Here is a 115,343-nt window from a genome sequence, read left to right as displayed (position 1 = left end):
TATGTCTTTGAAGATCAACTTCCCCGAGTCGCTCCCCGTATCCAGCCGTCGCCAGGAAATCATGGAGGCCATGGATCGCCATCAGGTCATCATCGTCTGCGGCGAGACCGGTTCGGGCAAGACCACGCAGCTGCCCAAGATCGCTCTGGCGCTGGGCCGGGGCAGGCTCAATGCCGCGCCCGATGCCAACGGCCAGGTGCGTGGCCATCTGATCGGCCACACCCAGCCGCGCCGCATTGCCGCCAGCTCGGTGGCCAAGCGCATTGCCGAGGAGCTGAACACGCCGCTGGGCGAAGTGGTGGGCTACAAGGTGCGTTTTCAGGACACGCTGCAGAAGAACGCCTCCGTCAAGCTGATGACCGACGGCATCTTGCTGGCCGAGACCCAGACCGATCCGCTGCTCAAGGCCTACGACACGCTGATCATCGACGAGGCGCACGAGCGCAGCCTGAACATCGACTTTCTGCTCGGCTATCTCAAGCAGATCCTGCCCAAGCGCCCCGATCTCAAGGTGGTGGTGACCTCGGCAACCATCGATGCGGACCGCTTTGCCAAGCACTTCGAATCGAAGAGCGGTCCTGCGCCCGTGATCATGGTTTCGGGCCGCACCTATCCGGTGGAGATGCGCTATCGCCCGTTCGAGGGTGAAAAGGACAAGGATCTGAACGACGCCATTGCCGATGGCGTCGATGAACTCTGGGCCGGCGGCAAGGGCGGCGATATCCTGATCTTCCTGCCGGGCGAGCGCGAGATCCGCGAAGCCGCCGATCATCTGCGCAAGCATTTGCAGCACTCGCCCACGCTGCGCAGTGCCGAAGTGCTGCCGCTGTTCTCGCGCCTGTCGCAGGCCGAGCAGGACCGTATCTTTGACGGCCATACGGGCCGGCGCATCGTGCTGGCCACCAATGTGGCCGAAACCTCGCTCACGGTGCCGGGCATTCGCTATGTGATCGACGCCGGTACGGCGCGTGTGAAGCGCTATTCCTTCCGCAGCAAGGTGGAGCAGTTGCTGGTCGAGCCGATCTCGCAGGCCGCAGCCAACCAGCGCGCGGGCCGTTGCGGTCGCGTGGCCAACGGCATCTGCATTCGCCTGTACGACGAAGAGAGCTTTGTCAGCCGCGACCGCTTCACCGACCCCGAAATCCTGCGCTCCTCTCTGGCCGGCGTGATCCTGCGCATGAAGTCGCTGGGGCTGGGCGATGTGGTGCATTTCCCCTTCCTCGAAGCGCCTTCGGGCCGCGCCATTGCCGACGGCTATCAGCTGCTGGCCGAACTGGGCGCGGTGGACGATCACGGCCATCTGCTGCCCATGGGCAAGGAGCTGTCGCGCCTGCCGCTGGACCCGCGCGTGGGCCGCATGATTCTGGAGGCGCGTGAGCGCCGCGCCCTGGCCGAGGTGCTGATCATTGCCTCGGCCCTCAGCGTGCAGGACGTGCGCGACCGGCCCATGGAGGCGCAGCAGCAGGCCGACCAGGCTCATGCCAAGTTCGACGACGAGAAAAGCGAATTCAGCGGCTATCTGCGTTTGTGGAAGTGGCTGTCGGATGCGCGCGGCGGCAAGGTCGTGGCCAAGAGCCGCAAGGAGATGGCGGCCCAGCACGCACCTGCGACCAAGCCCAATGCGCGCAACCAGGCCTTCCTGCCCGTCAGTCAGCGTGCCAGCGGCGCGCAGCTCGAAGGCACGGTGCAAGAGCGGCTGGCGCTGTTCAACCCTGCCGATCAGGCCCAACATGCCGACGAGGCCACGCACAAGATCAGCAACCGCCAGTGGGAGCAGTTGCTGCGCCAGAACTTCATCAATATCCGCCGCGTGCGTGAGTGGCGCGACATCCACTCTCAGCTGCTGACGGTGGTCAAGGAGCAGAAATGGCTGCTCAACAATGAGGCAGCGGGCTATGAGGCCGTGCACCTGTCCATGCTGTCGGGCTTGCTCGGCAATATCGGCTACAAGGCCGAGGAGAGCGAGAGCTATCTGGGCGCGCACGGCATCAAGTTTCACCCGCATCCCGGCGCTCACCTGAGCAAGAAGCCCGGTCGCTGGATTGTGGCGGCCGAGCAGGTCGAGACCTCGCGCCTGTACGGCCGCGGCATTGCGGCCATAGAGCCGCAGTGGCTGGAGGAGGTGGGCGGCCATCTGCTCAAGAAGCAGCTGCTGGATCCGCACTGGAGCAAGAAGCAGGCCGATGTGGTGGCGCTGGAGCGCGCCACGCTCTACGGTCTGGTGGTCTACAACGGCCGCCGCGTGAGCTACGGCCGCGTCGATCCCCACGAGGCGCGCAATCTCTTCATCCGCCAGGCGCTGGTGGAGGGGGAGTGGGAAACGAAGTGGCATTTCCTGCCCGCCAACCTCAAGCTCATGCGCAAGGTCGAGGAGCTGGAGCACAAGAGCCGTCGCCAGGACGTGCTGGTCGACGACGAGCTGATCTTTGCCTTCTACGACCAGCATCTGCCCAAGGATGTGTACAGCGGCGCGAGCTTCGACAAGTGGTTCCGCGCCGAGAGCAGGAACCAGCCCGAGCTGCTGCGCCTGTCCAGGGACGAGCTGATGCGGCACGAGGCCGCCGGCATCACCACGGACAAATTTCCCAAGACCGTGAAGCTGGGCGGTGCCGATTGCAGCGCCAGCTATCTGCACAGCCCCGGCGACGCGCGCGACGGCATCACGGTCACCGTGCCGCTGTTCGTGCTCAACCAGGTGTCGGAGGAGCGCGCCGAGTGGCTGGTGCCGGGCATGCTCAAGGACAAGATCCAGGCGCTCTTGAAGAGCCTGCCCCAGCGCCCGCGCAGCCGTTTCGTGCCGCTGCCCGAGAGCGCGGCGCGGCTGGCAGAGCTGTTTACCGAGAGCGAGCGCTGGGCCCAGGGCGGGCTGATCGACGCCTTGCTCAAGCAGGTGCGCGACGAGACCTCGCTGGATGTGAAGCGTGCCGACTTCAAGCTGGACATGCTGAGCCCGCATCTGTTCATGAACTTCCGCATCACCGACGAGCATGGCCGCCAGCTGGGTCAGGGCCGCAATCTGGGTGCGCTCAAGGCCGAGTGGGGCGCCAAGGCACGCGGTGCATTCCAGGCGCTTGCTTCATTAAAGGTAGCTGCTGGCATAAGTGATACAAGCATTTCAGAGTCAAAAGTATCTGAAGGTGATAATAGAAAAGCGCAAGAAGCTCCTAAAAATGATAAGTGTGCGGCGGGCAAGCCGGCGCAGTCCCACGATGCGCGCTACAAGGACTGGAGCTTTGGCGAGCTGCCCGAGCTTATGGAGATCAAGAAGGGCGGCACCACGCTGATCGGCTTTCCGGCCCTGATCGACCATGGCGACGCCGTCGGCATCGAAGTCTTTGACGAACCCGAAGCCGCTGCCGCAAAGCACCGTGTGGGTTTGCGCCGGCTGTTCGCGCTGCAGATTCGCGATGCGCTCAAGTATCTGGAAAAGAACATTCCCGATCTGCAGAAGATGGCTGTGGCCTATATGCCGCTGGGCACGCAGGAGGAGCTGCGCGGCCAGATCATCGACGTGGCCATAGACCGCGCCTTTTTGCAGGAGCCGCTGCCGAGCAACGAGGCCGACTTCAAGCAGCGCGTGCAGGACGGCCGTGGGCGCCTTACGCTGATTGCCAACGAGGTAGCTCGCATGTCGGCCGTCATCCTCGCCGAGTACGCAGCCGCCGCGCGCAAGATCAAGGACACGAAGAACGCGCCCGAGGCCACCAAGGATGCGAGCGAACAGCTGCAAAAGCTCATGCCCAAGAACTTCATCGCCGTGGCCCCCTGGGCGCAGCTCGGTCATTACGCGCGCTACCTCAAGGCCATTAGCTCGCGTCTGGACAAGTACCGGGCCGACCCGGCGCGCGATGCCGCCAAGCTCAAGGAGCTGCTGCCGCTGGAGCAGCGCTACTGGCGGCTGGTGGCCGAGCGCAAGGGGCAGATCGATGCCCGCATGCAGGAGTACCGCTGGATGCTGGAGGAGCTGCGCGTGAGCTTTTTTGCGCAGGAGCTGCGCACGCCGTATCCGGTCAGCGCCAAGCGGCTGGACAAGGTCTGGGCGCAGCTGCAGCAGTGATGCCGGCCTGACGAATGGGGCCCTGCCTGACTAGGCGGGCCGGCTTTCGCCCTGCAGCAGCGGATTGCGCGAAAACAGCTCCACCACCCAGTCCACAAAGGCGCGCACCTTGGCGCTGAGGTGGGAGTTTGGCGGATAGACCACATAGATCGGCAGCAGAGGGTGCTTCCAGTCCTCCAGCACGCGTTGCAGCTGGCCGTTTTCCAGGTACTTGTGAATCTGGAAGCGGCTGAGCTGCCCTATGCCCTGGCCAGCGAGGATGGCGCTGATATAGGCATTGCCTTCGTTGATGCCCAGGTGGGCGGGACTGGCGATCTCAATCACTTCGCCGCCCTTGTGGAACTCCAGCGGATAGCGCCGCGCCGAGACCGGGGAGAAATAGATCACGTTGCGATGGCCGGACTCCAGGTCGCGCGGATGCTGTGGCACGCCGTGGCGCTGCAGATATTCGGGTGCGGCAACGGTGATGAATTCCAGATTGCCGATTCGGCGCGCCACCAGGGACTGGTCGGCCAGCTCGCCGCCGCGGATTACGCAGTCCACGTTGTCGCTGATCAGGTCCACGGTGCGGTCGCTCACGCCCAGATCGATCTGTATTTCGGGATAGCGAGACTGGAACTCGCTCAGATGGGGAATGATGAGTAGCCGCGCCACGGTGGTTCCCACATCCACGCGCAGGCGCCCGCGCGGCGTGGTGCGGGCCTGGCTGACGCTGGCCTCGAGATCGTCGAAGTCGGCGAGCAGGCGCACGGCGCGGTCGTAATAGGCCGCACCATCGGCGGTCACGGTGACACGGCGCGTGGTACGGTTGAGCAGCTTCACGCGCAGGCGCTCTTCCAGCGCCTGAACGTTCTTGGTCACACTGGCTTTTGGCATTTGCAGCGAATCGGCTGCACGCGTGAAAGTGCCGGCTTCCACGACCCGCGCGAAAATACGCATGGCCTGTATCTGATCCATGGGATCTCCTTGTCCTCGCGAAAACCCGGACTCGCCGAGGATGCGGGATTCTCACACACAGCTCACACCGTCATTGTTCGAGAATTGGAAACAGTGTGGCCGCGTTTGCGGGGTTTATACCGTCACTTGCTGTTGCTACATTTCTGTTCCATCACCCGGTCCTGTCCGGAAAATCCATGTCAAACACCAAAGCCACCGCATCGCAGCCGATTCCTCATACCGACACCACGATCTCCGTGGCCGACGGTGTGCAGGCCGATGTGCGCATATACGGCGGCAAGCGGCGCGGCGAAGTCGTCCCGCTGGTGTTGCATTTCCATGGTGGCGCCTTTGTGGCCGGCGATCTGGACAACGGCTGCACCGTCGGCAGCTCGCTGGCGGCGGCCGGGGCCTGCGTGGTGTCGCTGGCCTATCCGCTGGCACCCGAGCATCCGTTTCCGCGTCCGCTGGAGTTGGGCTACGAGGTGCTGCTGTGGGCCTACAAGCAACGCACCAAGCTGGCTGGAAAGGGCGCTCCGCTCTACCTGGCCGGTGAAGAGGCCGGAGCCAATCTGGCGGCAGGCGTCTGCATGATGGCGCGCGATCAGCAGCAGCCGCCGCTGGCCGGGCAGATTCTGATCTCTCCCATGCTGGACCCCTGCTCGGCCACGCCTTCGCAGCGTGCTGCCCAGGGCGAGTCCGTCGAATGCAAATGGGCTTCGGGCTGGTGCCAGTACCTGGGCGAGCCGCATGATGCGGAGCACCCCTATGCGGTGCCGGCGCGAGCCCGCCGTCTCGCGGGACTGCCGCCGACGCTGATTCTGGTCGGCGAGGCCGACCCCATGCGCGATGAGGCACTGAACTATGGCGCGCGGCTGGAAGCTGCCGGCCTGAGCGTGCATCGCCATGTGTTTGCCGAAGCCGGGCAATGGCCGCAGGCGCTGCTGGAGCAGCCGCCCGAGTCCTGCCCTTGCGCCGCGCAGCTGCAGGAGCAACTGCGCCAGTTTTTCGAAACCACCCGATGTCGGCTCTGAGCTGATTTTGCCCTGCTGAGACAGCTGACCTGATCCGGCCCCGAGGGCCGGACGCAGCACGGCTGCGCCTTTTTCTTCTCTTTCTCATTCGATTCCTGGCCACAGCGCTGGAAGGGATGAGTCTTGCCTGCCGCCGAAAGAGCCGCTACCGCTTTCAACCCTTGAACAAAGACATTGCCATGAACGAGCACTCCAAACTCTCCAACCGCCGCCGGTGGGCCGCCGTCGGCGTCGCCGCTGCCGTGATCGCCACGACTGCCGCCATGCTGGGCCTGTCATCGCATGCCGAAGCGCCCGCTGTGCAAGCCGCCGCGCCGGCTGTGCCGGTTTCGGCAGCCCAGGTCCTGCAGCAGGACGTGACGCTGTGGAATGAATTCTCCGGCCGCCTCGAAGCCGTGCAGCGCGTGGATGTGCAGCCGCGCGTCTCGGGAGCGGTGCAGGCCGTGCATTTCAAGGAAGGCGCACTGGTCAGGGCCGGTGATCTGCTGTTCACCGTGGACCCGGCGCCCTATGTGGCAGAAGTCGATCGCGCCGAAGCCCAGGTCGTTGCCGCCAAGGCGCGCATGGCCTATACCCAGAGCGAGTCCGAGCGCGCCACGCGTCTGTGGGATGAGCGGGCGATCGCGCAAAAGGAATACGACGAGCGCGTGAATGCCCGGCGCGAGGCCGATGCGAATCTGCGCGCCGCCCAGGCTGCGCTGCAGACCGCCAAGCTGAACCTGGGCTACACCCAGGTCAAGGCGCCGGTGAGCGGACGCGTGGGCCGCATCGAGGTCACGGTGGGCAATCTCGTGAGCTCGGGAGCCGGTGCTCCGGTGCTGACCACCTTGGTGTCGGTGGACCCCATGTACGCCAGCTTTGACGCGGACGAGCAGATCGTGGCCCAGGCGCTGCAGGGTCTGCAGAGCGCAAGCCAGGGACGCAGCACGCGTGCGCTGATTGAAACCATTCCCGTTCAGATGGGGGTGGGTACCAGCGGCGGCACGCCTTATGTCGGTCATCTGCAGCTCATAGACAACCAGGTCGATGCCAAGAGCGGCACGGTGCGCGTGCGGGCCGTGTTCGGCAATGTGGACGGAACGCTCATGGCCGGCCAGTTCGCGCGCATCCGCATGGGCCAGCCCCAGACCACCCAGGCCGTGCTTATCAACGAGCGCGCCGTGGGCACGGACCAGAGCAAGAAATTCGTGCTGGTGATTGGCGCGGACAACAAGGCCGAGTACCGGGAGGTGCAATTGGGCGCACCGGTGGACGGCCTGCGCGTGGTCACTTCGGGCCTCAAGGCCGGCGAGCGCATCGTCGTCAACGGACTGCAGCGTGTGCGCCCCGGCGTGGTGGTCGCGCCCCAGGACGTGCCCATGGATGCCAAGGCCGAGCTGGCCGATGGCCGCGGCGCCGCCAAGCAACCCACGGTCTGAGAACCCTTAATCCTCCGACACCATGAACCTTTCCCGATTTTTCATCGACCGCCCGATCTTTGCGGGTGTGCTGTCGGTACTTATTTTTCTCGCAGGCCTCATCGCCATGCGAACGCTGCCGATCTCGGAATACCCCGAGGTCGCTCCACCCTCGGTGGTGGTGCGCGCCCAGTACCCGGGCGCCAACCCCAAGGTGATTGCAGAAACCGTGGCCACGCCGCTGGAGGAATCCATCAATGGCGTGGAAGGCATGCTCTACATGGGCAGCCAGGCCACGACCGACGGCGTGATGACGCTGACCGTGACCTTCGCCCTGGGCACCGACCCCGACAAGGCCCAGCAACTGGTGCAGAACCGCGTCTCCCAGGCCGAGCCGCGCCTGCCCGAGGAAGTGCGCCGCCTGGGCATCACCACGGTCAAGAGCGCGCCCGACCTGACCATGGTCGTGCACATGGTCTCGCCCAACGGCCGTTATGACATCGACTATCTGCGCAACTATGCCGTGCTCAACGTGAAGGACCGCCTGGCGCGCATCCAGGGTGTGGGCCAGGTGCAGATCTTCGGCGGCGGCGACTATTCCATGCGCGCCTGGCTGGATCCGCAGAAGGTGGCGCAGCGCGGTCTCTCTGCCGCCGACGTGGTGGCCGCCATCCGCGGCCAGAACGTGCAGGCTGCAGCCGGCGTGGTGGGCGCCTCGCCCGGCCTGCCCGGTGTGGACATGCAACTGTCCATCAATGCGCAAGGCCGCTTGCAGACCGAGGAAGAGTTCGGCGACATCATCGTCAAGACCGGCTCCGACGGCGCCGTGACGCGCTTGCGCGACGTGGCGAGGCTGGAGCTGGGCGCGGCCGATTATTCGCTGCGCTCCCTGCTCAACAACGATCCCGCCGTAGGCATGGGCGTGTTCCAGGCCCCGGGCTCGAATGCCCTGGAGATCTCGGCCAATGTGCGCTCCACCATGGCCGAGCTGCAAAAGCACATGCCCGAGGGCGTGGAGTTCCGCATCGCCTACGACCCCACCCAGTTCGTGCGGGCTTCCATCAAGTCCGTGATCCAGACCCTGCTGGAAGCCGTGGCCCTGGTCGTGGTGGTGGTGATCCTGTTCCTGCAGACCTGGCGCGCCTCCATCATTCCGCTGCTGGCCGTGCCGGTGTCGGTGGTGGGTACCTTCGCCGTGCTGCACCTGCTGGGCTTTTCCATCAATGCGCTGAGCCTGTTCGGCCTGGTGCTGGCCATCGGTATCGTGGTGGATGACGCCATCGTGGTGGTGGAGAACGTGGAGCGCAACATCGAGGCCGGTCTGTCGCCGCGCCAGGCCACCTATCGCGCCATGCAGGAGGTGAGCGGGCCCATCATCGCCATCGCCCTGGTGCTGGTGGCCGTGTTCGTGCCGCTGGCCTTCATCAGCGGCCTGACGGGCCAGTTCTATCGCCAGTTCGCGGTGACCATCGCCATCTCGACCGTTATCTCGGCCATCAACTCGCTGACCCTGTCGCCCGCGCTTTCCGCGCTGCTGCTGCGCGGCCACGACGCTCCCAAGGACGCGCTGACACGCGGCATGGAACGCGTGCTGGGCGGGTTCTTTCGCCGCTTCAACGCCTTGTTCCGCCGCGGCTCTGAGGCCTATAGCGGCGGCGTGCAACGCGTCATCGGCCGCAAGGCGCTGATGCTGGTGATCTACGCCGTGCTGGTGGGCGCGACCTGGGGTCTGTTCAAGCTGGTGCCCGGCGGTTTCGTGCCGGCCCAGGACAAGCAGTACCTGGTCGGCTTTGCCCAGCTTCCCGATGGCGCCACACTGGACCGTACCGAAGACGTGATCCGCCGCATGGGCGAGATCGTCAAGAACAATCCCAACGTGGAAGACGCCATCGCCTTCCCCGGGCTGTCCATCAACGGCTTCACCAACAGCTCCAATTCGGGCATCGTCTTTGTCACCCTCAAGCCCTTTGCCGAGCGCACGCATGCCGACCAGAGCGGCGGTGCCGTGGCGGGCCAGCTCAACCAGGCCTTTGGCAGCATCCAGGAAGCCTTTATCGCCATGTTCCCGCCGCCGCCCGTGGCCGGCCTGGGCACGACCGGCGGCTTCAAGCTGCAGATCGAGGACCGTGCCTCGCTGGGCTACGACGCCATGGACGCGGCCGTGAAGGCATTCATGGCCAAGGCCTACCAGACGCCCGAGCTGGCCGGCCTGTTCACCAGCTGGCAGGTCAACGTGCCCCAGCTCTATGCCGCCATCGACCGCACCAAGGCGCGCCAGCTCGGCGTGCCCGTGACGGATATCTTCGAGACGCTGCAGATCTACCTGGGCAGCCTGTATGCGAACGACTTCAATCAGTTCGGCCGCACCTACAGCGTGCGCGTCCAGGCCGATGCCGCCTACCGGGCGCGTGCCGAAGACGTGGGCCTGCTCAAGGTGCGTTCCACCACAGGCGAGATGGTGCCGCTGTCGGCGCTGATGAAGCTCGAACCCAGCTTCGGGCCCGAACGTGCCATGCGCTACAACGGCTTTCTGGCCGCCGACGTGAACGGCGGGCCCGCGCCCGGTTTCTCCTCGGGCCAGGCACAGGCCGCCGTCGAGCGCATTGCCGCCGAAACCCTGCCGCCCGGCATAGGCTTCGAGTGGACCGAGCTGACCTACCAGGAAATCCTGGCCGGCAATTCCGCCGTGCTGGTGTTCCCCATCGCCATCCTGCTGGTGTTCCTGGTGCTGGCGGCACAGTACGAAAGCCTGACCCTGCCGATTGCCATCATCCTCATCGTTCCCATGGGCCTGCTGGCTGCCATGACCGGCGTGTGGCTGAGCGGTGGCGACAACAATGTGTTCACGCAGATCGGGCTCATCGTGCTGGTGGGGTTGTCGGCCAAGAACGCCATCCTGATCGTGGAGTTTGCCCGCGAGCTGGAATTTGCCGGCCGCACGCCCGTGCAGGCCGCCATCGAGGCCAGCCGCCTGCGTCTGCGTCCCATCCTCATGACCTCGCTGGCCTTTGTCATGGGCGTGCTGCCGCTGGTGCTGTCCACCGGCGCGGGAGCCGAGATGCGAAGCGCCATGGGCGTGGCGGTGTTCGCCGGCATGATCGGTGTGACGGCCTTTGGCCTGTTCCTCACGCCGGTGTTCTATGTGGTGCTGCGCCGTCTGGCTGGCAACCGTCCGCTGCAGCAGCATGGCAGTCATGTGGCGCCGATCAGCGAGCCGGGTCACGGCGCCTCGGCCCTGCCCATGCCTGCTGCGCCGCGCGGCCATGACGAATAAGCCCCAATCAACCATGGATTCCGATATGAAAACGATGCAAGGCATTCGATCCCTGATGCCGTCTCTGAGCGCACTGACGGCAGCCCTGGTGCTGGCGGGTTGCGCCAGTGCACCGCCCACGGTGGCCGAGCATGCCGGCGTTGCCGTGCCTGCAAGCTTCAGCGCCCAGGCCGCAGCTGCGGGCTGGACGCAGGCCGCCCCGGCCGAGGCCCAGTCGCGCGGGGCCTGGTGGCTGGTATTTGCCGACGCCGAACTCAGCGCTCTCGTGGAGCGTGCGGGTGAAGCCAATACCGATGTGCAGACCGCTGCGGCACGTTTGGCCGAAGCCCGCGCGCTGCTGCGCTCGGCCGATGCCCAGCGGCAGCCGCAGATCGGGGCCTCGGGCGGCGCTGTGCGCCAGGCAGGTGCGAACACGGCGAACGGCATGCAGCCCGCCACCCTGGTCACGGCCGGCCTGAACTTCTCCTATGAAGCGGATCTGTTCGGCCGCCTGTCGCGGGCCAGCGATGCTGCGCGCGAGGATGCCAATGCACGTGAGGCCCTGCTGCAGAGCACGCGCCTGATGGTGCAGGCCGATGTGGCCCAGACCTATCTGCAACTGCGTTCGCTGCAGACCGAACGCCAGCTGGTCGAGCAGAGTCTGGTGGCCTATCGTGAGACTCTGACGCTGATCGAGAAGCGCTTCCGGGCCGGCGATGCCGCTGAGCTGGACGTGGCGCGAATGCAAACCGAGGTTTCGGCCACCGAGGCCGAGACGCTGGCGCTGGAGCGCCAGCAGGCAGCCCTCACGCATGCGCTGGCCGTGCTGGTCGGCGATATCGCCACTGGCTTCACGCTGGCTGCGCAGCCTGTGCTGGCAACGCTGCCCGTGATTCCGGCAGGCGTGCCCGCCACGGTGCTGGCACGCCGCCCCGATGTGTCGGCGGCCCAGGCATCGGTGCTGGCGGCCCAGGCGCGCGTGGGCGTGGCCCAGGCCGCATGGTTTCCAGCCATCACGCTCACGGGCAATGGCGGCTATGCCTCGCCGGAGCTGGGCGATCTGTTCAAGTGGTCGGCGCGCTCCTGGGGCATAGGCGCCTTGCTGTCCCTGCCCATCTTCGACGGCGGCCAGCGCGCCGCGCAGGAAGAGGGCGCCCGTGCGCGCCTGGAGGCCGCCGTGGCAGCCCAGCGCGGTCAGGTGCTCGCGGCCTTTAGGGAGGTCGAGGATCAGCTCAGTGCCTTGCGCCTGCTCTCGGGCCAGGCCCATGTGCTGGGGCAGGCCGTGCAATCCTCGGAGCGTGCCACGCACCTCTCGGACGTGCGCTATCGCAACGGTCTGGTGAGCCAGCTGGAGCTGCTCGATGCGCGCCGCAACGAGCTGCGCAACCGGCGTCAGGCCTTGCAGGTGCGTACCGCGCAGTACACGGCCACGGTGGCGCTGATCCGTGCGCTGGGCGGCGGCTGGGACAGCGGAGAGCCTGTGGCGGTAAGCAGTTGAGGCCGAGCCGGTGCTGCTGCATTAAGCGGTTGCGGACAGGCCTGACCGGCCTGTGGTGAGTCGACTTTTTAGGCAACCGACCTCAGGCATAGCGCTCCCGTATCAATCGCCTTGCTTTCCTGGGCTAGCGCTAAGCCACACCGTCTTGAGTTGAAGTGCAGGTCTCTGGGGTGATGTCGAACTGGACATGACCCCCGTGAACAATGAGCTCGTCTGGGCCCAAGTGCAGGCCGTTGAAAGTGCCCGTAGCTGCCTCGGAGGCGCTTGGCATCACCATTGTCGATAACTCACCGAATGCGATTGGCTCCTTGAAGTGCAGCTTCATGCCTGTGCAAAAGGTCACGATGAAGGGCTCGCCAATGATTGCCTGGTAGGCACCGGTATGCATGCAATGTTTCGTCATGTTGTTTTGCTCCTTTGCTTATGCCCAGGTCGGGAAAGGGTCCTTGAAAGTTCTCCACGCCCGGGGGCCTAGAGCCATTTCCCGGTCTGTTAATAGGCATGCGTCGAACATGCGTCGGAGTGTTGCTTCGTCCATATCAATTCCGATGACGACCAACTCTTGGCGTGCGTCTCCAACCTCTTCGTCCCAGTTCTTCTTGATGGCAGCAATGGCCTCTGAATCCTTTGGCCAGTGCTCTTGAGGCACGGTGGCCCACCATCGACCAGCGAGGCCGTTCCGGCACACGGCACCTGCCTGAGACCAGTCGCCGACCTTGGCGGGGCGACTGGCCAGCCAGAAGAAGCCTTTGGAACGAATGACTCCGGGCCATTCGGTCTCTACCAGCCTGTGAAAGCGCTCGGGGTGGAAGGGGCGGCGTGACCGATAGACAAAGCTGCCAATCCCATATTCATCGGTCTCAGGCTTGTGTTCACCACGAAGCTCCTTGAGCCAGCCAGGGGCCTTTGCCGCCTCTTCAAAGTTGAAGAGCTTGGTTGAAAGCACGGACGAGAGAGGGACCTTGCCGAAGGCCGCGTCAACGATTTTGGCGCGAGGGTTCAAGCTCGCCAGAATGGCCCGCAGACGCAATTGCTCGGCGTCGGAGATGAGGTCGGTCTTGTTCAGAACGAGCACATCGCAAAACTCAATTTGCTCGATGAGCAAGTCGACAACACACCGTTGGTCCTCTTGTCCAAGCGATTCGCCACGGCTCTTGAGGCTATCCCTGGATTCATAGTCCTTGAGGAAATTGAAGCCATCGACAACCGTGACCATGGTGTCCAGAGCCGCAATATCGGAAAGACTTGCTCCTGCTTCGTCGGTGAAGGTGAACGTTTCGGCCACAGGCAGTGGCTCCGAAATACCGGTGGATTCGATGACAAGATGGTCGAAGCGCCGTTCTTTGGCGAGCCTGCGGACCTCCACCAAGAGGTCTTCGCGCAAGGTGCAGCAGATGCAGCCGTTGCTCATTTCAACCAGCTTCTCCTCGGTCCGGGAGAGCTTGCTGCCGCCATCACGCACCAGAGCAGCATCGATGTTCACCTCGGACATGTCATTGACTATGACTGCAACACGGCGGCCTTCGCGGTTGTTGAGTATGTGGTTCAGAAGGGTTGTTTTGCCCGCCCCCAGGAAGCCTGAGAGAACGGTCACTGGAAGCAGATTAGCCATCGTGGACCTCAATGTTTAATTGATAATGATAACGCGTTATCAATTGTGTTGAGGAAAGCACTCCTGGGTAAATTGGTTGCATGGGTGTGTTGTTCGGCCCCAGGTTTGCCAGTAGGCGACTATCTCAAACAGTCGTTGTGTTGCAGAGCCATAAGCGCTCCCAGAGAAACGGTAGAGGCCCGATTGGCGCGATGAAATTGTCGTCGTCGCAGCTTGTTGCGAAAGAGTCAGCGCTATGGTCGACTTAACGAAATGAGAGCCGTAGGTTCAGTCGATTTCCATGCACGGGGCCGACGTTGCTCTTTGACTAATACTGGAAGTGCCCCTACAGACGAGCAATGAAATAGTTACGTAGCTGCCATGTGAGATTTTGGGTACCTTAAGCATGGCTATTCATAAACTGCAAATGCTCCGAGAGCCCGATTCGCATCCTCAGATTCGCAACTTATGTTCACATCTCCAGCAACCCCCCCTACAAAACAGACTGCAGGCCGTGTGCTTGTCGACTCTCTGCGCCAACATGGCGTTGACCGAGTCTTCTGTGTCCCTGGCGAGAGCTATCTTGAAGTGCTTGATGCCCTCCATGATGCTTCTGATGACATTGAACTCATTGTGGCCAAGCACGAGGGTGGCGCCGCCAATATGGCGGAGGCCGACGGCAAGATGACGGGCCGCCCAGGCATATGCATGGTTACACGCGGTCCTGGTGCGACCCACGCCAGTATTGGCGTGCATGTCGCGCAGCAAGACTCGACGCCCATGATTTTGTTTGTCGGTCAGATTGCACGAGAGCAGGTGGGCAGAGACGCCTTCCAAGAGGTCGACTTCTATGCGATGTTCGGCAAACTGGCGAAGTGGGTTGTTGAAGTAACCGATGCATCGCGTATGGCTGAAATCGTAGCCAGGGCATTTCACACCGCAGTATCGGGACGACCTGGTCCAGTGGTCGTTTCGCTTCCTGAGGACATGCTCGTTGATGTTACCGATAAGCTTGCATTTCGGACCTCTGCCATTGAGCCGAAAGTTCCTTCCGATAGCGCCATCGCAAAGATTCGCGAGAAGCTAGCAAATGCACAGCGTCCCCTTGTCGTTGTTGGCGGCAGTGGCTGGTGCCAAGAGGCTTCGGCGCAACTGGCGATATTTGCGAAGGCATGGAATCTCCCTGTTGCATGCTCATTCCGTCGCCAGGATGTGTTGGACAACCGTAATCCGCAGTATGTTGGCCACATGAGCCTTGGGATGAATCCTGCGCTCAAAGATGCAGTTGTCAAAGCAGACGTCATACTTGCTCTGGGAACCCGCTTGGGAGACGTGGCTACAGGTGGCTATACGCTTCTCGAAGTTCCCGTCCCACAGCAGGACCTTGTTCACGTGCACGTCGACGCCACAGAGATAGGCCGTGTTTATCGCCCTTCGGTGGGAGTAAATGCCGATATCTTGGCAACAATTTCTGCCCTGGCTAACGTTGCTGCACCTGCTGAGATTGCTTGGGCAGGCTGGACGAAGCATGCGCGTGCCGCTCATGAAGCCTTCAGCCTGCCTCCAACGAGGGTGCCCGAGGCAATAGGCGTCGACCTGGGATTAGTAATGCAGCACGCAGCGGAAGTGCTTCCTGACGACGCCCTCGTATCGAATGGGGCGGGGAACTACGCTGTGTGGCTGCATCGGTTTTACAAGTACCGTAGCGCCCGAACCCAACTCGCGACGACCTGCGGAGCAATGGGCTACGGTGTTCCTGCTGCAGTTGCTGCAGCTCTTCGATACCGTGACCGTGAAGTCCTTTGTGTAGCGGGCGACGGCTGCTTCCTGATGTATCCGCAGGAATTGGCGACTGCTGCCGCACACAACGCGCGCCTCATCACCATCGTCGTCAACAACGGCATGTATGGAACCATCCGTATGCACCAGGAGAACCGCTACCCGGGACGTATCAGTGGCACTCAGCTTGCTGGTCCGAACTACGTCGCATTGGCGAACTCCTTGGGTGCAGCTCATGCGGAGCAAGTACGTACGGCGGAAGAATTCCCAGCAGCGTTCGAGCGCGCTCGCGCCGCTAAAGGCTTTGCGCTCGTTGAGTTAGTAACCGACCCGAAGCAAGTCACTCCTGTCATGCGCCTTAAGTAAATTGCTACTCAATCCTCCGCGAGGGTACAACTCCTGGGAGTCAGTTCAAAACCGGGGCGGTTCAGCCATGACCTTATGCCGAGACGCAGTAGGTCTTTTAATCTATGAATCCGCTTGGGATTGTCTGGCCGCACAAGAATTGCGGCAGGTCGTAGATACTCAGAGGGGACTTCGGGTATTAACCCGCTTAAAACCTATTAACTATGTTTTTCACGGTGGGGTGAGGAACATATGGATCGTCAATGGGTGCTTCATGAACATCACTTTTCACGGTGCGGCGCAGTCGGTCACGGGGTCATGCTTTCTGGTCGAGGCCCATGGCTGCCGCTTTCTGATCGACTGCGGCATGGCCCAGGGCGGCCGCGAGGCCGACGAGCACAACCAGCAGGCATTTGCCTTTGACGCCGCAAGCCTGGATTTCGTCGTTCTGACCCATGCGCACATCGATCACAGTGGCTTGTTGCCCAAACTCGTGGCCCAGGGCTTCAAGGGGGCTATCTATGCCACTCTGGCCACCAAGGACCTGCTCGAGGTCCTGCTCAAGGACAGCGTCCATATCCAGATGATGGATGCCGAACGGGCGGCGCGGCGTCAGCGCGAAGGCAAGCGGCACGAGCGCGAGCCGACGGTTCCTCTGTATTCGCTGGCCCATGTGGCGAGCACGCTGGAGCAGGTTCAGGCCATGCCTTATCGCCGCAGCTTCGAGCCCCATCCTGGGGTGACAGTGCGTTTTCAGGATGCCGGGCATATTCTGGGCTCGGCCATTGTGGAGCTATGGCTGGCAGATGGTCATGGCGGCACGCGAAAGCTGGTGGCCAGCGGCGATCTGGGCCAGCCGGGGCGGGTGATTCTGCGCGATCCCACGCCGATCATGGACGCCGATCTGCTGCTCATCGAGTCCACCTATGGCGATCGGCAGCACAAGAGCACGGGCGATACCCTGGAGGAGCTGGTCGATGTGGTCGCGCGCACGGCTCCCCATGGCAATGTGGTCATCCCGGCATTTGCCGTGGGGCGCACGCAGGAGCTGCTCTATCACTTTCTGCAGTTGATCCAGCAGCAGCGTCTGCCGCCGGTAGAGATTTTTGTGGATTCACCCATGGCGGTGGCTGCCACGGACATCACGCTGCGGCACTTTGGCGTGTTCGACGAGGAGGCCAGGCAGTTGCTGGGCAGCGTCAGGAGACTCAAGGAGTCGCCGCACATTCATTTCATCAGCGATGTGGAGGACTCCATCAAGCTCAACCGCATCAGGAGCGGCGCGGTCATCATCTCGGCCAGCGGCATGTGCGATGCGGGGCGGGTGCTGCATCATCTGAGGAACAATCTGCCCAGGCCCGAGTGTGCGGTGGTGATCTGCGGCTTTCAGGCCGAAGGTTCGCTGGGTCGAAGGCTGGTCGACGGTGCCAGGCAGGTGCGCCTGTTTGGAGATGACGTCGAGGTCCGTGCCGGCATCCACACCCTGGGCGGCTTCTCGGCCCATGCCGACCAGCAAGCCTTGCTGGACTGGGCGGCCGCGTTCGCCCGCCCGCCGCAGCAGACCTTTGTGGTGCATGGGGAGCCGCATGCCTCCCTGGCCTTGGCCACGCTGCTGAACGAGCGCCTGCATTTCTCGGCGCAGGTTCCGCAGCCGGGCCAGGTCTTCGAGTTCTAGAACGTGACGGAAGTCTCTGAGATGCGGAATCTTCCTTGCGCGTGGCCTGTTGCATGATGTTCTGGCGGCGAAGCCTGGTGCCGGTCGAGGCCGGATTCGTGCAGCGGCTTTTCGGCACTGCGCTGGATGAGCTGCTGCCCGGCATGCGTCTGCATGTGCGGCGTCTGGGCGATACCAGGCGTGCGCTGTCCCTGGGTGGAGGGCGCATCTATCTGCCGCGCAGCTTTTTTGAACAGGGTGACCCGCATCTGCCGCTGCGGCTTGCCCACCCTGTGGTGGCAGGCGTCTTCGCCCATGAGCTGCTGCATCAGTGGCAGCGCCTGCAAGGCCGGGCGGTGACGTGGGAAGCGTTCGGCCTGCATCTGCGCGCGGCATGCCTGCGGCGCGATCCCTATCGCTATCAGGCTTGTGCAGATCCGCAGCAGATGCTGCAGTGCTTTCTGGACGCAAGCGTGGAGCAGCAGGGGCAGATCTGGCAGGACCATGTTCAGGCTCTGGTGCAGGGCCAGCCTCTGGCCTGCATGTGCTTGATTGCCGAACATGTGCTCCAGGCTCAAGCCGGCCGGACCAGGCCGGGCCAGACCAGCAAAGGCTAGGCAGCCGGGTTGAGTGCGGCTATCAGATCGTGCTCGTCCACATCGCGCGCCGCGCCGAAGCCTGCGACATGCCTGCCGCTTTGCGGCGTGATGCAGACAAAACGAAAGTCGCCCAGCGCCGTCATGGGCTCGGCTTCGGGAAAGCGCGCCAGATAGCTGGCACGGGCGCCTTGCCACAGAGCGCTGTCGCGTGGGGGAGTGGATGCCACGCCCTGAATGCTGATGCGCTCCAGCGCATGCACGGCCTCGTCAGCGGACTCTGGTCTGCTCATCAGCAGGCTGACGGCAGGATGCAGCTCCATGGCCTGTGTGTGGCTGGCCAGCGCACTGACATGCACTACCAGGCAGCTGAATTCGCCACTCCAGGCCCATGGCACCAGAGACAGGCCCGGGGCGGGTAGATATCCGGGGGCTGAAGAGCCGGCCTGTGGCTGAACGGCCAGGGCGGCAGTACGCTGACTGGCGAGTAGCTGGCGCAGCGACTGCTGCAGGCGTGATTCATGAGGCATTTGCGCATGGTAAGCCAGCGCGCGGGGGCGGACCAGCGTGAGCCGCGCCAGGCCGCGCCGACCGTCACCTGCGTGACCGCCTGTTGGGGCCATCCCGGATGCCGGGCCGAGGCTGCAGGCCTAGTCTTGCGGATTGATTAGTCCACCCGGACTATGTATACGCTTTTCTGATTGCCTGACTCATGCCCGCTCACCACAAGTTTTGGCCCAATCGGCTGCCACATTCCATCACCGTTCCCGTGACCAGTGTCTGGGAAAACCTCGCTATCAATGCCAGGCGTTATCCGGACAAGGCCGCGCTGGTGTTTCTTGGGCGCACCACGACCTACCGGCAGCTGTGCGAGGGTACGGAGCGCATGGCCGCCTATCTGCATGGCCTGGGCGTGCAAAAAGGCGACCGCGTCATCGTGCTGATGCAAAACAGCTCGCAACTGGTGCTGGCGCATTACGCCATCTTCCGAGCCAATGCGGTGGTGGTGCCGGTCAACCCCATGAATACGGCCGAGGAACTCAAGCACTACATCACGGACTCCGGCGCCAAGGTGGCCATCACCACGGCCGATTTGGCTCCGGAACTGGCCAAGGCCAGCAATGCCCTGGAGCCTTCCGATGCGCTGCAGCACCTGCTGGTCACCCGGTTCACCGACGGTTTTGATGTCGATGTGCAAGGGCCGGATGCACCGCCCGAAGCCTGGCGCAACTGGCTGCTGGGCGAGCGCGAGCCCGCACAGTTGAGCCATGGCAAGGTCCATGCCTGGACCCAGGCACTGGCCTGCAGCGAGCTGCCGCCGCCGCATACAGCGGGCCGTGACGACCTGGCATTGCTGCCCTACACCAGCGGCACCACGGGCCAGCCCAAGGGCTGCATGCACCTGCACCGCAGCATCAACCACAACGCTGTCTCCGGTGCGATGTGGGGCACGGGCACCAGCGAGAACGTGGTGCTTGCCGTCGTGCCCATGTTTCACATCACGGGCATGGTGTCCGTGCTGCATAGCGCCATCTACGTGGGGGCGACGCTGATCATCATGCCGCGCTGGGAGCGCGAACTGGCCGGTCGCCTGATCTCGCACTATCAGGTCACCAGCTGGACCAATATCCCGACCATGGTGATCGATCTGCTGGCCAGTCCCAACTTCGCGTCCTTCGATCTGTCCAGCCTCAAGTACATCGGCGGCGGCGGCGCCGCCATGCCCCAGGCCGTGGCCCAGCGACTGCTGGAGCAGTACGGGCTGCGCTTTTGCGAGGGCTATGGCCTGACTGAAACTGCCGCACCCTCGCACAGCAATCCGCCCGACCATCCCAAGCAGCAATGCCTGGGCATCCCCTTCATGAGTACCGATGCGCGCGTGATCAGCCCCGACACGCTGGAGGAAGTGCCCCAGGGGGAGCAAGGTGAGATTGTGGTCAACGGCCCCGAGGTGTTTGAAGGCTACTGGCAACGCCCCGAGGCGACCGAGCAAAGCTTTATGGAGCTTGATGGCAAACGCTTTTTCCGCACCGGCGACCTGGGGCGCGTGGATGAGGATGGCTACTTCTTTATCACCGACCGGCTCAAGCGCATGATCAATGCCAGCGGCTTCAAGGTGTGGCCGGCCGAGGTGGAGTCGCTGATGTTCCGCCATCCCGGGATTCAGGAGGCCTGCGTGATCTCCGCCAAGGATGCCTATCGCGGCGAAACCGTCAAGGCTGTGGTCGTGCTGCGTGCCGGCCATGAGGCTACGACGGCAGAGCAGATTATCCAGTGGTGCCATGACAATATGGCGGTCTACAAGGCACCGCGTCTGGTGCAGTTCGTGACGGCTTTGCCCAAGAGCGGCAGCGGCAAGGTGATGTGGCGAATGCTGCAGGAGCAGGAAGCTGCAGTTTGAAATGCAAAGAGGAGGAGTGGCGGAAGCAGCTTCTCCGCAGATTTGCGGTATGGCGTGCTTTCTGCTTGCTTCTATGTTTTCATAGGCCAATGTAAAGGCCTATCTTTTCTTTGTTAATGACTGCCGCTTGGTCTTAGTCAATGGCTGAGACCGGCCAGAAGCTGTCGTGCGGAAGGCAGCCGTGAACGGCAGGTTGAATGCGTCACCCAAAGCAGCCACTCACCAGCGCAGATGGGAATGCTCGCCGTTGGCTCAACTCGATACCACGGCTTGGACCAAAGCCTCAACATGGATCTCAACGGTATCGAGGCAAGGGACAGGGCTGTTGTTGTCACTCAGGATCAGCGGTAGCTCGGTACAAGCCAGTGCTACGTGGTCAATACCTTCGCGCTGCTGCAAATCCTGAATGATGGCAATAAACTCCTGGCGAGTGTCGTCTTTGACAATACCGTGCTCAAGCTCTGCCTCAATTTTTGCCTGGATGCGAGCGATCTGAGATTCGCTGGGCACGATGACTTCCATGCCCTTGTCTTCAAAAGGTGTCTTGAAGAAGGTATTTGTCATGGTGAATACCGTCCCCAGCAAACCGACCCTTCGTGCTCCTCGCTTCTGCGCTGCGTTGCAGGTTGCATCAATTGCACTGACGATGGGAATCGGTGACGCCGGGAGTATTCGGTCCATGACGATGTTGGGCGTATTGCCGGTCAATGCCACCATGTCTGCGCCGCCCGCAGCCAGGCTGCGGATTGCACTGAGCACGTAATCGCCAAGCTGGTCAAATTCGCGTGAGCGACAGAGCTGGAACACTGTGAACGCATTGAGACTTTCGATGGACAAGCGAGGCAGATTTTCCTTGCCTGCCTGAGCCTGAACGCCGTGGATGATCTTGCGGTAATACGCCACGGTGGATTCCGGGCCGATGCCACCAATGAGGCCGAGTTTCTTCATTTCGCTTTTCCTGGAGGTAATTCTTGGTGGTGGCCCATAGGGGATAGGCCGGACTGATGCATTGCCTGCTAGAGCGGGCCTGCATACGTCTCGATGAAGCGCCTGAGCAGCGTCAACGGTGTCGGTGTGTGGCGAATGCTTTGCAGCAAGGCCGTTGGATCCAGACCTTCGCTGCGAAGCACCTGTGCCCTCGCATTGATACAGGCGGCCATGACTTCCGCTGTGAACTCTGGATGAAACTGCATCGACACCGCGGCCGGGGCGTACCGGACAATCTGATGGGGGTCGTGGGCTGAGCGTGCCAATGCCTTGGCCCCTGCGGGCAGGCGCAGGATGGTTTGAAGATGCGTTAGGTGGGCATGAAAGAGTGGTGGGCAACCTGCCAGCCAGGGGTCCAACGCAGCCACTGCATGCTGTTCAATTTCCAGACTTCCCATTTCTCTGCCGTCAGGGTGGTAGTCCACCACTCCCCCCAGTGCATGGGCCATGAGTTGGTGCCCATAGCAAACTCCCATGAGTGGCATTTCTTGCGCCACAGCATGTCGTATCCAGGCGGCTGTTGCTTCGCTCCAAGGCAGCTTATCAGTCACCATGGACCACGAGCCTGTGATGATCGCTGCACGATGCTGTCCAGGTTGGGGCAATGGCTCCCCTTCATAGACCTTGACGATGTCGATGCTCTCAGGTCCGCAGCCGATGGCGGCCAAGAACCATTGGGGAAGGTCGCCTGTGAGGGCTCGAATGTCATCCGGCGGCGTACCCGCCTGGATCAGCAGCAAGGTTTGAGAGTCCACGAGAAATGGCAGAAGGTGGCAAGACCTCACACTTTAGAGAATTCAAGCCATTATGAATATTGAATTCTGATGATGAGAGAATCTCAAAATGAGAAAGATTGATCTGGAATCGCTGGTGTTCTTTAAGTCCGTGGTGGACACCGGCAGCGTCACCCAGGCTGCCAAGCAGATGAACCGTGTGCAGTCCAATGTCACCACACGCATCCGCAATTTGGAAGAACGTCTGGGCGTGCAACTCTTTCTGCGGCATGGCAACCGGCTCAAGCTCTCTGCCGAAGGCGAGGTGCTGCGCGGCTACGCCGAGCGGATCTTGCGGCTGTCGTCAGAGGCCGAGTCTGCAATGCTGCTGCGAGCGCCACAAGGCACGCTGCGACTGGGCACACTGGAGAGCACCGCTGCGGCGCGACTTCCGCCAGTGCTTTCCCAATTTCATGAGCTTTACCCGGATGTATCCATCGAGCTCGTTACCGGATCCACATCGCGGTTGCTGGATATGGTGCAGCGATATGAGGTGGATGCGGCGTTTATCTCTGAACCCTTCCATGCGCCGGAACTGGCCGTCCAGGGTGCCTTTGATGAGGAGCTGGTCATCATTGCCGCACGCTCAGCTGACGATGTACTGGATCCGAAGCGGTTGTCACGCTGTACAGCGATTGCATTCTCCGTGGGCTGCTCGTATCGACGCATTCTCGAGGAGTGGTTTGTCAGTACCGGCGTTGCTCCGCACCGCATCTTGGAGATGGCGTCCTATCACGCCATCGTGGCTTGCGTTGCAGCGGGCACGGGTATCGGCATCATGCCTCGCTCAATACTGAAGGCCGTGCATGCTGAACCACAGTTGCAGGTGCTGCCACTGCCCAAGCGTTATGCCGACGTAACCACGCATTTGGTCTGGTTGCCACAGCAGGAATCCGCGTCCACAGAAGCACTAAGGCGAATGCTGGCCATTGAGCGCTCAAAAAGTTGACCTTCAGATCCCTTCAGCTTGAGCAACCGCTTCTGACTGTGAATTCAACCGGTCGATGCGACATATGCGCCGAACATCTCAGTGGGGGTATGGACGCCGAGCGTCCTGCGCGGCCTCTCGTTTAATTGCCTCGCTATCGCGTTGAGTTGATGCTGTGAAAGCCCTGACAGGTTCATGCCCTTGGGCATGTACTGCCTGAGCGGAATTGACCCACTAGCCCCCGGGCAGGCATGCGTCATAGTAGATGCCCCACCTCGCACCGACTTGGAAAACTGCTATCTGCTATTCACGATTGTGCAAAGCCTTGATGATCAGAGACAGCGGTTGAGATGGAGCTGAATCTTTCAGCGCTCAGGGGCCATTGGGTTGGGATTGGCTGAGAGGGGAGAAGATGCTGCGGCGCGGCGAGCAACCTCTTCTGAAACAGGTGCAGCCAACGCCCCCGTCAGCATGTCTATGAGATTCTCGATAGCGCGATGAATGTCAAATGGCTGCCCTGACTTGCTCCGCCTCGTACTCAGTCGCTCGTAGTCGCCCAAAGCAAACACCATGAAACTGATGCTCGCCAGCCAACGCTGTCTCAGAACAGGCCCCGGGATGGCCGGCAACGCCACCTCAATCAGTTCATAGACGCGTCGAAAGCCGCGATCCATTTCCGCGGAACTTGCTCCAAGGTCTATATCGGGATGCAACTGCGCAGCAGCAAGAAAGCGGTTGTACGTGTTCTTGCGTTCTGTCAGAAGCTTTGCTGCAAGTGGCCACACCAGCGCCTCTGTCAGTGCCCTCAGATCTTTATGTCTTCCGGATGTGAATAGGCGATCGACATAGTCGTTGCGCAGCACGTTCACTTCCTGCATTCCCGTATCCAGAATTGCCTGAATCAGGGCCTCTTTGGACCCGAAATGGTAGGTAAGGGCTGAGTTGTTTTTCTGCCCCGCCTCTCTTGCTATCTCCCGCATTGAAACAGCGTCGATACCCCTCTCGGCAAACAGGCGCTGAGCGGTAGCGATGAGAACAGCAACGCTCTCTTTTCCCTCTGTAGCAGGCGTGCGGGAGCTGCGCTTTGTCTTCGATGGGCTGGTTGCGATAGGTGAGGGCATGGCTGGAGTTCATGGTCAATCTGTAGCGATTGTACGGTATCGCTTGAAATTTTAAGTCAGCTGATTGACTTAATTAAGTCAATCGACTTAATATGAGGATTCGCAACAGCACCACACGAAGCAACAGATTGGAGACAACATGCTGAGCTACGACGTAACCGAACATGGCAAGCCTCTACAGGCCCGTCTGCGCGAGACCCCAAAACCAACTGGAACCGAAGTCGTTGTTCGGATCACGCATTCCGGCGTTTGCCACTCCGATGTCCACCTCTGGCATGGCTACTTCGATCTGGGCGGCGGCAAGAAGGCTTATCTCAAAGACCGAGGCTTAAGTCCTCCTCTGACTCTTGGGCATGAGCCTTTAGGCATCGTCGAGGCGGTTGGGCCGGAAGTTCGCGGCGTTGCGATAGGAGACAAGCGCGTGGTCTATCCATGGATTGGCTGCGACAAGTGCTGGGCTTGCGACGAGGGGCTGTCCACCTTGTGCGCTACGCCCAGGAACGTTGGCATCGCAATGCCAGGCGCGTTCGCTACGCACCTGCTTGTGCCAGACCCCAAGTACCTGGTCGACGTTTCTGGCATCGACGACGCATTTGCTGCGACGCTTGCCTGTTCTGGCGTCACCTGTTACTCCGCCATCGCAAAGGCCGTCCCGCAGATGCGTGCCGAGGACTCGATCGCAGTCATCGGCTGCGGAGGCCTCGGTTTGCTCGCCATCTCCATGATGAAGGGAATGGGATTCCAGAACATCGTCGCTTGCGATATTGACGACAGAAAACTGGAAGCCGCGAGGGGTCAAGGCGCAGCGCGGACGGTTCGTAGTGATGCACCAGAAGCACGCAAAGCATTGAACGAAGCCACAGAGGGGCGGCTAGCGGCTGCCGTCGATTTCGTCGGCATGGCTCCAACATTCAATCTGGCTTATTCCGTCCTGCGCAAAGGCGGAACCTATGTCTTGGTGGGGCTGCATGGTGGCGAAATCGCTCTGCCTATGCCACCCATTGCTCAGCGATCTATCGCCATAGTGGGTTCGTTTGTCGGGACGTTGGGCGACATGAATGGCGTGGTCGAGCTTGCCAAAGCCGGAAAGCTGCAAGCACCTCCCATCAACATCAAGGCCCCAGCCGAGATCAGCAGCATTCTGGAGGACCTGGATCAGCACCGCGGCATTGGCCGAACTGTCCTGGATTTCAGCCGCATCCAAGAAACCTCCTAACCCACGCGACAGGGCATTTGCCATGAATGACACAAACAGCAACTGGCGCAAGAATGCGCATCCACGCACGGTCTCCCTGCAAAACGGTCTGCGCTCCGCACTGGACTTCTCGGATACCAGTGACTTTGAAGATGCCAATCGGGGATTCATTGGCACCATCGAAGACGCCACGATTCGCAACGCCAGCGGCAAGGTGGTCTGGAGCCAGAAAGACTACGCTTTTCTCGATGGGGCGGATGCGCCCTTCACCGTGAATCCAAGCTTGTGGCGGATGTCCAAGCTCAACAAAATCCACGGGCTGTTCAAGGTCTGCGACCGGATCTATCAGGTACGCGGCTTTGACCTTGCAAACATCACTTTCATCGAAGGCGACACCGGGCTCATTGTCATTGATCCCCTGACTTTCGAAGAGCCTGCGCGTGCTGCTCTGGATTTGTACGAGAAACACTTCGGTCCGCGCAAGGTGCTGGCTGTTATGTACAGCCACAGTCACCGTGATCACTACGGCGGTGTCAAGGGTGTGGTCAGCGAAGAGGATGTCGCGGCGGGCAAAGTCCAAATCATTGCCCCCGAAGGCTTCATGGAAGAGGTCATGTCCGAGTCGCTGCTCGCCGGAATCCCATCACGCCGGCGCGCCGAATTCCAGGTCGGCACCTACCTGGAGCCTGGGCCTCAGGCCCATGTGGACAGCGGGCTCGGCAAAGGAATGGGTACAGGGACCTCTGGCTTGATCCCTCCCACACACTTGATCACCCATACCGGTGAGCGCATGCTCATCGACGGCGTTGAAGTGGTGTTTCAGATGACTCCGGGCACGGAAGCGCCAGCTGAAATGAACTTCTACTTCCCACAGATGCGGGCTCTCAACATGGCCGAGAACGCATGCCACACGATGCACAACCTCTGTCCTATCCGCGGCGCAAAGGTGCGTGATGCGTTGGCATGGGCAAGCTATCTTGATGAAAGCGTGGATCTATACGCTGGCCAGGCAGATGTATGCCTGGCTCAGCATCATTGGCCAACCTGGGGGGCGGAGAAAGTCGTCACGTTTCTGAGCGAACAACGCGACCTGTATCGATATCTTCACGATCAGACACTTCGGCTAATGAGCCACGGGTTGACGCCCAGGGAAATCTCTGAACAGCTCATGATGCCCAGCGAACTGTCCAGACGCTGGAGCACCCGTGGGTACTACGGCGCAGTGGTACACAACGTGCAGGCGATCTACGCCTTCTACATGGGGCCTTATGACGGTAATCCGGTCAATCTGAACCCGCTGCCGCCGAGTGCTGCCGCAGCCAAGTACATGGAATATGCCGGCGGAGCGGAGCACGCCATTGCGCGTGCCCGCGAAGACTTCGAGCGTGGAGAGTTTCGCTGGGTCGCTCAGATCATGAACCAAGCGGTGTTCGCCGATTCAACGAACCAGGCTGCACGCCAACTCTGCGCCGATGCCTTCGAACAGTTGGGGTATCAAGCGGAATCAGCTACGTGGCGTAACGCATATCTTCTCGGTGCACGAGAGCTCCGCGAGGGACTTCGGCCGCGAGAGAAGGACGGCAATCGCATCAGCCCCGGCGTGGTCTCCAAGCTACCGATGCCGCTGTTCTTTGACTTCATCGCAATTCGTGTAGTGGGCGAGAGGGTTGAAGGCCAGACGGTTCTCTTCGACTGGCAAATGACCGATGAGAAGAGTTGTACCAAGGTAACGCTTAGCAACGGAGCCCTGAGCCACCGCCCAGGCTCACATGGAGAGGCCGCAGATGCGGTGCTTCAGACCACTCGTGCCGGACTGTTTCAAGCATTACAGGCAGAGATTGGCTTTGCGGGGGCAGTGCAAAGCGGCGACGTCCGAATTACTGGCAATGCCAAACAAGTCCTTGCACTCTTGGCGGGACTGGACTCATTCGATCCGCTTTTCAATGTGGTAGAGCCTTGAACGGGGCTGTGCTTTACCGCTTGCTTGACCAACGAAGGAGACACAGATGACGACAAGACGTGATTTCTTGGCGGAAATGGGGGCCAGTACTGCCGCAGTACGCCTTGCTGGTATCGGCTCGATACTGACCGGATCGATTGCCGCGAACGCGCAATCGAGCAGACCTATCACCATGGTTGTCGGTTTTCCTCCGGGCGGAGGACCAGATCTTGTGGCGCGGGCATTGGCTGAACGTGGGCGCCGCGAACTCAACCAGCCCATAGTGGTTGAAAACAAGACCGGGGCTGGTGGGCGAATCGCGCTGGACTGGCTCCGCAATCAAGCGGCCGATGGTTCAGCCTTTTGTCTGACCCCGGCCGCCATGCTTGCATCGTATCCGCACGTTTATAAAAAGCTGTCCTACAACCCCGGTGACTTCGATCCCGTTTGCAAGATATGTCATTACCACGTCTGCGTGGTGACGCGCAGTGATGCTCCGTTTTCTACGCTCAAGGAGTTCGTGGCATGGGCCAAGGCAACCAAGAAGGGTACCTTCGGTGTGCCAAGTCGCGGCAGTGGCACTGACTTCATCGGCAATCTGCTTTCCAACGCAGAAGGATTGGGGCTGGAGCCTGTTCTATATCGTGGTGGACCTCAACTAACACAGGCCGTTCTTGGCGGCGAAGTGGACTTGGCAATCAACCTGTCGAGCAACTTCATTGAGCTTGCAAAGGCCGGCAAGGTCAAAATTTTGGCCGTGAGTACGGCCGCTCGATCCTCGTTTTCACCGAGTGTTCCCACACTCGCTGAACTGGGCTATCGGGATCTCGTTTTCGAAGAGTCCATTGGAATCGTTGCCAAAAAGGGCACCCCGGAGAAAGCCGTTCTTCGGATGCAAGAGGCCATGCACAAAGCGATGGAGGATGCAATTGTCCGAAGCGCCTTGCAGACCCTCGAGCACCGTCCAGACTTTAGAGCTGCGAAGCAATATGGCGAGGATCTGGCCGCTGCGTCCGAGCGCTACAGGACATTCGTCCAGAAGACCAACTTCCAGCCACTCGATTGAGCTTAAATCAGTAAAGCATCATGATGTACAAAGACACCCAACTTTTCATTGATGGGAAATGGCAAGACGCCACCGACGGGCGCACACTGGCTGTATTCAACCCGGCCACAGGTCAGGAAATTGGTCGCGTAGCGCATGCCGGCATCGTCGATCTGGACCGTGCATTGATTGCTGCTCAAAAAGGATTCGAGGTGTGGCGGGACACGCCTGCCTTTGAGCGGGCCAAGATCATGCGTCGTGCCGCGGATCTGGTGCGTGAGCGTGCCGATGCCATCGCCTCCGTGCTGACGCAGGAAAACGGCAAGCCACTGATCGAAGCCAAAGGTGAAACCATGGCTGCGGCCGACATCATCGAGTGGTTTGCCGATGAGGGTATGCGCGTTTATGGCCGCATTGTGCCCTCGCGCAGCCTTGCCATTCGTCAATTGGTGGTGAAGGATCCAGTAGGCCCAGTGGCTGCCTTCACACCCTGGAACTTCCCGATCAATCAAGTTGTGCGCAAGCTGTCGGCAGCGCTGGCCTGCGGTTGTTCGATGCTGATCAAAGCTCCCGAAGAGACGCCCGCAGCTCCAGCGGCGCTGATCCGGGCTTTTGCCGATGCCGGATTACCTGAAGGCGTAATCGGTCTAGTCTATGGAAACCCAGCCGAGATCTCGAATTACCTGATTCCACACCCCATCATTCGCAAAGTCACGTTCACAGGCTCCACGCCAGTCGGCAAGCAACTGGCCGCGCTGGCTGGTCAGCATATGAAGCGCGTGACCATGGAGCTGGGTGGCCATGCTCCGGTGATCGTCTGCGAAGATGCGGACATCCAGCTCGCCGTCAAGACTGCCGGTACCGCCAAGTTCCGTAACGCAGGCCAAGTTTGTATATCACCCACGCGTTTCCTGGTTCACCGCAGTGCGCAAAAGGAGTTCGCCGAAGCGTTGGCAGCTTATGCACGCGGGCTTAAGGTCGGGGATGGTGCAATCGAAGGTACCCAGATGGGCCCTCTGGCCAATTCGCGCCGTCTCACCGCGATGGCCGAGTTCACACAAGATGCCGTGAAACAAGGTGCACGCCTGCTGGCCGGTGGCGAGCGAATAGGCGATGTCGGCAACTTCTGGCAACCAACCGTTTTAGACGATGTGCCTTTGAGCGCCAAAGTGTTTAACGATGAACCTTTTGGCCCTATGGCCGCTATCCGCGCATTCGACAAAATTGAGGAGGCCATTGATGAAGCCAACCGCCTTTCCTTGGGGCTGGCGGGCTATGCGTTCACGCGTTCGCTAAAAAATGCGCATCTCCTATCGCAGCGTGTAGAGGTTGGCATGCTCTGGATCAACCAGCCCGCCACACCTTCGGCCGAAGTGCCATTCGGCGGCATCAAGGACTCAGGATACGGCTCTGAAGGCGGCCCCGAAGCGATGGAGGCCTATCTGAGCACACGGGTGGTGTCGATCACCAACGTCTGAAAGATTTCTTTGTTTGACTTCAGCTTCACAGTTGCTGGAGCAAGTTCCTGCCGAGGAACCGCAGCTGAAAGTGACAGGCGACGGGGCTTATGACACGCAGCCCGTGCATGCGGAGGTCATGTGGCGGTCATGCTGCGCAATGCCATGCCCATCATTCCCCCGAGAAAGAATGCCAGGGTGTGCAAAGGTGATGCCTTTGCACACCGCAACGCGGTTATCGCCGCATGTCGGCGTCTCGGTCGCAAGCTCTGGAAAAGCTGGGGTGGTTACCACTGGCGCCGCCTAGTAGAGACCAAGATGAACTGCATCAAGCGGCAGGGTGAACGGGTAATGTCACGCACGTTCGAGCCGTCATTCTCAATCGGTTTACTGAACTGGGCTGCCCCGCAGACGATGGCTGTGGCCTAGCCACGCCTGGGGTTGGGGAAATCCGGCCTGGGGCTGATATATGCAACAGCTCCCTGCACCTGGTGACCGCAAGAATTTCCTGAACACTCATTTGGTCCTCTTCTATACATTGGTATATTTGTAACAATTGGTATATTTGAGCCCGCCATCAATAAATGAATGAGGGAACTTAGATGCTAGTGAGTCGTGGATCTGCGGGCCTGTTGGGCTTAGCCCTGTTGTTGGTAGGCTGTACAGGTAAGGGCATCGATGCTCCCTTGGCAACAACTGATGAGACGGCTTACAGAGCTTCGCTGAACAAGGCATGGCCGGACATGAGTGCTCATCAGCAGGAGGCATTCAACTGGGCCGTAAGCAATTTCAGTTTGCAGCAGCTGATTGCGAAGTACTCGAGCATGACGCCGCGTGTCGTCATCAGTCGTGAGGCAGATGAGTACATGCTGCTGAAAACCCAGCAAGCCGCAAAGAGTGCAGCAGAGCTGGCGGCCAATGCAGAGAGACTGACGCTGCAGGAGCAGTCTCTGAAGGGCGTGGAGGCAGAGCTGTCTAAGATCTCGGCTCGAGGACTGGCGATTCAGAATCGATTTGGCTTTGGCAAGGACTTTGTGTATGAAGTCAGCAACGCCAGCAAATTCAATTTGTCATCTGCCCAATGGGATGCCTGGTTGTTCTTGAATGGTGAAGAAACCAGCACGCGTCATTGCAAGGTCTACAGTTCTTTCAAGTACGGCGGCGGTTTACATGCGGGCGCAAGCGTGAGAAAAAACTATGAAGTCGGCTTCATGGCTTGTGACAACTGGAACACCTTGGAGGTCCAGAATGCCAAAAGCAAGCAATACCAACTGAAGCTCGAATTTGCTTCGGTAAAGGACTTCGACGAACGGCAAATCCTGCCAGTGATTTCACCATCGAGAGCCGACTATGAAAAAGCTATCGCTGATGCAGGCAAGGAAATTGAGAATGCCAAAATGTACAAAGGATCGTTGAAGTAAGAGCTGCCTGGGCAGCGTTAAGCATCCGCTTCGGTTGTATCCATCGCGTCTGCATTGCGCTCCATCTGCACCTTGCTGGTCAGGCCGCTATCCCTCAATGTGTGGGTGACTTCCTTGACCAGCCAGCCCTGGCCGTCAATCTCAGGCTGGAACCCCTTCACGCGCACAGGTGTCTGAGGCATCAGTTCTGGGACACCGGTGGCCCGATTCAGAGCGAACGTAGCCATGCCCCGACTGATGCGCTGCAGCTCGCTCTTGGCGGGGGGGGCAGCGCATCGGCCTCGCTGCCAAAGGTTTCCTTCATGGTCTTGCGGTTGCCATTCTTCTTGCCTTCAATCACTTCATTGCGCTTGTCAAACTTTCGGTCAACAAACTTTCGGTCATGCCAAAGCACCTTCACGCCGTCATAGGCATCGCGGGTGCTACTTGCACCAGCGGTGCTGATTGCCATAGATGCGGGTGATCTCGATGGTGGGCAGGCTCTCGCCGTTGCTGGCTTGGGTGCCGTTGATTGGCTTAAAGAGCAGGTGTTTTTCTTCACCGTGGCCACGGCGCCATATTTGCGCGCCAGCCGGGTGATGAAGTGCATGTCTGATTCATTGGCTGATGGGCACGGCATCAACGATCCGGCCATGGATGGGGGTTTTCTGGGTGTAGTGGCGTGAGCGACGCATCCCTCGGGTGCGCCGCAAGTTCTCCAGAAGCTCCTTCTTCAAGGTCCCGCGTGTTTGGACGAAGAGCGTGCGTTAGATGGCTTCGTGAGACACCTGCAAATCCTTTTCGCCGGGGTAAGTGCGTTGGAGCCACCCCGCTATTTGCTCGGGCGACCACTGAGTCTGTAATTTAACCGCCACGATGTGAGCCAATGCAGGATTGCTGGCCAACTTGCATGTCTTGGGGCGGCGTGCTCGCGTCCAGGCTGCCTCATCCGCTTTGGCTGCTCGATAGCCAGTCTTGCCTCCATTGCGCAGGAGCTCGTGGCTGATGGTAGATGCAGCTCATTTGAAGCGGCTGGCAACGCAGCGGATAGATTCACCTGCGGCCAACGTCCTGGAGATTTCTTCTCGCTCAGACATGCTCAATGCCCAGCGAGACCGACGCCTCACTGGTGGCCGGATGCCACCTGTCGCACTCAAGATGGTGTGAATGGAGGTGTGTGGTCGGTCAAACAGCTTGCCGATCTCGCGCAAGGTATCGCCAGCTTTCCAGCGATCCCACATCAGGGCTTTCTGAGCTTCGGTGTAGTAAATCCGCGGTCTTTGCTTCATGCCAACACTCCTTGCGCCAGTGGCGGTCATTGTGTTGCATTGACCAGTTGAATCCACACTGCAAAGCAGACGTAGCACGACAGTACTCGAGGGACCAGAAGGGCTGAACGGTGACAGCTGAAACTGGCCATAAACAGCCGACCGGCTCGGCTTCCACATTTGCAGAGCCAGACGGCTAACTTAGTTTGAGGCGTATGACCTGAGCGATTACTTATTTTGTCACCCAACATCCGAAGGATAGAGAAAGGACACCACGTATCCGAGGCGGGGCTTCGCCCATCCAAGTTTGGCGAGGGTTCATACCTGAGGAAGCTCAGCACTTTCGGCGATTGAGAAGACTATTGTGCCTGTCGCAGATGGCGACAAAGCTTTGGCGGTCCGGCCTTCCGTGCAAACCCTTGGTCATGCAAATGTCTATTGATTATTTTGGAATTCAATTTCAAAATAATCAAATCAACAAGGGGCACAGCATATGAAGACCATTGAGCGCTCGGATGAGCGTATTCTTTCCTCGGACATCTTTGAAAGCGAGCGCAGCTATGTGGGGCAGCGGTCTGCCCAGTGCTACGAAGAGCCAGGCAGAAGCATTCCGGTACACCACGATTGCGATGTCCTGGTCGTCGGAGGAGGTCCTGCGGGAACGGCTGCGGCCGTATCCGCTGCGCGTCAGGGCGCACGCGTTACGCTGCTGGAGCGTTACAACCATCTGGGAGGCTTGTCCACGGGCGGACTCGTGATCTGGATAGACCGCATGACTGACTGGGCAGGGGTTCCAACCATCCGCGGCTTTGCGGAGGATGTTCTGGGGCGTCTGCCATCTGATGCCATTGCCGGACCAATGCCGGAAGAGTGGGGCATCCAGGATCCCACCCGAGCTGCTTATTGGGCCCAGCGGACGGCCGCCTATCACGGAATCGTCACTTGGTCTCCCACCATCGATCCAGAGCGGCTGAAGCTGGCATGCCAGGAAATGGTGCTGGAGAGCAAGGTGCGCCTGTTGTTCCACGGCTGGGGTTCGGTGCCCATTGTTCAGGACGGAGCAGTGCGCGGAATGGTCTTCGAGAGCAAGGAAGGGCGCATGGCGATACGCGCTCGGGTGGTTGTCGACTGCACGGGAGACGGAGATGTGTTCGCCCGTGCGGGCCAGCAGTTCGAAACCGATATCGAAGCCAACGATGTGCACCATTGCATGAACACCTCATGGTTGTTTGGTGGTGTGGACATGACGCGTTGGATCGAGTTCAAGGCGGGCCAGCCCGAACAGTTCACGGAATTCATGCGCCGGGGCAGGGAGAGCGTGGGCTTGTTTGAGCGCCCGTTTGTCTCATGGCGAAACGATGTGGCCCTCTTCATGGGGCCGAGACAGTCGGGTTACTCGGCCTTGAATGTGGATGACCTCACTGAGGTGGAGATTCGCTCGCATCGACTCATGGCCGCGCATCTGGAGTTCTTCCGCAACAATGCGCCAGGCTTTGAGCATGCCTACATGCTGACCAGCGCCCCTCAGATCGGCGTAAGGCATACACGGCGTCTGGTTGGGGTCGGCAAGATGCTCCGCAGCCAATGGGATTCCGGTCAGCCTCTGCCCGATGAGGTGGGTGTCACGCCGGCCGTCTCGCCCAAGTTTCCCAACATCTCCATCCCGTATGGCGCCCTGGTACCACAGGCGCTCAATGGCTTGCTCGTTGCTGGGCGTCATCTTTCCTGCGATGCCAACTCCCACGGCTTCATGCGAGAAATTCCCCAATGCTGGACGACCGGGCAGGCTGCAGGAACGGCGGCCGCATTGGCGGTCAGCGCCCAGGTGGAGCCGCGTCAGGTGGATATTGCGAAGCTGCAGACAGCGCTGCTGCGCCAGAACGTGTTCTTGAGACCCGGCGCACATGAGCTGGTAGGTCAAGCCGAAGTCACAGCCTTGGCCTGAATGTGACAGGCTTCGGCATGCGACGACTGGACGCCATCGCGGAGAGCCGCAGTGCCAGGTCTTCGCTACGTCGGGGCCGGGAACTGCCACACTGTGCATCTTCAATTGACTATCTACGAGCACACATGAGCCGACCTTCCAAAGCCTCCTCTTCCATGCATGCCGGCGACTTGGGCCAGACCGCCTTGAGCAAGGGTGATACGGTCAGTGCCCTGGAGCGCGGAATCGCCGTGCTGCGTTGCTTCAGCCGTACAGACAGAGTGCTCAGCAACACCGAGTTATCGGAGCGTACAGGCATACCCAAGCCCACGGTCACACGCCTGGCCGCAACACTGGTTTCGCTGGGTCTGCTACGTCAGAACGCCGCCACTGAGAGCTTTGAACTGGCGGCTGGAGTGGTTTCAATGGCCCAGGCCTTTCTCTCGGGACTGGACGTGCGTGCACGTGCCCGCCCCCATATGCAGACGTTGGCAGACCTTACGGGAGGAACCGTGCTGCTGGCGGTGCGTGATGGTCTGGAGATGGTGCTCATCGAGGTCAGCCGACCGCGCATGTCCATGATATCCAGCACGCTGGATGTGGGTTCGCGGGTGCCGCTGCCCAATTCGGCACTGGGCCGAGCCTATCTGGCCGGCGTCGACGAACGTGAGCGTGCGCAGCTGATCGAGACCCTGCATCTGTCGCGCGGTTCCGAATGGCCGCGCCTGCTGCCGGGGCTGGACAGCGCGCTGGCCGAAGCCGGCCAGTGCGGCTACGCGGGCTCTTTCGGCGAGTGGCACCGTGAGATTGGCTCCCTGGCCACGCCCATACAAGGACCGAACGGGGAAGTGATGGCATTGAACTGCGGAGGTCCGGCCTTTGCCTTCAATGCCGAGAAGCTGCACGGCGAGGTGGCAAAGCCGCTGCTGGCCACGGCAGCCAGCATTGCCCAGGACATAGGAGGCAGTTTGCCCCTGTCCCAATCATTACAAAGAAGGACCCCATGAGATTGACCGACCAAGAGAAGGCCATGTACGACGGCCATGAAGGCCCTGCAGTCCAGCGCGCCATGGACTTGCTGGTGCGTTACGGTGAAGCACTGGGCGCGGAGCGCCTGGTGGATACACGCAATGTCTGCGGCACCGTCAGTGCCTCCACGCCTTTCATGAGGGACTATGCGCGGCAAAAAGGCGGGATGGATGCGGTGTTTTCCGAGTTCAACCTCGACAGCGACGACGTGGTCAGCATTCCGCCCGTCAAGGCCTTCACCAGCCATCTGCAACTGGGCTTCGATCCGCAACAGCCGCAGCGCATGGGACTGAGCGAGGAAATCGTCCACTTCTACAAGCAGGGGGAGCGCTATACGGCAGAGCACGGCATACAACTGCTCAACACCTGCACGCCCTACCAGGTCGGCAACATTCCCACGCGCGGTGAGCACTGTGCCTGGATGGAGTCCTCGGCGGTCGTCTATTGCAACTCGGTGTTGGGCGCTCGCACGAACACCGAAGGGCGTGAAAGCACTGGAGCTGCTTCGCTGACTGGAAAAATCCCTTACTGGGGCTTTCATCTTGATCAGCATCGATTGGCCACCCACCACATCCAGCTTGAGGTGCCCGTGGAAACCACGGCCGACTGGGGCTTGCTGGGCTATTACATCGGCGAACTGGTGCAGGAAAGCGTTCCCGTGGTCAGCGGCCTGAGGTCAACGCCCGACCTAGCCCGGCTCAAGCATTTCGGTGCTGCCGCAGCTTCTTCGGGAGGCGTGGAGATGTATCACCTGGTGGGCACGACGCCCGAGGCCAATACGCTGGAGCAGGCTCTGGGCGGCAGGTCGGCGCGGCATGTGCTGCGCTATGGCGAGGCAGAACGCCGCCAGGCCTATGAAAAACTCAATCACACGGCCCGCGACAGCCATGTGGACTATGTGATGCTGGGATGCCCCCACTACACGATAGAGCAGATCTGGGAAGCCGCCATGCTACTGAAAGGGCGCAAGGTGCATGACAACAGCGCACTGTGGATTTTCACGCCGAGAGCCATCAAGGCGTTGGCCGACCAAAATGGCTACACCCGCATCATCGAAGAGGCGGGCGGTGTGCTCATGTCCGACAGTTGCTCGGCCATGAGCCGGGCCACGCCTCAGGGCACCAAGGTCGTGGCGCTGGACTCGGCCAAGCAGGCGCATTACCTGCCCGCCATCCTGGGCGTGCAAGCATGGTTTGGAACAACGGCCGAATGCATCGACGCTGCATGCACGGGCCAGTGGAAGGGGGCTTACGCATGACGACGGTGGACATCATGGATCAGCAGGTCCTGTGCGGGCGCAAGGTGGTGGGCGGCTGCGTGGAGGGCGAGGTGCTGTGCACCGAGGCCCATATTTCAGGTTGGGGCGGCATCGATTCACGCACCGGCACCATCGTGGAAACCCGCCACCCGCTGAGGGGGCAGAGCTTTGCGGGCAAGGTGTTGGTGTTTCCCGGCGCCAAGGGCTCTTCGGGCTGGTCGAATGCCTTTCACCTGACGCGCTCCATGGGCGTGGCTCCGGCGGCCATGCTGTTCACGGAGATGAGCACCAAGATCGCTCTGGGCGCGGTGGTCACACGGGCGCCGGCAATGACCGACTTCGATGCCGACCCGCTGGTGGTGCTGCGCACCGGTGACTGGGTTCGGGTGGATGCGGACAAGGGCATCGTGCAGTTGCTCAGGCGAGCGCAAGAGCAGCCGACAGTCCCGTAGCCGCCAGGCCCGACACTGGGCCGCAGACGACCGGGGCGAACGGGCAAGACAGTTATTAGGCTACGTCGGCCAGGCCCCGATTCCAAGCCATCACCGATGAATGCGTGCCACGACACGCAGGGATGATGCATGCCGCTCGATTTTGACGAGCCATGCCGCATCCCCAGAACAAATACAAGGAGACAAAAATGAAACTCTGGAACAGACGCGCTTTTTCCCTGACCGCCCTGACCATGGCTTTAGGCTGTGGCAGCCTGGCCGCAGCCCCTGCCTTCCCTGAAGCTCAGCGCCCTATACGGGTAGTTGTGCCTTTCTCTCCAGGCGGCGGCGTTGACGGCCAGGCCCGAGTGGTGGCCCAGAAGTTGGGAGAGATCCTTGGTACCACCGTGGTTGTCGACAACCGCCCAGGTGCCGGAACGCTGGTCGCCGCACAGGAGGTGATCAAGGCCGCTCCCAACGGCTACACCCTGTTCTACGCAGCCTCATCCACGTTCGCGCAGAACCCGCACACCATGAAGGCTGCAACCTACGATCCGCAGAAGGACTTCACGCCGCTGTCGCTGGGCGGAGCGGGGCCGCTGGTGCTGGTGGTCAACGCGACTTTGCCCGTGCACAGCGTCAAGGAGCTGGTGCGCTACGCCAAGAGCCAGCCGGGCGGAATCAGCTATGCGTCATTCGGAACGGGCACTTCTGCCCATGTGTTCGGTCAGGTGTTCGCCCAGCAGCAGGGCCTCGACCTTGTGCACATTCCTTACCGCGGCGGTGCGGACATGGCGGCAGATCTCATGACCGGCCGTGTGCAGATGGCCTTCGATGCGGCTCCAGCGGCATTGCAGAACGCGGCCACCGGCAAGGTGCGCATCATAGGCGTGGCGGCGCCGCAGCGCACGGCGCTGCTCCCTGGCGTACCGACCCTGGCCGAACAAGGCCTTAAGAACATGGATCTGACCAGCTGGCTCGGTTGGTTCGGCCCAGCCAAGCTGCCCCCGGAAATTGTCAAGGCTTTGAATTCCGCACTCGTCAAGGCCATTGCCGACGGCAAGGTGCAGGAGTTCTACCGTAACGGAGCCTACACCGCAGAAAGCTCTACACCTGAGCATCTTGCTTCCATGGTACGCGACAGCTATGAGCGCTGGGGCAGTCTCGTCAAGCAAGCCGGTATTCCCAAGCAGTAGGTTTCCCACCTGAGCCCCAAGGTCTGCTCAGGGCGCAGCCGGACGCAACCTCTCAATTTCAAGCCATGCACTACTCAGGCCCGCCTCAAGCACCGGGTCGGGCTGCCGCATGGCCTGGTGTGCCGTGAGGGTAGGGGCATTGCAAGCGTATCAGGCCCGTTGTCAGGCCCTTGCCGGCTTTCAGCGGGACTGCAACAGCCACACCCGTGGCACATCCTGCCATCACGGCGGATTTTTAGAACCTGGAGGAGACATATGAAGAACGGATCATGGAAATGGGCGTGTGCGCTGGCCTGCGCTGGCGCACTGCCGCAACTGGCCGGGGCACAAAGCAGCAGCGTCACATTGTATGGCGTCATGGATGTCGGGCTGCAGCGCACCAGTGCAGGCGGCGTGGGCAGCGTGACCGGCGTCTCCAACGGCGGCTATGCCACCAGTCGACTCGGTTTTCGGGGGCGCGAGGACTTGGGCAGCGGCTGGAGTGCGGGCTTCGTGCTCGAAGGCAGTCTCAACCCTGATACTGGTACGGGCCGCGCCAGCAATACCAACAACCAGGCTAGCGGCGCTCAGTCGACCACCAGCCTGACCTTCGACCGCCAGTCCTATGTGAGCCTTGCCGGTCCCATGGGCGAAGTGCGACTCGGGCACGACTTCGCGCCCACGCACTGGAACAATATCTATTTCGACCCCTTCAACCAGAACGGGGTGGCCAGAGCCGGCAATCTGACGTTCGCGGCGGTGGGCAGCGGATCGCTCTACACCACCATCGTGGTGAGCAATGCCGTCAGCTACTGGCTACCCAAGGATCTGGGCGGTTGGTACGGCATGGCCATGGTGGGTTTTGGTGAGAACGGCTCCGGTTCGCCACAGAAGAACGACGGCAACTTTGCTGGCGGCCGCCTGGGATATGCCCAGGGCGCGCTAGATGTAGCCGCAGGCATCAGCCGCACCCGCTACGCACGTACTGCAACTATCGGTGACTACACCCATGCCAATATTGGTGCCAGCTACAACCTCGGCGTTGCCAAGTTGTTCGCCTTATACAACCAAGTGGACGTGGATTTGTCAGGCGGCAAGGTTCGAAAGCGCAGCTATGAGTTGGGCGCGCACATCCCCGTTTCCACGCAGGGCAAGGTGCGCCTGAGCTATGCCATGCTGAATGACGGCAGCTCTGGGGGCTTGCTCAATACGGATGGTTCGGCCCGCAGTGCCAACGATGCTCGTCAAGTTGGTATCGGTTACGTGCACGATCTGTCCAAGCGCACGGCGCTGTATGGCACCTATGCTCATATCCGCAACCGCGGGCAGGCAAGCTATGCCGTCAGCGGCGGTCGTTCGCCGTTGGCCGGCCGCAACTCATCAGGCCTTGAAATAGGCCTGCGCCACATGTTCTAACCACAAACTCCATCGGTAAGGGTAAGGGCGTCGCATGAATGCGACGCCCAAGCGAAAGCGGGGGGGCGCCTTCCGCTAACGGATTCATACAGGGTCAACATCATGACAATGCCACGTCGTCACTTGCTAGCGGCCATGGGCAGCGCGCTTGCTGCGTTTGCCGCGCCTTCCGCAGTACAAGCCGCTACCGCGTTTCCCAGCAAACCTATCACACTCATCGTACCGAATGCACCGGGTGGTGCCGTGGATCTGCTGGCGCGCTTGCTGGAGAAGCCCTTGCAACAAGCGTTGGGGCAGCCCATTCTGGTGGTTTACAAGCCCGGAGCCGGAACAGTGATGGGCACGGACTTCGTAGCCAAGTCGGCGCCCGATGGACATACGCTGGGAATGGTGGTCACTTCGCATGTTATCAATCCCGGACTGCGTCCACAGATGCCGTTCGATACCACGCGGGACCTCACTGGCGTGAGCCTGCTGGCGACTTCTCCAATTGCGATTTCGGCCAGAGCCGACCTGCCGGTCGCAAATCTCAAGCAGCTGATCGACTATGCGCGCCAGCAACCGGGCAAACTCAGCTACGCTTCGCCGGGCGCTGGCAGCTCCATGCACCTGGCGGCCGAGTTGCTCAAGCTAACGGCAGGGATCGACATGCTGCACACGCCCTACAAGGGGAATGGCGGGGCCTACCAGGACGTGTTCGGAGGACGCGTGGACCTGATCTTCGACCCCTTGTTCTCGTCACTGCCCCACATCCGGTCGGGACGCATGAAGGCCATCGCAGTTATCGGTCCTCGGCGCTCACCGATCGCCCCCGATCTGGCCGCAGCCAACGAAACCCTGGCCGACTTTTCGGTGGAAAGCCTGTTTGGCCTGGTTGCTCCTGCCGCCACGCCGGCACCCGTGGTGGACAGGATCAGTTCCGAGATTGCCTGCATTCTTGCCACACCCGAGATGAAGCGGCGCATGGCCGAGGCCGGTCTGACTCCGGTGGGCTCAACGTCCAGGGAGTTCAATGACCTGATCCGAAAGGAAATGCTCCGCTGGTCACAGGTGATCAAGCAGGCCGGTGTCAAGCTGGACTGAGCGCGTGAAGGGCGGTCCGCGAGACGGCAATATGGCCGTCCGCGGGCCTGCCCAGTACCTCATTCGAACTTCACATTGAATTCGCGCACCATTTTGTCGAAGGTGTCGTACTGGCTGCGAAAGAAGGTCATGAAGCGTTCGGGCGCCATGCCGTAACCATCAAAGCCTTGCTGGGCAAGCTGTTGCTTGATGGCGGGCTGCTGCAGCACTTTCTGCAAAGCCTGTGACAGGCTGTCGGTGACGGCAGTCGGCATGCGGGCCGGTCCGAAGAAGCCCGCCCAGGGAAGAATGGTCAGCGCTCCGAGCCCGGCCTCGCGCGCAGTGGGAACCTCAGGCAGCAGCACGCTGCGCTCGTTCTGCAGGGTCAGCAGCGCGCGGGCGCGTCCATCCTTGACAAAGCCTGGAGCCGTGGTGCCGGTGGTGAACAGCATCTGTATCTGTCCTCCCACCAGATCGGTCATGGCGGGAACATCGCCCTTGTAGCGCACATTGGTCACTTGGCGCTCTTTGCCCAGCAGCTGGAGCATGGCCAACTCCGATGCGCTGTTGCTTGAGGCAGAGTTGTACTGGCCCGGCTTGCGGCTTATCTCATCGAGGAATTCCTTGATATTGCGGGCCGCAAAGCTGGAAGGGACCAACAGGAACATGGAGAACTGCCCGGCCGTGCTGATCGGCGTGAATTGCTTGAATGGATCATATGGCGCAGAAGGCCTGAGCAAGGGTACGGACACCATGGCGGTATTGGTGCCCAGCATCAACGTGTGTCCATCGGCTGGAGCGGCCAGGAGTGCCTGCGCGGCGAGTATGCCTTCGGCACCGGGCTTGTTGTCTACGATCACCTGTTGGCGTAACTCGGAGGACAGTCCCTGGGCGATGATGCGCGCCAAGGCGTCTGCCGCGCCACCGGGCGCAAAGCCAACGATCATGCGCAGCGGCCGTGATGGAAACGCTGCGGAGGGCTGGCTCCACGCCGAACCGCAGACCGCGGCTGCCGTGCCACCCAGCCATTGCAGCAGTGTTCTGCGCGGCAGATATGCGCCCGATTCGCGGACGGGATTCAGTTCTGGTCTTGTCTCCATAGCCTTCCTTTTTTTGTGAGCGGATTCGAGAGAGTGACAGGTGGCAGGCGGCGCTTTCCAAGGTCGCGCCTGCGGCCCTGTGAGGCAGGGTCGGAGTCGGAGTTCGCGGCCCCGGCACTGACTAACTATTTGTCCTGGGCGGCGAGCACTGCGCCCTGAGTGACCGGCGCCACATTGCTGCGGTAGAGTCTGAGCCAGCCGCTGTCGAACAAGGGCGCAGCCGGCTGCCAGCGTGCACGGCGGGCGGCCATCTCGGCGTCGTCCACATGCAGGTCGCAGCGCAGGCTGTCCAGGTCCACGGTGATGGTGTCGCCGTCCTCCACTAGAGCGAGGGGACCTCCGGTTGCAGCTTCGGGGGAAACCTCGGCCACGACCAGCCCCTTGCACACCAGGCCGGACAGATGGCCGTCGGTCAGCAGTGCGACATGCTCGCCCAGTCCCGCTCCATCGATGCCGAAGACCACGCGCGAAGCACCGCCGCCCATACCCGGCCCGCCCTTGACGCCTGCGCCACGCATCACCACCACATGGCCGGCGCGTATGCTGCCGTTCTTCAGGGCCGCCACAGCGGCGTCCGACGTTTCGAAGCAGATGGCCGGGCCCGTGAAGCGGCGCGACTTGCGTTCGTGAATTCCGGTTTTGACAATGCCTGTGTCCGGGCAGAGATTGCCGCGCAGCATGGTGATGGCGGGTAGGGTGGCGACAGGGCGGGCCAGAGGGCGTATGACTTCCTCGTCGGCGACTACCACCTCTTGCAAATTGTGCTCAAGCGTGTGGCCGGTTACGGTCAGAGCATCGAGTCGCAGCAGAGGCCGCAACTGCGCCAACAGGCCACGTGCCGCACCCGCGGCCTCGAATTCCTCAATCAGGCGCTCGCCCACGGGACGAAGAGCTGCCAGCACTGGTACCTGATGCTGGAAACGCTCGAACATGGCATAGATGTCGACATGGCTCTGCGCTTCGCGAGCCACTGCCTGCAGATGCTTGATGCAATTGACCGAGCCCCCCACGGCCAGCACGGCCTTGGCGGCATTCTCGAAAGCCTGCTCGGTGAGGATCTCGCGCGGGCGCAGATCATCCCAGACCATTTGCACGATGCGCGTACCTGCGGCGCGGACATCGTCCATCATCTTGGCGCTCAGCGCTGCCACTGGAGCGCTGCCGGGCAGGGCCATGCCTAGCGCCTCGCAGACGATGTGCATGGAGTTGGCGGTACCCAGGCCGGAGCAGACGCCCGGCGAGCGTATGGCCTCGCGACTCATGCATACCAACTCCTGTACTGGCATGTTTCCTGTGACTGCATGCATCGCGCCGATGAATACATCCTCAATGTCGGTATGCCTGCCTTGGTACTCGCCGCTGGCCTGGTAGCCGCAGGGAACCATAAGCGTCGGAATATTGAGCCGCGCGGCCGCCATGAGCTGGCCAGGCACCGTCTTGTCACAGGAGGTCAGGCACACCATACCGTCGAGTTGTGCACCTTCAATGGCCACCTCAATGTCATTGGTAACCAGGTCTCGTGCGGCCAGCATGTAGGCGCCCCGAGCGCCCGCGCCGGTGATGAAGTCGCTGGGTGCTGCCGTGCGTATCTCGAAGGGCACGGCGCCCGCGTCGCGTATGGCCTGCTTGATGACCGCCGCGACTTGGTCCAGATGGCTGAAGCAGGCAGCGAGCTCCGAGCTGCTGTTGACTATGGCGATCTTCGGCTTCTCGCAATCCTCCTCGGGTATCCCTAGAGCACGCCAGTGCGCGTTGCGCACCGACCAAAGATAGGAGCCGCGAGGGAAGTTGCTACGTAGCTGGGTGACTTTGGGACGATTCATGGAGTCTTTCTGAAATGGGAGTCGGCGCTGTGAGCTGCAGCAAGGCTAGACACAGTTGCATTTGAGCTGCCAATCAAAATTATGAAATTAAATTTCAAAAAAACTCACGGTAGTAGCACCTAGAAGGATGGACGGAGAATCACTTCAAGTTCCACACAAGCTAGGAACGGAGAACAACAAAGGCAACGAGTTTTTCGTTCGAAATGCGGGAGATACTTTGACCGGCGACTTCAATCGCTTCTGCTTAGCCCTATGAGCGTTAAAGCCCGGGTGGGAATGGTGCATGCCTCGGCTGAACCATGCACCAGCGCTGATTGCGGCAGACCAAGTGCTGGTCGCGACCAGTCGCATGGCTCGTGGCTACGGTGGCCCCGCGTGTCGCGCTGTGTGCCTCTAGGGGGCTGCTGCTGGCCTTGGTGTTGGCAAGGTGTATCCCGTTGCTCTGTGCCAGGAAAGCCTCCGCTGCGGTGCTGCCGGTATGGGGAAGGGGTTGGCAACTACGCATGGCGGCGAACTCTTCCAGCCACTGCGCCTTGGCGCGTAGGCCGTTTAGAACGGCCGTAGCGCGGTCGCCGGTGCGTAGGGAGAGGTTAACCCGCGTTTTGCCGCCGTAAGCAGCCTGGAGGTCTTCAGGGATGAGGACACGGAGATAGAACCGGGTGCCTCTGAGGTTCAGTCCTTCGACTGTTGCCATGTCATCGTTTCAACAAAAAGGTTGATGAACGATGTGACGTTTGATGTACCACTTGGGTGTATCACCCAAGCGAAAAAAGAGGTGGCGGAAAGCAGCTGGAGTCGAACCAACCCGGGAGCGGCTGACGCCCCCCACCGGGTTTGAAGCCCGGCCGCGCCACCGGGCACGATTGCCTTCCTTTGAGTCAAGAGTGGCAGCTGCCACTCTTGTAGAAGATAAGTCGGTGATTGTAGCCAGCAATCCGGCAGCTGATGACAAACAGCACGTCAAGGCCGCATATCCGGCTCTACTCTGATTTGATAGCTTGTTGCGTAAGCGGGATAAGGAATCTGGACTGATTTCCGCTGATTTTCCTTGCAGGCTCAGCGTGGCGTGCTATTCCAATGAACATCAGGGCGCAGCAGATGGGCGTCGCGCACGCGGCGCGTGTAGCCGGTTCGGTCGAAGAATTCGAGAATCTGGATGGCGCGCTTGCGGCCCAGACCCGTGGCGTCGCGGAATGCGCTGGCTTCCACTTCACCCCTGGCGTGCTGGCTGGCGATGTCGGCAACCAGGGCGGCGAGTTCATCCATGCGCGACGGTGCGTAGAACAAGTCCTTGACGACCTGGAACAGCTGGCCCTGGCGCGAAAGCTTTTTGAGCAACTGGCGCACCAGCTCTTCGCCTGCAGCATGGTCGCGCGCCAGATCGCGCACCCAGGGCGGGTCATAGCGGCCTGCAGCAATGGCGGGCAGCAGTTTTTCGGCCAGCGTCTGCTCGGCGCTGCTCAGCTGCACGCTGTGCTGCTGCAAATGCAGCCAGGCGCCGGTGCTGGCCAGCAACTGGCTGTTGAGCAGGGCATCGACCAGGCCCTGATAGAGCGCGTCGTAGCTGCCTTGCTGCAGGCCGGGCAAGGCCATGCGCCTCAGTCTGGCCGCGTTGACGCCGGGCTCGTCGGGCGATTTTTCATGAAAGCGCGCCAGGCTGTCGATGACCTGGGTCTGCAACTGCTGCCAGCGCTGCAGGCCAAGCACCAGGGCATCGCCGCCGGCGATGGGCAACTGGATGGTGTCGGCAAGGCTGGCCTCGGGGAAGGCATGGCCGCTCAGACGCACCAGCTGCGAACGCGCAATGCCGTGCGGGGCCTGTGCGATCAGCGGTCTGAAGTCGTTGCGGGCGATTAGCTGCTCCATGGCGTCGAGGTAGGCCATGCGCTCTGCGCTGCGGCGCTTGCGGCTCGGGGCATAGGGGTCGAGCACCATGCCGCCGGCGATGGTGCGGCTGGCCTGGGCGTTGCGCAGAATCAGGCGGTCGCCGGGCAGGGCGAAGACCGGCGCATCGAGCACCAACTGCACGCGGGCCTCGGTGCCGGGCTCTATGGCCTGGTCCTGCAGCAGTGCCACATGGCCCGTGGTGCGCTTGGTGCCCAGGTGCACATGGACTGGCGTCCACTGGGCCAGCAAGGGCGCTTCGCTGAGCAGGTGCAGATGAATGTCGAGGCGGTCCGTGGCCTGCAGCAGGCGTTGGTCCATGATCCAGTCGCCGCGCTCGATCTCGTCCTTGCCTATGCCCGCCAGATTGAGTGCGCAGCGCTGGCCGGCGACGCCGCTGTCGCTGCTCTGGTTCTGTGCATGAATGCTGCGCACACGCACGGCCTGACCACTGGCCGAGTGCGCCAGCGTGTCGCCCACCCGCACCTGGCCATTGAAGACCGTGCCCGTGACCACCGTGCCCTGGCCCGGCAGCGTGAAGACGCGGTCCACGGCGAGCCGGAACAATCCGTCTCGGGGGCGCGCCTGCATCATCTGGGCCTGCACCTGCAGATGTTCGCGCAGGGCTTGTACGCCGGCATTGCCGGGTTCTGCTGCATTGGTCTCGAAGATGGGACTGTCCGCCAGTGCAGTGACGCCGAGAATGGCGTTGATTTCGCGATGCACGTCGGCAATGCGCTGCGGCAGCACGCGATCGACCTTGGTCAGCGCCACGCTGCCACGCCTGACACCCAGCAGCTGCAGAATTTCCAGATGCTCCAGGGTCTGGGGCATGACGCCGTCGTCGGCAGCCACGACCAGCAGGGCGTGGTCAATGCCCACGGCTCCGGCGGCCATGGTGTGGACGAATTTCTCGTGGCCCGGCACGTCGATGATGCCCAGCACATCGCCGTTGGGCAATGGGCTGTAGGCATAACCGAGTTCTATGGAGATGCCGCGGGCTTTCTCTTCCTTGAGACGGTCGGTTTCCACGCCCGTGAGCGCACGCACCAGCGTGGTTTTGCCGTGGTCGATATGGCCTGCGGTTCCGATGATCATGGTGTGCTTGTAGTTTTGTTGGCTGCTGGCGCTTGTGTATCAAGCGATGCAAGGTGTTTTTGTATGAATCCCGGGGGCCGGGGCCATGGGACTGCCTCAGGCCAGCTGCGGCAGTTGCGCGGCAAACAGGGCCTGCGCCGGGTGTTCGAGGCAGCGCAGATCCAGCCACAGCGCATCGTCATGCAGCCGCCCGATCACGGGCCGGGGCAGGGCGCGAAAGCGCGCTTCGAGCCGGGTCAGCTGGCGACCGGCATGCTTGCCGCTGGCCGGATAAATCCTGAGGCCGAAGCTGGGCAGATTTTCCACGGGCAGGGCGCCGCTGCCGATCTGGCTGTTCATGGCCGCCATCTCCACCACATAGTCCTGGCCCAGTGCCTGCTGCAGCAGAGGCTGCAGCTGCTCGGCCTGGGCCTGCATGTCGGCGGCCTTGCGTGTGAACAGGCGCAGCGTGGTCAACTCATGGGCGAGCTTTTCGGGGTTCAGATACAGGCGCAGCGTGGGCTCCAGCGCCGCCAGCGTGATCTTGCCCACGCGCAGTGCGCGCTTGAGTGGGTTCTTCTTGATCTGGGTGATCAGCTCCTTTTTGCCGACGATGATGCCGGCCTGCGGGCCGCCCAGAAGCTTGTCGCCGCTGAAGGTGACGATGTCGGCACCGGACTCGACTGTCTCGCGCACCGTGACTTCATAGGGTAGGCCCCAGTCGCGCATGTCGATCAGCGTGCCGCTGCCCAGGTCGACAATCATCGGCAGATTGCTGTCGTGCGCAATGCGGGCGACATCGGCATCGCTCACCGCCTTGGTAAAGCCGGTGATGGCGTAGTTGCTGCAGTGAACCTTCATGAGCGCGGCCGTGTTCTCGCCTATGGCCTCTGCATAGTCTTTCTCATGCGTGCGGTTGGTGGTGCCGACCTCGACGAGCCGGGCGCCGGCGCGGGTCATGACATCGGGAATGCGGAAGGCGCCGCCGATTTCCACCAGCTCGCCGCGCGAGACCAGAACTTCCTTGCCCGTGGCCATGGTGGACAGCACCAGCAGTACGGCTGCGGCGTTGTTGTTGACAACGGTGGCGGCCTCGGCACCGGTCAGCTCGCAGATCAGCGACTCGACCAGGTCGTCGCGATCGCCGCGGCCGCCGTCTTCAAGGTCATATTCCAGGTTGGCCGGGGAGTTCATGGCCTGTACCACGGCATCGATCGCGGCCTGCGGCAGCAATGCGCGGCCCAGGTTGGTGTGCAGCACCGTGCCGGTGAGATTGAAGACGGCTTGCAGGCGTGGCGCAAACCGGGTCTGAAGCTGGCGTTGTGCGGCCTGTACGATGCTGCCGATGTCGGCCTGCACGCTCTGGCCGGGCTGATCGGCAAAACCCAGTAGCTGCTGGCGCAACCCCGTCAGCACATCGCGGACTGCCTTGGTGCAGGCATCGAGGCCATAGGACTCGCGCAGCACCTGCATCTCGTTCGCGAGCAAGACCTTGTCCACGGCGGGAAGCTGGGATGGGTGCGAAATTTCAGGGGCGGTCGCTGCGGTGTTGCTCATGGCCAAGGTGTGTCGGGTCGTCAAAAAAATGAAAAAGGCGGCAGGAGTTCCTGCCGCCTTCATTATGGTGGCGGTTGGAGCCGGCAGGTTTACGCAGCAGGGTCCACTAGTTCGTGATCGGCTTCGCCTTGCTGCTCTTCGGCCACGGCCACAAACAGCAAAGGATTGGCGCTGGCGCGCTGGAACTGGGTCTCGCTCATCAGCAGATCCAGCATCAGGCTGGCCAGATCGTCGACGAGAGGTTCGACCATGGGGTTCTTTTCCTGATTCACGATCTTGCGATAGCTGCCGCATTCGTCGCAGGTCTCGGCCAGAACTTCTTCGCCCGAACCGTCAATGCCCTGGTAGTGGATGCCCTTGGTCGATTCGCAGTGTGTGCACTTGACGCGAACCATATGCCATTCGCAGGCACAGGTGCCGCAATGAGCGTAACGGTGACCGGCCACTTTGCCGCCAATGCGGATGACGCTGGCCACAGGCTCGCTGGCGCAGATGGGGCAGATGCTGGCGGGGTCGGTGTAGGGAACGTCGCGGGCACTGAGACTGGCCGAACGCTTGGCAAAGGTCACTTGCAGCGCAGCCATGATGAAGGGCGCCATGCCCACGTGGCGGGCGGCGACTTCCTTTTGCAGCAGCTTTTTGGCAATGTCTGCACGGGTCTCGGGAGTCAGTGCACGCAGCTCCTTGAGCAGGGGCTGCAGCGGTGCAGGCAGGCCTTCGCTGCCCTGCAGCGTGTCGAGCATATTGTCCAGTACGGCTTGCCAGGCGGGATCGATGGTGTCCACTGCGGGCAGCAGGGGCATGGAGTGCTCCTGAGCACGCACCATGAGTTCGGCATCGGGTGCAGATATCTCGATAGTGGCGGCAGCCTTGTGCTGCGCATCCATGATCTGGGCCACAAACAGCAGATAGTCTGCAATGGGATTGCCGTTGGCCAGCTGGCGCAGGCGTGCAGCGCGTTCGGCGAACAGGCTGCTTACCTGGGGCAGCAAGATGCGGGGAAAGCTGGTGTGATCCAGTGCTTCGATTTCACCGGGTTGAAGAATGCGTTGCATTGACAGGGTTTCCAAATGAATCAGCCGCCGAGCGCCGATAAACGCTTGGCGGCTGGGTTGTTAGGGGAGAGGACTAAAAACCTTAGTCGTTGTCACCCGTCATCTTGCGGTACCAGCCGCGGTGGTGTTGCTTGGCCCAGGCTCGCGTTACTGTGCCATAAAGCATGGCGCGAATGGTGCCGCGAGTCCAGATGGCTGCATACACGTGCATGATGATCAGACCGATCATCCACACGGCAGCGATGGCGTGAACCACCGAAGCCGCTCGCACCACGTTGACCGGCAATGTCCACCAAGCGCGCCACATCAGAAAGCCGGTGATCACGATCAGCAGCATGCCGATGACCAGGCCCCAGAACAACAGCTTCTGACCGCCGTTGTACTTGCCCTGTTCGGGCATGTCGTGGTCGTCGCCATCGATCATCTTGTTGACGTTCTTGAGCCATTCGATGTCGCGCGGCTCAACGATGTTGAGCTTGGCGAAACGGCAGGCCATGATGACGAAGAATGCGCCCATGACAACCCCGATGTAGGGGTGCAGGATGCGGGTCCAGGGACCGCCACCGAACAGATTGGTCAACCAGAAGAAAGCCGGGTGAAAGAACGCCAGACCGGACAGGGCCAGCAAGATGAAGCAAATGCCTACCACCCAGTGGTTGGCGCGCTCCGATGCGTTGTAGCGCACGAGGTCGCGAGGATTGCGTTTCATTTGCCGTTCTCCTTGTTCAGCGCTTCGGCGTCCTTGCGTTCCATTTCATCCTCAAGGTCCTTGGACACGTCGTTGGGTCCCTTGGTGATGTAGTGGAACAGGCTGCCGATTGCGGCTGCGCCCAGTGCGGCCATGGCCAGAGGCTTGGCTACACCCTTCCACAGCGACACCATGGGGCTGATGGACGGATCGTCCGGCAGGCCCTTGTACAGCGAAGGTTTGTCCGCGTGATGCAGAACGTACATCACGTGCGTGCCGCCCACGCCTTGCGGGTCGTAGAGGCCTGCCTTTTCGTAGCCGCGTTCCTTGAGGTCCACGACACGGCGGGACGCTTGCTCCTGCATGGCTTCCTTGGTGCCAAACTGGATGGCGCCCGTGGGGCAGGTCTTGACGCAGGCGGGCTCCTGACCAACAGCCACGCGATCCGAACACAAGGTGCACTTGTACGCCTTGTTGTCCTTCTTGGAGATGCGCGGAATGTTGAACGGGCAGCCCGTGACGCAGTAGCCGCAGCCCACGCACTGGTCTTGCTGGAAGTCCACGATGCCGTTGGCATATTGGACGATGGCGCCAGGCGAGGGGCAAGCCTTCAGGCAGCCCGGGTCTTCGCAGTGCATGCAGCCGTCCTTGCGGATCAGCCACTCCAGATTGCCTGTGGCTTCGTTTTCGTACTCGGCAAAGCGCATCACGGTCCAAGACTCCGACGTCAGATCCGTCGGGTTGTCGTAGACGCCTGCGGCAACCGTGCCGATTTCGTCGCGAAGGTCGTTCCACTCCATGCAGGCGGTCTGGCAAGCCTTGCAGCCAATGCATTTGGAGACGTCGATCAGCTTGGCGACTTCCCCCGCGTGCGCACCGCGTGCGCTCGGTGAGGGGGTTGTCGTGGCCGAACGGCGTTTGATATCGAGAGACATGGTTGAGGACATCAGCGTGGCTCCTTAGATCTTTTCCACCTTCACGAGGAAGGTCTTGGATTCAGGGGTCAAGCTGTTACCGTCACCCACGGAGGCTGTCAGGTTGTTCGCCAGATAGCCCTTGCGTCCCGTCGTGGAGAAGCCCCAGTGAATCGGCACACCCACGTGATGGATGGTCTTGCCATCGATCTTCATGGGCTTGATGCGCTTGGTCACCACGGCAACCGCCTTCACGAAACCGCGCTTGGACGAAACCTTGACCTTCTGGCCGGTCTCTATGCCCAGTTCCTTGCCCAGTGCCTCGCCGATTTCCACAAACTGTTCGGGCTGAACGATGTTGTTCAGCTGAACATGCTTGGTCCAGTAATGGAAGTGCTCGGTCAGGCGGTAGGTCGTGCCTACATGCGGGTAGTCCTTGGGGTCGCCCTGCGTGTCCTTGGCAGTTGCCAGGATGCGCATCACGGGGCTGATGACGGCCTGCTTGTTGTTGGGGTACATGGGGTTGTAGCCCAGCGGGTTGTCAAACGCCTCGTAGTGCGTGGGGAACGGACCTTCTGCCATGCCCTTGCGAGCAAACAGACGGGCCACCCCTTCGGGGTTCATGATGAAGGGATTGATCACCTCGGGATCCAGGCCCACGGCCACGTCCGGCACGTCCGCTCCACCCCACTGCTTGCCGTTCCATTTGATCAGCACGCGCTCTGGGTTGAAGGGCTTGCCCTGGCGGTCGCAAGACGCGCGGTTGTAAAGCACGCGGCGATTCGCAGGCCAGGCCCAGGCCCAGTTCAGCGTGTTGCCGATGCCTGTGGGATCGCTGTTGTCACGACGAGCCATCTGGTTGCCGGAAGAGGTCCAGCTGCCAGCCCAGATCCAGCAGCCACCCAGGGTGGTGCCGTCATCGCGCATTTCGCCAAAGCCCGCCAACTGCTCGCCGGCCTTGCGGATGAGCTTGGTGGGGTCCTTGGGATCGAACAGATCCACCAGTGCACGGCCGTTGTATTCCTTGGCCACTTCCTCGGAAGAGGGGTGATCGGCTTCAGCGTAAGGCCAGTACAGGTTGGTGATGGGCTCGGAGAACTTGCCGCCTTCCTTCTGATAGAGAGCCTTCAGGCGCAGGTGCAGACCAGACATGATGGCAATGTCGGTCTTGGCCTCTCCTGGGGGCTCGGCAGCCTTCCAGTGCCACTGCAGCACGCGCGAGGAGCTGACCACGGCACCGTCTTCTTCGGCGAAGCAAGTGGTAGGCAGGCGGAACACCTCGGTTTGAATCGAAGCCGAGTCCACGTCGTTGAATTCGCCGTGGTTCTTCCAGAATTCCGAAGTTTCCGTAACCAGCGGATCCATGATGACCAGGAACTTCAGCTTCTTGAGACCTTCGCGCACGCTGTTGCTGTTGGCCAGAGCCGCCAAGGGGTTGAAGCCTTGAGCGATATAGCCGTTGACCTTGCCCTGCGTCATCATCTCGAAGATCTGCAGCATGTCGTACTGCTTGTCCAACTTGGGCAGATAGTCAAACGCCCAGTTGTTTTCAGCAGTTGCGGCCGCACCCCACCACGCCTTCATCAGGCTGACATGGAACTTGGGCGTGTTCGACCAGTAATTCATCTGGCCGGGACGCAGCAGCTTGGGCGTGCGGGTGGCGATGTACTGGTTGTAGTCCTGTTCGGCTTCGTTTGGCAGCGTCAGGTACCCGGGAAGCGAAGCAGACAGGATGCCCAGGTCCGTCAGGCCCTGGATGTTGGAGTGGCCGCGCAGCGCGTTCATGCCGCCGCCAGCGATACCGATATTGCCCAGCAGCAGCTGGATCATGGCGCCGGTACGCAGGATCTGCGCACCCGTGGTGTGCTGGGTCCAGCCCAGTGCGTACAGGATGGTGGCAACACGGCCGGCTTCGGCGGTCGAAGCAAGCTTCTCGCACACGTGCAGGAATTTTTCCTTGGGTGTGCCGCAGATGGATTCCACCTTCTCGGGGGTATAGCCGGCGTAGTGCTTCTTGAGCCACTGATAGACGCAGCGAGGGTGTTCCAGAGTGGGGTCGACCTTCACGAAGCCGTCTTCACCCAGTTCGTAGTCCCACGACGCCTTGTCATAGGTACGCTTTTCAGGGTTGTAGCCGGAGAAAATACCTTCGTCGAACGCAAAGTCCTCGCGCACGATGAATGAGAAGTCCGTGTAGTTCTTCACATACTCGTGGTGAATCCTGTCGTTTGTCAGCAGGTAATTGATCACGCCACCGAGGAAGACGATGTCCGAGCCGGAGCGGATCGGCGCATAGAAGTCAGCCACGGATGCCGAGCGGTTGAAGCGCGGATCGACCACCATGAAGTGAGCCTTGTTGTGCTCCTTCGCTTCGGTCACCCACTTGAAGCCGCAGGGGTGTGCTTCGGCGGCATTGCCGCCCATGATCAAAATAACGTCCGCGTTCTTGATGTCGACCCAATGGTTCGTCATCGCTCCACGGCCAAACGTCGGGGCAAGACCTGCCACCGTCGGGCCGTGTCAGACACGTGCTTGGTTATCGAGTGCAAGAAGGCCCCAGGAGCGGGCCACTTTGTGCGTGATGTAGCCGGCTTCGTTGCTGGAGGCCGAAGCGGCCAGCATGCCGGTGGTCAGCCAGCGGTTGACCTTCTGGCCTTTTTCGTTGGTTTCAACGAAATTGGCGTCGCGGTCTTCCTTGAGCAGCTTGGCGATGCGGTTCAGTGCCTCGTCCCAGGACATGCGCTTCCACTCGGACGAGCCGGGGGCGCGGTATTCGGGGTACTTGAGGCGGCTGGGGCTATGGACAAAGTCCAGCAGCGATGCACCCTTGGGGCACAGCGTGCCGCGATTGACCGGATGATCCGGGTCGCCTTCCACGTGCATCACGGACAGACGGGAGTTTTTCCCGCCGTCGCCCAGGGAGTACATGAGGATGCCGCAGCCTACGGAGCAGTAGGTGCAGGTTTGACGGGTTACGGTGGTGGCTGACAGTTTGTACTGTCGCACCTCAGCAAGGGCGGCTGTGGGTGAGAAGCCCATCAGCGCCAAGCTTGAACCCGCCAGAGTCGAACCAGTCACTTTCATGAACTGGCGTCTGGAGAATTGGTCCATTGTGGGGTACCTTTTCGTATGAACGCTTATGTGAAAGCAAATTTTACGACCCCCCCCATTTTTGATAGCAGTTACAAACCCTTAATTCTTGAGTAACGTTGAGCGACTTTGAGTTTTATGTTTCGTTTTTGTTTTTCTTAATGATGGCGATAGTTTTCAACCTACACCTCTAAACCTATCAACTTTCAGCTCGAAAAGCCATCGGTCAGCAGGCCGGGTTGAACAGGAAATCCCTAATCTGTGTCGCTTTTGCGTGTTTCGGCAGGAGGGGGCGCGACGGTGGGGGCAGGGCCTTCTACAGGCTGTTGCGGATCGGCTGATGTGCGCTTTTGCGCGATTTCCTGGTTCAGCAGCTTCTCCTCCTGCTCCTGCATGGTGGCAAATAACTCCCAGGCAGCCATGAACAGGGCGGCAATGGCGGGACCGAGCACAAAGCCCGAAAGACCGAACAAGGCCATGCCCCCCAGGGTGGAGATCAGAACCACATAGTCGGGCATTTTGGTGTCCTTGCCGACCAGCAGGGGGCGCAACACGTTGTCCACCAGGCCGATGACCAGTACGCCATAAGCGGCAAGGATCAGGCCTTTGGTGACGGCGCCCGTGGCCAGAAAGTAGATGGCCACCGGCCCCCAGACCAGGCCTGCTCCCACTGCTGGCAGCAGCGACAGAAAAGCCATGACCACAGCCCACAGTACTGCACCCTGAATGCCCAGAATCCAGAAAATCAGCCCCCCCAGCGCGCCCTGGGCGGCTGCAACGGCCAGATTGCCCTTGACTGTGGCCCGGATGACGGTAATGAACTTGATGGCCAGTTCGCGCTTGTGTTCGGGTGCGAGCGGTGTGGCTGCCCAGATGCGTGCGACCAACTCCTTGCCATCACGCAGCAGAAAAAAGATCAGGTAGAGCATGACGCCAAAGCCCACCACAAAGCCCAGGGTGTTCTGACCCAGCCCCACAGCTTTGGTGGCGGCGAGCTTGCTGGCCTGCAGGGCGATGTTGGAGAGCTTGGTCTGGATTTCCTCCAGAGTGCCCAGGTGCAGTTTTTCCATCCACGGCGTCAGCCAGGAGGGAAGGGCATTGAAGACTTGCTCCACGTAGCTGCCGGCGGACAGGTTGCCGCTGCTGATTCGATCGTAGATGGCGGCAGTCTCCTTGATGAGCGAGAGGCCTATCAGAGACAGCGGCAAAATGACCATTACCAGACTAATTAGCAAGGTTGCCAGCGCGGCCAGCGTGGGCTTGTTGGGCATGCGCATCAGCAGCTTGCGGTGCAGGGGGGCGAAGACGATGGCAAACACCACACCCCAGAAGATGGCTACGGCATATTCCTCTAGAACCAAGCCGAATCCTGCGGTTACTGCTATTAAAAGAAGAATGAATGCACGTTTGTGAAGCGGCAAAAGCGGCATGCGAATCCTTGTTTATGGAGTTCCCGCAATGTAAGCGACTCCCAGGGGTGTAAACATCTTGTCTTTTATAAGACCAAGACTTTGAACAGTGGCACAATGGCTGCCGCAACTCAAGGCCCTTCCCCAGCCACAGTCGCATCCGCCAATCGGTACAGCCGTGTCGCGGGAGGTTCTACAAACCAGCTAATGCTTTCCGAAGGAAAGCGGAGGTCAGCGAGATATGAGCGATCAGTCAACGATCTATCAAGCCTATCAAGGCAACACCTATCTGTTCGGCGGCAATGCGCCCTATGTCGAAGAGATGTACGAGAACTACCTGGCCAACCCCGGCAGCGTTCCCGATTCCTGGCGTGAATACTTCGATGCCCTGCAGCATGTGCCTGCAGTCGACGGCACCGACAACAAGGACGTTCCTCACCTGCCCGTGATCAATGCTTTCGCAGAGCGCGCAAAGCAGGGCGGTACCAAGGTGGTGGTGGCTTCGGGCGCTGACTCCGAACTGGGTCGCAAGCGCACGGCCGTGCAGCAGCTGATTGCAGCCTACCGCAACGTGGGTCAGCGCTGGGCCGACCTGGATCCTCTGAAGCGCACCGAGCGCCCCGAAATTCCCGAGCTGGAGCCTTCCTTCTACGGCTTCACCGACGCCGACCAGGAAGTGGTGTTCAACACCAGCAACACTTTCTTCGGCAAGGAAAGCATGACTTTGCGCGAGCTGATGAATGCTCTGCGCGAAACCTACTGCGGCACCCTGGGCGCCGAGTACATGTATGCCACCAATCAAAATCAGAAGCGCTGGTGGCAGCAACGCCTGGAATCCATCCGTTCCAAGCCCGTCTTCAATGCGGACGAGAAAAAGCGCATCCTGGACCGCCTGACCGCTGCCGAAGGTCTGGAGCGCTATCTGCATACCAAGTATGTGGGTCAGAAGCGCTTCTCGCTGGAAGGTGGTGAGTCCTTCATCGCCGCCATGGATGAGCTGATCAACTCTGCCAGCGCCAAGGGCGTGCAGGAAGTCGTGATCGGCATGGCTCACCGTGGCCGTCTGAACGTGCTGGTCAACACCTTGGGCAAGGCTCCCAAGGATCTGTTCGCCGAGTTCGACCACACTGCTCCCGAAGATCTGCCTGCCGGTGACGTGAAGTATCACCAGGGCTTCAGCTCCGACGTGTCTGCCAAGGGCGGTCCCGTTCACCTGTCGCTCGCCTTCAACCCCTCGCACCTGGAAATCGTCAACCCCGTGGTGGAAGGCTCGGTGCGCTCGCGCATGGACCGCCGCGACGACCCCATGGGCAAACAAGTGCTGCCCGTGCTGGTGCACGGTGACGCAGCCTTCGCCGGCCAGGGCGTGAACCAGGAAACCCTGGCGCTGTCCGAAACCCGTGGCTATACCACCGGCGGTACGGTTCACATCATCATCAACAACCAGATCGGTTTCACGACCTCTGACCCTCGCGACCTGCGCTCCACGCTGTATTGCACCGACATCGTCAAGATGATCGAGTCGCCCGTGCTGCACGTGAACGGCGATGATCCCGAAGCCGTGTGCCTGGCCATGCAGCTGGCCCTGGAATTCCGTATGGAGTTCTCCAAGGACGTGGTGGTCGACATCATCTGCTTCCGCAAGCTGGGTCACAACGAGCAAGACACTCCTGCACTGACACAGCCTCTGATGTACAAGAAGATTGCTGCCCACCCCGGCACTCGCAAGCTGTACGCAGACAAGCTGGCCACTCAAGGCCTGGGCGACACGCTGGGCGACGACATGGTCAAGGCCTATCGCGCCGCCATGGACGAAGGCCGTCACACCCAGGACGTGGTGCTGACCAACTTCAAGAGCAAGTACGCTGTGGACTGGAGCCCCTTCGTGGGCAAGACCTGGACCGACGCTGGCGACACAGCTATTCCCTTGACCGAGTGGAAGCGCCTGGCCGAGAAGATCACGACTCTGCCTGCCAGCGTGAACCCTCACGCCCTGGTCAAGAAGGTGTACGACGATCGCGCAGCCATGGGCCGCGGCGATGTGAACGTGGACTGGGGCATGGGTGAAACCATGGCCTTCGGCTCCCTGGTCGCTTCGGGCTATCCCGTGCGTCTGTCGGGTGAAGACTCGGGTCGCGGCACCTTCACGCACCGTCACGCCGTGGTTCATGACCAGAAGCGTGAAAAGTGGGACGAGGGCACATATATTCCTTTGCAGAACGCTGCCGAGAATCAGGCTCCGTTCGTCGTGATCGACTCCATCCTGTCCGAAGAGGCGGTGCTGGGCTTTGAATACGGCTATGCATCGAACGATCCCAACACCCTGGTGGTGTGGGAAGCCCAGTTCGGCGACTTCGCCAACGGCGCCCAGGTGGTGATCGACCAGTTCATCGCATCCGGTGAAGTGAAGTGGGGTCGTGTTAACGGCCTGACACTGATGCTGCCTCACGGCTATGAAGGCCAGGGCCCCGAGCACAGCTCGGCGCGTCTGGAGCGCTTCATGCAGCTGGCCGCCGACACCAATATGCAGATCGTGCAGCCCACAACGGCCAGCCAGATCTTCCACGTGCTGCGTCGCCAGATGGTTCGTGGCCTGCGCAAGCCGCTGGTCATCATGACTCCCAAGTCGCTGCTGCGTAACAAGGACGCAACCTCGCCCCTGTCCGAATTCACCTCTGGTGGTTTCCAGACCGTGATCCCCGAGCAGGACGAAACCATCGTCAAGAACGCTGCCAAGGTCAAGCGCATCATCGCCTGCTCGGGCAAGGTGTACTACGATCTGGTCAAGAAGCGTGCCGAGAAGGAATCCAAGGACGTCGCCATCATCCGCGTCGAGCAGTTGTATCCCTTCCCCCACAAGGCGTTCGCCGCCGAAGTGAAGAAGTACGCCAACGCTACTGACATCGTGTGGTGCCAGGATGAGCCTCAGAACCAGGGTGCCTGGTTCTTCATCCAGCACAACATCCACGAGAACATGCGTGAAGGCCAGAAGCTGGGCTACTCCGGTCGCGCTGCGTCCGCTTCGCCCGCCGTTGGCTACGCACATCTGCACCAAGAGCAACAAAAGGCACTGGTGGAAGGCGCATTCGCCAAGCTCAAGGGCTTTGTCCTGACCAAGTAATACAGGCGACACCCCCTGTCCGAGGACAGGGGGCACAAGAAACATCTTTGGAAAGAATTCAAAATGGCAATCGTTGAAGTTAAAGTCCCCCAGCTGTCCGAATCCATCACTGAAGCCACCATGCTGACCTGGAAGAAAAAGGTCGGCGAGGCCGTGGCCGTCGATGAAATCCTCATCGAAATCGAAACCGACAAGGTCGTGCTGGAAGTGCCTGCTCCTTCGGCTGGCGTGATCACCGAAATCCTGCAAGGCGACGGCGCAACCGTGGCTGCCGAGCAAGTGATCGCCAAGATCGACTCCGAAGCCGTCGCCGGTGCCGCTGCTCCTGCTGCCGCCCCCGCTGCTGCTGCGACTCCTGCTGCAGCCCCCATGGCCGCCGCACCTGCCGGCGCCGACAAGAGCGGCGTGGCCATGCCTGCTGCTGCCAAGATCCTGGCCGACAACAACCTGTCCGCTGCCAACGTGGCCGGCACAGGCAAGGACGGCCGCGTGACCAAGGGTGACGCTCTGGGTGCTATCAAGGCTGGCGCAGCCATTCCCACCGGTGCTCCCAAGGCGGCTCTGCCTCAGGTGGCAGCTCCCGTGACCAAGGAAAACCTGGGTGACCGTCCCGAGCAGCGCGTGCCCATGACACGTCTGCGTGCCCGTATTGCCGAGCGTCTGCTGCAATCCCAGGCTACCAACGCCATCCTGACCACGTTCAACGAAGTGAACATGGCTCCCGTGATGGAACTGCGCAAGAAGTTCCAGGACCAGTTCACCAAGGAACATGGCGTGAAGCTGGGCTTCATGTCCTTCTTCGTCAAGGCTGCAGTGCACGCCCTGAAGAAGTTCCCCGCAGTCAATGCCTCCATCGACGGCAACGACATCGTCTACCACGGCTACTTCGACATCGGTATTGCTGTGAGCTCGCCTCGCGGCCTGGTGGTGCCCATCCTGCGCAATGCAGACCAGATGAGCTTCGCCGACATCGAAAAGAAGATTGTCGAATTCGGTCAGAAGGCCAAGGAAGGCAAGCTGGGCATTGAAGAAATGACCGGCGGTACCTTCTCCATCTCCAATGGCGGTACCTTCGGCTCGATGATGTCCACCCCCATCATCAACCCCCCCCAGTCCGCCATTCTGGGCGTGCACGCCACCAAGGATCGCGCCGTGGTCGAGAACGGTCAGATCGTGATCCGTCCCATGAACTACCTGGCCATGTCCTATGACCACCGCATCATCGACGGCCGCGAAGCCGTGCTGAGCCTGGTGGCCATGAAGGACGCGCTGGAAGATCCTTCTCGCCTCCTGTTTGATCTGTAATTCAGCAGATCGAGCTTCTACAAAGCCCACCACCAAAAGCGGTGGGCTTTTTTCGAGTTAAACAGAGAAAAGATTCAAATCATGAGCAAGCAATTTGACGTCGTCGTGATCGGCGCAGGCCCCGGCGGCTACATCGCTGCCATCCGCGCTGCACAACTGGGTTTCAACGTCGCCTGTATCGACGAGTGGAAGAACGCCGCTGGCGGCGCTGCCCCCGGCGGCACCTGCACCAACGTGGGCTGCATTCCCTCCAAGGCGCTGCTGCAGTCTTCCGAGCATTTCGAGCATGCCAAGCTGCACTTTGCGGACCACGGCATCTCCACCGGCAAGGTCGAGATGGACGTGGCCAAAATGATCGCCCGCAAGGAAGCGATCGTGAAGCAGAACAACGACGGCATCCTGTACCTGTTCAAGAAGAACAAGGTCACCTTCTTCCACGGCCGCGGCTCCTTCGTCAAGGCTGTCGAAGGCGGCTACGAGATCAAGGTTGCCGGCAAGGAAGAGGAAGTCATTACCGGCAAGCAGATCGTGGTGGCCACTGGCTCCAACGCCCGTGCCCTGCCCGGCGTGGCTTTCGACGAAGAGAACATCCTGTCCAACGACGGCGCTCTGAGCCTGGGCAAGGCTCCCAAGAAGCTGGGCCTGATCGGTGCCGGTGTGATCGGCCTGGAAATGGGCTCGGTCTGGCGCCGTCTGGGCACGGAAGTGACCGTGCTCGAAGGCATGGACAAGTTCCTGCCCGTGGTGGACGAGCAGATCGCCAAGGAAGCCAAGAAGGCTTTCGACAAGCAAGGTCTGAAGATCGAGCTGGGCGTGAAGATCGGTGAAGTCAAGTCCGGCAAGAAGGGCGTGACCGTTGCCTACACCAACGCCAAGGGCGAAGCCCAGACCCTGGAAGTGGACAAGCTGATCGTGTCGATCGGCCGTACCGCCAACACCAATGGCCTGAACGCCGAAGCCGTGGGCCTGGCCCTGGACGAGCGCGGCGCCATCGTGGTGGACGATCTGTGCAAGACCAATCTGCCTGGCGTGTGGGCTGTGGGCGACGTGGTGCGCGGCCCCATGCTGGCGCACAAGGCCGAGGAAGAAGCCGTGGCCGTGGCCGAGCGCATTGCCGGCCAGCACGGCCATGTGAACTTCGCCACCCTGCCTTCGGTGATCTACACCAGCCCCGAAGTGGCATGGGTGGGTCGTACCGAGCAGCAGCTCAAGGCTGAAGGCGTCAAGTACAAGGCTGGCTCCTTCCCCTTCCTGGCCAACGGCCGCGCGCGTGCACTGGGCGACACGACCGGCATGGTCAAGTTCCTGGCCGACGCCGAGACTGACGAAATCCTGGGCGTGCACATGGTGGGTCCCATGGTGTCCGAGCTGATTTCCGAAGCCGTGGTGGCCATGGAGTTCAAGGCATCGAGCGAAGACATCGCCCGTATCTGCCACGCTCACCCCTCGCTGTCCGAATCCACCAAGGAAGCGGCTCTGGCTGTGGACAAGCGTACCCTGAACTTCTAAGTTTTTTCAGTCTTGCGCGCAGGTTTTGACATGGCTGTGAAGTGCCCGCGCGCAGGCTGAGTTTCTTTTAGAATTCAGAACAAAATGGCTGCTAACGCTTAGTGTATAAGCGGTAGCAGCTATTGTTTTTTGAGCATCTGGAGACAAGACGGTGAATGTAAGACAAGCCTACGAGGCGGAACTGGCCGCCAAGGGTTTCAAAAGCGATCCCGCGCAGTTGCGTGCAGTCGATGCGTTGCAGCGCTGTGCCGACGAGTGGGCCGTGTACAAGGGCAAGCGCTCCAATGCTCTCAAGAAACTGATCAATCACCCCGATCTGCCCAAGGGCGTCTATATGTACGGCGGGGTGGGGCGCGGCAAGAGCTTTTTGATGGAATGCTTCTTCAATGCCGTGCCCCTCAAGCGCAAGGTGCGACTGCACTTTCACGAATTCATGCGCGAGGTGCACCGCGAGATGCATCTCATGCAAGGCACGCAGAATCCGCTCGATGCCCTTGGCGCCAAGATCGCCAAGAAGTACAAGCTGATCTGTTTTGACGAGTTTCATGTCGCCGACATCACCGATGCCATGATTCTCTACAAGCTGCTCGAGTCGCTGTTTGCCAACGGCGTGGGCTTTGTGACGACCTCCAACTTCGAGCCCGACGGCCTCTATCCCGGTGGTTTGCACCGCGATCGGATCCTGCCTGCGATTGCCCTGCTCAAGGAGCGCATGGAAGTGGTGAACGTGGACAACGGCACCGACTATCGCCGCCGCACTCTCGAAGACGCCAAGCTCTATCATTGCCCGTTGGGCCCGGACGCCGATGCTGCGATGCAGGAGACCTTCGATCGCCTGGCCGAAGCCCATGACGAAGAGCCGGTGATGCAGATCGAGACCCGCAAGATCGCGGCCAAGCGCCGTGCCGGTGGCGTCGTGTGGTTTGACTTCCGCGAACTCTGCGGCGGCCCGCGCTCGCAAAATGATTATCTGGAAATTGCCACGCAGTTTCACACCATCTTGCTGTCCGATGTGCCAGAGCTGCATGTGAACATGGCTTCGGCCGCACGGCGCTTTACGCTGCTGGTGGACGTGCTCTACGATCGCCATGTCAAGCTCATCCTGTCGGCTGCAGTGCCGCCCGAGAAGATCTATACCGAAGGTCCTCTGTCCCACGAGTTCCCGCGCACCGTCTCGCGTCTGAATGAGATGCGCTCCAAGGAATATCTGGCGCTTGAGCGCCGCGTGGTGGACACCAGCTTGACCTGATCGCCTGCGGGCAACTGCCTGCGGCTTTAAGATGCCAGCCTGTACTTCGAGTTCTGAGTTGATGACGATGCCCACTATCCTTGCCCAGCTGATCCGCCGCCGCATTGCAGGCTTTGCACTGGCGCCTCTGGCCGCCATCTGGCTGGCTTGTGTGCCGGCCATGGCCCAGGTAAAGGTGGATTCGGCGCAGCAGACCGACAAGCAGGCGCAGAAGGAGGTTGCCGACAAGGCGCGTCAGCAACTGCACCAGCAGCGTGCAGCCGAGCGCGACGAGATTCTCAGCAAACGCGCCGTCATCGAGCAGCAGCGCGTGGCTGATGAAAAGCTCTGCTACCAGAAGTTTGCCGTGGAGGGCTGTCTGGCCGATGCCCGTAGGGCGGCACGTGAAAAAGATGCGCCCCTGCGTGCGCGCGAGCTGGAAATCAACGACGCGGAGCGCAAGGAAAAGGCGGCGGCCAAGCTGAAGGCCATTGAAGAGAAAAAAGCCGAAAACGCTGCCGTTCCCATGAAGTCGCAGCAACGCGAGAAGAACGGCAGGAGCCAGCCTCAGCCCACCGGCCCGGGTGCCAAACCTGCGGTTGACGAGCAGGCGGCGCAGGCCCAGCGCCAGACCGAGGCTCAGCAGCGTGCCAGCAAGCAGGCCGAGTATGTGCGCCGCCACGAGCAAAACCGTGTCCAGGCCGATCAGGGGCGAGCCGAGCGTGAGGCCAAGGCCCGGGCAGATCATGAGGCCAAGCTGAAGGCTGCAGCCGAGCACAAAGCCAGGGCTATGCAGCAGGCCAAGGAGCGAGGTCAGACGGCAGCGCCGCTGCCAGCACCTGCTCCCTGATGCATTTGAGGATAGACAGTGCTTTACTAGCAGGGTGCTACCGAAAGCATTGCTGCAAGCGCCCGTTTCCAACGGCGCTCAAGCAGTCTTGTCTGGATTGTCCGGACTGAATGGCTCTTCAAGCGTTTGCTGCTGCGGCTGAGGTATCCAGCTTGAGTATTGCCAGCGAGAGGTTGTCACCACCCCCTGCCGCGCGCCGCCTGGCTTTTTCAATCAGAAATTGCGAGGCTTCGCGTGGGGAGAGTCCGTCAAGCACAGTGCCCAGCTCCTGTGCGGTGAAGTAATGCCACAAGCCATCCGAGCAGGCCATCAAGCTGTCGCCCGGCAGCAGTTTCTCAATCATGTGGTGGCTCATGGGCGGCGGCGGCTCGGCACCCAGGCAGCCCAGCAAGATATTGGACTGTGGGTGGTGCTGAGCCTCGGTTTCGGTGAGCTCGCCGCGGTCGACCAGTGCCTGTACATAGGAGTGATCAAGCGAACGGTGCATGAGGGAAGAGCCGCGAAAATGGTAGAGCCGCGAATCGCCTGAGTGCATGAAGTGGCAGCGACTGTCGGGCAGGACCACAAAGACCGCGATGGTGCTGTGGGGCTCCTGTTCCGCTGCTATGGCGGTAAGGCGAATGACGGTGTGGGCATCCTGCACAATGGTGCGCAGCATGCGTGTGCAGTCTTCCTTGGCGGGCTCAAAGCGCTCGAAAACCTGGCGGGCCGTCAGCATGACCTGATCGGATGCCTTTCTCCCACCGCTGCGCCCGCCCATGCCATCGGCTACCACGCCGAGAATGCAGCCCTTGGCATAGGGATGCGCCATGAGCAGAACCTGGTCCTGCTGGTATTCTCGGTCACCGCGATGAATGCCGGTGGCCGCCTGAATGCGGTAGCTGGATGACATGAGTGTGTGCGAGTGCGCTCGCGGAGCGAGATTTAACGTTGCGTTACATTTTATCGGCCAGAGGCTGGGCCTCGGCGAACATTTGCGATCTTATGTGAGCTTGCGCTGACTTGGCTTGTTGGAAGGTGAAACGGTTTTGACTCATTTGCAGGAGGCGGTCGCGCAGGTGTTTGCACAGCAAGGTGCGCTCTCGCTGGCTGAGCCCGCATTCACGCCGCGCCCAGGCCAGACCCGCATGGCCCTGGCGGTGGCTCAGGCCATAGAGACGGGCGGGGTGCTGGTGGTGGAGGCCGGCACGGGTGTTGGCAAGACCTACGCTTATCTGGTGCCTGCCTTGCTCAGCGGTCAGCGCGTGCTGGTGTCCACGGCCACCAAGGCGCTGCAGGACCAGTTGTTTGCCCGTGATCTTCCGCGCCTGGTTCATGGTCTGGGCCTGCCTCTGCGCATGGCCAGGCTCAAGGGGCGTTCTTCCTATCTATGTACGGAGCGGCTGGAGCGTGTGCGCCAGGGCCGCACGGCTCCCCAGGATCCGCAGGTGCTGCGCGCCGTGGCCGATGTGGAGCGCTGGGCCAGGGTCACGCGTACCGGCGATCTTGCCGAGCTGACGGCGCTGGATGAGCGCTCCCCTGTGATGCCCTTGGTGAGCTCCACCAAGGACAATTGCATGGGGTCTGACTGCCCGCACTGGCAGGGCTGTCATGTCAATCAGGCGCGTCAGCAGGCGTTGGAGGCCGACGTGGTGGTGGTCAATCATCACCTGCTGTTTGCCGACCTCGATGTGCGCGACAGCGGCATGGCTCATCTTTTGCCCAACACCGGCGTGGTGGTGATCGATGAAGCCCATCGGCTTAACGACATCGGCGTGCAGTTTGCCGGAGAGGCTCTGTCCAGTCAGCAGTTGGTGGGGTATGCACGTGATGCCCTCAGGCTGACGCAGGAACATGCGCGCGGCATGGCCGATTGGCTGGTTCTCTGTGCCACGCTGGAGCAGGCCATGCGTGAGCTGCGCCTGCAGGCCGGCAAGCCTCCGGTCGGAGGGCGGCTTGCGTGGCAAGCGGTGACCCCACAGGGACTGGATGCGGTGAAATGGCGTGCGGCACTGGTGCGGCTGGGGCAGAGCCTACGTGCCCTGTTGATTCCACTCTCAAGTCTGGAGGGGGCAGGGGCAGAGCTGCAGCGTCTGTATGAGCGCGGCGCAGAGTTGCTCGCGCGACTGGCACGCTTTGCTGCTCCTGCAGATGATGAATGCGTGCGCTGGCTGGAGGTCGGAGCGCAGTATCTGCGCATGCTGGAGTCGCCGCTGTCGATTGCCCGCATCATGCAGCAGCGGCTGCTTCAGCGCTCGCTGGAGGATGCCGGCACGGACCAGGGCGAGGAGCCCGATTCTTCAAGGAAGAAGGCCTGGATCTTCACCTCGGCCACGTTGGGCAATGACGCCCAGCTGAGCTGGTTTGTCGAGTCCTGCGGCCTGCGCGGAGCACAGGTGCTGCAGGTGGAAAGCCCGTTCGACTACCATCGGCAAGCCGGTGTCTATGTGCCCCAGCCCTTTGCTGCGGCCGGCAGCGCACAGCACAGCCAGCAGGTTGCCCAGCTGGTGCTGGATGCAGCGCAGCGCATATGTGGCCGTACCCTGGTGCTGACTACTACCCTCAAGGCCCTGCATGCGATCAGCGCATCGCTGCGCACCAGCCTGGGCCTGTTTGCTGATCTCGATGTGCTGGTGCAGGGCGAGGCGCCCAAGCTGGCTTTGATTCAGCGCTTTATGGCCGCCGGGGCAGCCGACGGACGAGGAGCTGTTCTGGTGGCTTCCGCCACTTTCTGGGAGGGGGTGGATCTGCCCGGCGACATGCTGCAGCTGGTGGTGATCGACAAGCTTCCGTTTCCGCCACCTGACGACCCGCTGGTCGAAGCCCGTTCGCGACTGCTGGAGAGCGTGGGGCGAGGGGCGTTTCATGATTACATACTGCCCGAGGCGGCACTGGCCCTCAAGCAAGGGGCCGGGCGTCTGATCCGCAGTGAAGCCGATCGTGGCGTACTGGTCATCTGCGACAGCCGCTTGATGACTATGGGCTATGGAGCGGAGTTGATGTCGGCGCTGCCTCCCATGCGCGTGCTGGGCAGTCAGCCGGAGTTCGAGGCGGCGCTGGAGCAGTTGTCGGCGCAACATGCCAGGCGCGACGGCGGGCAGACGCCGACGCAGGATTCAGAGGCGTAGAAATGAAAAAGGATGCGCTTGACGCATCCTTTTGTCCCTTGGGCGGCAAACGCTGCTTACCAGAGCTTCCACCAGGATTCTTTTTTCTTCTCTACGCTTTGCTCGGTGTTGGCGCCATAGCTGCTCTCCAGCACGCGCTGGGCGTCGTCACGCAGCTGAGTCATGCCCAGGGCGTCATAGGATTTGACGAGGATCACCATGGCTTCGCGCACCGCAGGCACGTTCTGGTAGTCCTTGATGGCAGCCTGCGCACGGGCAATGGCCGCCACATAGGCGCCTCGGCTGTAGTAGTACTTGGCGACATGGACTTCGTACTGGGCCAGCGAGTTCACGATGTACTGCATGCGCTGGCGGGCATCATCGGAGTACTTGGAATCTGGAAAGCGGGTCACCAGTTCGCGGAAGGACTCGAAGGAGTCCTTGGCGGCTTTCTGGTCGCGTTCGGACAGATCCTGGCGGGTTAGCCAGCCGAACATGCCCAGGTTGTCATTGAAGTTGACCAGGCCCTTGAGGTAGAGGGCATAGTCCATGGCAGGGCTGGCAGGGTGCAGCTTGGTGAAACGGTCCAGCGTGGCCAGAGCCTGCACTTTTTCGCCGGCCTTGTACTGGGCATAGGCTTTTTCCAGCTGAGCCTGCTGGGCCAGTGGCGTGCCGGCGGCACGGCCTTCGAGCTTTTCAAACAGCGGCACGGCCTTGTCATAGGCGCCGGAGGAAGATTCATCGCGCGCTTCGGTATAGATGCGCTCGGGTGTCCACTTGGCCGTCGGGTCGTCCTTGGTGCTGGAGCATCCCGCCAGCGTGGCGGCGATTAACACGGCAGGGACTAGAGTCAGTGAAATACGCGGCATGGTGGACAGTTTTCTGACAATCATTAGCGGTAATAGGAGGCAGGCCCGTCGCATCTGGCGGCAAGGCGCAAAACCTACACCATACACCACCAGGACCGGACCTTCCTGAAAAAGGATCGACGCATTGTAATGGGCCGCCGGATCGCGCTCGCGAGTTGCTGGCGTCTTTACGCTACGGCCGCAGCGAATCTAGAGGCATTGAGTCCGCAGGGACGAAGCGCTCTTCCTACAATAGCGGCCATGTTTGTCCATCTGCGCCTGCACACCGAATTCTCCGTCGTCGACGGAACCACCCGCGTCAATGCCATGATCAAGGCCGCTGCCGAAGACGGGCAGGTGGCGATGGCCATTACCGACTTCAACAATCTGTTTGGCGGCATCAAGTTCTATCGCGAAGGCCGTGGCAAGGGCGTCAAGCCTCTGCTGGGCGCCGAGATCATGCTCGAAGGGCTGGGCGATGCGCCGCCTTCGCGGATCATCGTTCTTGTGCAGAGCAAGCAGGGCTACCACAATATTGCCGAGCTGCTGGCACGTGGCTGGACGCGCAATGTAGTGCGTGATCAGGCGCAGCACAAGTGGGAATGGCTGCAGGAACTGGGCGAGGGACTGATCGTACTGTCCGGTGCGCAAGCCGGCCCCGTGGGCATTGCTCTCACCCGTGGTGATGAAAAAGGGGCGGCCGAGATTGCCCAGCGCCTGGCCACCATGTTCCCGCACCGCTTCTATATCGAGCTGCAGCGCGCGGGCCGTGCCGATGACGAGTCGCATGTGCTGGCGGCCGTGAAGCTGGCCAGCCGTTTGAATCTGCCGGTGGTGGCGACACACCCGATCCAGTATGCCAAGCCCGACGATTACGAGGCCCACGAGGCCCGCGTTTGCATTGCCGAAGGCGAGATTCTGGGCAATGCCAAGCGGGTGCGCAAGTTCACCCGCGACCAGTATTTCAAGACCGCTGCCGAAATGGAGCAGCTGTTTGCCGACATTCCGAGCGCGATCGAGAACACCATCGAAATTGCCCGCCGCTGCAGCCTGACGCTGGAGCTGGGCAACCCGCAGTTGCCCAATTTCCCCGTGCCGTCCGGCATGAGCATGGACGAGTTCTTCCGCCACGAGTCCTATCAGGGGCTGGAGGAGCGCCTGGTCCACCTCTATCCCGATGCGGCCAAGCGCGACGCCCAGCGTTCGCGCTATGTGGAGCGGCTGGAGTTCGAGCTGGGCACCATCATGAAGATGGGCTTTCCGGGCTACTTCCTCATCGTGTCGGACTTTATCAAGTGGGCCAAGGCCAATGGCTGCCCAGTGGGGCCGGGCCGTGGCTCGGGTGCCGGCTCGCTGGTTGCCTATGTGCTCAAGGTGACCGATCTCGACCCGCTGGAATACAACCTGCTGTTCGAGCGTTTCCTGAACCCCGAGCGCGTGTCCATGCCCGACTTTGACGTGGACTTCTGCCAGCAGAACCGCGACCGCGTGATCGACTATGTCAAGGATCGCTACGGCCGCGATGCCGTGAGCCAGATCGCCACCTTCGGCACCATGGCCGCACGTGCGGCCATCCGCGACGTGGGCCGCGTGCTGGACATGAGCTACACCTTCTGCGACGGCATCTCCAAGCTGATCCCGAACAAGCCCGGCCTGCATGTCACGCTCAAGTACCCGCCCAATCCGCCCAAGGAAGGCGACAAATACACCTATGCCATCAAGGAGGAGCCGATTCTGGCCGAGCGCATCGAGCGCGAGGAGGACGTCAAGACCCTGATCGAGATGGCGCAGAGCCTGGAGGGCATGACGCGAAACATCGGCATGCACGCCGGCGGCGTGGTGATTGCGCCGGGCAGGCTGGCCGATTTCTGTCCGCTGTACCAGCAGCCCGGCAGTACCTCGGCCGTGGCCATGTACGACAAGGACGACGTGGAAGCCGTGGGCCTGGTGAAGTTCGACTTCTTGGGTCTGGCCACGCTGACGATCCTGGAGATCGCGCGCGAATTCATCATGAAGCGCCACAAGGGTCAGGAGAACTTCCAGTTCGAGAACATTCCGCTGGACGACTACCCGACCTACAAGCTGTTCTCGGACGGCAAGACCGAAGCCGTCTTCCAGTTTGAATCTCGCGGCATGCAGCAGATGCTCAAGGAGGCCAAGCCCTCGCGTCTGGAAGACCTGATTGCGCTGAACGCTCTCTACCGCCCCGGTCCCATGGACCTGATTCCCACCTTCATTGCCCGCAAGCACGGGCAGGAAGTCGTGGAGTACCCGCATCCGCTGGTCGAGTCGGTGCTGGCCGAAACCTACGGCATCATGGTCTACCAGGAGCAGGTGATGCAGACCGCCCAGGTGCTTGGCGGCTACTCGCTGGGCGGTGCCGACTTGCTGCGCCGGGCCATGGGCAAGAAGAAGGTCGAGGAGATGGTCAAGCACCGGGGCATCTTCCGCGAAGGCGCAGCCAAGAACGGACTGTCCGAGGAAAAGGCCGACGAGGTCTTCGACCTGATGGAGAAGTTCGCGGGCTACGGCTTCAACAAGTCGCACGCGGCAGCCTACTCCCTGCTGGCCTATCACACGGGCTGGCTCAAGGTGCACTACACGGCCGAGTTCTACTGCGGCAATATGACCGTGGAAATGGACAACACCGACAAGCTCAAGGTGTTGTACGAGGACGCGCTCAAGATGGGCATCACTTTCGAGATGCCCGATGTGAACCGCGGTGTGTACCGCTTCGAGCCGGTGACCGACAAGGTCATACGCTACGGCCTCGGAGCCATCAAGGGAACGGGGCAGGCGGCCATCGAAGCCATTGTGGCTGCGCGCAACGGCGAGGGCACGGGCCCCAACGGCCACGAGAAAGGTCCGTTCAAGAGCTTGTTCGACTTCTGCCTGCGCGTGGATCGCAGCCGCATCAACAAGCGCACCGTGGAAGCCTTGATCAAGGGCGGCGCCTTTGACACGATAGACATGAACCGCGCCTCGCTGATGGCGACGCTGGACACGGCCTTCGGCTTTGCCGCCACCTCGATTGCCAATGCCGACCAGGGTGGACTGTTCGACATGATGGGCGATGACGCGCTGGGCTCGAGCACGGCGGAGCCGCCCATGGCCGATGTGCTGCCCTGGGGCGTCAAGGAAAAGCTGACGCTGGAAAAAACGGCCATCGGCTTCTATCTGACAGGCCATCTCTTCGATGAGGTCGAATCCGAGGTACGCCGCTTTGTACGCACCCCGATCGGCGAGATGCGCGACAGCCGCGAGCCGCAGACCATGGCCGGCATCATCGGCGGGCTGCGCACCATCAACGGCCAGCGCGGCAAGCTGAGCATCTTCACGCTGGATGACAAATCGGCAGTGATCGAAGCCTCGGTCGACGAAAAGACCATGGCTGCTTGCGCCGATGTACTCAAGGAGGACGAGTTTGTTGTGGTTTCGGGCCGTCTCCAGCCCGACCGCTTCAGCGGCGGCCTGCGCATGAAGGTGCAGCAGATGTGGAGCTTGGCCGATGCGCGCTGCCGTTTTGCGCGCTATCTGCAGGTCAGCGTCGGGGAGAAGATGCCCGATGTGCCGGCGCTGCTGCGCCAGTTCCCGGCCAAGGTCGAGGAAACCGAGAGCGGCAATATCAACCATGGCGTCAAGGTACGTCTGGACCTGATATGCCGCGACGAGCGCGGCTCGGCCAGTTGCGAGCTGGCGCTGGGCGAGAGCAGCCGCTTCTACCCCTCGGATGCCGCACTGGCTGCCTGGTATGGCTCGGCCGCGGCAGGCCAGGTCAAAGTGGTTTATGAATAGGCGGCATGGCAGCCCTTGCGAGCTGCCTGCACTCGAATGTCGGATAAGCGCCTGAATTTTTGATAGCGCAGAGCGCTTGCTGGGTAAGGGATTTCCATGGATTTCCCTTGGTTTTGCCAAATTTGCTTTCAGCCGCCTTGAAATCCCTAACAATGCTATGCATATGCCAGCGCAAAAACATTGCAACGGCTCGCTAGAATGGATTTCATGGCTACCCAACTCCCATCAATTCCCCCGGTCTCGCCAGCGATCAGAACGCCTGACGATGGAGATTCCTTGGTGCTTGAACGGCGCCGCCAGCGGCTGCAGCCGCCACGCATGTATCAGGTGGTGATGCTCAACGACGACTTCACACCTATGGAATTCGTGATTGCCGTGCTGCAGGAGCTGTTCGGCAAGGACCGAGAATCGGCCACGCAGATCATGCTCAAGATTCATTTGGACGGCCGCGGCGTCTGCGGCGTCTACAGCCAGGATGTGGCGGCGACCAAGGTCGAGCAGGTGCTGCAGGCGGCCCAGAAAGCGGGCCATCCGTTGCAGGCCACATTCGAGCCTGTTGAATAAGCGCAGTCCGCCCTCAGATTAGTTAGCAGAGAGTCAACCAAGCAAGCCGAAAGGAGTCGCACATGATCGCTCAAGAACTGGAAGTCAGCTTGCACATGGCGTTTGTCGAGGCCCGTCAGCAGCGTCACGAGTTCATCACCGTGGAGCATCTGCTGCTCGCCCTGCTGGACAACCCCAGTGCAGCTGAAGTGCTGCGCGCATGCGCGGCCAATATCGACGACCTGCGTTCATCGCTGTCCAACTTCATCAAGGACAACACACCTCAGGTGGACGGCACCGAAGAGGTGGATACGCAGCCCACGCTGGGATTCCAGCGTGTGATTCAGCGCGCCATCATGCATGTGCAGTCCACAGGCAACGGCAAGAAGGAGGTGACGGGCGCCAATGTGCTCGTGGCCATCTTCGGCGAAAAGGACTCGCATGCCGTGTACTACCTGCACCAGCAGGGCGTGACGCGCCTGGACGTGGTCAACTACATTGCTCATGGCATCAAGAAGGGCGAGCCGCCCGAGCCTGCCAAGGCCGAATCTCCCTCGGAGAGCGAAGAAGGCGCGGCTGGCGAGCGCAATGAAAAGGCCTCGCCGCTGGAGCAGTTCACGCTGAACCTGAACCAGGCCGCCAAGGAAGGCAAGATCGATCCGCTGATCGGGCGCGAGTACGAGGTCGAGCGCACCATCCAGATCCTCTGCCGCCGTCGCAAGAACAACCCGCTGCTGGTGGGCGAAGCCGGTGTGGGCAAGACCGCGATTGCCGAAGGTCTGGCCTGGCGCATCACCGAGGGCACGGTGCCCGAGGTGCTCAAGGAAGGCGTGGTCTACTCGCTGGACATGGGCGCGCTGCTGGCCGGCACCAAGTACCGCGGCGATTTCGAGCAGCGCCTCAAGGGCGTGCTCAAGTCGCTCAAGGACAAGCCGCATGCCATCCTGTTCATCGACGAGATCCACACGCTGATCGGCGCCGGTGCGGCCTCGGGCGGCACGCTGGATGCGTCCAATCTGCTCAAGCCTGCGCTGTCCAGCGGTCAGTTGCGCTGCATCGGCGCGACCACGTTCACGGAATACCGTGGCATCTTCGAAAAAGACGCGGCCCTGTCACGCCGCTTCCAGAAGGTGGATGTGGTCGAGCCTACGGTGGCCGAGACCGTGGACATCCTCAAGGGTCTGAAGTCGCGCTTCGAGGAGCACCACAGCATCACCTATGCGCAGGAAGCCCTGCAGGCTGCTGCCGAGCTGTCGGCCAAGTACATCAACGACCGTCACCTGCCAGACAAGGCGATTGACGTGATCGATGAGGCCGGTGCTGCCCAGCGTATCGCGCCCGAAGCCCAGCGCAAGCAGACCATCGGCAAGGCCGAGATCGAAGCCATCGTTGCAAAAATAGCCCGCATCCCGCCGGCCAACGTCAGCAACGACGACCGCAGCAAGCTGCAGACGCTGGAACGTGACTTGAAGAGCGTGGTCTTCGGACAGGACAAGGCACTGGAAGTGCTGTCGTCTGCCGTGAAGATGGCGCGTTCGGGCCTGGGCAAGCCGGACAAGCCGATCGGCTCCTTCCTGTTCTCCGGCCCCACGGGCGTCGGCAAGACGGAAGCCGCCAAGCAACTGGCCTATATCCTGGGCGTGGACCTGATCCGCTTCGACATGTCCGAGTACATGGAGCGTCATGCGGTCAGCCGACTGATCGGCGCTCCTCCCGGCTATGTGGGTTTTGATCAGGGAGGTCTGCTGACCGAGGCCGTGACCAAGAAGCCGCATTCGGTGCTGCTGCTCGATGAAATCGAAAAAGCGCATCCGGACATCTTCAACGTGTTGCTGCAGGTCATGGATCACGGCACGCTGACCGACAACAACGGGCGCAAGGCCGACTTCCGCAACGTGATCATCATCATGACCACGAATGCGGGTGCCGAGACCATGAACAAGGCCACCATCGGTTTCACGAACCCGCGTGAAGCCGGTGATGAAATGGGCGATATCAAGCGCCTGTTCACGCCCGAGTTCCGCAACCGTCTGGACGCCATCGTCAGCTTCAAGCCGCTGGACGAGCAGATCATCTTGCGCGTGGTCGACAAGTTCCTGCTGCAGCTCGAGCAGCAACTGGCCGAGAAGAAGGTGGAGGTCACCTTCAGCGACAACCTGCGCAAGCATCTGGCCAAGAAGGGCTTCGATCCGCTCATGGGTGCACGCCCCATGCAGCGCCTGATCCAGGACACCATCCGCCGCTCGCTGGCCGATGAGCTGCTGTTCGGTCGTTTGACCAATGGCGGACGCCTGGAAGTGGACTGGGACGAAGCGGGCAACGAAGGCAAGGGTGATGTCAAGCTCACCATTACCGAGCTGCCCAAGGACGCACCCAAGGCCGAGCCCGAGCAGGCCGTGGCCGAATAAGGCCTTCGTCAGCGCCCATATGGGGTGCTGAAACCAGAGACCGGCAGTGGCGACACTGCCGGTTTTTTGTTGTCCGCCTGGCCTGTGTTTGCTCTCTTTATGAGAGCTTTTATCGCTTGTTTGGCATGTAATTCAGGTGCTTTTATGCCTGAATACTGCTGGTCGCGGGCGAAGTCAGCTATGAATGATGATTCTCCCATCAGGTTCTATGGACTGGCCCTGGCGGATGCAGCAGCCGTTACTGCGACCGTTTCATTGTGTGCAGCCTGAACGGGCGCAGGCTTTGGCAGGATGTTTTGTCCTGCGGACCACGATAGGGCCGCACGTCAATGCCCAGGCAGAGCAGCCTGATCAATCGCGCAGGTACAGAAGCAGCATGAAGATCGGCGTGCCGATCAGAACGCCGATGATGGAGAACAGGGGGCCGTAGACGAGCAGGCTTATCTCCAGGGCGCGCATGCACCCCGAGATGCCCTCATTCAGGCAGCTGACCCCGTCGGGCGGCAGAAAGATGCTGTGAAGCGGCAGAAAAAGCGCCGCCACGGCGAGACTGGCAAGCAGTGCCAGAAAGGCAGAGAGAATAAGTCGGCTCAGGGTTTTCATATCGTGCATCTCCGCGGCAACTATAGATGGCTCAGCCGTGAATGCGGGGCTTCGCGGCCGACTCGGACCGGACCCGGTGCGCTGCCCTGTCGTGATGGCCGGCCGAGGTTGCTGAGCCGGACTGCCGCAAGAAAACGGCTTTGGAGCATGCCTAGGGCCTGCCTGCTGTGCCGCGTGCGACCTGGCTGATGAAGTTGAGCGCAGCGACGATGATGCCCTTGGTCAGAGGCAGCAAGGCGAAGAACAAAAAGAAGAGGTGGTTGGCCTGCCACAGCGGCATGGTGCGCAGATGTGCGAGCCAGCTTTGAACATGGCCGCCGGCCACGGCGATCGCGATGGCTGCGGCAAGCAGGGCCAGCAGCGTGACGGCCAGGGCCTTGGCACCCTTGGATGCGCGCTCGAAGGCGAGCGTGACAGGACGGATGAGGCAACAGCCAAAGACCAGGGCGCAGAGAAAAGGCACCAGGTCCACGGCTTCGCCCCGTAGCAGCCAGGGCAGGGCCGTCGCATAGGACAGAACCAGCAGGCCGAGGCCGGTGGTTCCTATGAGTCGGGGTTGCCGCTGTTGCTGCTGCTTCATGGACGTCTGCCGGTGCGCTGGAACGAGGCCGCGAAACCAATGAAAAAAGGAGCTGTTATCGCTTGCTGCATGACGATTTCAGATACTTTTGTATTTGAAAGGCAATGCGGAGAAGCGGTGCCAGCTATCAACATTGCTATTTAAGCCTGACGCCAGTCACTTGACCTGGCGCTTTTCCAGCTTGCGCGCCAGCGTGCGCCGGTGCATGCCCAGGCGGCGTGCGGCCTCGGAGATGTTGAAGCCGGACTCGGCCAGGGTCTCGTGAATATGCTCCCATTCCAGCGTCTTGATGGAGGTGGTCTGGCTGCTGACCTCCACGTCGGTGCGGCCTTCGACCCGCCCGAAGGCGGCTTCGATATCGTCGGTATTCGAGGGCTTGGCCAGGTAGTGGCAGGCTCCGAGCTTGACGGCTTCCACCGCCGTGGCAATGCTGGCATAGCCGGTGAGCACGACAATCAGCGCATCGGGGTTGTGCAGATGCAGCATCTGCACGCAGTTCAGGCCCGAGGCATTGCCGGCCAGCTTCAGGTCCATGACCGCATATTGCGGCCGCTGCTGAGTCAGCAGCAGCTGCACTTCCTCGCCGCTGGTGGCATGCAGCACACGGTAGCCCCGGCGCTCGAACGAGCGCTTGAGGGTGCGTGCAAATGCCGCGTCATCTTCAACCAGCAGCAGTAAACGGTCTTCTTCCATGCAAACCACAATGTCTTAAATCGCGAGAGCGGACTGGGGCAGGCTGACCTCCACCAGAGCACCTCCGCCTTGCTGAGCCGGCAGATTGCCGGCGTGAACGCGGCCGCCCAGGGCGCGGGCCACGTTGGTCACCAGAAACAGGCCCAGGCCGCGACCGGGGCGTTCCTGTTTGGTGGAGACATGGCACTGGCCCAGCTGCTGCAGCACGGCGGCATCGAAGCCCGGACCATGGTCGCGCACCTGGATGCGTATCTGGTCGTGATCGCTGCTCAGGGTCAGCTCCACCCAGTCGGGCGAGGCTTCGAGGGCATTGTCCAGCAAATTGCAAATCATTTGCTGCAATGCAGTATCCGAGAGCATGGCGAAGTCCTTCACGCCCTGCTGGTGCAGCGCAAAGTGCTGCAGGCTGTTATGGGTCTGCCAGTGGCTGACCACGCCTTGCACAAAGCTCGCAAAGGTGGTGCTTTCCGTGCCTTCGGCCCGGGTCTCGCCGGCGGACAGCAGCACGCCCGAGACGATGGACTTGCAGCGCAGCAGCTGGCGCTGCATTTCCTGCAGGTCCTCGCGCAGATCCTCGTCCTGCATGAGGGCCGGCATATGCTGCCAGTCGCCCAGGATCACGGACATGGTGGCCATGGGCGTGCCCAGCTCGTGGGCCGCGCCGGTGGCCAGCAGGCCCAGGCGCACGATATGTTCTTCCTCGCTGGCGCGCTGGCGCATATTGGAGATGCGCTTGTCGCGGCGGCGCGTGTTCTCGACGATGCGCGTCAGAAAGACGATGGTCAGGATGCTGGTCAGCGCAAAGCTGATGAGCACGCCCACCACATAGAGGCTGGGCAGGCCTTCCTGACTCACGAACTGCACATGCAGAGGCTGGTGAAACAGGGTCAGGCCCAGGACTCCGACAAAAGAGGCCGCGACCACGCACCAGGTGTAGTGGGCGGGCAGCAGCACGGCGCTCAGAATGCCCTGCAGCAGATACAGATAGATAAAGGGGTTGCTGGCACCGCCGCTCAGGTACAGCTGAATGGTCAGGGCCAGCACATCGGCCAGCAGCGCATAGAAGACGCTGCGCGAGGTCACGGGGCGGTGCAGGCCCTGGCTCCAGTAGATATAGGCCAGGTTGGTGGCCACCAGGGCCACGAGCACCAGCGCCATGGGCAGCAAGGGCAGTGCAATCTGAAAGCCGTAGTGCACCAGCGAGATGGTGACGACCTGGCCGACCACGGCAATCCAGCGCAGCTGAATCAGCAGCTGCATGTTCTGCCGCTCGGTCAGGCGCTGTACGCGAAACAGGGAATCGGAAATTTGGCTCACCGCGCAATTGTCACCGAGCGGGGCTGCCACGGACGCCTCTGGGGCTATGCGTTCCTGATGTAGGCACCGCCTAAAGGGCCGAAAAAAAGCGCTCCGGGGAGCGCTTTTCAGGGGGAGGCATCAGCTTTTGGCAACCGCCTTGTCGTGCCGGCGTACCAGCCAGGCCGCTCCGATCACCATGATGGCCAGCCCATACCAGGTAAGCGCATAGACCAGATGGCTGTTCGGGAAGCGGATGACCGTCATGCCGGGGCGCAGGACTTCGGTGCCGGCCTCTGCCTGGGCATAGGCCGGGTTGCTGGCGGGCACGCCCTGGTCTATGAAGTAGGGGGCGGGCCTGCCCAGGCCCAGGGCCTGGGCAATGGCGGCGACGTCGCGCGAGTACCACTGGCCGTTGGCCGGGTCGTTCTTGCGCAGAAAGCCGCCGCCGGGCTCGCTCATGCGCATCAGGCCGATGACGGTGACGGTCTCGGCGGATGGCCCGGCTTCGGCAATCTGCCTGAGCCATTGGCCGCGCAGCTTCTCGGGCGTGAAGCCGCGGTTGACCAGAACCTGTGTGCCATCGCCCAGCTGCAGCGGCGTCATGAGCCAGAAGCCCGCGCCGGCCTCGGTCAAGGCCTTGGCCAGCACGCTTTGCTTGTCCAGCCATCGGCCTTGCGCCTTGACGGGCAGGTACTCGTGGCTGGCGGCATTGATCTGCGGCCATTGGCCGGGCTCGGGCAAAGCCACGGGGGCGCTGTGCACGCGCTGCTCCACGCGCTCGATGAGATCGAGCTTCCAGGCGCGGCGCTGCACCTGCCAGGTGCCCAGAGCCATGAAGCCTAAAAACAAGGCGATGCCCACAAACGCGAGCATCGCCTTGGCGAAGGGAGAGCGCTGCCGCGCAGCGCTCTGGTTCTTCATGAGGTCAGTCAAGGTGTGACAGCTGCGGGAGCCGTGTGACCTGCGTGATCTGCATGGCCTGCGGCCTGGTGCATTTCATGACCGGGCATCATGTTGGTGTTCATGTGGAACATGACCCAAAGCGTGCCGGAGATCGCAATCGCCAGGAAGATCACCGTGAAGATGGTGGACAGCATGGTCCAGCCGCCCTGGATCTTGCCGTTCATGTGCAGGAAGTACACCATGTGCACGACCACCTGGATCACTGCGAACAGGCCCAGCACGGCCACGGCCGTGGTGCGGTCGGTGATGACGTTGTTCATGACCAGGTAGAAGGGGATGGCGGTCAGGATGACGGCCAGGATGAAGCCCTTCACATAGTCACCCATGGTGACGTGCAGGTCATCGTGATCGTGGTGATCGTCATGACCGGCGTGGATATCGTGTGCGCTCATTTACAGCACCCCCATCAGATACACAAAGGTGAACACACCGATCCAGACCACGTCCAAGAAGTGCCAGAACATGGACAGGCAGTTGATACGGCGCACGTTCTCGTTGATCAGGCCGTGCTTCTTGATCTGGATCATCAGGGTGATCAGCCAGACCAGACCGAAGGTCACGTGGATACCGTGGGTGCCCACCAGTGTGAAGAAGGACGACAGGAAGGCGCTGCTCTGAGGCGTTGCACCTTGATGGATCAGGTGGTGGAACTCATAGAGTTCCACGGCCAGGAAGGCCGCGCCCAGCAGGCCGGTGACGGCCAGCCACAGCAGAGTGCCGTTCACGTTCTTCTTCTGCTTTTGCAGCATGGCAAAGCCGAAGGTGATGGACGACATCAGCAGGAAGGCCGTGTTGACGGCCACCAGCGACAGATCGAACAGATCCTTGCCCGAGGGGCCGCCTGCATAGCTGCGGCCCAGCACGCCATAGGTGGCGAACAGTGCGGCAAAGATCAGGCAGTCGCTCATCAGGTAGAGCCAGAAGCCCAGCGAGGTGCCGTTTTCCGGATGGGGCTCGTGCGCGAGGTGGTACTCGCGAGTAGCCAGGGCGGCTGCGCCGCCAGCGTTGATATGTGTATTAGACATGGGCTGCTGCAAGCTGCTTGGTACGTGCTTCTTCCGTTGTGGCCACTTCGGCCGCAGGGATGTAGTAGTCACGCTTGTAGTTGAAGGTATGAATGATCGAAGCCAGGATGGTCGCGACGAACGAAGCGATCGTCAGAGGCCACATATGCCAGATCAGAGCAAAGCCCAGAACGGTGGACAGGCCGGCAATCACCACGCCGGCGCCGGTATTGGCGGGCATGTGGATGGGCTCGAAGCCGCTCAGCGGACGCTGATAGCCATGCTTCTTCATGTCGGTCCAGGCGTCGATGTCGTGCACCACGGGGGTGAAGGCGAAGTTGTACTGGGGAGGGGGCGAGGAAGTGGCCCACTCCAGGGTGCGGCCTTCCCATGGGTCGCCAGTCACGTCACGCAGCTCGTCGCGCTTCCAGATGGACACGGCCAGCTGGATGAAGAAGCAGCCGATACCGGCAGCGATCAGGGCAGCACCGCAGGCAGCGATGATGAACCAGATCTGCAGCGAGGGATCGTCGAAGTGGTTGGCACGGCGAGTCACGCCCATCAGACCCAGGATGTACAGGGGAGTGAAGGCAACCCAGAAGCCGACCAGCCAGAACCAGAACGAAGCCTTGCCCCAGAACTCATTGAGTCGGAAGCCGAAAGCCTTGGGGAACCAGTAGTTGATGCCGGCAAACACGGCAAACACCACGCCGCCGATGATCACGTTGTGGAAGTGGGCGATCAGGAACAGCGAGTTGTGCAGCACGAAGTCTGCGGGAGGCACGGCCAGCAGCACGCCGGTCATGCCGCCGATGGCGAAGGTGACCATGAAGCCCACCGTCCACAGCATGGGCACCGAGAAGCGGATGCGGCCGCGGTACATGGTGAACAGCCAGTTGAAGATCTTCGCGCCCGTGGGGATGGAGATGATCATCGTGGTGATACCGAAGAAGGTATTCACGCTGGCACCCGAGCCCATGGTGAAGAAGTGGTGCAGCCACACCAGGTAGGACAGGATGGTGATACACACGGTGGCGTAGACCATCGAGGTGTAGCCGAACAGACGCTTGCGGCTGAACGTTGCCACGATTTCGGAGAACACGCCAAAGCAGGGCAGGATCAGGATGTAGACCTCGGGGTGGCCCCAGATCCAGATCAGGTTCACGTACAGCATGGGGTTGCCGCCCAGCTCGTTCGTGAAGAAGTTGGTGCCGACGTAACGGTCCAGCGACATCAGCACCAGGGCTGCGGTCAGCACGGGGAAGGAGGCCACGATCAGGGCGTTGGTGCACAGGGCAGTCCAGGTGAAGACGGGCATCTTCATCAGGTTCATGCCGGGGGCGCGCATCTTGATGATGGTCACGATCAGGTTGATACCTGACAAGGTCGTGCCGACACCGGCGACCTGCAGGCCCCAGATGTAGTAATCAAGACCCGTGCTGCCGCTCTGGTGACCCAGATTGGACAGCGCCAGCCAGCCGGAGGTGGAGAACTCGCCCAGGAACAGGGAGATCATCACCAGCACGGCGCCGCCGGTGGTCATCCAGAAGCTGAAGTTGTTCAGGAACGGGAAGGACACGTCACGTGCGCCGATCTGCAGAGGAACCAGGTAGTTCATCAGGCCGGTCACGAAGGGCATCGCCACGAAGAAGATCATGATCACGCCGTGGGCCGTGAAGATCTGGTCGTAGTGGTGAGGAGGCAGGTAGCCCATGTTGTCGCCGAAGGCCATGGACTGCTGCAGACGCATCATCACGGCATCGGCAAAGCCGCGCAGGAACATGACCAGACCGAGGATCATGTACATGATGCCGATCTTCTTGTGGTCGATGGAGGTGATCCAGTCGTTCCACAGCGGAGCCCAGAGGCGGAACTTGGTGATGCCGCCGACCACGACGAGGCCGCCAAGCACCACGGCAATAAAGGTCAAGAGCACGATGGGCTCATGCGTCATGGGAATCTGGTCCCATGTGATACGGCCCAACAGCCAGTGGGAGGCCGGGGTTGTTGTTTCAGACATGTTGAGTCTCTTTTGTCGTATTGGAGCGGCTGGGCGGTGAGCGCATCCGCACCGTGAACTACTTATTGCTGTGCGACAGCTCCGGAGGCGGCGACTTCGTCGAGCAGGGCGACAACGCGGTCAGCGTCTTTGGAAGTGCAGACATCCAGGGGCAGGGCCACGCTGGAGGTCTTGCTGTGGTGTGCAGGTGCCTTGCCGCCGGCGGCGTCGATGGCCATCATCTCGTTCATGCACATCTTGCCGTCTTCCACGCAGCGGTTGAGGACCTTGTGGTACAGGCCTTCGTCCACGCTGGCGAAGCGTTCAACGGGGTTGCGCTCGCTGGGCTTGGCCAGATCGATATAGGCATCGCGTGTCAGGGCCTTGCCTTCAGTCTTGGCCTTGGCAACCCACTGATCGAACTGCTCGTTTTCCAGGCCGTGGAACTTGAAGGTCATGCCTGCAAAACCAGCGCCGCTGTAGTGAGAGGACTTGCCGCCATAGACACCTGGCTTGTTGATCACGGCGTTCAGCTCGGTCTGCATGCCGGGCATGGTGTAGATCATGCCGGCCAGATCAGGAACGTAGAACGCGTTCATGGTGTGGGTGGAGGTCAGCTTGAAGTGAATGGGGCGATCCACCGGGGCAGCCACTTCGTTGACGGTGGCAATGCCTTGCTCAGGGTAGAAGAACAGCCATTTCCAGTCCAGAGACACGACCTGGATCTCCAGAGGCTTGACGTTGGGGTCCAGAGCCTTGGTGGCGGAGATGCGGTCCAGGGGACGATAAGGGTCGAGCTTGTGGGTGCTGATCCAGGTAATGGCGCCCAAAGCGATGATGATGAGCAGGGGAACCGTCCAGATCACCAGTTCCAGAGCAGTGGAGTGGTGCCATTCGGGGTCGTACTTGGCTTCGGTGTTGGACTGGCGGTATTTCCAGGCAAACAGCAGCGTCAAAAAGATGACGGGGACGATGATGAGCAACATCAGCAAAGTGGCCGTAATGACCAGATCGCCTTGCTGCTTGGCGACATCGCCAGCTGGGTTGAGGACGACGGCCTTGCTGCAACCTGCGAGGGTTGCGGTCAAAGCGGCCGCTGAGAGCCACGCGGGCCCACGGATTTCCTTGATTTTTAACATGCTTTGGGCGTGACAAAGTCGCGCTTAGGTGTAAACGCGGATTACTGGATCTCGGCAAATGTAATACCAAACAGTGGCTTGTCCATTGGACATTTTGTCCAAGGTCAACAGCTCGGGACTGGAAATGCGCTATGCGACAAGGGCTTAGCGGCTTTGGCGCGTGGACAAACTTTGAGCTGACAGGGCTTGAAATTGTCAAATCAGCCCTCAGAAACGGGGCCTGCAGGGGGCTGAGCCGACAGTGTTCAGGGCAAAAACTCTATTGCAGCTGCACATGCTTGGGCGTAGAACGGAAAGCGTCCCCGGGACTGAAAAGTAAGACAAGGAGTTGTACCTTTATGACAAGCATGAACCCGTCCGTTGGTCTTACTCAGCAAGACTATGAGAACTCGGAAACCCTGGCCTATGCGCATACCGACGAGGATGTGACCCCCGGCGAGATTGCTGTGGGGGTGATCATCGGGCGCTCTTCCGAGTACTTTGACTTCTTCGTGTTCGGCATCGCCTGCGTGCTGGTGTTTCCCTCGCTGCTGTTTCCCTATCTATCCAAGCTCGATGGCACGCTGGCCGCGTTTGCCATCTTCTCGTTGGCCTTTGTGGCCCGCCCCGTGGGCACGGCGCTGTCCATGGCCGTGCAGCGGGTCTGGGGGCGTGCCACCAAGCTGACGCTGGCGCTGCTTCTGCTGGGCGTGTGCACGGTGGGCATGACCTTCCTGCCCAGCTATGAGACAGCGGGCATGAAGGCCGTCTGGGCGCTGGTGATCCTGCGCATCGGCCAGGGCCTGGCGCTCGGGGGCTCCTGGGACGGCTTGCCTTCGCTGCTGGCCATGTCGGCGCCGCCGAACAAGCGCGGCTGGTATTCGATGATCGGTCAGCTCGGGGCGCCGCTGGGTTTCATGATTGCGGCGGCGCTGTTTGCCTATCTGTACTCCAGCCTGACGGCCGACGAGTTCATGAGCTATGGTTGGCGCTACCCCTTCTGCGTGGCCTTCGCCATCAACGTGGTGGCGCTGTTTGCCCGCCTGCGTCTGGTCGTGGGTCAGTCCTATACCCAGCTTCTGCAGGAGCGTGAGCTGGAGCCCATCAGCGTGACCAGTCTCATGGCCAACGAAGGCCGCAATGTGATGATCGGCGCCTTCGCTGCACTGGCCAGCTTTGCGCTGTTCCATCTGGTGACCGTGTTCCCGCTGTCCTGGATTTCCATGTACTCCGACCAGTCCATGACCGAGGTGCTGGTGGTGCAGATCATCGGTGCACTGCTGGCAGGCGCGGCCATCATGCTGTCGGGCTGGCTGGCGGACCGAGTGGGGCGTCGCAACACCCTGGGCACCATGGCCTGCCTGATCGGCATCTTCAGCTTTCTTGCGCCCTGGTTGCTGGGCAGCGGCAGCACCGGCAACAATGTGTTCATCCTGGTGGGCTTTGTGCTGCTGGGCCTGTCCTACGGCCAGGCATCGGGCACGGTGACATCCAACTTCTCGTCGCGCTACCGTTACACCGGTGCGGCCCTGTCCACGGACATGGCCTGGCTCATCGGTGCGGCGTTTGCGCCCCTGGTGGCCCTGGGTGTCTCGGCAAAGTTCGGACTGGTGGCTCTGGGTATCTATCTGCTGTCGGGCGCCTTGTGCACGCTGGCGGCCCTGGGCATCAACCGTGCCATAGAGGCGCGCGACCAATAAGAAGTTAGTGAACTTCCCTGCAAAACGCCCGGTGCTTGCATCGGGCGTTTTTCTTGATGCCAGGGGACATGAAAAAGCCGCCTGCAAGAGGCGGCTTTTTATCGACTGAAAGACGGATCAGTCCAGTGCCAGACCGGCCTTCTTGATGACATCACCGAAACGCTTGCTCTCGGAGGCCATGAAGGCCTTGAACTCGGCAGGCGTGGGATTGAAGGATTCGTAGCCGAAGGCTGCGAACTTGTCCTTGACGTCCTGGCCTGTCAGGGCCTGACGCACATCGGTGCGGATCTTTTCGATCACGGCGGGGGGGGTGCCGGGACGCACAGCCAGGGCATTCCAGCCGATGGCAGTGAAGTCCTTGGGGCCGCCCGATTCGGACACCGTGGGCACGTTCTCGAAGCCGGCAATGCGGCTGGGAGCTGCCACGGCCAGGAAGCGCAGCTTGCCGCCACGCACCAGAGGGCCTGCAGTGCCCAGGGAGCCCAGGGCAAAAGTCAGCTCGCCATTGGCAACGCCCTGGTACAGCTGGCTGGTTTCCTTGTAGATCACATGCTCCATCTTGGTGCCGGTCTGGTTTTCCAGCAGGGCCGAGCCCAGGTGAACAGGGTTGCCCACGGACCAGGAGCCGTAGTTCAGCTTGCCGGGGTGCGCCTTGGCGTCGGCAATCAGGTCGCCGATGGTCTTGTAGGGGCTGTTGACGGGCACGCAGACAAAGAAGAAGTTGCGGAACAAGGGCATCAGGATTTCGAAGTCCTTGTTCAGGTCATAGGGCAGCTTCTTGAACAGATGGGGGTAGGCGGCGATATGGACGTTATCCAACTGGATCATGTCCGTGCCGTCGGTTGCGCCGCGCTTGAATTCGCTGATGGCGATGAAGCCGTTGCCGCCGGGACGATTTTCCACCACCACGGGCTGACCCCAGGCGCGGCCCAGCTTGTCGGCCACCAGGCGCGACAGGCCATCGGGGCCACCGCCTACGGGGAAGGGGTTGATGATGCGAGAGGACTTGGTGGGCCACTTGTCGCTCTGGGCGAAAGAGGGGGCTGCCACGGCTGCGGCAATGGCGCCGAGTGCGAATGCAGCTTGGCGACGGCTCATATTGAGCTTATGGGTCATTTTGTCTCCCTGGAAGGATGTCGATGATGAATTGCGTGTGGACCACGCATTGTTGATATCGTCGGCTGTTATTTTTAGATATTCAGGCCCAGTTGATTACATTGTGTCACTTGGGTCATAAACACCTAGGTCTAGCTGAGGCTAGCAGCTATAGCAAAATAGCATAGCTTGTTTTGAAAGGTGTGAGCATGAATCTGCAGCAGATAGAGACCTTTGTTCGGGTGGCCGAAGTGGGGAGCTTCAGCAAGGCTGCGGTACTGCTGGACACTGCCCAGCCGGCGCTCAGCCGTCAGGTGCGGGCCCTTGAAACAGAGTTGCGCGAGACCCTGCTGATCCGCACCGGGCGCGGCGTGACGCTGACCGATGCGGGGCGCCGGTTGCTCGAGCATGGTCACGCCATCATGCAGCGCGTGGCCATGGCCAAGGAAGACCTGGGCAGTCAGCGCGACGAGCCCGTGGGGCGTATCACGGTCGGCTTGCCGCCGAGCCTGGCGCGGCGCCTGACCTTGCCCCTGATCGACGGCTTCAGTCGCGAAATGCCCAAGGCCAGGCTGGCGGTGGTCGAAGGTTTTTCGATGAATATCTCGGAGTGGCTGACTTCGGGGCGCATGGATCTGGGCCTGGTCTACACGCCGGAGCCGCACCCGCAGATCGAGGTCTCGCCCGTGCTCGAAGAGCGCCTGTGCCTGATCGGCCCGGCCAGCACGCTGGCAGGGCGCACCAGCATTCCGTTCGAGCATCTGGCCGAGTTCCCGTTGATCATGCCCCAGCACGGGCAGATTTTCCGCAAGCTGATGGAGGCCCAGGCCACGCTGTCTCAGGTCAAGCTCAATGTGGTCTGGGAGGTTTCCAGCGTGCCCGCCATTCTCGATCTGGTGCGCGGCGGCTATGGCTATGCGGCGCTGACCGATAGCGCCATGCACAGTCATGCCACGGATGCTGCGCTGGTGGAAGTGCCCATCAAGTCGCCGCATATCGTCAGCACCTTGTGCCTGGTGCAGCCCGCCAAAAAGAAGTCCACGCCGCTGATGCGCCGCACGGCCGAGCTGCTGCGCCGCCTCAGCATGCAGGTGTGCTCGGTGGAGAGCGGGCATATCTGAACGACTGGCCTGCTCCGGGGTATGGCCGCTGCTGGTTCATGCTCTTGTTAGGGGAGCTGGTTGTGCTTGTTGAATATGGATTTCAACCTTATTTTTATCTGAAATCGATGAAGGGCAAGCGTAATAAGCTTTGATATTAATAGCGTCAAAGCTGGGGGCGCAAGGTTCTCGCGGCTTCCTGCAGCAACGGCAGTATTTCCTGCTGCATGGTTTGCGGGCTCATGCGTTTGGCTGAAGTCACCACATTCAGCGCTGCCACGGTGCGTCCGCGCATATTGCGCAGCGGCACGGCCACGGCCTGAATGGCCAGTTCATGCTCCTCAAGCGCCATGCAGTAGTCGAGGCGGCGCACCTCGTCGAGCAAGGCCTTTAGCGCCGCACCATCGGAAACCGTGTGTGCCGTCAGCTTGGGCAGGTCATAGGCGGCCAGCCAGTCGTCAAGCTCCGAGCTTGAGAGCGAGGCCAGCAGCACCCGGCCGGTGGACGTGGCATGCGCCGGAAGGCGTGTGCCCAGGTGCAGTCCGTGGGCCATCAGACGCTCGCCTTTTTCATGCACGGCGCTGCGCGCGACGATGACGACTTCGCGGCCCTCGCGCACCACGCAGGAGTAGGACAGCCCGGTCTGCGCGGCCAGCCTGTGCAGCACGGGTTGCACGATGCGCGGCAGCCGGGCCGAGGCTAGATAGCTGCCCGACAGGCGCAGCACCTTGGGAGCCAGCCAGAAATAGCTGCCATCGGTTTCCAGATAGCCGAGATAGGCCAGGGTGAGCAGATGGCGCCTGGCGGCAGCGCGCGTGATGCCTGCGCGCTCGGCGGCCATGGTGGCATTCAGGCGCTGGCGTTCGGTGTCGAAGCTCTCGAGTACAGCCAAGCCCTTGGCCAGGCCGGCAATGAAGTCTGCCGGGGCGATGGAAGGGGTGCCGGGGTCACTCATGCAAGGGGCCGCCGTTCTTGTTTTTGCGCGATCATCGTTCTCATTGTGCGATTATCGCGCAAACATCGATTCTCTCCTTTGTCTTGATGCAGCACAAAACTTAGTCTTGCTGCACAGCGCAACCGGCGTCGTCACGCTCGCCGGTTGAGAGGTTTTTGAGCCATAACAAGGAGTCATATTCATGCGTACACAAGTCGCCATCATCGGTGCCGGTCCCTCGGGGTTGCTGCTGGGGCAACTGCTCTACAAGGCGGGCATCGACAACATCATCATCGAGCAGCGCAGCGCCGACTATGTGCTGGGCCGCATCCGCGCCGGCGTGCTGGAGCAGGTGACGGTGGATCTGCTCAAGCAGGCGGGTGCCGACAAGCGCATGAATGAGGAAGGTCTGCCTCATGACGGCATCGAGCTGCTGTTCAAGGGCAAGCGCCACCGCATCAATCTGCATGACCTGACCGGCGGCAAGCGCGTGATGGTCTATGGTCAGACCGAGGTGACCCGCGATCTGATGGAAGTGCGCGCCCAGGAGGGCCTGACCACGGTCTACGAGGCCAGCCATGTGCAGCCCGTGGACTTCGAGAGCGACAAGCCCAAGGTGCGTTACGAAAAAGACGGCCAGGTGCACGAGATCGAATGCGACTTCATCGCCGGCTGCGACGGCTTTCACGGCATCTGCCGCGCCAGCGCGCCTCAGGACAAGATCAAGACCTTCGAGAAGGTCTATCCCTTCGGCTGGCTGGGCCTGCTCTCTGATACGCCGCCCGTGTCGCACGAGCTGATCTATGCCAACACCGAACGCGGCTTTGCCCTGTGCAGCCAGCGCAGCGCCACGCGTAGCCGCTACTATCTGCAGGTGCCGCTGACCGACAAGGTCGAGGACTGGAGCGACGAAGCGTTCTGGGAAGAGCTCAAGAAGCGCCTGGACCCCGAAGCCCGCGCCAATCTGGTGACCGGCCCCTCGCTGGAAAAAAGCATTGCACCGCTGCGCAGCTTTGTGACCGAGCCCATGCGCTTCGGCCGCATGTTCCTGGCCGGCGACGCCGCCCACATCGTGCCTCCCACAGGCGCCAAGGGCCTGAACCTGGCCGCTTCCGACGTGGGCTATCTGTCGCAGGCCTTTGTCGAGTACTACAAGGAGCAGTCCGAAGCCGGCATCGACCGCTACTCCGAGCAGTGCCTGCGCCGTGTCTGGAAGGCCGAGCGCTTCTCCTGGTGGATGACTTCCATGCTGCACAACTTCCCCGGTGAGGGCGAGTTCAACACCAAGGTACAGGAAGCCGAGCTGGACTACATCGTCCACTCCGAAGCCGGCTCGACCTCGCTGGCCGAGAACTATGTGGGTCTGCCTCTGGTTTAAGCCCCAGACCGCCTGGCCTTCGTCACGGTGGTGATGAAGGCCCGGTGCCCGATTCCGGCGCCTTGCGTTCTGCCTGCATTGCTGTGCGCGATGCAGGCATTTTTTCATCCATGCAATTTGGTTGATGCTGCCTTGCGTAAATTTTGATGCCGAGGCACAAGCCAGCAGGGCCTGCGAGGAGTAAGCTTGCCGACCTTATGGCGCACATCATGTTTTCCCCTCCCTATATTGCCGCTGCCGAGGCAGCCCAGTCCTTGCGCACGCGCGGCTATGCCGTGCTGCAGCCCGAGGACTTCGCCCAGTGGATGGGCCTGAGTGTGGCCGATCTGCACGCCATGGATGCGGACTGGCAGGGTCTGCCGCCCGATGCCTTCCTCAAGGATGGAGGCCGCTATCGCCGCCGCCGCCATTCCTGCTTTGTCAGCGAAGGCGATCAGGTGCAGCAGGTGCCTCATCGCGCCCACTGGCAGCCCGTGGAATACAACGCTCTGCATGGCGGCATGCAGCGCATGTTCGAGCCCATGCAGGACAGCACCACCACCAGCGCGGCCTGGCTGGCGATGATCAATGCCCTGGGCCAACTGGCCGATCAGGTGTTCTGCACCGACGAGCTGCATGAGCGCTGGTTTGTCGAGGCGCACCAGTTCCGCATCGACACCACGGACGGTATCGGCCGGCCCACGCCCGAAGGTGCGCACCGCGACGGAGTCGACCTGGTTGCCGTACTGCTGGTGGGGCGCAAGGGCGTCAAAGGGGGCGAGACCCGCGTCTTCGAGGCGAGCGGTCCCAACGGCCAGCGCTTCACGCTGACCGAGCCCTGGTCGGTGATGCTGCTCGACGATGCGCGCATGATTCATGAGACCACGCCGATTCAACCCGTCGAGCACGGCGGCGTGCGCGACACCCTGGTGCTGACCTATCGCCGCGGCAACTTCCAGGGTGCCGAGCTTCAGGAGCAGCAGGGTCAGGCTGCTTGATTGATCCGGACGGCTCTGTTCGGAAAATTTGAGCAAAACTGTAACGTGCTCAATACGTCAAAGTGACGTCATCAACACTGCATGATGCAGGCTTGTCGCGGCGAAGCTTTCGCCTCATCGAGTCTTCCCTGCATCCAACAAGCCAGATCAGCTGGCCAACGCCACGCCTTGCAGAGCGTGGTTTTTTATATGAATCGCTTTTACGCCCTTAGTATTTCAGTGCTGACCGCTCTTGTCACAGTAGCGGCCTGCAAGCCTTCGCAAGACCGTCCGGTGCAGGCGGCCTACACCAAGGAGCCCACGATCTACTTTCGCAATGGCCTTGAGATTACCCTTGGCGATGCCTCTGTACCGATTCACGGCGTGGAGGAATGCCCTTACGGTCTGGCCGCGCCGGCCGGGGCCGTGGTCGAGCTCAATGATGCCAAGTGCATTCGACTCTCGGACGATACCGAGCGGATCGTCGTGATGTTGGACATGCCGGGCGGCATCGTCCGGGAGGAATGGACTGTGCGCCGCGATGCGCCCAGCAAGCCCCATGAGCCAGCCTTCAAGAATGTATCCCTGCTGCGCCCAGACGGCACTCGCATCACGATCACCGACAAGTCCGACACTCTGCTGGACAAATGCTACGAATACCAGACGGCCCATGTCTGTATCTGAGCCAGACCTCAGTCAGCGTGAACTTCAGGGTTGATTCATGTCAGCACGCTGAGGCATGATGAGGGCAGACTCAACGCTATTTCAAGAGCGGCATCTGCCCCGGGCCTCTGGCTTGAGGCCCGTGTCGCCTGCAACCTGAAAGGAGAAACATATGTCCATGTTCAATCACATTCTGGTTCCGGTCGACGGCTCCAAGCCCTCCATGCTGGCGGCACACAAGGCCGCAGAGCTTTCCAAGGTCTTCGGCAGCGCCGTGACGGCGGTGTATGTGGTCGATCCCTATCCTTTCACCGGCGTGGGCGCCGACTTTGCCTACGGCCAGTCACAGTATCTGAGCGCGGCCACCGCCGAAGCCAACACCGCCCTGGATGCGGTCAAGGCCATCATGGATGAGGCAGGCGTGCCCGTGAAGACGCTGGTGGGCGAGGGCCATGCGGTGCATGAAGGCATTGTGCGCACCATGGAAAGCGTGGGTGCCGATCTCGTCGTCATGGGCTCGCAGGGGCGACGCGGCCTTGAGAAGCTGATGCTGGGCAGCGTCACGCAGCGCGTGCTTGGCGCCGTGCGTGTGCCGGTGCTGGTCGTGCGCGAGTGAGCGCGAGGCGGCTGCCCCATGAAGCAACGGCTCCTCAGGGAGCCGTTTTTCTTGTGAGCAAGGGTGCTCAGCGACTGAGCAGCCGGGCCAGCCAGCCTTTTTTCTTGCGCTGCAATTCCAGCTCCTGTAGCACTTCCGCTTTGAGTCGTTCTTTTTCTGCCGTGTGTCCGCTCTCTTTGGACATCATGCGCAGATAGACCTTGGCCGAGTCCACATAGCCATGGTCTTCGTTGCGGATGTGGTTGAACAGCCAGCGCGAGAGCATGCCATGCAGTTCGGCGGCCACATCCTCACCCGCATCGAAGCGGGTCTGCATCTCGATCACGCGGCGCGTGAACAGCTCGTGCACTTTTTTGTGCGGCCCTGCGAACATATAGCCGGCGCTCTCGATCAGGCTTTCCTCGAAGACGAAGTGCGAGACGGTGTAGTCGATCATCTCGCCGATGACATCGCCCAGCCCTTCGCGATCTGGCGAGCTGCGCAACTCGTAAAGCCGGTTGATGTAATCGACGATGCGGCGGTGCTGCCGGTCGATCTCCGCAATCCCGGTGTCCAGTTCGGGGACCCAGACCAGCAATGCCATGATGTTCTCCAGAAATTCAAGGGTTTCCGGAGAAGTATTCACGAGCCTGTCATATGCCGCATTGATTCAGATCAGGTCTATCCGCGCCAGGCAGGGCGGCGCGAATCCTGCGCGCCGCGTCGGGATGTCATTCGATCTTGGCGCCCGAGGATTCGACAACCTGTTTGGACTGCTTGAAGTCGGTCTGGAACATCTTGTCGAAGCTAGCTGCGCTCATGGACTGGGGCTCGGCGCCTTGGGTCAGAATGGCCTCGCGCACCTCGGGCATGGCCAGCAGCTTGTTCACTTCGACATTGACCTTGGTCACGATGGCTGCGGGTGTGCCCTTGGGCATGAACAGGCCGTACCAGGTACTTACATCAAAGCCCTTGAGACCGGATTCGGCCAGTGTTGGGGTGTCTGGCAGCGAGGACGAGCGCTTTGCCGAGGTCACGGCGATGGCGCGCAGCTTGCCGGCCTTGATCTGGGCTATGGCCGAGGGGACGGAGGACACCAGCAGATCCACATTGCCGGCCAGTGCATCCATCATCGCGGGGTTGGAGCCTTTATAGGGCACGTGAGTCAGATGAATGTCCGAGGCCTTTTCCAGCATCACGCCGGCCAGGTGGATGCTGGTGCCGTTGCCTGGCGAGCCGTAGGTGATCTTGGACGGGTTCTTCTTGGCTGCAGCCACCACGTCGGCCAGCGTCTTGTACGGCGAGTTGGCGGCCGTGGCGATCACGATGGGGGTGTAGGCCACATGAGCCACAGGGGTCAGATCCTTGCTGGGGTTCCAGGGCAGGTTCTTGTAGAGGTAGGGGCCAAGGACCACATTGTCCTTCTGGCCCATCACCATGTCATAGCCCGTGGGCGCTGCCTTGACGGCTTCGGTGATGCCGATGGTGCCGCCTGCACCCGCACGGTTGTCGGGCACCACGGTCCATTTGCTGACTTCGGTGAGCTTGCTGGCAATCACGCGCGAGAGGATGTCGGTGCCGCCGCCAGGTGGGAACGGCACGACCATGCGCACGGGCTTGTTGGGGTAGTCGGCTGCGGGGTCTTGTGCAGCGGCTGAAAAGCTCAGGCCCGCGCTTGCGATCACGGCTGTGCTGATGAGAATTTGGCGAATCATGAAAAAGAAGCTCCAGAGACGAACGGGGGAGCGCTGGCCCGCAAACAAGGGCGGCGCAGTCGCTGCTGGTGCCTGAGCCTTGAGCCCGGCAGCCAGAGTCACGGAAGGTGGGCTTTTCGATGATCGGGGACGGTGGTTCCGCCATCAATGGGTATTTGTCTTTACCGGGGAGCGCGAGCCATGCCGTACGGACATGATCGCCATCCGCACGCGCTGCACGACAGGGTTGCTGCCGTTGCTAGCACGGAGGCAGCGTACCGATCGGGTGTCGCTGTCTATGTGGCCCACGGGTGCGGATTGTGGATCTGCGCACAGCCTCGGAGGCTGCTGCAGACCAGTGGAAACATTCTGCCACGCATGAAAGACTTGCCAGGGCTTGGTTCGAGAATAGGCCGCGTCTGTTCCCAGATTTTTTGCTCGGGTCCGGTAGTTCACGGCAACAAGAGCTGCAGGTGCCTTTGGCCATTGGTTTGGATAAGGCGGTTGCAGCCATGTTTTGGAGTCCAGCCGCTCTGAGTGCTATCTCAAGCCTGGCGTACGTCGGCAACCACCTGGTCGCCGAAGTCCGGTCGTGCCAGCCAGGCCAGCACGCGGGCTGCGGCGTCATCGGCCGAGGTCAGCTGCCCGTTGCTGTGCAGACCAGCAAAACGGCCCACGTCAGGGAAGTCGGTTGAAGCTGCGCTGCGCAGTTGTACCTGCATATCGGTGTCGATGACGCCTGGCGCCAGAGACACAATGCGTGCGCCGTTGGGCTTGGCCGCCTCTTCCAGCGCCACGCAGCTGCTGAACTGGTCCATGCCGGCCTTGGCCGTGCAATAGCTGGCTTGCGAGGCCATGGCGCGGCGGCCCAGGCCCGAGGAGATATTGAGCACCTTGCGGGGAATCCGCCAGCTTTCGGTTGCTCCGAGAAAGGCTCCGGTCAGGGCCATGGGAGCCTCAAGACCCACGCGCAGGGCATTGATCATGTCGGCTGAAGGCACCTGGGACAGTGGCGCAATCTGCGGGATGACGCCCGCATTGTTGATCAAGGTGATGCTGGCCCATTCACGCGGATCTATCGTGCCCAGCCAGGTCGCCAGGCGCTGCGCAGCAGCAGCGCTTTGTGCCAGGTCCTGCTCCCATTGCAATAGCTGTGCAGGCTTGCTGGCGCTGGAGGCTGGGGCGGCGCTGGTCTTGCGGGCAATGCTCAGCAACTGATGGCCTTGCTGCAGCAGCTGCTGTCCCATGGACAGGCCCATGCCGCGAGAGCCACCGGTCAGAATCGTTAAATGCTTTGTCATGCGAAGCATCTTACGGTTGATTGAAGACAGAAAAGAGCAAGCCCCGCAAGACTTGCGTCCGGCGGGGCCTGGCAATGACCTCAGATGAGGTCAGCGAGCTGTCAATGACCCAGATAGGCCTTGCGCACCTCGTCATTGCTCAGCAGGTTGACACCGCTGTCCTCCAGCACCACCTTGCCGGTTTCCAGCACATAGCCTCGGTCGGCAATCTGCAAGGCGCGGTTGGCATTCTGCTCGACCAGGAACACCGTCACACCCGCTGCGCGGATGGTCTGAATGATCTCGAAGATCTGCGCAATGATGAGCGGCGCCAGGCCCAGTGTGGGTTCGTCCAGCAACAGCAGGCGCGGCTTGCTCATCAGTGCGCGGCCTATGGCCAGCATCTGCTGCTCGCCGCCCGACATGGTGCCCGAGCGTTGCGCTGCGCGCTCCTTCAAACGAGGAAAGAGCTTGAACACATGCTCGACGCCGTCGGCGATCTCGGCCTTGCTCAGGAAAAAGCCGCCCATCTGCAGGTTCTCGGTCACCGTCAGGTCCTTGAAGACACGACGGCCTTCGGGCGAGACGGCAATGCCGCGGCGCATGATGTGATGGGTTGACATCTGGGTGATGTCCTCGCCCTCGAACAGAATGCGCCCGCCGCTGGCACGAGGGTTGCCGCAGACCGTCATCAGAAGCGATGTCTTGCCAGCACCATTGCTGCCGATGAGGGTGACGATCTCGCCCTGATCGACATGCAGGCTGACATGATTGACCGCGCAGATCGCGCCGTAATGGGTGGAGACCTGCTCCAGTTGCAACATATGCTGGCTCATCAGGCCTCTCCCAGATAGGCCTTGATGACCCGTTCATCATTGCGAATCGCCTCGGGCAGGCCCATGGCGATGGGCTTGCCGTATTCCATGACCAGAATGCGCTCGGACACTCCCATGACCAGGCCCATATCGTGCTCGATCAGCAGCACGGCCACGCCGTACTGTTTGCGCAGATCGTCGATCAGATGCTGCAGGTCTTTCTTCTCCTGCGGGTTCAGGCCGGCGGCGGGCTCGTCCAGCATCAGCACGCGAGGCTTGGTGATCATGCAGCGCGCAATCTCCAGCCGGCGCTGGTGACCGTAGGCCAGATTGCCGGCCTCGCGGTTGGCAAACTGCCGCAGGCCCATCACGTCCAGCCATTGGAGCGCGTTGTCGATCTTTTCCTGTTCGGCACGGCGATAGCCTGGCGTGTTGAACAGGCCGCCGAGCAGCGTGGCGCGCGACTGGCGGTGCTGTGCGACCAGCAGGTTTTCCAGCGCCGTCATGCTCTTGAACAGGCGCACGTTCTGGAATGTGCGCACCACACCGTGGTTGGCGACCTGGTGGCTGCTGTGGCCTGCAATGCTCTGGCCGTCCAGAACGACCGAGCCGCCCGAGGGCTGGTAGAAACCGCTGATGCAGTTGAATACCGTGGTCTTGCCCGCGCCGTTGGGGCCGATGATGGCAAACACTTCCTGAGGGCGTACGTTAAAGCCCACGTTGTCCACGGCCAGCAGGCCGCCGAAGCGCATGCACAGGTCTTTGACTTCCAGCAAATACTCGCTCATGCGTTTGCCCTGCCTGTGGTTGTAGTTATTGAAATAATAGCGTTCAGGTGCAGCTTCATGACTTCACCTCCACTTGGTGTCGCTTCATGGGCAGCAGGCCCTGGGGACGCCAGACCATCATCAAAATCATGACCAGACCGAAGATCAGCATGCGGTATTCAGAGAACTCGCGTGCCAGCTCGGGCAGTACGGTGAGGATGATGGCAGCCACGATCACGCCCAGCTGAGAGCCCATGCCACCCAGCACCACAATGGCCAGAATCAGGGCCGACTCGATGAAGGTGAAGGACTCGGGATTGACGATGCCCTGGCGAGCGGCGAAGAAGGCGCCGCCGAAACCCGCGAACATGGCGCCCAGCGTGAAGGCCGAGAGCTTGATCTTCATGGGGTTGAGGCCCAGCGAACGGCAGGCGATTTCATCCTCGCGCAGCGCTTCCCAGGCGCGGCCTATGGGCATGCGGATCAGGCGGTTGCTGATGAACAGCGTCACCATGGCCAGCAGCAGGGCCATCAGATAGACGAAGATCACCATGTGCATGGAGTTGAACTCCAGACCGAAGAACTGATGAAAGGTCGTGCCGTCCTCGGTCAGGGGCGAGCGGGTCATGGGCAGGCCCAGCACCGTAGGCTTGGGAATGCTGGAGATGCCGTCGGGACCGCCCGTGAAGCTGGTCAGATTGGTCAGCAGCAGGCGGATGATCTCACCGAAACCCAGCGTCACGATGGCCAGATAGTCGCCGCGCAGGCGCAGCACGGGAAAGCCCAGCACGAAGCCGAACAGAGCCGAGGCTGCGCCAGCCAGCGGCAGCGCTTCCCAGAACGTCCAGCCAGCCCAGTGGAACAGCAGCGCATAGGTGTAGGCGCCCACGGCATAGAAGCCCACAAAGCCCAGGTCCAGCAGGCCGGCAAAGCCGACCACCACATTCAGACCCAGGCCCAGCATGACGTAAATCATGGCCAGAGTCGCGATGTCGACGGCATTGCGGCCTGCGAAGAATGGCCAGGAGGCGGCCATCATCAGTACCACAAAGATGACGACGTTGCGTGTGCCCGACTTCATCTGCGGGACTGCCGGCAGATTGACCTTGGGCAGCTTGCCAGCGAGCAGGGGCTTGAGCATCTGCACGACGAAGATGGCAAGGCAGGCCCAGCCGGTGATGCTCCAGTCGGGGGTGATGATGGTGCGCACGCCGGCGCGCTCCAGGTGCAGGCTGAAGATGGGGGTGACGACGATGGCCGTCATCACGGTGGCGATCAGCGCATCGCGCAAAGCGGCGGAAAAGCTGTACTTCATCAGACTTTCTCCACTTCAGGTTTGCCCAGCAGGCCCGAGGGGCGGAACATCAATATGGTCACCAGCAGGCCGAAAGCCACGATGTCCTTGTATTCCGACGAGATGTAGGCGGCTGCAAAGGTCTCGGCTACGCCCAGGATCACACCGCCCAGCATGGCGCCGGGGATGGAGCCTATGCCCCCCAGCACGGCGGCCGTGAAGGCCTTGATGCCGGCGAGGAAGCCGATGAAGGGGTTGAGCTTGCCCACAGCCAGCGCAATCAGCACGCCGCCCACGGCGGCCAGCACGGCACCCAGCACAAAGGTGAAGGAGATGACCTTGTTGGTATCTATGCCCAGCAGATTGGCCATGTGCATATCCTGAGCGCAGGCGCGCGAGGCACGGCCCATGCGCGAATGCTTGATGTACATGGTCAGTGCAATCATCAGCACCACGGTCACCGCGATGATGAGCACGCGGGTATAGGGGATGAAGACTTCGAAATTGCCCATGTGGAAATTGATGGCGCCCGGCAGCAGCGAAGGCACGGCCATATCGCGCGCGCCCTGGCCCAGAGCCACCCAGTTCTGCAGGAATATGGACATGCCGATGGCCGAGATCAGCGCGACCAGACGCGGGCTCTGGCGCACGGGCTTGTAGGCCACCTGTTCAACGACCAGGCCGTAGACGCCGGTTACGAATACGGCCACCACGAGCATCAGGCCGATGATGGCCCATATGGGCAGACCGCTTTGCGTGCCAATGGCCGAAAGCGTCACGAGGCCTATATAGGCCCCGATCATGTAGATGTCACCGTGTGCGAAATTGATCATGCCGATGATGCCGTAGACCATGGTGTAGCCAATGGCGATCAGGGCGTAAATGGCTCCGAGTGAGAGCCCGTTGAATAGCTGTTGTATCAGCTGGGGGAGAAAGTCTGACATGTAACGCCACCCTTGAAACAGGAAAAGGCCCGAGGGCCAGATAACAAACATCCGGAGGCATGGCCCCTGCCATTGCCTCCGGAGAGAGTGGTGGAATTACTTGGCGAGCGATTTGCTGCCGTCCTTGTGCCACTGGAAGACCTGGAAATCGAAGGAGTTCAGGTCACCCTGCTTGTTCCAGGACACGGGGCCCAGCACGGTGTCCACGCCGGTGGATTTGTGCATCCAGTCCGCCACCTTGGCGGGGTTGTCGCCAGCGGCCTTGATGGCGGCCAGCAGCGATTGAGTTGCGGCAAACGAAGTCAGCTGGAAGGCACCCGAAGCATTGCGCTTCTTGTCCTGGAAGGCCTTGACCACGGCGGCGTTCTTGGGGTTGGCGGCAAAGTCGGCGGGCAGAGTCACCAGCATGCCTTCGACGGCAGGGCCTGCAATGGCGTTGACTTCGGGGTTGCCCACGCCTTCAGGGCCCATCATCTTGACCTTCAGACCTTGCTCGGCAGCCTGACGCAGCAGCAGACCCATTTCGGGGTGGTAGCCGCCGTAATAGACAAAGTCCACGCCTGCGCCCTTGAGCTTGGTGATGACGGCGGAGTAGTCGCTGTCTCCTGCGTTGATGCCCTCAAACAGTGCCACGTCGATCTTGGCCTTCTTCAGGTCGTCACGTACGGAAGAGGCAATGCCCTGGCCGTAAGACTGCTTGTCGTGCAGCACGGCAACCTTTTTGGGCTTGAGCTTCTCGGCAATGAACTTGGCGGCCGCCGGGCCCTGCTGGTCGTCACGGCCAATGGTGCGGAAGATGAAGTGGTAGTTCTTGCCGTCGGTCAGAGCGGGCGAGGTGGCAGAAGGAGTGACGACCACCACGCCTTCGTTGTTGTAGATGGGCGCTGCGGCAATCGAGGCACCCGAGCAGACGGGGCCGACCACATAGCCGATCTTGTTGTTGACCACGCGGTTGGCAGCGACGGGGCCTTGCTTGGGTTCGCAGGCATCGTCCACGGGTACCAGCTCGATCTTCTTGCCATTGACACCGCCAGCGGCATTGGCCATTTCAACGGCGGTGGTGGCGCCTTCCTTGACCATGTCGCCGTACTGGGTCAGCGCACCGGTGGTGGGGATGACCAGGGCGATCTTGATTTGGGCATGCGCGGTGGAGACCAGGGCGGCACCAGCCAGGCCCAGGGCGGCAACAACGGTTTGCATGCGGAACGGAATGCTCATGAGGACTTCCTTAATCTCGAGAGATGTTCGAAAAGCGCGATTGCTGCCATAGCAGTTCGCGCAAAGAAGCTCAGATTAATCGAGTGGTCAACGAAGGCAACAGGGTATGCAGGGGCTGGTGCAGGCTTTCGGTTTTTGCTATGTCGTGCATAGCAGCTAGTACGCAAGGGCTATGGCGCAGCCTGCATTTGTGATGTATACGCACAGTCCATGCCTGAACTGTAGGCAAGTATCTGCATCAGCGGTCTTTTTGTGCGGATTTCTGTCCTGCCCCAGCGCAGTTCTGAAGGGTTTTTTGTTGCGGCGTGGCAACTTTGAGAGCTTGACGGCTGCTGCCGATTTGAGGGGGATTAAAAAAGTGGATCGCTTTTTAGCTGCAGCAGTCCGCCGGTGACCGGGTGCACCAGCTCCAGTGCTGCCGCATGTAGCAACAGGCGTGGGCTGGCGCAGGCCACGGCTTCGCTGGCATATAGCGCATCGCCCAGCATGGGATGGCCTATGGCCGCCATATGCAGGCGCAATTGATGGGTGCGCCCCGTCAGCGGGCTCAGCAAAACCCGGGTGCAGGGTATTCCTGGTTGGACGGTGTGCTCGATCACCTGCCACAGCGTTTGGCTGCTTTTGCCGGTTTCGTGGTTGATGACACGCAGCGGCCGACGCTCCCAGTCGGCCGCAATCGGCAGGTCTATCAGTTGCCAGCCCCTGTCATTCGCTGCTTCGCTGTGCGCCTGCAACTCGCCGGCCACTACGGCGATATAGCGCTTGTCGACCTTGCGTTCGGCAAAGGCCTGGCTGAGCTGGCGTTGGACGGCCGGATTGCGAGCCATGACGACCAGACCCGATGTGGCCTGATCGAGCCGGTGCACGACCAGTGCATCGCCGAAATGCCGGAGGGCACGCAGGCTCAGGCAGTCTTGCTTGTCGGGGCCGCGACCGGGCACGCACAGCAGGCCCGAGGGCTTGTCGAGCACCAGCAGGTGCTCGTCTTCATACACACAGTTCAACGCACTCATTCAAACAGCTATCGATTGCTTCAGGGGTTGAGCAGTTCATGCACAGTGGCACAGAACTCCTGCACATCGTTGGGCTTGTGGATCAAGGCTCTGGCTCCGGCTGCAATCGCAGCCTGCTCGATTTCGGCCGTCACATAGCCGGAGGCCAGTGCAACCGGCAGTTGAGGGCTGATCTGCAGAGCCTGTCTGAGCAGGTCCAGTCCGCTGAAACCGGGCATGTTGTAGTCGGTGACTATGAGGTCAAAACGCTGTGGCTCCTCATGCAGGGCGGCCATGGCCTCATGGGGATCGGTAAAGCCCGAGACTTCATAGCCGCGACGGCGCAGCAGGCGCTGAAACAGGAAGACCAGAGCCTGATCGTCATCCACATACATGACATGGCTGGCGCGCGTGGCCAGGACAGGTTCGGGCAGCGGGGCTTCGGGCTTGTCCATGCGCATGGGCGGCAGCGCAGAGTGGCTGGAAGTTGGGTCGCTGAGAGGAAAGTACAGCGTGAAGCAACTGCCCTGGCCCAGTTCGCTGTGCACATCGACAGCGCCGCCATGGGTGCGCATCACGCCATGTACGACCGAGAGGCCCAGGCCTGTGCCCTGGCCGACCGGTTTGGTGGTGAAAAAAGGCTCGAAGATGCGTCGCTGAGTCGCGACGTCCATGCCTGGGCCGGAGTCCTGCACCATGAAGACCAGGTATTCGGCCACGGCCAGACCCAGGCGTTCGCATTGGTAGCTGTCGGGAGCAATGCGCATGGCCCGCATCTGGATGATGCCGCGCTGACTGCCAATGGCCTGCATGGCGTTGTTGCAGAGATTGAACAGCGCCTGTTCCACCTGAGTGGGGTCGGCCAGCAGCGGCGGCAGATCGTTGGACTCCTGCACCTGCAGCTCTATGGAGGGAGGCAGAGTCACGCGCAGCAGGCGAGCCGTGTCGGACATGACTTCCTGCACCTGAACCGGACGGCGTTCGGGCAGGTCATTGCGGCTGAAGGTCAGAATCTGGCGCACCAGATCGCGGGCGCGGCGACCGGCTTTTTCGATCTCGCGCAGGCTTTCCATGGCAGCCGGGTTGCCGCAGCTATCGGCCTTGGCCAGCTCCACATTGCCCAGGATTGCGCCCACGATGTTGTTGAAGTCGTGGGCAATCCCGCCGGCCATGGTGCCTACGGCCTGCATCTTGTGGGATTCGCGCAGCTGGGTTTCCAGCGCATTGCGCTGGGCTTCGGCGCGATTGCGGCTGGTCAGGTCGCGCGCAAAGATGGTGGTGGTGTCGCCGCTGCTGTGGTGTTCGAAGGAGACGCTGATTTCCATGGGAATCTCACGCCCCGACAGGGTCAGCCCCGTCATCTCGCCTAGCACGGCCTGTGTGGTCAGCGAGGAAAAAGCCAGTGCCCGAGCGGCATCGGGTAAAAAGCGCTCCAGCGGGCTGCCCAGGGCATCCTGAGGCGAGCACAGAAACAGGGCTGCCGCCGTGGGGTTGAAGACAGTGATGCGCTGATGCTGATCGACGCAGATGATGGCGTCCAGCGCGGAGTTGATGACCGACTCCAGTCGCCTCTCGCTGGCATAAAGCTGCTGGTTGCGCTCTTGCAGCGCCTTGCGCTCGGCAAGCAGCGGGCCCTGGTTGACAACGGCGCACAAATACTGCCAGGTGGCCGGACCGTTTTGCTGGGGCACGACCACGCCGGCCACATGCAGGTCGCCGCAGAGTTCGAATTCTTCGGTGATCTGGAACAGAACCTCGTGTACCTCGGCGCGTCCCATCGCCTTGGCCTGCTCGAAGGCCGTAGTCACGCGCTCTGCGTCGTTGACATGCACAAAGGGCTTGAAGTTGATCAGCAGCCGGTCTTTTTCGGTGGGCTGAAATGCGCGGTGAGCCATGGCATTGGCCTGGACCACCATATCGTATTCATCAACCACCAGCAGCGGCAGCGGAATGCTTGCAAACAGCGTTTCAAACCGCTCCGATGCGCTCTCGGCCACGGCCTGGCTGTAATTGAGTACCTCGTTTTGCAGCTCCAGCTCGTGCTGGTAGTTGCGCAACTCCGCCACCAGGGCCTGCAGCGGGTCTTCATCCTCCGGCACCAATGGCTGGGTGTTGGCGCTCAGGCCCAGCGGCGCAGCACCGGGGGCCAGCAGGGCATGCAGAGGCAGGCCGCCATCAATGACAGGCAGCAAGGGAGGGGGAGTGGGTTCAGAGGAGCTCATGAGACAGGCAGAAGACCTCGGCAGTGTAAGCCGGTCCCTGCACCTGCTCTTTAAAAAGGCGGGCAGTCAACCGGTATTCAGGCAACTCGATGCTCGGTTTGGCGGCAGCAACGCCGATTGCATTGATGTCGTGAATACATTCACTGCGGGCGAACAGCAACGGGCGGGCTGGTGTTCGACATTGATTGAGCATAAAAAAGCCAGTGCGGCGGAGCGCACTGGCTTGGGGGAGACCCTGGCTATCAGTCTTCGTAAGCGTCCATGGGTACGCAGCTGCAAAACAGATTGCGGTCACCATAGACGTTGTCCACGCGGCCCACGGGGCTCCAATACTTGGCGCGGCGCAGGGCAGGCACGGGATAGGCGGCGGTTTCGCGGCTGTAGCCATGCTGCCAGTCTGCGGCCAGCAAGGCCTCTGCCGTATGGGGTGCGTTCTTGAGCGGGTTGTCGTCCCTGGGCAGTCTGCCGGCCTCCACTTCGGCAATCTCGGCACGGATGGCGATCATGGCTTCGATGAAGCGGTCCAGCTCAGACAGGCTTTCACTCTCGGTCGGCTCCACCATCAGCGTGTTGGGCACGGGAAAGGACAGCGTCGGTGCGTGGAAGCCGTAGTCGATCAGGCGCTTGGCCACGTCCTCGGCCATCACGCCGCAGCTGTCCTTGAAGTGGCGCAGATCCACGATGCACTCATGGGCCACGTGACCATACTCGCCCGCGTACAGCGTGGGGAAGTGTTCCTTGAGGCGTGCGCTGATGTAGTTGGCGTTGAGGATGGCGGTCTCGGTCGCCAGCTTCAGGCCCGGCTCTCCCATCATGCGGATATACATCCAGCTGATCGGAAGAACGGCTGCATTGCCCAAAGGCGCTGCGCTGACAGCTCCCACCTGGCGGACGTCGCCTGCGGTGGCATGCCCCGGCAGAAAGGGCACCAGATCCTCGACCACGCACACGGGGCCGACGCCGGGGCCGCCGCCGCCGTGAGGAATGCAGAAGGTCTTGTGCAAGTTCAGATGGCTGACATCGCCGCCGAACTCGCCGGGTGCCGCAAGACCTACCAGGGCGTTCATATTGGCGCCGTCCACATAGACGCGGCCGCCATGGCTGTGCACCAGTTGGCACAGCTCCTTGACCTCGGTCTCGAACACGCCGTGCGTGCTGGGGTAGGTGATCATGATGCAGGCCAGATTGGCGCTGTGCTTCTCGCAGGCCAGCTTCAGATCCGCCATGTCCACGTTGCCGTTGTCATCGCACTTGGTGACCACGACCTGCAGGCCCACCATTTGCGCGCTGGCCGGGTTGGTTCCGTGGGCGCTGCTGGGAATCAGGCAGATATTGCGGTGCGCCTCGCCGCGTGATTCATGGAAGGCCTTGATGGCCAGCAGACCGGCGTATTCGCCCTGGCTGCCTGCATTGGGCTGCAGGCTGATGCCCGCGTAGCCCGTGGCCTGGCACAGCCAGTCGCGCAGCTGCTGATCCAGCTCGGCATAGCCTTGCAGCTGGTTGGCGGGCGCAAACGGGTGGATGTCGGCGAACTCTGGCCAGGTGATGGGAATCATCTCGCTGGTGGCATTGAGCTTCATGGTGCAACTGCCCAGCGGGATCATGCTGCGGTCCAGCGCCAGGTCCTTGTCGCTGAGGCTGCGTATATAGCGCAGCATGGCGGTTTCGGAGTGGTGGGTGTTGAAGACCGGGTGGGTCAGATAGGCCGTGCTGCGCTGCAGGGATTCGGGGATCAGCGAGGTCGGGCCTTCGTCCATGGCCTCGATGGTGGGCAGGGCCTGGCCCTCCTGGGCAAAGATGCTCCAGATCAGCTCGACATCGGTCCGGGTCGTGGTTTCGTCCAGGCTGATGCAGAGATATTCATCCCAGGCCTTGCGCAGATTGACGCCCTTGGATACGGCGCGAGCCGCCAGGGCGTCGGTGGCCTCCCGGGTGTGCAGGCTCACGGTGTCGAAGGCTGTGTCGTGGTGGTGGGCGCCAAAGCCCAACTGGGCCAGGCCACGGCTCAGAATCGCTGTGAAGCGTGCCACACGCTGGGCGATGCGCCTCAACCCCTGGGGGCCGTGGTAGACGGCATACATGCTGGCAATCACGGCCGGCAGGACCTGGGCCGTACAGATATTGGATGTCGCTTTCTCGCGGCGGATATGCTGTTCGCGTGTCTGCAGAGCGAGGCGGTAGGCGGGCTTGCCATGCGCATCGACGCTGACACCCACCAGACGGCCGGGCAGGCTGCGCTTGTATTCGTCGCGACAGGCCATGAAGGCCGCGTGCGGACCGCCCGCGCCCATGGGCATGCCGAAGCGCTGGCTGTTGCCCACGACAATATCGGCATCCCATTCGCCGGGCGGTGTCAGCAGGGTCAGAGCCAGCAGGTCGGTGGCCACGATGGCGGCGGCCTGCTTGGCGTGAATGGCTTGCACATCGGCCTTCCAGTTCACGATCCAGCCGCTGGACGCGGGGTACTGGATGACGGCAGCAAACAGATCGCCTGCCAGCGCGGCCTCCCACTCTTGCTGGCTGTTGGCGATTACCACTTCGATGCCGATCGGCCGGGCGCGGGTCTCGATGACTTCAATCGTCTGCGGGTGCAGATCGCCGGCCAGCACGATGCGATGGCTTTTGGATTTGACAGAGCGCCTGGCCAGCGTCATGGCCTCGGCGGCTGCCGTGGCCTCGTCCAGCATGGAAGCATTGGCAATCGGCATGCCGGTCAGGTCGGTCACCATGGTCTGGAAGTTGACCAGCGCCTCCATGCGGCCTTGCGAGATTTCGGCCTGGTAGGGGGTATAGGCCGTATACCAGGCTGGATTCTCGAGGATGTTGCGCAAGATGACGCCCGGCGTGTGCGTGCCGTAGTAGCCCTGGCCGATAAAGCTCTTCAGAACCTGATTCTTGCTGGCGATGGCCTTGAGTTCGGCCAGCGCAGCGGCTTCGGTAATCGGCGCCGGAAGATCCATGGGCCTGGCGCGTGCGATGGAGTCGGGCATCACATCGCGAATCAAGGCATCCAGCGAGGGCTTGCCGATGGCGGCCAGCATTTTTTGCTGCTCATCGGCGTCCGGGCCTATATGACGGGGGATGAATTCGTGGCTGTTTTCCAGCGCTTCCAGGGAAGCGACGGGGGCGGGAGGCGACATCAGCATGGGAGGGACCTATTCTCAAATACTGTGACTGACGGTTTGCATGCCAGGCATGCGTGAATGCCGTATGCCTGAAGGCATGCGGCCGGTGCTTCAAGCAGCGCTGGCTTGTTCCAGCGCGGTATTCATCAGAGCCAGGCGTTCGCTTTCCTGGTCTGCATATTCCCAATCGGGATATTTGCTGCGTGCCATGGTGTTCAGCCATTGCTGGCAGGCCAGGGCAAGCAGGGCTTGCTGTTGCAGATCGGCATCGATGCTGCCTGTGATCTTGAGCTGACCAAAGGCGGTGGCCACGTGTGCACGGCAGACCGAGCGCAGATAGATCTGGTTCATGTCATCGCTGGCCAGCCACTGGGCCTTGGCCGCATCGTCATGAGCGAGCATGCCCTCGGGCACGGGCAGATCCCAGTTGCTCAGTTGCTGCTGCAAAAAGCGCAGGGCCTTGGCGTTGCCGCCTGTTTGCTCCTGGTACCACTCTTGAAGAGCGGCCAGTGTGTCGCTGCCATCATCGCTGCCGAAGGGGCTGAAGTCGTCACCGCCGTCGTAATAGAAGTCCTGGGCTGCGATGCGCGCAAAGGTCGGGTGGCTGGTCTCGCGGGCGAGACCGACGTCCGGATCGTCAAAATACAGAATGGTGCTCATGGCTGCATGCAAAAACGGCCTTCGCAATGCGAGGGCCGTTGATACGCTTAGTTGTCCTTGGCGAAGTCGTTGTAGGCGGTCTCTTCCATCAGAGCTTCGAGCTCGCCCACATTGCTCATCTTGACCTTGAAAAACCAGCCTGCGGCCAGTGGGTCGCTGTTGGCGAGCGACGGGTCATCGCGCAGGGCTTCGTTGACTTCGACGATCTCGCCGGTCACGGGCATGTAGACATCGGCAGCGGCCTTGACGGATTCGACCACGCCAGCCACGTCGCCGGCCTTGAAGGTGGAGCCCACGGCAGGCAGGTCCACAAACACCACATCGCCCAGCGCATCCTGTGCGTGTACGGTGATGCCGACGATGGCGGCATTGGTGTCAGCGGCGTTGATCCATTCGTGTTCTTTGGAATACTTGATGCTCATGGAAAGCTCCAGATGGGGGATTCAGGGGAATCGGGTGTTGTTTGAGAAAGGTCCAGTTCGCACTTTAGCGGTGTTCTGGCAGCTGTTTGGCAAACTGGCCCGTCTCATGCGCGGCGGCAGACCTAGCCGCGGTAGTAGCGGGTGGGGACGAAGGGCGTGGCGACCACCTTCATGGGCACGGGCTTGCCGCGCACCATGGCGAAGATTTCCGTATCGATGGCGGCATAGTCGGGCTCGACATAGGCCAGTGCCACGGGCTGGTTGAGCGTGGGGCTGAGCAGGCCGCTGGTGATGTGGCCGATATGCTGTCCGTCCATGTTTTCCAGCACGGCGGGCTCGCGCACGGGAATGCGTTCCAGCGCGATCAGGCCCACGCGCTTGCGGCGCAGAGACTGAGGGTTCTGCAATTGCTCCAGCACGATGGCCGCACCGGGAAAACCGCCTTCGCGCTCGCCGCCGGTGCGGCGTACTTTCTGCATGGCCCAGTTCAGCGCAGCTTCCACCGGGGTGGTGCTGGTGTCTATGTCGTTGCCGTACAGGCAAAGTCCGGCTTCTAGGCGCAGCGAGTTGCGCGCGCCCAGACCGATGGGGGCTACCTCGGGCTGTGCCAGCAGAGCTTCGGCAAAGGCTTCGGCAGCTTCGCCGGGCAGGGAGATTTCAAAGCCGTCCTCGCCCGTATAGCCGCTGCGCGTGATGTAGAGCGCATGGCCTTGCCAGTCGAAGTAATTGCCGGTCATGAAGACCAGTTGCGTCACACCGGGAATCAGACGCGAGAGGGCAGTGACGGCTTGCGGGCCTTGCAGGGCCAGCAGGGCGCGATCGGGCAGTGGGACGACCTCGCAGTGGCTACCGATGCGGTTCTGGATATGAGCGATATCGGCCTCTTTGCAGGCACCGTTGACGATGAGGAACAGATCATCGCCGCGGTTGACGAACATCAGGTCGTCGAGAATTCCGCCTTGTTCATCGAGCAGCAGGCCGTAGCGCTGCTTGTGCAGGCCCAGGTCCATGATATCGACGGGCATCAGCGATTCGAGCGCGGCGGCGGCATCGGGGCCGCGCAACAGCAACTGGCCCATGTGCGAGACATCGAACAGGCCGGCGGCCTTGCGCGTGTGCAGATGCTCGGCCATCAGGCCTTGAGGGTATTGCACGGGCATGGCGTAGCCGGCAAACGGCACCATGCGGGCACCCAGTTTCTGGTGCAGTGCAAACAGCGGTGTGGAACGCAGATCGGAAGAGGTGTCAGCAGCAGTCACAGGCAAGCGCTCCGGTGGTCAAACCAAAATGAGTGGCCATGCATGGCGGGGCCATGCGTGGCGGGCTTGCCCTGCTGTCCGCTTTACCTGAGAGATTCACTGCACGCATTGCATCGGGCAGTTTGCTCCTTCGGTGGATGCCGGCGCACATACGAAATGACGGCCTGCATCTCTCTCCAGCAAGGGACGCTGCAGGTTTGCACACCTTGCAGCGCTTGTCAGTCCTTTTGCCTGAGCGTTTTGACACCGGGTTGGGGGTCTGCGCCTTCGGCGGTGCGAGGCAGCTTCAAGCTGCAGGCACTCTCTCCTGACCTTGGCGATTCTAGCGGTGGGCAAGGGGCTTGCACCACCGAATCGGATGGACTCTGGGGTTTTCGAGCACAGATCGCTGGAATTGAGCTTGCGGTCTCACTGCGGTTCTGTGTTCATGGCGGGCGTACGAGGAACATCGATCTCCTGGCGCGGAAACACCAGTTGGTAGGGCTGCTCGAAGCAGGACGTCACGGACTGGCCCTGGCGCATGCCGGGCTTGAACTTCCAGCGTTCGAGCGAGCGCATGATGGACTTCACGATGCGGGGATCGGTATCGGCGGGCTGGTAGGCCACACGGCCGAGTTCGCCCTGGGCCGTGACTTCCAGGCGGAAGACCACCGTGGTCTCCAGCCCGTTCGGAAACCAGTGGGCGCTGATGAAAGGCGTGGTGTGGCGGCGTGGCTGCGGTTGCCGATCGAGCTGGGCGGGGGGTGTGCAGTCTGCCTTGATCCAGGCAGGCCATTCCATGCTCTGTGGCCGCCTGTGCTGCGTGTCCAGTGGCGGAGCCGGCGTCGGCCCAGGCTGCCCGGAAACTGTGCTCGGGATGCCGGCACTCGGCGGCTGCTTGGGCTGGCTGCCATCGGAGAGGTGGGAGCAGGCTCCGAGCAGCAAGGCGGTCAGAGACGCGGCGCAGGCGGCGGCAAGGTGTGAGGTGCGCGAAATGTCCATGAGGACATTGTCGGCCATGCGGGCCGTACCTTCAGGGTTGCGCGGGGCGCAGATCCAGTCCCTTGCTGTCGGCCTCGGCGCAGGCGCGCCACCAGGCCGAGCCCGCATGCGGAGCGTTCAGGTCCAGGCGCTCGCCCATCATGGGCGTGGCGATCTCTATGCCGTGCTGCCTGCCCAGGCTCAGGATCTGCTCGAAGGGGTCCCACCAGGCATGCATGGCGAGGTTGAAAGTGCCGTTGTGTATGGGCAGCAGCCACTGGCCGCCGAGATCCCGGTGTGCCTGCACGGTCTGTGCCGGATGCATATGGACATAGGGCCAGTGGGCGTCATAGGCGCCGGTCTCCATCAACGTGACATTGAAAGGGCCGAAGTGCCTGCCGATTTCGGCAAAACCGTCGAAGTAGCCGCCATCGCCGCTGAAGAAGACGCGCAGCGGCCTGCCGGCCTGGCGGTCTTCTATGGTCCAGGAAGCCCAGAGCGTACGGTTGCCGTCGCGCAGGCTGCGCCCCGAGAAATGCTGGGCCGGCGTGGCAGTGAAACGCAGGCCGTCGACCTCGCTGCCCTGCCACCAGTCATGCTGCACGATCTTGTCGGTCGGCACGCCCCAGGCCACCAGTCTGTCTCCCACTCCCAAGGGGCAGAGAAAAATGCCCGCCTTGGGCGCGAGCACGCGAATGGTGGCGCGGTCCAGATGGTCGTAGTGGTCATGAGAGAGCAGCACTCCGCGCAAGGCAGGCAACTTGTCCAGGGTGATCGGCGGGGCATGAAAGCGCTTGGGGCCGGCAAACGATAGCGGCGAGGCGCGCTCGGAAAACACCGGGTCCGTCAGCCACCAGCCGCCGCGCAGCTTTATCAGCAGTGTCGAATGGCCCAGGCGATACAGGCTGCGTTCGGGCGCGAGGTTCAACTCGGTCGTGCTCAGCGGCAAAACGGGCAGCGCCTGGCCCGGCTGGGAATCGGCCGGTTTGTTGAAGAAGAACTTCCATAGCGTCCCGGCATCGGGCTTGGGGCTGTTGGCCGGACGCGGATGCGTGTTGCGAAAACGCCCGCCCGAATACTGGGGCGAGTCCTCGTAGTTGGTGATGGAGGTGGAGAGACTTGGTTTGCGAAACAAGATCGGGCGCCTTAGTAAGACATTGGCCGCAGTTTGGGATGGTTTGCAGCGCTGCAAGAGCCGGCTTGCAAGAGGCCGTAACACAGGCACGGCCATTCAGCTGCTTTCTCGGGGCGGATGCGACACTCGCTGTCCGAGGAGCAAATACACATGAATCCCATGGTTCACAATTTGGAGAGCATGCTGGCGGCCGGCAAGGACGGTGCGCTGCTGCGCTATACCCTGGGCAAGGCCTATGCCGACGACGAGCAGATGGCCGTGGCGCGCGAGCATCTGCGCAAGGCCACGGCACTGGATGCCGAATACTCCGTTGCCTGGAAGCAGCTGGGCAAGGTGGAGCTGGCGCTGGGCGATGCGCAGGCGGCGCGAGCCGCCTGGCAGCAAGGGCTGAGCTGCGCCCAGGCCAAGGGCGATGCCCAGGTCGTCAAGGAGTTGCAGGTGTTTTTGCGGCGCCTGGACAAGCAGGCTGATGGCGCTTAGGAGCTATCAAAAAAATAGCTGATAACGCTTGTGATTCAAGCGTTATCAGCCAATTTATTCTGAAGTTAATCAGTGTGCGCCGGCGGCCGCGTCGGAGGCTCCTGCGGCAGAGGCCGGGCGCTTGGTGAACCAGATCAGCACGATCAGGCTCAGGAACAGAAAGGACGACGCCAGAAAGATGTCGTCGGCGGCCCGCGTGAAGGCCTGCTGATCGATCAGCCGGTTGATCTGGGCATAGGCCTGCTCGGCACTCATGCCTGCGGCCTGCAGGATTCTGACCGTGCTGGCAAACGTGCCCTGGCCCTGCACCAGCAGTTCGGTCAGATGCGCATGGTGCATGGAAGCCCGGCTTTCCCAGAGCGTGGTGGCAATCGAGGTGCCCATGGCGCCGGCCGTGATCCGCACGAAGTTGGACAGACCTGCGGCGGCAGGAATGCGATCCGGCGTCAGTCCGCTCAGCGTGATGGTGGTCAGCGGAATGAAGAAGAAGGCCATGGCGCCGCCCTGGATCAGCGTGGGAATCAGGATGTGGGCGAAGTCGGTCTCCACGGTGAACTTCGAGCGCATCCACAGCACCATGGCAAACACGATGAAGGCAATCGTGGCCATTTTGCGCGGATCCCAGACACCGACCTTGCGGCCCACCATGGGCGTGAGCAGGATGGCCAGCAGGCCCACCGGCGCCAGGGCCAGGCCGGCGGAGGTGGAGGTGTAGCCCATCCATTGCTGCAGCCACAGCGGCAGCAGCACCACATTGCCGAAGAACAGACCATAGGCGATGGACAGCGCGATCGAGCCGGCCGCAAAGTTGCGCCTCTTGAACAGGCGCAGATCGACGACGGGATGGGCGTCGGTCAGCTCCCAGACCACGAACACGGCAAAAGCCACGACAGCGATCACCGCAAAGGCGATGATTTCATTGGAGGCGAACCAGTCGAGTTCCTTGCCCTTGTCCAGCATCAGCTGCAGCGCCGCCACCCAGAGCACGAGCAGGGACAGGCCCACGGTGTCGATAGGCAGCTTGCGCGTGGGCGTTTCGCGGTGGCGGTAGATGCTCCAGGTCATCAGGGCCGAGAGCAGGCCCACGGGCACGTTGATGTAGAAGATCCAGGGCCAGGAAATATTGTCCGTGATCCAGCCGCCCAGCAGCGGTCCCACCACGGGCGCGACCAGGGTCGTCACGCCCCAGAGTGAAAGCGCCACACCGGCCTTGGCGGGCGGATAGCTGGACAGCAGCAGGGTCTGCGACAGCGGAATCATGGGGCCGGCCACGGCGCCTTGCAGCACGCGGAACAGTACCAGCATCTCCAGCGAGGAGGCAAAGCCGCAGAGCCAGGAGGTCAGTACGAACAGCAGCACGCTCATGGTGAACAGGCGCACGGCGCCAAAGCGCTGGGTGAGCCAGCCCGTCAGCGGCACGGAGATGGCATTGGCCACGCCGAAGCTGGTGATGACCCAGGTGCCCTGGCTGGGGCTGACGCCCACATCGCCGGAGATAGCCGGAATGGCCACGTTGGCGATGGACGAGTCCAGCACGTTCATGAAGGTGGCCAGCGATAGTGCCAGCGTGCCCAGGGCGAGCTGCGCGCCCTTGAGCGGGGCTATGGCTGGCGGCATGGGGCGGGCCGCCGGAGCCGGTGGCGAGGCGCCCGCTCCGGGATTGGCAGAAGTCGAGGAAGTCATGGCTGATTCCGCGTCTTACTGCGCAGGCTGGGCAGCGGGTTGGGCGGGCACGGCCGGGGCCGGGGCGGGCAGATAGGCCAGCTGGGTCAGCGCAGGCAGCTTGTCGCCCGCGATGATGTGCTGGATGCGCTGCTCGGCCTGGGCCAGGCTGCCGTCATAGACGGTGGTCTGGGCCACGGGCTCGCTGCGCGGCGTGCTGGCCAGGGCCTGGCCGTCCTTGTCGCGGATATCGACCTTCACGTCCATGGACAGGCCTACACGCAGCGGGTGCTGCTTGAGCGCTTCGGGCTCCAGGCTGATGCGCACGGGAACGCGCTGCACCACCTTGATCCAGTTGCCGGTGGCGTTCTGCGCGGGCAGCAGCGCAAACGCCGCACCCGTGCCCGCACCCAGGCCCACGACCTTGCCTTCGTACGTGGTCTTGTCGCCGTAGACGTCGGCGGTCAGCTCCACCTTCTGGCCCATGCGCAGATCGGCCAGCTGGCTTTCCTTGAAGTTGGCATCCACCCAGAGCTTGTGCAGATCGACCACGGTCAGCAACGGCGAGCCGGCGGCCACGCGCTGGCCCAGTTGCACGCCGCGCTTGGCCACAAAGCCGTCCACGGGCGCGATCAGCCGCGTGCGCTGCAGGGCCAGATAGGCCTCGCGCACCTTGGCTGCGGCCGCCATGACGGCCGGGAAGTCCTCGGCCGTCGTGCCCTTGGTCTGGGCTTCGGCGGCCGTCAGCTGGGCCTTGGCAGCACGCACGGCGGCTTCTGCGGCCGCCACGGCGTTGCTGGCAGCCGTGGCCAGGGCCTTGGCATGGTCAAACTCTTCCTTGCCCACGGCACCGGTGGCCGTGAGCGGGCGGCGGCGCGCCACATCGTCGTTGGCCTTGGCGGCATCGGCCTTGAGGCGCAGCAGATCGGCTTCACGCTGGGCCACCTGGGCGGCCAGCGGGGCGTTGTTGGCATACAGGGTGCGGGTCTGGCGCGCAGTCTGGGCCAGCTGCGACTCGGCCTGGGCCAGCTGCACCAGATAGTCGGCAGGGTCCAGCTGCACCAGCAACTGGCCGGCCCGGACATAGTCGGTATCGTCGGCACCGATGCTGATCACGGTGCCGCCGACCTGGGGCGTGATCTGCACCACGTTGCCGGCCACATAGGCGTTGTCCGTGGTCTGGTAGTTGCGGGCCACCATCCAGTGCCAGCCGCCCCAGGCGATGGCGGCCACGGCGACAGCGGCCGCCACGATGGTCAGGCCCTTGCGGCGGCCCGCAGGGTTGGCGCTGGGCGTAGCTGCCGCAGGAGCTTGGGGAGCGTTCTGAGTAGGCTTGGTGTCGGTCATGATGTTGGCGCTTTGTTATCTGTGAAGCGGTTTTGCGCTATTGAAAAAGAGGAGCTGCTAGCGCTTGTCAATAAAAGAATTGAGTGTGTTTTTGCCTTGAATTCAATGGCAGGAGAGCGATAGCAGCTATTGATTTTGTTGAGCCCGATGTTTATTGCAGGGCAACAGCCGGGGTGTCGTCGCTCCAGCCGCCACCCAGGGCTGCGGCCAGGGCCACACGGGTGTCGAGCTCGCGCGCCTGCAGGTCCACGGCCAGACGGCGCTGGTTGATGAGCTGGGTTTCGGTGTTGAGCACGGTGATCTGGCTGCCCAGGCCGGCCTGATAGCGCTGCACGGCAAAGTCATAGGCCCGCTCGGCCTTGGACAGCGACTCGGTTTGCAGCTGCTGCTGGCGCTGCAGCGATTGCACGGAGGCAATGGCGTCGCCCGCCTGTTTGACGGCATCGAGCACGGCGCCGTTGTACTGGGCGATGGCGGTGTCGAGATCGGCCTGTTTGCCGCGCAACTGGGCGCGCAGGCGCTTGCCGTCGAAGATAGGCAGGCGCAGCGCAGGCGTGATGCCCATCTGGCGCGAGCTGCCCTGCAGCAGCTTGTCCAGACCCAGCGCGTTCAGGCCCACAAAGGCGGTCAGATTCACATCGGGGTAGAAGTCGGCCCTGGCGGATTCAATGCCTTGCGTGGCCGCTTCCACGCGCCAGCGCGCGGCAACCACATCGGGGCGGCGGCCCAGCAGATCCGCGCCCAGTGCCTGTGGCACGGGCTGGATGCGCAGCACCGACAGTCTGGGCGAGAGCGCATTTTGCGCATCGGGCGCCTGGGCGCAGAGCACGGCAATCGTGCGGCGCGCCAGCGTGATCTGCTCGCCAAGCATCTCGATCTGGGTTTGGGCATCGGGCATGCCGGCCTGGGCCTGGGTCAGCTCCACCTGGCTGTCCAGGCCCGCTCGGGTGCGCTGCTCGCTCAGACTCAGCAATGACTGGCGCTGGCCCAGCGTGCGCTCTGCCACTTCCTTCTGGGCAATCAGCCTGGCCAGGGCGATATAGCTGCGTGCCACCTGTGCGGCCAGCTGGTTGGCGGCAGCAGCGCTGTCGGCCTTGGCGGCGCGCGCCTGGCCCAGCGCGGCCTGCAGGTCCGCGCCATGCTTGCCGAAGAAGTCGGGCGACCAGGACAGACCGGCCTGCAGATTGCCGCTGTTGTAGATATTGCCCGCGATGGGGGCGGGAATCATGCCGTTGGCCGTGTAGCGCTGGCGTGTGGCGTCGGCACTCAGCGTTCCGCGCACATCGCTGGCCGTGCTGCTGGCCGTGGCCAGGGCTGCGGCTTTTTCAAAGCGGGCGTTGCTGGCGGCCAGGCTGGGGCTGCCGGCCAGGGCCTGATCGATGAGCTGATTGAGCTGGGCATCGCCCAGACCTGTCCACCATTGGGAGGAGGCGAGTGCCGTGGCGTCCGCAGCGCTGAGGCTGGCGGAGTCGTTCAGGCCGACATCGGCCGAGCCCAGTCGTGCCAGCGGCTGGTGCGCCGGCCCTTGCGAGGCACAGCCTGCCAGCGCGAGCACGGCGGCCAGTGCTGCGGTTGCCAGCAGCGAACGGCCGGCGGCGCACTCGGTGGCGGGTTTGCGTGAAGGTCTAGATGTCATGGAAAAGTGCCAGTGGTTTTTATTGAAATAGGGCGGTGAAAAAAGTAGGCAGCAGGCCAGCCTAGTCCCCGGGGTCGCGGCCTGCCTCGTTCGTTTGGATGGGGGGCTTGCCTGGCTCCTGGGTCAGGGCCTCTCGCAGCGCATCGCCGTTGACCAGCATGCGCTGCAGCATGGACAGCATCAGCGTGCATTCGCTGTGGCTGAAGCCGCGCAAATGGCCGTTGAGCACCTTGGTCAGAACCTTGGGCACCTGGGTGGCGACGCTGCGTCCCTCCTCGGTGAGCACCAGGTGCACCACGCGTCGGTCGGTGGTGGAGCGCTCGCGGCGCAGCAGCCCCTTGGCCTCGATGCGGTCCAGCGCGCGCGTCACCGAAGCCGGGTCCATGCCCAGGTCCTTGGCCAGCGTGCTGCTATTGGTGTCGGCGCAGATCAGCAGCTTGTACAGCGGCAGCCATTGCACATAGGTCAGTCCTTGCTCGGCCAGCTGGGCGTCGGCCAGCTGCAGGATGGAG

Annotated in this window: 90 protein-coding genes, 1 tRNA gene, 3 pseudogenes and 2 riboswitches (1 of these 96 cut by a window edge); of the genes and pseudogenes, 39 read left to right on the top strand and 55 right to left on the bottom strand. The window is 61.6% G+C overall.

Annotation, left to right across the window (positions count from 1 at the left end; all coding sequences use genetic code 11):
• Position 1 precedes the first annotated feature (1 nt).
• Positions 2–4,057, top strand: coding sequence for an ATP-dependent RNA helicase HrpA (gene hrpA / locus AAIL67_RS00715; RefSeq protein ID WP_343483145.1), 4,056 nt, complete (start codon positions 2–4; stop codon positions 4,055–4,057).
• Between the two features lie 30 nt (positions 4,058–4,087).
• Here the strand turns inward: hrpA and AAIL67_RS00710 are convergent, their stop codons facing one another.
• Positions 4,088–5,014, bottom strand: coding sequence for a LysR family transcriptional regulator (locus AAIL67_RS00710; protein WP_034352167.1), 927 nt, complete (start codon positions 5,012–5,014; stop codon positions 4,088–4,090).
• Between the two features lie 176 nt (positions 5,015–5,190).
• On the opposite strand from AAIL67_RS00710, the gene AAIL67_RS00705 reads away from it, so the two are divergent.
• The 4 genes from AAIL67_RS00705 (at position 5,191) to AAIL67_RS00690 (ending at position 12,175) form a co-directional block, all read left to right on the top strand.
• Positions 5,191–6,027: an alpha/beta hydrolase gene (locus AAIL67_RS00705; RefSeq protein ID WP_059440204.1), complete on the top strand. Its 837-nt coding sequence runs from the start codon at positions 5,191–5,193 to the stop codon at positions 6,025–6,027.
• Positions 6,028–6,206: 179 nt separating this feature from the next.
• Positions 6,207–7,445 carry an efflux RND transporter periplasmic adaptor subunit gene (locus tag AAIL67_RS00700; RefSeq protein WP_063661350.1) on the top strand — a complete coding sequence of 413 codons (1,239 nt, stop codon included), beginning with the start codon at positions 6,207–6,209 and terminating at the stop codon, positions 7,443–7,445.
• Positions 7,446–7,467: 22 nt separating this feature from the next.
• Entirely contained in the window at positions 7,468–10,698 is a 3,231-nt protein-coding gene (locus AAIL67_RS00695; RefSeq protein ID WP_343483144.1) for an efflux RND transporter permease subunit, read from the top strand.
• 13 nt (positions 10,699–10,711) lie between these two features.
• Complete coding sequence (locus tag AAIL67_RS00690; RefSeq protein ID WP_045838963.1) at positions 10,712–12,175, top strand: efflux transporter outer membrane subunit; 1,464 nt, start codon at positions 10,712–10,714, stop codon at positions 12,173–12,175.
• Between the two features lie 130 nt (positions 12,176–12,305).
• On the opposite strand, the gene AAIL67_RS00685 is transcribed toward AAIL67_RS00690, so the two are convergent.
• A complete protein-coding gene (locus tag AAIL67_RS00685) occupies positions 12,306–12,578 on the bottom strand; it encodes a hypothetical protein (protein WP_034352184.1) in 273 nt (90 codons plus the stop codon).
• A gap of 18 nt (positions 12,579–12,596) precedes the next feature.
• A complete protein-coding gene (zigA, locus tag AAIL67_RS00680) occupies positions 12,597–13,787 on the bottom strand; it encodes a zinc metallochaperone GTPase ZigA (RefSeq protein ID WP_034352188.1) in 1,191 nt (396 codons plus the stop codon).
• A 447-nt stretch (positions 13,788–14,234) separates the two neighbouring features.
• Between zigA and AAIL67_RS00675 the strand changes: the two genes are divergently transcribed.
• The 3 genes from AAIL67_RS00675 (at position 14,235) to AAIL67_RS00665 (ending at position 18,161) form a co-directional block, all read left to right on the top strand.
• Complete coding sequence (locus AAIL67_RS00675; protein WP_343483142.1) at positions 14,235–15,911, top strand: thiamine pyrophosphate-binding protein; 1,677 nt, start codon at positions 14,235–14,237, stop codon at positions 15,909–15,911.
• A gap of 253 nt (positions 15,912–16,164) precedes the next feature.
• Complete coding sequence (locus tag AAIL67_RS00670) at positions 16,165–17,565, top strand: MBL fold metallo-hydrolase (protein WP_343483141.1); 1,401 nt, start codon at positions 16,165–16,167, stop codon at positions 17,563–17,565.
• A gap of 53 nt (positions 17,566–17,618) precedes the next feature.
• Entirely contained in the window at positions 17,619–18,161 is a 543-nt protein-coding gene (locus tag AAIL67_RS00665) for a hypothetical protein (protein WP_343483140.1), read from the top strand.
• On the opposite strand, the gene AAIL67_RS00660 is transcribed toward AAIL67_RS00665, so the two are convergent.
• Positions 18,158–18,670, bottom strand: a complete 513-nt coding sequence (locus tag AAIL67_RS00660; RefSeq protein WP_343483353.1) for a pyridoxamine 5'-phosphate oxidase — start codon at positions 18,668–18,670, stop codon at positions 18,158–18,160. The two genes, AAIL67_RS00665 and AAIL67_RS00660, sit on opposite strands and share 4 nt — an antisense overlap.
• Positions 18,671–18,852: 182 nt before the next feature.
• Between AAIL67_RS00660 and AAIL67_RS00655 the strand changes: the two genes are divergently transcribed.
• Positions 18,853–20,541, top strand: a complete 1,689-nt coding sequence (locus tag AAIL67_RS00655; protein WP_343483139.1) for a long-chain fatty acid--CoA ligase — start codon at positions 18,853–18,855, stop codon at positions 20,539–20,541.
• A 252-nt stretch (positions 20,542–20,793) separates the two neighbouring features.
• Here the strand turns inward: AAIL67_RS00655 and AAIL67_RS00650 are convergent, their stop codons facing one another.
• A complete protein-coding gene (locus AAIL67_RS00650) occupies positions 20,794–21,489 on the bottom strand; it encodes an aspartate/glutamate racemase family protein (RefSeq protein WP_343483138.1) in 696 nt (231 codons plus the stop codon).
• 68 nt (positions 21,490–21,557) lie between these two features.
• On the bottom strand, positions 21,558–22,268 hold the full coding sequence (locus tag AAIL67_RS00645; protein WP_343483137.1) for a glutamine amidotransferase: 711 nt from the start codon (positions 22,266–22,268) through the stop codon (positions 21,558–21,560).
• A gap of 103 nt (positions 22,269–22,371) precedes the next feature.
• Between AAIL67_RS00645 and AAIL67_RS00640 the strand changes: the two genes are divergently transcribed.
• Complete coding sequence (locus AAIL67_RS00640) at positions 22,372–23,250, top strand: LysR substrate-binding domain-containing protein (RefSeq protein ID WP_343483136.1); 879 nt, start codon at positions 22,372–22,374, stop codon at positions 23,248–23,250.
• 44 nt (positions 23,251–23,294) lie between these two features.
• Here the strand turns inward: AAIL67_RS00640 and AAIL67_RS00635 are convergent.
• Together AAIL67_RS00635 and AAIL67_RS00630 are read right to left on the bottom strand one after the other, a co-directional pair.
• Positions 23,295–23,450 (bottom strand): annotated as a pseudogene (locus AAIL67_RS00635) (IS30 family transposase); the annotation flags it as partial.
• A 144-nt stretch (positions 23,451–23,594) separates the two neighbouring features.
• The gene (locus AAIL67_RS00630) at positions 23,595–24,350 is read right to left on the bottom strand and encodes a TetR/AcrR family transcriptional regulator (protein ID WP_343483135.1); all 756 of its coding nucleotides are present in this window, start codon (positions 24,348–24,350) and stop codon (positions 23,595–23,597) included.
• 139 nt (positions 24,351–24,489) lie between these two features.
• On the opposite strand from AAIL67_RS00630, the gene AAIL67_RS00625 reads away from it, so the two are divergent.
• The 6 genes and pseudogenes from AAIL67_RS00625 (at position 24,490) to AAIL67_RS00600 (ending at position 31,407) form a co-directional block, all read left to right on the top strand.
• On the top strand, positions 24,490–25,566 hold the full coding sequence (locus AAIL67_RS00625; RefSeq protein WP_343483134.1) for an alcohol dehydrogenase: 1,077 nt from the start codon (positions 24,490–24,492) through the stop codon (positions 25,564–25,566).
• A 22-nt stretch (positions 25,567–25,588) separates the two neighbouring features.
• Positions 25,589–27,505, top strand: coding sequence for an alkyl sulfatase dimerization domain-containing protein (locus tag AAIL67_RS00620; RefSeq protein ID WP_343483133.1), 1,917 nt, complete (start codon positions 25,589–25,591; stop codon positions 27,503–27,505).
• Positions 27,506–27,551: 46 nt separating this feature from the next.
• The gene (locus AAIL67_RS00615) at positions 27,552–28,550 is read left to right on the top strand and encodes a tripartite tricarboxylate transporter substrate-binding protein (protein ID WP_343483132.1); all 999 of its coding nucleotides are present in this window, start codon (positions 27,552–27,554) and stop codon (positions 28,548–28,550) included.
• Between the two features lie 20 nt (positions 28,551–28,570).
• The gene (locus AAIL67_RS00610) at positions 28,571–30,007 is read left to right on the top strand and encodes an NAD-dependent succinate-semialdehyde dehydrogenase (RefSeq protein ID WP_343483131.1); all 1,437 of its coding nucleotides are present in this window, start codon (positions 28,571–28,573) and stop codon (positions 30,005–30,007) included.
• A gap of 28 nt (positions 30,008–30,035) precedes the next feature.
• Positions 30,036–30,498: pseudogene (locus AAIL67_RS00605) on the top strand (hypothetical protein); the annotation flags it as partial.
• 90 nt (positions 30,499–30,588) lie between these two features.
• The gene (locus AAIL67_RS00600; RefSeq protein WP_343483130.1) at positions 30,589–31,407 is read left to right on the top strand and encodes a hypothetical protein; all 819 of its coding nucleotides are present in this window, start codon (positions 30,589–30,591) and stop codon (positions 31,405–31,407) included.
• Between the two features lie 17 nt (positions 31,408–31,424).
• Here the strand turns inward: AAIL67_RS00600 and AAIL67_RS00595 are convergent, their stop codons facing one another.
• From AAIL67_RS00595 to AAIL67_RS00585, 3 genes and pseudogenes are all read right to left on the bottom strand, one after another.
• Positions 31,425–31,634: a hypothetical protein gene (locus AAIL67_RS00595; RefSeq protein WP_343483129.1), complete on the bottom strand. Its 210-nt coding sequence runs from the start codon at positions 31,632–31,634 to the stop codon at positions 31,425–31,427.
• Positions 31,616–31,996, bottom strand: a complete 381-nt coding sequence (locus AAIL67_RS00590) for a hypothetical protein (RefSeq protein ID WP_343483128.1) — start codon at positions 31,994–31,996, stop codon at positions 31,616–31,618. Before AAIL67_RS00590 ends, AAIL67_RS00595 begins: the two co-directional genes overlap by 19 nt.
• A gap of 10 nt (positions 31,997–32,006) precedes the next feature.
• A pseudogene (locus AAIL67_RS00585) lies at positions 32,007–32,675 on the bottom strand (helix-turn-helix domain-containing protein); the annotation flags it as partial.
• A 472-nt stretch (positions 32,676–33,147) separates the two neighbouring features.
• On the opposite strand from AAIL67_RS00585, the gene AAIL67_RS00580 reads away from it, so the two are divergent.
• From AAIL67_RS00580 to AAIL67_RS00550, 7 genes are all read left to right on the top strand, one after another.
• Positions 33,148–34,599, top strand: coding sequence for an FAD-dependent oxidoreductase (locus tag AAIL67_RS00580; protein ID WP_343483127.1), 1,452 nt, complete (start codon positions 33,148–33,150; stop codon positions 34,597–34,599).
• Positions 34,600–34,724: 125 nt separating this feature from the next.
• Entirely contained in the window at positions 34,725–35,585 is an 861-nt protein-coding gene (locus AAIL67_RS00575) for an IclR family transcriptional regulator (RefSeq protein ID WP_224650853.1), read from the top strand.
• On the top strand, positions 35,582–36,865 hold the full coding sequence (locus tag AAIL67_RS00570) for an aconitase X catalytic domain-containing protein (RefSeq protein ID WP_034405392.1): 1,284 nt from the start codon (positions 35,582–35,584) through the stop codon (positions 36,863–36,865). The genes AAIL67_RS00575 and AAIL67_RS00570 overlap by 4 nt, the downstream gene beginning before the upstream one ends.
• Complete coding sequence (locus AAIL67_RS00565) at positions 36,862–37,317, top strand: DUF126 domain-containing protein (protein WP_034352310.1); 456 nt, start codon at positions 36,862–36,864, stop codon at positions 37,315–37,317. Before AAIL67_RS00570 ends, AAIL67_RS00565 begins: the two co-directional genes overlap by 4 nt.
• Positions 37,318–37,505: 188 nt before the next feature.
• Positions 37,506–38,492 carry a tripartite tricarboxylate transporter substrate binding protein gene (locus AAIL67_RS00560; protein ID WP_034352313.1) on the top strand — a complete coding sequence of 329 codons (987 nt, stop codon included), beginning with the start codon at positions 37,506–37,508 and terminating at the stop codon, positions 38,490–38,492.
• 255 nt (positions 38,493–38,747) lie between these two features.
• On the top strand, positions 38,748–39,887 hold the full coding sequence (locus AAIL67_RS00555) for a porin (protein ID WP_343483126.1): 1,140 nt from the start codon (positions 38,748–38,750) through the stop codon (positions 39,885–39,887).
• 102 nt (positions 39,888–39,989) lie between these two features.
• Positions 39,990–40,970: a tripartite tricarboxylate transporter substrate binding protein gene (locus tag AAIL67_RS00550; protein WP_343483125.1), complete on the top strand. Its 981-nt coding sequence runs from the start codon at positions 39,990–39,992 to the stop codon at positions 40,968–40,970.
• A 59-nt stretch (positions 40,971–41,029) separates the two neighbouring features.
• On the opposite strand, the gene AAIL67_RS00545 is transcribed toward AAIL67_RS00550, so the two are convergent.
• The 10 genes from AAIL67_RS00545 to AAIL67_RS00500 all read right to left on the bottom strand — a co-directional run bounded on the left by AAIL67_RS00545 (position 41,030) and on the right by AAIL67_RS00500 (position 55,567).
• Entirely contained in the window at positions 41,030–42,049 is a 1,020-nt protein-coding gene (locus AAIL67_RS00545; RefSeq protein WP_224650861.1) for a tripartite tricarboxylate transporter substrate binding protein, read from the bottom strand.
• Positions 42,050–42,174: 125 nt separating this feature from the next.
• Positions 42,175–43,872 (bottom strand): dihydroxy-acid dehydratase, encoded by a 1,698-nt coding sequence (ilvD, locus tag AAIL67_RS00540; RefSeq protein WP_034370720.1) that lies wholly within the window; start codon positions 43,870–43,872, stop codon positions 42,175–42,177.
• Positions 43,873–44,648: 776 nt separating this feature from the next.
• Positions 44,649–44,744: transfer RNA gene (locus tag AAIL67_RS00535), tRNA-Sec, on the bottom strand.
• Between the two features lie 184 nt (positions 44,745–44,928).
• A complete protein-coding gene (selB, locus tag AAIL67_RS00530) occupies positions 44,929–46,854 on the bottom strand; it encodes a selenocysteine-specific translation elongation factor (RefSeq protein ID WP_224650865.1) in 1,926 nt (641 codons plus the stop codon).
• Between the two features lie 96 nt (positions 46,855–46,950).
• Positions 46,951–48,390: an L-seryl-tRNA(Sec) selenium transferase gene (gene selA / locus AAIL67_RS00525; protein WP_224650867.1), complete on the bottom strand. Its 1,440-nt coding sequence runs from the start codon at positions 48,388–48,390 to the stop codon at positions 46,951–46,953.
• 89 nt (positions 48,391–48,479) lie between these two features.
• A complete protein-coding gene (gene fdhE / locus AAIL67_RS00520; RefSeq protein WP_063661087.1) occupies positions 48,480–49,445 on the bottom strand; it encodes a formate dehydrogenase accessory protein FdhE in 966 nt (321 codons plus the stop codon).
• Between the two features lie 82 nt (positions 49,446–49,527).
• The gene (locus AAIL67_RS00515; protein ID WP_003066500.1) at positions 49,528–50,154 is read right to left on the bottom strand and encodes a formate dehydrogenase subunit gamma; all 627 of its coding nucleotides are present in this window, start codon (positions 50,152–50,154) and stop codon (positions 49,528–49,530) included.
• The gene (fdxH, locus tag AAIL67_RS00510) at positions 50,151–51,080 is read right to left on the bottom strand and encodes a formate dehydrogenase subunit beta (RefSeq protein WP_034352334.1); all 930 of its coding nucleotides are present in this window, start codon (positions 51,078–51,080) and stop codon (positions 50,151–50,153) included. The genes AAIL67_RS00515 and fdxH overlap by 4 nt, the downstream gene beginning before the upstream one ends.
• Positions 51,081–51,092: 12 nt before the next feature.
• Positions 51,093–54,158, bottom strand: a complete 3,066-nt coding sequence (gene fdnG / locus AAIL67_RS00505; RefSeq protein WP_139032061.1) for a formate dehydrogenase-N subunit alpha — start codon at positions 54,156–54,158, stop codon at positions 51,093–51,095.
• Positions 54,159–54,391: 233 nt separating this feature from the next.
• Complete coding sequence (locus AAIL67_RS00500; protein WP_034352340.1) at positions 54,392–55,567, bottom strand: AI-2E family transporter; 1,176 nt, start codon at positions 55,565–55,567, stop codon at positions 54,392–54,394.
• Between the two features lie 220 nt (positions 55,568–55,787).
• Between AAIL67_RS00500 and AAIL67_RS00495 the strand changes: the two genes are divergently transcribed.
• From AAIL67_RS00495 to AAIL67_RS00475, 5 genes are all read left to right on the top strand, one after another.
• On the top strand, positions 55,788–58,667 hold the full coding sequence (locus AAIL67_RS00495; protein WP_003055529.1) for a 2-oxoglutarate dehydrogenase E1 component: 2,880 nt from the start codon (positions 55,788–55,790) through the stop codon (positions 58,665–58,667).
• Positions 58,668–58,730: 63 nt separating this feature from the next.
• Positions 58,731–59,972 carry a 2-oxoglutarate dehydrogenase complex dihydrolipoyllysine-residue succinyltransferase gene (odhB, locus tag AAIL67_RS00490; protein WP_063661089.1) on the top strand — a complete coding sequence of 414 codons (1,242 nt, stop codon included), beginning with the start codon at positions 58,731–58,733 and terminating at the stop codon, positions 59,970–59,972.
• Positions 59,973–60,053: 81 nt separating this feature from the next.
• The gene (gene lpdA, locus AAIL67_RS00485) at positions 60,054–61,481 is read left to right on the top strand and encodes a dihydrolipoyl dehydrogenase (protein ID WP_063661090.1); all 1,428 of its coding nucleotides are present in this window, start codon (positions 60,054–60,056) and stop codon (positions 61,479–61,481) included.
• 151 nt (positions 61,482–61,632) lie between these two features.
• Positions 61,633–62,730, top strand: a complete 1,098-nt coding sequence (gene zapE, locus AAIL67_RS00480; protein ID WP_003069887.1) for a cell division protein ZapE — start codon at positions 61,633–61,635, stop codon at positions 62,728–62,730.
• 67 nt (positions 62,731–62,797) lie between these two features.
• On the top strand, positions 62,798–63,559 hold the full coding sequence (locus AAIL67_RS00475; protein ID WP_063661091.1) for a hypothetical protein: 762 nt from the start codon (positions 62,798–62,800) through the stop codon (positions 63,557–63,559).
• Positions 63,560–63,677: 118 nt separating this feature from the next.
• On the opposite strand, the gene AAIL67_RS00470 is transcribed toward AAIL67_RS00475, so the two are convergent.
• On the bottom strand, positions 63,678–64,451 hold the full coding sequence (locus AAIL67_RS00470; protein WP_034395207.1) for a protein phosphatase 2C domain-containing protein: 774 nt from the start codon (positions 64,449–64,451) through the stop codon (positions 63,678–63,680).
• A gap of 136 nt (positions 64,452–64,587) precedes the next feature.
• Here AAIL67_RS00470 and AAIL67_RS00465 point away from each other — a divergent pair, with 136 nt between their 5' ends.
• Complete coding sequence (locus AAIL67_RS00465; protein ID WP_343483124.1) at positions 64,588–66,666, top strand: ATP-dependent DNA helicase; 2,079 nt, start codon at positions 64,588–64,590, stop codon at positions 66,664–66,666.
• A gap of 56 nt (positions 66,667–66,722) precedes the next feature.
• Here the strand turns inward: AAIL67_RS00465 and AAIL67_RS00460 are convergent, their stop codons facing one another.
• Entirely contained in the window at positions 66,723–67,514 is a 792-nt protein-coding gene (locus AAIL67_RS00460) for an outer membrane protein assembly factor BamD (RefSeq protein WP_003069900.1), read from the bottom strand.
• A gap of 240 nt (positions 67,515–67,754) precedes the next feature.
• On the opposite strand from AAIL67_RS00460, the gene dnaE reads away from it, so the two are divergent.
• The 3 genes from dnaE (at position 67,755) to clpA (ending at position 74,239) form a co-directional block, all read left to right on the top strand.
• The gene (gene dnaE / locus AAIL67_RS00455) at positions 67,755–71,288 is read left to right on the top strand and encodes a DNA polymerase III subunit alpha (RefSeq protein WP_224650872.1); all 3,534 of its coding nucleotides are present in this window, start codon (positions 67,755–67,757) and stop codon (positions 71,286–71,288) included.
• Positions 71,289–71,486: 198 nt separating this feature from the next.
• Entirely contained in the window at positions 71,487–71,852 is a 366-nt protein-coding gene (gene clpS, locus AAIL67_RS00450; protein ID WP_034349666.1) for an ATP-dependent Clp protease adapter ClpS, read from the top strand.
• Positions 71,853–71,914: 62 nt separating this feature from the next.
• Positions 71,915–74,239 carry an ATP-dependent Clp protease ATP-binding subunit ClpA gene (clpA, locus tag AAIL67_RS00445; protein WP_034352360.1) on the top strand — a complete coding sequence of 775 codons (2,325 nt, stop codon included), beginning with the start codon at positions 71,915–71,917 and terminating at the stop codon, positions 74,237–74,239.
• 351 nt (positions 74,240–74,590) lie between these two features.
• On the opposite strand, the gene AAIL67_RS00440 is transcribed toward clpA, so the two are convergent.
• The 9 genes from AAIL67_RS00440 to cyoA form a co-directional block, all read right to left on the bottom strand.
• Positions 74,591–74,842, bottom strand: coding sequence for a hypothetical protein (locus AAIL67_RS00440; RefSeq protein ID WP_343483123.1), 252 nt, complete (start codon positions 74,840–74,842; stop codon positions 74,591–74,593).
• 151 nt (positions 74,843–74,993) lie between these two features.
• Positions 74,994–75,422 (bottom strand): polymerase, encoded by a 429-nt coding sequence (locus tag AAIL67_RS00435; protein ID WP_343483122.1) that lies wholly within the window; start codon positions 75,420–75,422, stop codon positions 74,994–74,996.
• A 156-nt stretch (positions 75,423–75,578) separates the two neighbouring features.
• Positions 75,579–76,115 carry a response regulator transcription factor gene (locus AAIL67_RS00430; RefSeq protein WP_034352364.1) on the bottom strand — a complete coding sequence of 179 codons (537 nt, stop codon included), beginning with the start codon at positions 76,113–76,115 and terminating at the stop codon, positions 75,579–75,581.
• A 15-nt stretch (positions 76,116–76,130) separates the two neighbouring features.
• Positions 76,131–77,432, bottom strand: a complete 1,302-nt coding sequence (locus AAIL67_RS00425; protein WP_012838221.1) for an ATP-binding protein — start codon at positions 77,430–77,432, stop codon at positions 76,131–76,133.
• 120 nt (positions 77,433–77,552) lie between these two features.
• Positions 77,553–78,335 carry an SURF1 family protein gene (locus AAIL67_RS00420; RefSeq protein ID WP_343483121.1) on the bottom strand — a complete coding sequence of 261 codons (783 nt, stop codon included), beginning with the start codon at positions 78,333–78,335 and terminating at the stop codon, positions 77,553–77,555.
• Positions 78,336–78,343: 8 nt separating this feature from the next.
• Positions 78,344–78,769: a cytochrome o ubiquinol oxidase subunit IV gene (gene cyoD, locus AAIL67_RS00415; protein WP_034379645.1), complete on the bottom strand. Its 426-nt coding sequence runs from the start codon at positions 78,767–78,769 to the stop codon at positions 78,344–78,346.
• Entirely contained in the window at positions 78,770–79,402 is a 633-nt protein-coding gene (gene cyoC, locus AAIL67_RS00410) for a cytochrome o ubiquinol oxidase subunit III (protein ID WP_003055501.1), read from the bottom strand.
• Entirely contained in the window at positions 79,395–81,401 is a 2,007-nt protein-coding gene (gene cyoB / locus AAIL67_RS00405) for a cytochrome o ubiquinol oxidase subunit I (RefSeq protein WP_003055500.1), read from the bottom strand. The genes cyoC and cyoB overlap by 8 nt, the downstream gene beginning before the upstream one ends.
• Before the next feature lie 62 nt (positions 81,402–81,463).
• The gene (cyoA, locus tag AAIL67_RS00400) at positions 81,464–82,519 is read right to left on the bottom strand and encodes a ubiquinol oxidase subunit II (RefSeq protein ID WP_034352372.1); all 1,056 of its coding nucleotides are present in this window, start codon (positions 82,517–82,519) and stop codon (positions 81,464–81,466) included.
• Positions 82,520–82,857: 338 nt separating this feature from the next.
• Between cyoA and AAIL67_RS00395 the strand changes: the two genes are divergently transcribed.
• The gene (locus AAIL67_RS00395) at positions 82,858–84,198 is read left to right on the top strand and encodes an MFS transporter (RefSeq protein ID WP_343483120.1); all 1,341 of its coding nucleotides are present in this window, start codon (positions 82,858–82,860) and stop codon (positions 84,196–84,198) included.
• A 117-nt stretch (positions 84,199–84,315) separates the two neighbouring features.
• Here the strand turns inward: AAIL67_RS00395 and AAIL67_RS00390 are convergent, their stop codons facing one another.
• Positions 84,316–85,314 carry a tripartite tricarboxylate transporter substrate binding protein gene (locus AAIL67_RS00390; protein ID WP_063661101.1) on the bottom strand — a complete coding sequence of 333 codons (999 nt, stop codon included), beginning with the start codon at positions 85,312–85,314 and terminating at the stop codon, positions 84,316–84,318.
• A 188-nt stretch (positions 85,315–85,502) separates the two neighbouring features.
• On the opposite strand from AAIL67_RS00390, the gene AAIL67_RS00385 reads away from it, so the two are divergent.
• Positions 85,503–86,414 (top strand): LysR family transcriptional regulator, encoded by a 912-nt coding sequence (locus tag AAIL67_RS00385; protein ID WP_034352381.1) that lies wholly within the window; start codon positions 85,503–85,505, stop codon positions 86,412–86,414.
• A gap of 145 nt (positions 86,415–86,559) precedes the next feature.
• Here AAIL67_RS00385 and AAIL67_RS00380 read toward each other — a convergent pair whose 3' ends face one another.
• Positions 86,560–87,348, bottom strand: a complete 789-nt coding sequence (locus AAIL67_RS00380) for an IclR family transcriptional regulator C-terminal domain-containing protein (RefSeq protein ID WP_343483119.1) — start codon at positions 87,346–87,348, stop codon at positions 86,560–86,562.
• Between the two features lie 181 nt (positions 87,349–87,529).
• On the opposite strand from AAIL67_RS00380, the gene pobA reads away from it, so the two are divergent.
• From pobA to AAIL67_RS00360, 4 genes are all read left to right on the top strand, one after another.
• Positions 87,530–88,705, top strand: a complete 1,176-nt coding sequence (gene pobA / locus AAIL67_RS00375) for a 4-hydroxybenzoate 3-monooxygenase (protein ID WP_012838227.1) — start codon at positions 87,530–87,532, stop codon at positions 88,703–88,705.
• A 197-nt stretch (positions 88,706–88,902) separates the two neighbouring features.
• Complete coding sequence (locus tag AAIL67_RS00370; RefSeq protein WP_034379651.1) at positions 88,903–89,682, top strand: 2OG-Fe dioxygenase family protein; 780 nt, start codon at positions 88,903–88,905, stop codon at positions 89,680–89,682.
• Between the two features lie 189 nt (positions 89,683–89,871).
• Positions 89,872–90,345, top strand: a complete 474-nt coding sequence (locus AAIL67_RS00365) for a hypothetical protein (protein WP_063661356.1) — start codon at positions 89,872–89,874, stop codon at positions 90,343–90,345.
• Between the two features lie 157 nt (positions 90,346–90,502).
• A complete protein-coding gene (locus tag AAIL67_RS00360; RefSeq protein ID WP_034352575.1) occupies positions 90,503–90,940 on the top strand; it encodes a universal stress protein in 438 nt (145 codons plus the stop codon).
• 67 nt (positions 90,941–91,007) lie between these two features.
• On the opposite strand, the gene AAIL67_RS00355 is transcribed toward AAIL67_RS00360, so the two are convergent.
• From AAIL67_RS00355 to AAIL67_RS00275, 17 genes are all read right to left on the bottom strand, one after another.
• On the bottom strand, positions 91,008–91,565 hold the full coding sequence (locus AAIL67_RS00355) for a bacteriohemerythrin (protein WP_224650880.1): 558 nt from the start codon (positions 91,563–91,565) through the stop codon (positions 91,008–91,010).
• Positions 91,566–91,650: 85 nt separating this feature from the next.
• Positions 91,651–92,634, bottom strand: a complete 984-nt coding sequence (locus AAIL67_RS00350; RefSeq protein WP_063661358.1) for a tripartite tricarboxylate transporter substrate binding protein — start codon at positions 92,632–92,634, stop codon at positions 91,651–91,653.
• A gap of 524 nt (positions 92,635–93,158) precedes the next feature.
• Positions 93,159–93,923: an SDR family NAD(P)-dependent oxidoreductase gene (locus AAIL67_RS00345; protein ID WP_343483118.1), complete on the bottom strand. Its 765-nt coding sequence runs from the start codon at positions 93,921–93,923 to the stop codon at positions 93,159–93,161.
• A gap of 92 nt (positions 93,924–94,015) precedes the next feature.
• The gene (locus tag AAIL67_RS00340; protein ID WP_034395239.1) at positions 94,016–94,729 is read right to left on the bottom strand and encodes an ABC transporter ATP-binding protein; all 714 of its coding nucleotides are present in this window, start codon (positions 94,727–94,729) and stop codon (positions 94,016–94,018) included.
• On the bottom strand, positions 94,729–95,496 hold the full coding sequence (gene livG / locus AAIL67_RS00335) for a high-affinity branched-chain amino acid ABC transporter ATP-binding protein LivG (RefSeq protein WP_003079486.1): 768 nt from the start codon (positions 95,494–95,496) through the stop codon (positions 94,729–94,731). The genes AAIL67_RS00340 and livG overlap by 1 nt, the downstream gene beginning before the upstream one ends.
• A gap of 55 nt (positions 95,497–95,551) precedes the next feature.
• A complete protein-coding gene (locus tag AAIL67_RS00330) occupies positions 95,552–96,790 on the bottom strand; it encodes a high-affinity branched-chain amino acid ABC transporter permease LivM (protein ID WP_343483117.1) in 1,239 nt (412 codons plus the stop codon).
• Positions 96,790–97,713: a high-affinity branched-chain amino acid ABC transporter permease LivH gene (gene livH / locus AAIL67_RS00325; protein ID WP_004340658.1), complete on the bottom strand. Its 924-nt coding sequence runs from the start codon at positions 97,711–97,713 to the stop codon at positions 96,790–96,792. The genes AAIL67_RS00330 and livH overlap by 1 nt, the downstream gene beginning before the upstream one ends.
• Positions 97,714–97,809: 96 nt before the next feature.
• Positions 97,810–98,931 (bottom strand): branched-chain amino acid ABC transporter substrate-binding protein, encoded by a 1,122-nt coding sequence (locus tag AAIL67_RS00320; protein ID WP_034352399.1) that lies wholly within the window; start codon positions 98,929–98,931, stop codon positions 97,810–97,812.
• Between the two features lie 350 nt (positions 98,932–99,281).
• On the bottom strand, positions 99,282–99,944 hold the full coding sequence (locus tag AAIL67_RS00315) for an RluA family pseudouridine synthase (protein WP_034352402.1): 663 nt from the start codon (positions 99,942–99,944) through the stop codon (positions 99,282–99,284).
• Between the two features lie 20 nt (positions 99,945–99,964).
• Positions 99,965–102,145, bottom strand: a complete 2,181-nt coding sequence (locus tag AAIL67_RS00310) for an ATP-binding protein (RefSeq protein ID WP_034405429.1) — start codon at positions 102,143–102,145, stop codon at positions 99,965–99,967.
• Positions 102,132–102,338: a hypothetical protein gene (locus AAIL67_RS00305; protein WP_253233091.1), complete on the bottom strand. Its 207-nt coding sequence runs from the start codon at positions 102,336–102,338 to the stop codon at positions 102,132–102,134. Before AAIL67_RS00305 ends, AAIL67_RS00310 begins: the two co-directional genes overlap by 14 nt.
• 49 nt (positions 102,339–102,387) lie before the next feature.
• Complete coding sequence (gene gcvP / locus AAIL67_RS00300) at positions 102,388–105,291, bottom strand: aminomethyl-transferring glycine dehydrogenase (protein ID WP_343483116.1); 2,904 nt, start codon at positions 105,289–105,291, stop codon at positions 102,388–102,390.
• A gap of 90 nt (positions 105,292–105,381) precedes the next feature.
• On the bottom strand, positions 105,382–105,930 hold the full coding sequence (locus AAIL67_RS00295; protein WP_063661107.1) for a hypothetical protein: 549 nt from the start codon (positions 105,928–105,930) through the stop codon (positions 105,382–105,384).
• Positions 105,931–105,977: 47 nt separating this feature from the next.
• On the bottom strand, positions 105,978–106,352 hold the full coding sequence (gene gcvH, locus AAIL67_RS00290) for a glycine cleavage system protein GcvH (protein ID WP_059440226.1): 375 nt from the start codon (positions 106,350–106,352) through the stop codon (positions 105,978–105,980).
• A 122-nt stretch (positions 106,353–106,474) separates the two neighbouring features.
• Positions 106,475–107,611 (bottom strand): glycine cleavage system aminomethyltransferase GcvT, encoded by a 1,137-nt coding sequence (gcvT, locus tag AAIL67_RS00285; protein ID WP_343483115.1) that lies wholly within the window; start codon positions 107,609–107,611, stop codon positions 106,475–106,477.
• Positions 107,612–107,675: 64 nt separating this feature from the next.
• Positions 107,676–107,801: riboswitch (glycine riboswitch) on the bottom strand.
• Positions 107,802–107,820: 19 nt separating this feature from the next.
• A riboswitch (glycine riboswitch) is annotated at positions 107,821–107,931 on the bottom strand.
• A gap of 88 nt (positions 107,932–108,019) precedes the next feature.
• On the bottom strand, positions 108,020–108,610 hold the full coding sequence (locus AAIL67_RS00280; RefSeq protein ID WP_034405439.1) for a hypothetical protein: 591 nt from the start codon (positions 108,608–108,610) through the stop codon (positions 108,020–108,022).
• A 13-nt stretch (positions 108,611–108,623) separates the two neighbouring features.
• Entirely contained in the window at positions 108,624–109,706 is a 1,083-nt protein-coding gene (locus tag AAIL67_RS00275) for an MBL fold metallo-hydrolase (RefSeq protein WP_343483114.1), read from the bottom strand.
• A 150-nt stretch (positions 109,707–109,856) separates the two neighbouring features.
• Here AAIL67_RS00275 and AAIL67_RS00270 point away from each other — a divergent pair, with 150 nt between their 5' ends.
• Positions 109,857–110,186 (top strand): hypothetical protein, encoded by a 330-nt coding sequence (locus AAIL67_RS00270; RefSeq protein WP_012838243.1) that lies wholly within the window; start codon positions 109,857–109,859, stop codon positions 110,184–110,186.
• 69 nt (positions 110,187–110,255) lie between these two features.
• On the opposite strand, the gene AAIL67_RS00265 is transcribed toward AAIL67_RS00270, so the two are convergent.
• The 4 genes from AAIL67_RS00265 to AAIL67_RS00250 form a co-directional block, all read right to left on the bottom strand.
• Positions 110,256–111,869, bottom strand: coding sequence for a DHA2 family efflux MFS transporter permease subunit (locus AAIL67_RS00265; protein ID WP_343483113.1), 1,614 nt, complete (start codon positions 111,867–111,869; stop codon positions 110,256–110,258).
• Positions 111,870–111,884: 15 nt separating this feature from the next.
• Positions 111,885–113,195, bottom strand: a complete 1,311-nt coding sequence (locus AAIL67_RS00260) for an HlyD family efflux transporter periplasmic adaptor subunit (protein WP_343483112.1) — start codon at positions 113,193–113,195, stop codon at positions 111,885–111,887.
• 151 nt (positions 113,196–113,346) lie between these two features.
• Positions 113,347–114,831 carry an efflux transporter outer membrane subunit gene (locus AAIL67_RS00255; RefSeq protein WP_343483111.1) on the bottom strand — a complete coding sequence of 495 codons (1,485 nt, stop codon included), beginning with the start codon at positions 114,829–114,831 and terminating at the stop codon, positions 113,347–113,349.
• A 61-nt stretch (positions 114,832–114,892) separates the two neighbouring features.
• Positions 114,893–115,343 carry the 3' portion of a MarR family winged helix-turn-helix transcriptional regulator gene (locus tag AAIL67_RS00250; RefSeq protein ID WP_051517731.1) on the bottom strand. The gene runs 116 nt beyond the window's last position, so only the last 451 of its 567 coding nucleotides appear in the window; its start codon lies off the right edge, out of view; it ends in the stop codon at positions 114,893–114,895.

Source organism: Comamonas sp. A7-5, assembly GCF_039581385.1.
GTDB lineage: Bacteria > Pseudomonadota > Gammaproteobacteria > Burkholderiales > Burkholderiaceae_C > Comamonas > Comamonas thiooxydans.
This window is presented reverse-complemented; position numbering and strand designations above follow the sequence as displayed.

Bases quoted from the DNA above. Each gene is read 5' to 3' on its own strand.
- hrpA (WP_343483145.1), top strand. From the start codon at position 2: ATGTCTTTGAAGATCAACTTCCCCGAGTCGCTCCCCGTATCCAGCCGT.
- AAIL67_RS00710 (WP_034352167.1), bottom strand. From the start codon at position 5,014: ATGGATCAGATACAGGCCATGCGTATTTTCGCGCGGGTCGTGGAAGCC.
- AAIL67_RS00705 (WP_059440204.1), top strand. From the start codon at position 5,191: ATGTCAAACACCAAAGCCACCGCATCGCAGCCGATTCCTCATACCGAC.
- AAIL67_RS00700 (WP_063661350.1), top strand. From the start codon at position 6,207: ATGAACGAGCACTCCAAACTCTCCAACCGCCGCCGGTGGGCCGCCGTC.
- AAIL67_RS00695 (WP_343483144.1), top strand. From the start codon at position 7,468: ATGAACCTTTCCCGATTTTTCATCGACCGCCCGATCTTTGCGGGTGTG.
- AAIL67_RS00690 (WP_045838963.1), top strand. From the start codon at position 10,712: ATGGATTCCGATATGAAAACGATGCAAGGCATTCGATCCCTGATGCCG.
- AAIL67_RS00685 (WP_034352184.1), bottom strand. From the start codon at position 12,578: ATGACGAAACATTGCATGCATACCGGTGCCTACCAGGCAATCATTGGC.
- zigA (WP_034352188.1), bottom strand. From the start codon at position 13,787: ATGGCTAATCTGCTTCCAGTGACCGTTCTCTCAGGCTTCCTGGGGGCG.
- AAIL67_RS00675 (WP_343483142.1), top strand. From the start codon at position 14,235: ATGTTCACATCTCCAGCAACCCCCCCTACAAAACAGACTGCAGGCCGT.
- AAIL67_RS00670 (WP_343483141.1), top strand. From the start codon at position 16,165: ATGAACATCACTTTTCACGGTGCGGCGCAGTCGGTCACGGGGTCATGC.
- AAIL67_RS00665 (WP_343483140.1), top strand. From the start codon at position 17,619: ATGATGTTCTGGCGGCGAAGCCTGGTGCCGGTCGAGGCCGGATTCGTG.
- AAIL67_RS00660 (WP_343483353.1), bottom strand. From the start codon at position 18,670: ATGCCTCATGAATCACGCCTGCAGCAGTCGCTGCGCCAGCTACTCGCC.
- AAIL67_RS00655 (WP_343483139.1), top strand. From the start codon at position 18,853: ATGCCCGCTCACCACAAGTTTTGGCCCAATCGGCTGCCACATTCCATC.
- AAIL67_RS00650 (WP_343483138.1), bottom strand. From the start codon at position 21,489: ATGAAGAAACTCGGCCTCATTGGTGGCATCGGCCCGGAATCCACCGTG.
- AAIL67_RS00640 (WP_343483136.1), top strand. From the start codon at position 22,372: ATGAGAAAGATTGATCTGGAATCGCTGGTGTTCTTTAAGTCCGTGGTG.
- AAIL67_RS00630 (WP_343483135.1), bottom strand. From the start codon at position 24,350: ATGCCCTCACCTATCGCAACCAGCCCATCGAAGACAAAGCGCAGCTCC.
- AAIL67_RS00625 (WP_343483134.1), top strand. From the start codon at position 24,490: ATGCTGAGCTACGACGTAACCGAACATGGCAAGCCTCTACAGGCCCGT.
- AAIL67_RS00620 (WP_343483133.1), top strand. From the start codon at position 25,589: ATGAATGACACAAACAGCAACTGGCGCAAGAATGCGCATCCACGCACG.
- AAIL67_RS00615 (WP_343483132.1), top strand. From the start codon at position 27,552: ATGACGACAAGACGTGATTTCTTGGCGGAAATGGGGGCCAGTACTGCC.
- AAIL67_RS00610 (WP_343483131.1), top strand. From the start codon at position 28,571: ATGATGTACAAAGACACCCAACTTTTCATTGATGGGAAATGGCAAGAC.
- AAIL67_RS00600 (WP_343483130.1), top strand. From the start codon at position 30,589: ATGCTAGTGAGTCGTGGATCTGCGGGCCTGTTGGGCTTAGCCCTGTTG.
- AAIL67_RS00595 (WP_343483129.1), bottom strand. From the start codon at position 31,634: ATGGCTACGTTCGCTCTGAATCGGGCCACCGGTGTCCCAGAACTGATG.
- AAIL67_RS00590 (WP_343483128.1), bottom strand. From the start codon at position 31,996: ATGCACTTCATCACCCGGCTGGCGCGCAAATATGGCGCCGTGGCCACG.
- AAIL67_RS00580 (WP_343483127.1), top strand. From the start codon at position 33,148: ATGAAGACCATTGAGCGCTCGGATGAGCGTATTCTTTCCTCGGACATC.
- AAIL67_RS00575 (WP_224650853.1), top strand. From the start codon at position 34,725: ATGAGCCGACCTTCCAAAGCCTCCTCTTCCATGCATGCCGGCGACTTG.
- AAIL67_RS00570 (WP_034405392.1), top strand. From the start codon at position 35,582: ATGAGATTGACCGACCAAGAGAAGGCCATGTACGACGGCCATGAAGGC.
- AAIL67_RS00565 (WP_034352310.1), top strand. From the start codon at position 36,862: ATGACGACGGTGGACATCATGGATCAGCAGGTCCTGTGCGGGCGCAAG.
- AAIL67_RS00560 (WP_034352313.1), top strand. From the start codon at position 37,506: ATGAAACTCTGGAACAGACGCGCTTTTTCCCTGACCGCCCTGACCATG.
- AAIL67_RS00555 (WP_343483126.1), top strand. From the start codon at position 38,748: ATGAAGAACGGATCATGGAAATGGGCGTGTGCGCTGGCCTGCGCTGGC.
- AAIL67_RS00550 (WP_343483125.1), top strand. From the start codon at position 39,990: ATGACAATGCCACGTCGTCACTTGCTAGCGGCCATGGGCAGCGCGCTT.
- AAIL67_RS00545 (WP_224650861.1), bottom strand. From the start codon at position 42,049: ATGGAGACAAGACCAGAACTGAATCCCGTCCGCGAATCGGGCGCATAT.
- ilvD (WP_034370720.1), bottom strand. From the start codon at position 43,872: ATGAATCGTCCCAAAGTCACCCAGCTACGTAGCAACTTCCCTCGCGGC.
- selB (WP_224650865.1), bottom strand. From the start codon at position 46,854: ATGATCATCGGAACCGCAGGCCATATCGACCACGGCAAAACCACGCTG.
- selA (WP_224650867.1), bottom strand. From the start codon at position 48,390: ATGAGCAACACCGCAGCGACCGCCCCTGAAATTTCGCACCCATCCCAG.
- fdhE (WP_063661087.1), bottom strand. From the start codon at position 49,445: ATGCAACGCATTCTTCAACCCGGTGAAATCGAAGCACTGGATCACACC.
- AAIL67_RS00515 (WP_003066500.1), bottom strand. From the start codon at position 50,154: ATGAAACGCAATCCTCGCGACCTCGTGCGCTACAACGCATCGGAGCGC.
- fdxH (WP_034352334.1), bottom strand. From the start codon at position 51,080: ATGTCCTCAACCATGTCTCTCGATATCAAACGCCGTTCGGCCACGACA.
- AAIL67_RS00500 (WP_034352340.1), bottom strand. From the start codon at position 55,567: ATGCCGCTTTTGCCGCTTCACAAACGTGCATTCATTCTTCTTTTAATA.
- AAIL67_RS00495 (WP_003055529.1), top strand. From the start codon at position 55,788: ATGAGCGATCAGTCAACGATCTATCAAGCCTATCAAGGCAACACCTAT.
- odhB (WP_063661089.1), top strand. From the start codon at position 58,731: ATGGCAATCGTTGAAGTTAAAGTCCCCCAGCTGTCCGAATCCATCACT.
- lpdA (WP_063661090.1), top strand. From the start codon at position 60,054: ATGAGCAAGCAATTTGACGTCGTCGTGATCGGCGCAGGCCCCGGCGGC.
- AAIL67_RS00475 (WP_063661091.1), top strand. From the start codon at position 62,798: ATGCCCACTATCCTTGCCCAGCTGATCCGCCGCCGCATTGCAGGCTTT.
- AAIL67_RS00470 (WP_034395207.1), bottom strand. From the start codon at position 64,451: ATGTCATCCAGCTACCGCATTCAGGCGGCCACCGGCATTCATCGCGGT.
- AAIL67_RS00460 (WP_003069900.1), bottom strand. From the start codon at position 67,514: ATGCCGCGTATTTCACTGACTCTAGTCCCTGCCGTGTTAATCGCCGCC.
- dnaE (WP_224650872.1), top strand. From the start codon at position 67,755: ATGTTTGTCCATCTGCGCCTGCACACCGAATTCTCCGTCGTCGACGGA.
- clpS (WP_034349666.1), top strand. From the start codon at position 71,487: ATGGATTTCATGGCTACCCAACTCCCATCAATTCCCCCGGTCTCGCCA.
- clpA (WP_034352360.1), top strand. From the start codon at position 71,915: ATGATCGCTCAAGAACTGGAAGTCAGCTTGCACATGGCGTTTGTCGAG.
- AAIL67_RS00440 (WP_343483123.1), bottom strand. From the start codon at position 74,842: ATGAAAACCCTGAGCCGACTTATTCTCTCTGCCTTTCTGGCACTGCTT.
- AAIL67_RS00435 (WP_343483122.1), bottom strand. From the start codon at position 75,422: ATGAAGCAGCAGCAACAGCGGCAACCCCGACTCATAGGAACCACCGGC.
- AAIL67_RS00430 (WP_034352364.1), bottom strand. From the start codon at position 76,115: ATGGAAGAAGACCGTTTACTGCTGCTGGTTGAAGATGACGCGGCATTT.
- AAIL67_RS00420 (WP_343483121.1), bottom strand. From the start codon at position 78,335: ATGAAGAACCAGAGCGCTGCGCGGCAGCGCTCTCCCTTCGCCAAGGCG.
- cyoD (WP_034379645.1), bottom strand. From the start codon at position 78,769: ATGAGCGCACACGATATCCACGCCGGTCATGACGATCACCACGATCAC.
- cyoC (WP_003055501.1), bottom strand. From the start codon at position 79,402: ATGTCTAATACACATATCAACGCTGGCGGCGCAGCCGCCCTGGCTACT.
- cyoB (WP_003055500.1), bottom strand. From the start codon at position 81,401: ATGTCTGAAACAACAACCCCGGCCTCCCACTGGCTGTTGGGCCGTATC.
- cyoA (WP_034352372.1), bottom strand. From the start codon at position 82,519: ATGTTAAAAATCAAGGAAATCCGTGGGCCCGCGTGGCTCTCAGCGGCC.
- AAIL67_RS00395 (WP_343483120.1), top strand. From the start codon at position 82,858: ATGACAAGCATGAACCCGTCCGTTGGTCTTACTCAGCAAGACTATGAG.
- AAIL67_RS00390 (WP_063661101.1), bottom strand. From the start codon at position 85,314: ATGACCCATAAGCTCAATATGAGCCGTCGCCAAGCTGCATTCGCACTC.
- AAIL67_RS00385 (WP_034352381.1), top strand. From the start codon at position 85,503: ATGAATCTGCAGCAGATAGAGACCTTTGTTCGGGTGGCCGAAGTGGGG.
- AAIL67_RS00380 (WP_343483119.1), bottom strand. From the start codon at position 87,348: ATGAGTGACCCCGGCACCCCTTCCATCGCCCCGGCAGACTTCATTGCC.
- pobA (WP_012838227.1), top strand. From the start codon at position 87,530: ATGCGTACACAAGTCGCCATCATCGGTGCCGGTCCCTCGGGGTTGCTG.
- AAIL67_RS00370 (WP_034379651.1), top strand. From the start codon at position 88,903: ATGGCGCACATCATGTTTTCCCCTCCCTATATTGCCGCTGCCGAGGCA.
- AAIL67_RS00365 (WP_063661356.1), top strand. From the start codon at position 89,872: ATGAATCGCTTTTACGCCCTTAGTATTTCAGTGCTGACCGCTCTTGTC.
- AAIL67_RS00360 (WP_034352575.1), top strand. From the start codon at position 90,503: ATGTTCAATCACATTCTGGTTCCGGTCGACGGCTCCAAGCCCTCCATG.
- AAIL67_RS00350 (WP_063661358.1), bottom strand. From the start codon at position 92,634: ATGATTCGCCAAATTCTCATCAGCACAGCCGTGATCGCAAGCGCGGGC.
- AAIL67_RS00345 (WP_343483118.1), bottom strand. From the start codon at position 93,923: ATGCTTCGCATGACAAAGCATTTAACGATTCTGACCGGTGGCTCTCGC.
- AAIL67_RS00340 (WP_034395239.1), bottom strand. From the start codon at position 94,729: ATGAGCCAGCATATGTTGCAACTGGAGCAGGTCTCCACCCATTACGGC.
- livG (WP_003079486.1), bottom strand. From the start codon at position 95,496: ATGAGCGAGTATTTGCTGGAAGTCAAAGACCTGTGCATGCGCTTCGGC.
- AAIL67_RS00330 (WP_343483117.1), bottom strand. From the start codon at position 96,790: ATGAAGTACAGCTTTTCCGCCGCTTTGCGCGATGCGCTGATCGCCACC.
- livH (WP_004340658.1), bottom strand. From the start codon at position 97,713: ATGTCAGACTTTCTCCCCCAGCTGATACAACAGCTATTCAACGGGCTC.
- AAIL67_RS00320 (WP_034352399.1), bottom strand. From the start codon at position 98,931: ATGAGCATTCCGTTCCGCATGCAAACCGTTGTTGCCGCCCTGGGCCTG.
- AAIL67_RS00315 (WP_034352402.1), bottom strand. From the start codon at position 99,944: ATGAGTGCGTTGAACTGTGTGTATGAAGACGAGCACCTGCTGGTGCTC.
- AAIL67_RS00310 (WP_034405429.1), bottom strand. From the start codon at position 102,145: ATGAGCTCCTCTGAACCCACTCCCCCTCCCTTGCTGCCTGTCATTGAT.
- AAIL67_RS00305 (WP_253233091.1), bottom strand. From the start codon at position 102,338: ATGCTCAATCAATGTCGAACACCAGCCCGCCCGTTGCTGTTCGCCCGC.
- gcvP (WP_343483116.1), bottom strand. From the start codon at position 105,291: ATGCTGATGTCGCCTCCCGCCCCCGTCGCTTCCCTGGAAGCGCTGGAA.
- AAIL67_RS00295 (WP_063661107.1), bottom strand. From the start codon at position 105,930: ATGAGCACCATTCTGTATTTTGACGATCCGGACGTCGGTCTCGCCCGC.
- gcvH (WP_059440226.1), bottom strand. From the start codon at position 106,352: ATGAGCATCAAGTATTCCAAAGAACACGAATGGATCAACGCCGCTGAC.
- AAIL67_RS00280 (WP_034405439.1), bottom strand. From the start codon at position 108,610: ATGGCCGACAATGTCCTCATGGACATTTCGCGCACCTCACACCTTGCC.
- AAIL67_RS00270 (WP_012838243.1), top strand. From the start codon at position 109,857: ATGAATCCCATGGTTCACAATTTGGAGAGCATGCTGGCGGCCGGCAAG.
- AAIL67_RS00265 (WP_343483113.1), bottom strand. From the start codon at position 111,869: ATGACTTCCTCGACTTCTGCCAATCCCGGAGCGGGCGCCTCGCCACCG.
- AAIL67_RS00260 (WP_343483112.1), bottom strand. From the start codon at position 113,195: ATGACCGACACCAAGCCTACTCAGAACGCTCCCCAAGCTCCTGCGGCA.
- AAIL67_RS00255 (WP_343483111.1), bottom strand. From the start codon at position 114,831: ATGACATCTAGACCTTCACGCAAACCCGCCACCGAGTGCGCCGCCGGC.